The following is a 114759-nucleotide window of genomic DNA, read 5'->3' as shown; positions in this document are numbered from 1 at the left end:
CTGCCCTATCTGCTGGGTGCGGTGTCGATGACCCTGTGGGCCCGTCTGGCCAACCGCAGCCAACGGCGACTGCCCTATGTCGTGGCGGCCCTGGCGCTGGCCGCAGTGGCCCTGGTTGCCGCCGCCCTTACGACCCATCCAGTGCTCAGGATCGCCAGCCTCTGCGTGGCCGTGGCCAGCATCCTGTCGTTCCAGGCAACGTTCTGGGCCATTCCCTCGACATTCCTCACCGGCCGCGCCGCGGCGGGAGGCCTGGCGATGATCGTTTCGATCGGCAACCTGGGCGGTTTCACCGGTCCCTTCCTGATCGGCCTGATCAAGGATGCGACCCACAGTTTTACCCTGCCGTTCTTCGCCGTGGCGTCGATCCTGCTGATCGGTACCTGCCTGATGATCTGGCTGGGCGACCCGGCCAAACAGCAGCCGGCACAGCCCCGGGCACTCGAAAGTCACGCCTGAGCCGCCGCGTGGCGCCTTATCGCAAAGGGCGCCGCGCGACCAGGATCACCAGAAGACCGACCGCCAACAGGCCGCCGGCAATCCCCAGGGTTGCCGGCGCACCGCAATGGGCGGCCATCAACCCCGCCAACATGCCGCCCAGCGCTTCGAAACCGAAACGCATGGCGATGTAGAACGCGACTACGCGACCACGCAACTGGGCCGGCGCAGTGCTCTGCAACTGCATGTTGGTGCTGACGTTGTTCAAGGTGATGCCAAACCCCAGCAGCCCCAGGGCCAGCAGCGCCCATGGCAGCGCCTCCGAGAGCCACAGTCCGATCAGGGCCACCGCGCAGAGCAGCGCACCGGCATCGGTAAAGCGCCGCAAGCGCTGCTGCGCGCCCCCGACCGCCAGCACCAGGGTGGCGACAAATGCGCCCGCCCCTGCCGCCCCCCAGAGCCAGCCGAGAATACGCGCATCGCCGGCATACACGGCCTTGGCCAGAATGGGCAGCAAGGCGGCGTAGCAGGAGGCCAGCAGGTTCACCATAATGACGTTGCCCATGAGCTGGCGAACGCTTCGGCTGCGCCACATGTAGGCCAGCCCCTCGCGAAACACCTGGGCAGTCGATCCGGCGGCCTTGGGCGCCGGCGTGCCGCGCACCTTCAGCAGGCCACCGAGCAACGCCAGGAACCCCAGGGCCGTGAGCATGAAACAGGGCGCTTCGCCAGCCAGGGCGATCAGGCCGCCCGCCAGGGGTGGGCCGACGAAACGCGCCGCATTGATGAGCATGGCATTGAGCGCCAGGGCGTTCGGCAAGTCCGCGGGGTCGTCGACGAAACTGCCGATCAGCGCCTGGCGCAAAGGAGTCTCCAGGGCATTGAGCAAACCCAGCAGCAGCGCCATACCGGCGATGAACACTCCATCGATCCAGCCCAGGCTGGTTGCCAGGGCCAGGACAAGCGATTGCACCACCAGCATTCCCTGCACGGCGACCAACAACCGACGCTTGTCATGGCGGTCGATCCAGGCGCCGGCGAGCGGACCGATCAACAGCTGGGGGGCCAGCGAAAGAAAGGTGATCAGGCCCAGCAGGACGGCCGAGCCTGTCAGGTGATAGGCCAGCCAGGACAAGGCGACCTGCTGCACCCATTTGCCCAGGGTCGAGACACCCTGGCCAATGAAGTAGATCTGGAAGTTGCGATAAGCGAGCGCCCGAACGGCCGCGGGCCACGGGTTACGACGAAACGACGATGAATCGGACAAGACTGCGTATCCTCAATAGGCCCGCGTCCGTGTCCAACTCATCGCCTCGTGCATACCGGTGGCGAGGTATGCATTCTGTGCTGAATCAGCCCGGCAGCAGGCAACCTTTCTTCTTCAGGGACTCCAGGACCCAGGAGCGGTCATTGGTACCCTGGGCAATGTGCTCCATCTGGGCGGTTTCGGCAGCATGCTTGGCGGTCGCACGCTCGTAGACTTCGGCAACATGGTCGTAAGGCACGCACAGCAGGCCATCGTCATCACCGATGACCAGGTCGCCCGGCTCGATCACCATACCATCAATGGCGATCGGTACGTTGATCTCACCCGGACCATCCTTGTACGGCCCCCGGTGCGAAATACCGGCGGCAAACATCGGGAAGTCGCCTTCGCCAATGCTCGCGGCATCACGGATCGCGCCATTGACCACGATACCGGCCACACCCCGCTTGACCGCGTAGGCCACCATCATTTCGCCGATCAGGGCGTTGGTCAGGTCGCCTCCGGCGTCCACCACGATGACATCGCCGGGCTCGGCGATATCGATCGCGTAATGCAGCATGAGGTTGTCACCAGGGCGCGCCTTGACGGTCAGTGCCGGGCCGGCGAGTACGCCTGCGCGATGCATCGGGCGCAGACGGGCTCCGCCTGCGGTCATGCGATTCATCGAGTCGCTGACGTTGGCGACCGGAACCTCGCGATAGCGCCCAACCCATTCTGTGCCGACCTTGCGCGCGCGCTCAAGCACTTGGAAGCCAATGCTCATGTGACCTACCTCTCTTGGTTTTTATTGGATGTCTTCGACGGCTGCCGAATCACATTTTTAGAATGTCATTTCATATTTGCATTGGCAAATGCTTTTTCAACCTACATTCGTGGACTAGACGAATAGCAGAATCATTTTCTTGCAACGTCATTTCATTATGTTAGGGTTAATCCATCGCCGCTTCCGAGCGAGCGCATTTGCCCAGACAAGAACAAGGTACTCACGATGTCCCGCACCCTGCTGCTTACCGGCCCTGAACTCGCCGCCGATGCCATGACACTCGCCGCCGAGCACGGCATCCGAGTGATCCCCACCACACCGTATCTGCCGGAGCAGGAGCTGGAAGCGATCATCCGCGCCGAGCAGCCCGACGCGATCATCGTTCGCCAGGGCAAGCTGACCCGCGACATGATCCAGGCTTCGAGCAAACTCAAGGTGATCGCCAAGCATGGTGTCGGCTACAACACCATCGACATCCAGGCCGCCGCGGATCACGGTATCCCGGTCTCCATCGCGGTCGGTGCCAACGCCCAGTCCGTGGCCGAGCATGCCTTTGCATTGATGTTCAGCGTGGCCCGGCAAACCGCGCTGCTCGATGCGCGGATGCGCGATGGGCACTGGGACAAGAGCTCGGCCAACGGCATCGAGCTGTTCGGCAAGACCCTCGGCCTGGTCGGGCTGGGCTCGATCGGCAGCATTCTCATGGACCTGGTCGCGCCCCTGCGCATGAAGGTCAAGGTATACGACCCCTACCTCAAGCAGTTACCGGAGCGCGCCCATGTCGAGCGGGAGGAGGATTTCGATCGCCTGCTGAGCGAAAGCGATATCATCAGCCTGCATTGCCCGCTGACCGAGAGCAACCACAACCTGATCGCTGCCGATCAGTTCGCCCGCATGCGTCCCGAGTGCATCCTGATCAACACCGCACGGGGCGAGCTGATCGACACCGACGCCCTGGTACAGGCGCTGAGCGAGCGCAGGATCGCCGGTGCCGGCCTGGATACCTTCAACCCCGAGCCGCCGCCTGCCGACAGCCCGCTGTGGGGGCTGCCAACACTGGTTGCCACTCCCCATGTCGGCGCCAACACCTCAGCAGCCAGGGATCGGGTCGGACTGGTCGCCCTGGGCCAGGTACTCGACACCTGGGCGGGCAAGGCCCTGGATCCGCGCTGCGTCGTCAATCGCCACCTGCTCGACAACTGATCGATAGACAGGCGCCCGGCCGTTGCCCGGCCGAGCGCCTTCACCCAGCGAAACTCCAGAAAAAAAACAATCGGAGAGCCCCATGAATCCTGCAACTTCCCAGCCTGACGCACTCGAGCGCAGTACCATGCGGCGGGTCGCCTGGCGACTGCTACCCTTCCTCATCGTCTGCTACCTGATCGCGATCATCGACCGCGGCAACATCGGCATGGCCTCGCTGCAGATGAATGCGGACCTTAACCTGACAGCCAAGGTCTTCGGCTTCGCCAGCAGCCTGTTCTTCTTCGCCTACTTCCTCATCGAAGTCCCCAGCAACCTGGCCATGCAGCGCTACGGCGCACGAATCTGGATTGCCCGGATCATGATCACCTGGGGCCTGATCTCCGCCGGCACCGCCTTCGTCCAGGGGGCCAACTCGCTCTATGTGATGCGCTTCCTGCTGGGGGCGGCCGAGGCCGGCTTCTTCCCCGGCGTGCTGCTCTACCTCACCTATTGGCTGCCGTCGGCCTACCGTGCCCGCATGGTGGCGTTGTTCATGGTGGCCATTCCGGCGGCCAACTTCATCGGTTCGCCGTTGTCGGGCCTGCTGCTGGGACTGGACGGCTGGATGGGCATGCGCGGCTGGCATTGGCTGTTCATCCTCGAAGGCATCCCGGCGGTGCTGCTGGGTATCGCCTGCCTGTTCGTGCTGACCGACCGTCCGGAGCAGGCCCAGTGGCTCACCGACGAGCAACGCTCCTGGCTCACCAGCCGCCTGGCTGACGAAGCCTCTAAAAAGACCGCCATCGGCCACATTTCCCTGTGGAAGCTGCTGCGCCACAAGGATATCTGGGTGCTGGCGCTGATCTATTCGGGAGCCTCCGCGGCGGGCAGCACCATGAGCGTGTGGGCGCCACAACTGCTCAAGACCTTCGGCCTGACTTCCCTGCAGATCGGCCTGGTCAATGCCATCCCCTACGGCATCGCCTCGGTACTGATGATCATCTGGGGCCGCAGCTCGGACCGTACCGGTGAACGCCGCTGGCACACCGCCATGACCCTGCTGCTGATCGCCGCCGGCCTGCTGATGACCCTGTTCACCTCGTCGCTGGCCGCCACGGTGTTCATGCTGACCCTGGTGCTGGTCGGTGCCTACTCGATGAAAGGCCCGTTCTGGGCGCTGGTTTCCGGCTGGCTTTCGTCATCCACCGCCGCCGCCGGCCTGGCCGCCGTGGGGGCCATGGCCAACCTGATCGGTGGCGGCCTGATGGTCAACGCCTACGGCGCCATCCACGATGCCACCGGCAGCTATGCCCTGGCGCTGATGCCACTGGCAGCCCTGTGCACCTTCGCCGGCATCAGCGTGCTGGTCATCGGTCGCAAACGCCAGCTTGAGCAGGCCGCACCCGTCCCCGCGGCCAGCGCCAAGTAAGTCGCTGCCCCTCCCCGCGATACCCACCTCCGCCCTCGGCGGTGGGTATCGTGCCCCCAGAACAACAATAATCGAGGTATACCCGATGTCCCTGTCACGTCGTCATTTCCTGCTGGCGGGAGGCGCACTCGGCGCCGCCGCCTCCATGGGCGCCCTGGCCAAGGTGCCCTTCAGCGAGGGGGAAGCCAGCCCCCGACTGACTCCGCCGGCTGGCAGCGTGGACTGCCACATGCACCTGTACGACAGCCGTATCCCGGCGGCCCCCGACGCCACCCTGCTGCCACCCGATGCCTCGCTGGAGGACTACCGCGCGCTGCAGAAACGCCTGGGCATCCGCCGCATGGTGATCGTGACGCCGTCCACCTACGGCACCGACAACCGCGTCATGCTCGATGGCCTGCTGCGCAGCCGGGGGGATGCGCGCGGAGTCGCCGTGGTGGATGGTTCGGTCACCGACGCCGAACTGGCCCGCCTGCAGGACGCCGGCGTACGGGGTATCCGCTTCAACCTCAGCCTCGGCGGTACCGCCCTGGACGATCTCGAGCGTCTGGGCGCACGGGTCAACGAGCTGGGCTGGAATGTCCAGTTCGCAACCGGGCCCTTGCTGCCGGAAGTGGCGCCGCGGCTGCTCAAATTGCCAGGGAGCATCGTCATCGACCACATGGGCCACGTCCCCCAGCCTGAAGGCCTCAAGTCGGCGGCATTTGCCTCGCTCGTGCAATTGCTCGACAGCGGTCGGGCATGGGTGAAGGTCTCGGCACCGTACGTGCGCTCGAAGGTTGGCGCTCCGGGGTTCGAGGATGTCGGGAGGGTGGCCAGCCACCTGATCGGTCGTTACCCCCAGCGCATGCTCTGGGGCAGCGACTGGCCACACCCGACCCTCGCCAGCGGGCAGAAGCCGGATGATGCCTCTGTCCTGGACCTGCTGCTGGCCTGGGCGCCTGAGGAAAGCACCCGCGCCCTGATCCTGCGCGACAACCCTGTCAGCCTGTACGGTTTCTGATTCGCTGCGGGCGCTGCCCCGGCGCCCGCCTCCGTTGCCGACCGTTGGAGGGTTTCAACGGCCTGGCACCGGTTCATGGGGCTTGACCCGCGGCATCACGATGTCATGCTGCTTCACGCGCCGATACAAGGTCGCCCGGGAGATACCCAGGGCTTGCGCCGCCGGCCCCGGCTGCCAGCGATGGCGCACCAGGGCCTCGAGCAACGCCTGGCGTTCGGGGCTGGCGGGGACCTCCGCCCGCACCGGTGGCAAGCGGCCGTGCAGGTCCTCGGGCAGGTCCTCCAGGCGGATGCTGTCACCCGGACAGATGGCGCAGGCGTAGCGCAGGACATGGCGCAACTGGCGCACGTTGCCCGGCCAGCTGTAGCCCAGCAGACACTCCAGGGCCGCAGCCCCCAACCCCAGGCGCATGCCGCAGCGTGCGGCTTCCTCGTCGAGGATGCGGTTGATCAGGTCCAGCTTGTCGCTACGCTCGCGCAGCGGCGGCAGTTCGAAACGCGCACCGCTGAGACGAAAATACAGGTCCTCGCGAAAGGCGCCTTCGGCCACCAGGCTCGCCAGGTCGCGGTGGCTGGCGCAGATCACCTGAATGTCCACCGCCTGCCGCCGCGCCGCCCCCAGCGGCGCCACTTCGCCCTCGGCCAGCGCCCGCAGCAGGCGTGTCTGCAGGGCCAGCGGCATGTCACCGATCTCGTCGAGGAACAACGTGCCGCCATCGGCCTGCTGCAGCAGCCCGCGCGCGCCCTTGCGCTCGGCACCGGTAAAGGCGCCGGCGACATAACCGAACAGCTCGCTCTCGATCAGGCTCTCGGGGATCGCGGCGCAATTGAGCGCCACGAAGGGCTTGTCGCGCCGCGCGCTTTGCTCATGCAACTGGCGCGCGAAGACCTCCTTGCCGGCGCCGGTTTCGCCATGGATCAGCACGGGCAGGTTGCGGTCCTTGACGCGGACCGCCAGGCGCAGGCTCTCGGCGATCCGCCGGTCCGGTTCGCCGGCGGCGTGGCGCGCAGCCGCCCTCTTGTGCGCGCCCCGGGGAACGCTCAGACGAATATGCAGGCCGTGCTCGGCAGCATGCCGCGGGTGCTCGTCGGCGGCCGCGTGCAACAGGTCCGGGTCGAAGACCTCGCCGATGTGCCGTGGCAGTTGCCCATGGCGCTCCAGCAGGTAATGCCGGGCCGAGGGGTTGAGCGCCTGCACGCAACCGTCGGCGTCCCAGGCGAAGAGGAACTCCGGCTGGCTGTCGACATAGCCCGGGGCGGCGTGTGCCCGCAACACCCACAGGCCACGGGTGCTGTGCATGAAGAAGGCGTTTTCGATGTCACGGGCACTCTGCACGGTCATCTGCCGGATCAGGTGCTGGCTGCGGCGGTCATCCGGGGATTCGACGGCCGACACGTCGAGGACACCGAGCAGCTCGCCCCAGGGGTCGAACACCGGTGCCGCCGAGCAGGTCAGGCCGATGAAGGCGGCGCGGAAATGGTCACGCTTGTGCACCGTCACCGGGATGCCATTGGTCAGCACCGCGGCCACGCCACAGGTGCCCTCCTCGCCTTCCGACCAGCAGGTTCCCAGGTACAGCCCGGCACGCCGGCAATCGGCACGGATCGCCGACTCCACGCGATAGTCGATGGTATTGCCCTGGGCGTCGGTGAGCAGCACACAGTAGTCGGCGTCGCGCACCCGGCCATGCAACCGCGAGACCTCCTCGCCGGCGATGCACAGGAAGCTCTCGGCGCGCTCGCGGTATTCCCTGAGCAGCGTCTGGCTCAGGATCCGCGGGCCCTGCAGGGAGCCCGGATCCAGGTGGTGCTGCTCCATCGAGCGGCGCCAGGAGTCGAGGATCAGGTTCGGTACCGGCGCTTCAGGCAAGCGGCCAGCATGACGCAACACACGGCTGACACAGTCCACGTGGGCTCTGGAGTAGGCAGGAAGCATGGGGCCTCCACGGCGTGTTTCATTGTTCTTGTTGCGCTCATTTAAGCCCCGCCTCGCCTGCGGGACAAGTGCCACGAACAGACGGCGGCCGACTGAGACGCAGCGTCTCAACGTCTCACCGCAACGCCGGGCAGGCTGACATGGCCCGTCTCATTCGGCTGTGGTCCCAGGCCCCGCCCGATACGGCACCAACCGCTCTGGCCCGCCACATGTGCCGTCATGAATAGCGCCCTGGCACCGCCCTTGCTATGACCCGGCAGACACCGGGACGTCATCCCGCACCCACAACAACAATCAGAGGTGCCTCATGTCCGCCACTGTTGCTTCGCCCTGCTTCCTGGCCGCCAAGGTCGCCCTGATCAACGCCGTCGGTGGCGGCCTGTCCCTATGAGCGCCGCCCTGCGTGTCGGCATCATCGCCAACCCCGCCTCGGGACGGGACCTGCGCCGCCTGACCGCGAATGCCGGGCTCTACTCCAGCACCGACAAGGCCGCCGTGGTCCAGCGCCTGCTGGGCGCCTTCGGTGCCACCGGCATCGAGGAGGTGCTGATGCCACCGGACATGACCGGCATCGCCGCGGCCGTGCTCAAGGCGAGCAGCGGCCGCCACGCCCGCGAAAGCCGCTGGCCACGCCTGGAGTTCCTCGACATGCCGCTGCGCCAGAGCGTGGAGGACACCCGCCTGGCCGCGCGCCTGCTGGTCGAGCGAGGCGTCAGCCTGGTGGCCGTGCTCGGTGGCGACGGCACGCACAAGGCAGTGGCCGCCGAGGTCGGTGACATCCCCCTGCTGTGCCTGTCCACCGGAACCAACAACGCCTTCCCGGAGCTGCGCGAGGCCACCGGGGCCGGGCTGGCCGGCGGGCTCTATGCCAGCGGGCGGATTCCCCCGCAGGTCGGCCTGCGGCGCAACAAGCGCCTGCGCGTGCGGCTGGCGGCACGGGGTATCGACGAGATCGCCCTGGTGGAGGTCGCCGTCTCGCCGCTGACCTTCACCGGCGCCCGCGCCATCAGCCGCGCCGAGGACCTGGCGGAAATCCACGCGGCGTTCGCCGAGCCCCACGCCATCGGCCTGTCCTCGCTGTGCGGGTTGTGGAACCCGGTGTCGCGGCGCTGTCCCCGCGGCAGTTGGCTGCGCCTCTCCCCGCAGGCTGACGAGGCACTGCTGGCGCCGCTGGCCCCGGGCCTGCTGCAAGCCTGCGGCATCGTCGCCAGCGGCAGCCTCGAACCGGGTGTGCCGCGCCTGCCGCTGCTGGCCGCCGGCACCCTGGCGCTGGACGGTGAACGCGAGATCGAGTTCGTCGCCGCCGACCGCCCCAGCATCACCCTCGAACTTGACGGCCCGCTGAGCATCGACGTCGAGGCCGCCCTGGCCTTCGCCGCCCACCATCACCTGCTGGCCGTTGCCGGCAAGCCCGTGAACCACCCTGGAGAACAAGAAAATGTCCACGCTACCGACTGAACAACTGCTCCATGCCTATCGCGTGATGCGCACCATTCGCGCCTTCGAGGAACGCCTGCACGTGGAGTTCGCCACCGGCGAGATTCCCGGCTTCGTGCACCTGTACGCCGGCGAGGAGGCCTCCGCCGCCGGGGTCATGGCCCACCTCGACGACGAGGACTGTATCGCCTCCACCCACCGCGGCCACGGTCACTGCATCGCCAAGGGGGTGGACGTGTACGGCATGATGGCCGAGATCTACGGCAAGAAGACCGGCGTCTGCCAGGGCAAGGGTGGCTCCATGCACATCGCCGACCTGTCCAAGGGCATGCTCGGCGCCAACGGCATCGTCGGCGCCGGCGCACCGCTGGCGGCCGGTGCGGCACTGGCCGCCAAACTCAAGGGCAACCGCGCGGTGGCCGTGGCCTTCTTCGGCGACGGCGGCTCCAACGAGGGTGCGGTGTTCGAGGCGATGAACCTGGCCTCGGTGTGGAACCTGCCGTGCATCTTCGTTGCCGAGAACAACGGCTACGCCGAGGCCACGGCCTCGAACTGGTCGGTGGCCTGCGATCACATCGCCGACCGTGCCGCCGGTTTCGGCATGCCCGGGGTGACGGTGGACGGCTTCGACTTCTTCGCCGTGCACGAAGCCGCCGGGGCCGCCATCGAACGCGCCCGCGCCGGCGAGGGCCCGTCGCTGATCGAGGTGAAACTCACCCGCTACTACGGCCACTTCGAAGGCGATGCCCAGACCTACCGTGCCCCCGATGAGGTCAAGCACTACCGCGAAACCCGCGACTGCCTGATGCAGTTCCGCGAACGCACCGTGCGCGCCGGCCTGCTGCAGGCCAGCGCCCTGGACGGCATCGACGCCGAAGTGCACGCGAGCATCGATGAAGCCGTGCTGCGGGCCAAGGCCGATCCCAAGCCGTCGCCAGCCGACCTGCTGAGCGACGTGTACGTCGCCTACCCCTGAGATCAGCCGCCGGGCGCCGTGCGACAGACCCGCACCCCGGCCCATGGAACAACAAGAGGAGAGCCATCATGGCCAGAAAGATCAGTTACCAGCAGGCCATCAACGAAGCCCTGGCCCAGGAAATGCGCCGCGACCAGACGGTGTTCATCATGGGCGAGGATAACGCCGGCGGTGCTGGCGCACCCGGTGAGGACGACGCCTGGGGCGGCGTGCTCGGCGTCACCAAGGGCCTGTTCCACCAGTTCCCCGGCCGCGTGCTGGATACCCCGCTGTCGGAGATCGGCTACGTCGGTGCCGCCGTGGGCGCCGCGACCCGTGGCCTGCGCCCGGTGTGCGAACTGATGTTCGTCGATTTCGCCGGCTGCTGCCTGGACCAGATCCTCAACCAGGCGGCCAAGTTCCGCTACATGTTCGGTGGCAAGGCGGTGACCCCGCTGGTGATCCGCACCATGGTCGGTGCCGGCCTGCGCGCCGCCGCCCAGCACTCGCAGATGCTCACCGCGCTCTGGACGCATATCCCCGGGCTCAAGGTGGTCTGCCCGTCCTCGCCGTATGACGCCAAGGGGCTGCTGATCCAGGCCATCCGCGACAACGACCCGGTGATCTTCTGCGAACACAAGCTGCTCTACTCGATGCAGGGCGAGGTGCCGGAGGAGCTGTACACCGTGCCCTTCGGCGAAGCCAACTTCCTGCGCGAGGGTGATGACGTGACCCTGGTGACCTACGGGCGCATGGTGCACCTGGCCATGGACGCCGCCGCCAGCCTGGCGCGCCAGGGAGTCTCCTGCGAGGTGCTGGACCTGCGCACCACCAGCCCGCTGGACGCCGACAGCATCCTCGAAAGCGTGGAAAAGACCGGTCGCCTGGTGGTGATCGACGAGGCCAACCCCCGTTGCTCCATGGCCACCGACATCGCCGCGCTGGTGGCCGAACAGGCGTTCGATTCGCTCAAGGGCCCGATCCGCCAGGTCACCGCGCCGCACACACCGGTGCCCTTCTCCGACGCCCTGGAAGACCTGTATATCCCCAGCGCGGCGAAGATCGAGGCCACGGTCCTGGAACTGGTGCAAGGGAGGAAGGTGGCATGAGCCGAATCCATACCCTGACCATGCCCAAGTGGGGCCTGTCGATGACCGAGGGGCGTATCGACTCGTGGCTCAAAGATAACGGCGACGTCATCGAGAAAGGCGACGAGGTGCTCGATGTGGAGACCGACAAGATCAGCAGCAGCGTCGAGGCGCCCTTCAGCGGCATCCTTCGCCGGCAGGTGGCACGCGAGGAAGAAGTCCTGCCGGTCGGCGCCCTGCTGGGCGTGGTCGTCGAAGGTGAAGCCAGCGACGAAGAGATCGACGAAGTGGTCAGGCGCTTCCAGGCCGAGTTCGTTCCGAACGGCGGCAGCGAGGCTGACAGCGGGCCCACACCACAGAAAGTCGAGCTGCAGGGGCGTGTCGTGCGTTACTTCGAGCGCGGCGAAGGCGGCGTACCGCTGGTGCTGATCCACGGTTTCGGCGGCGACCTGAACAACTGGCTGTTCAACCACGAGGCGCTGGCGGCCGGACGCCGGGTCATCGCTCTGGACCTGCCGGGCCATGGCGAGTCGGGCAAGACGCTGCAACGCGGCGACCTCGACGAATTGAGCGGCGCGGTACTCGCCCTGCTCGATCACCTCGATATCCAGCAGGCACACCTGGCCGGGCACTCCATGGGCGGCGCGGTGGCGCTCAATACCGCACGGCTGGCGCCTCGGCGGGTGCGCACGTTGAGCCTGCTGGCCAGCGCCGGGCTGGGCACGCAGATCAACGGCGACTACCTGCAAGGCTTCGTCAGGGCCAACAGTCGCAACGAGCTCAAGCCGCAGTTGGTGCAGCTGTTCTCCGACCCGGCGCTGGTCAACCGGCAGATGCTCGAGGACATGCTCAAGTACAAGCGGCTCGAAGGTGTGGGCACGGCGCTGCAGCAGCTTGCCGACCAGCTCTTCGCCAACGGCCGGCAGCAGCACGACCTGCGCCATGTCCTGGATACCGCCGAACACTCGGCCCTGGTGATCTGGGGCGAGGCGGACGCGATCATCCCGGCCAGCCACGCCGAGGGGCTGCCTGCCGAAGTTCACGTGCTGCCCAAACAGGCCCACATGCTCCAGCTCGAAGACGCCGAGGCGGTCAACGCCCTGCTGCTGGACTTCCTCAAACGCCATTGACCAACGAGGGTCCGCCCATAGGGCCGGGCCCCAGGAGACAGCCATGACCCTCAACACCAACAGCATGCGTGCCGCGGTCTGGCACGGCCGCAACGATATCCGTGTGGAAAACGTGCCGCTGCCGGGTGACCCGCCAGCCGGCTGGGTGCAGATCCGCGTGCACTGGTGCGGCATCTGCGGTTCGGACCTGCACGAGTACGTCGCCGGTCCCGTGTTCATACCGGTGCAAGCGCCACACCCGCTCACCGGCATCAAGGGCCAGTGCATTCTCGGCCACGAATTCTGCGGCGAAATCGTCAAGCTCGGCCCCGGCGTCGAAGGCTTCAGCAGCGGCGAGGTCGTCGCGGCCGACGCCTGCCAGCACTGCGGGACCTGCTATTACTGTCGCAACGGTCTGTACAACATCTGCGAGAACCTGGCCTTCACCGGCCTGATGAACAACGGCGCCTTCGCCCAATGGGTCAACGTACCGGCCAACCTGCTGTACAAGCTCCCCGCGGGCTTCCCCGCCGAAGCCGGGGCGTTGATCGAGCCGCTGGCGGTGGGCATGCACGCGGTGAAGAAGGCCGGCAGCCTGCTGGGGCGCAACGTGGTCGTAGTCGGCGCGGGCACCATCGGCCTGTGCACCATCATGTGCGCCAAGGCCGCCGGTGCCGCGCAGGTGATCGCGCTGGAGATGTCCTCGGCCCGCAAGGCCAAGGCCCGTGAGGTCGGCGCCAGCCATGTGCTCGATCCGAACGAATGCGACGTGCTGGCGGAGGTGCGCCGCCTCACCCAAGGCCTGGGGGCGGACGTCAGCTTCGAGTGCATCGGCAACCAGCACACTGCCAAGCTGGCCATCGACGCCATCCGCAAGGCCGGCACCTGCGTGCTGGTGGGCATCTTCGAGGAACCCAGTTCGTTCAACTTCTTCGAACTGGTGGCGACCGAGAAGCAGGTGTTCGGCTCGCTGGCCTACAACGGCGAGTTTGCCGATGTGATCGCCTTCATTGCCGACGGCCGCCTGGACATCGCCCCGCTGGTCACCGGACGCATCGAGCTTGAAGACATCGTCGAGAAGGGCTTCCAGGAGCTCGTGAACAACAAGGAGCACAACGTGAAGATTATCGTTTCACCCCAAGTGCCTTGAGTTTCACCTTGAGGGCCGCAGGTTGCGGCCCTCTTCAGTCATGCAGCCGGTATCAGACCCCACCTGTTACATCGGTGAACAGCAGAATCTCCCCTCCAGAAGCTGACGGAAAAGTAATGTCGGGCTCAGGTCGCTGACAGCACGGGATCACTAACTTGATCACGAAGCCAGGGACCAGGCCGGCCGCATTGGCCTGCCTGGAGACCCGCGAATCATCTGACTGGACGCAACGGCATGCAAAGCAAAACCACGAGACGTTCCTTCGTCAAGGGCCTGGCCGCCACCGGCCTGCTGGGCGGGCTGGGCATGTGGCGCGCCCCGGTTTGGGCGCTGACCAGCCCGGGCCAGCCGAATGTGCTGACGGGCACCGACTTCGATCTCTACATCGGTGAGCTGCCGGTGAACATCACCGGCACCCCACGCACGGCAATGGCAATCAACGGTTCCCTGCCCGGGCCGACTCTTCGCTGGCGCGAAGGCGATACCGTCACGCTGCGCGTGCATAACCGCCTCAGGCAGGACACCTCCCTCCACTGGCACGGCATCATCCTGCCGGCGAACATGGACGGCGTGCCAGGCCTGAGCTTCCACGGCATCGCGCCCGATGGCCTGTACGAATACAGGTTCAAGGTCCGCCAGAGCGGCACCTACTGGTACCACAGCCACTCCGGCCTCCAGGAGCAGGTGGGCGTGTACGGCGCACTGGTGATCGATGCCAGGGACCCCGAGCCATTCACCCACGAACGTGATTACGTCGTCATGCTCAGCGACTGGACAGACGAGGACCCGGCGAGGGTTGCCTCCAGGCTCAAGAAGCAGTCCGACTACTACAACTTCCACAAGCGGACCGTCGCGGACTTCATCAGCGATGTGAGCGAGACGGGTTGGTCGGCCGCGTTAGCCGATCGCAGGATGTGGGCCGAGATGAGGATGAACCCTACCGATCTGGCCGACGTGAGCGGGTACACCTACACCTACCTCATGAACGGCCAGGCCCCGGACGGCAACTGGACCGGCGTATTCAAGCCCGGCGAGAAAATCCGCCTGCGCTTCATCAACGCCTGCGCCATGAGCTATTTCGATGTGCGGATTCCCGGCCTCAGGATGACGGTGGTAGCCGCGGATGGGCAACCCGTCCATCCGGTTTCGGTCGACGAGTTCCGCATCGCCGTTGCGGAAACCTACGATGTCATCGTCGAGCCTGAAGACCAGCCGGCCTACACCATTTTCGCTCAGTCCATGGATCGCACCGGGTACGCCAGGGGCACCCTGGCCGTCCGCGAAGGCTTGCAAGCCCGGGTGCCGGCGGTCGACCCGCGCCCCCTGCTGTCCATGAATGACATGGGCATGGATCACGGCGGGATGGATCACGGCGCCATGCCGGGCGGTATGCCGGGCATGGACCACGGCACGATGGCCGGCATGGACCACGCCGGCATGACCGGCCTGAGCACGACGCGGCAGGGCCATCCGGATTCGGAGAAGCACAATCCCCTGGTCGACATGCAGGCGACGAACCCGCTACCGAAGCTGAACGATCCGGGCATCGGGCTGCGTAATAACGGACGCCGCGTGCTGACCTATGCGGACCTGCGCAGCACCTTCCCCGACCCGGACGGCCGGGAGCCGGGCCGCACGCTCGAGTTGCACCTGACCGGCCACATGGAGAAATTCGCCTGGTCCTTCGACGGCATCAAATTCTCCGATGCCGAACCGCTGCGCCTCAGGTACGGCGAGCGCCTGCGCATCACCCTGGTCAACGACACCATGATGGCTCACCCCGTCCACCTCCACGGCATGTGGAGTGATCTGGAGGATGAGAACGGCCGTTTCCAGGTGCGCAAGCACACGATCGACATGCCGCCCGGCTCAAAACGAAGCTATAGGGTAACGGCCGATGCGCTGGGGCGTTGGGCCTATCACTGCCACCTGCTGTTCCATATGGAAATGGGCATGTTCCGGGAAGTCCGCGTGGAAGAATGACGGGAGATTCGAGATGACCCCACCGATGCAGCGTAACGCCCTTTTCCCCATGGCGGCGGCAGGCCCGCTTGCAGCCAATACCCCATTCTCCTGGTACGGTGACCAGGCCAAGGCAGGGCAACATGAGCAATAACCTGGCAAGACCCGCGCTGCTGACCTTGACCGCTGCCCTCGGCCTGCTGAGTGGAGCGAGCGGTTTCGCCGCTCAAGAGAGGGACCATTCGGCGATGGGACACGGCAACATGCAGACGGATAGCGTGCCCTCGCCGGGATCGATGCCAGGCATGGATCACGGCGCCATGAATCATGGTGCCATGAATCATTCCGGCATGAACCCTGGCCCGGCTACGCCGGCGGCGACCAGCCGGACGCCGATTCCGGCCCTGACCGACGTCGACCGCCAGGCCGCCTTACCCCCATTGGGCGGGCACCAGATCCATGACAACCGGATCAACAGCTTTTTCCTGCTGGACCAGCTCGAGTACCAGGCTGCCAACGAGGGCAGCACCCTGGCCTGGGAAGCCTCGGGCTGGGTGGGCACGGACACCGACCGGCTCTGGCTTCGCTCCGAAGGCCAGCGTACCGATCGCACCACCGAGGACGCCGAGCTGCAGCTGCTGTACGGGCATTCGATCAGCCCCTGGTGGGACGCCGTCGCAGGGGTACGCCAGGATTTCAAGCCGCAATCGCCCCAGACCTGGGCGGCGTTCGGCGTCCAGGGCATGCCGCTCTATGACTTCGAAACCCAGGCCACCGCCTTCATCGGTGAAAACGGCCGGACAGCCGTTCGGCTGAAAGGCGAGTCCGACATCCTCCTGACCAATCGCCTGATCCTGCAGCCAACCGCTGAAGCCAATTTCCATGGCAAAAACGACCCGGCACGCGGCGTGGGTTCCGGCCTCTCCAATACCGAAGTCGGGCTGCGGTTACGCTATGAAGTCGTGCGCCAGTTCGCCCCCTACATCGGCGTCACCTGGAGCCGCGCCTACGGCAGGACCGCCGGCTTCATCCGCGACGAGGATGGGGACGTGGATGAGGCGCGTTTCGTTGCCGGCATCCGGATGTGGTTCTGAGCATGAACCGTGCCCGCGCCGCCGTGGCAGTGGCCGATGCCCTTCATTGTTTGTGCTGGTGCAACATGGTCTGAATCTGGTGGGTCGCCTGGCGGGTACTTTCCGCCAGTTTGCGCACCTCATCGGCCACCACGGAAAATCCACGTCCCACCTCCCCGCCCTGGCCGCCTCGATCGCCGCGTTCAGCGCCAGGAGATTGGTCTGGTCGGCAATCCCCTTGATCACCCCCACCACCGTCGCAATCTGGTCGTAGGTCGCCTGATTCTGCGTCAGCATCTGCTGATGGGCTGACTGGGCCGATCGCTCATCGCTGATGTCGCGCACCGCGCCAATCACCCGGGTCAATCGCCCCTGCTCATCGCGCACCCCGCGGCCACGCTCGCGGCACCAGATATAGCCCCGGCTCTTGTGCCGCATCCGGTACTCGAAAACATACTCGCCACTGCCGTGGAGACCGAGGATTTCGCGGTCGAAGATTGCCATCATCTTCGGCAGGTCGTCCGGATGGGTAATACCCACCTGGGCCTCCCAGCCATCGGGCAGCTCCTGGGCGGTGTACCCCAGCAGGACGCGGAACTGATTGGAAAAGCGCATGCAACTGGCCGGGTCCTGAACATCGCCGTTGACCACCGCGATGTCCCAGCAGCCCTCGGTCAGGGTCGACTGCAACAGTTCCCAGACCCTGGCCTCCAACTGATGCTGGCCAGCCCGCTGCAGGTGCTGTTGCACCTCGAGGTCGAGAGCCTGCTCCCGCTGGCGCATCGGCTCCAGTTGCCGATGCAGGGTTTCAAGCGCGTGCTCAACCTGCGCCAGACGAATGGCCTGTTGCTCGGCCAACTGCGTGGCCGCCTGCAACTGCTGTGTAAGACGCGCGTTTTCCTGCGTGGACTGCTCCAGTTGCCGGGCCTCGCCGGACCCTTGTGGCTGTTTGTGCTTCTTGAAGAACATGCGCCTGCCCTTTGTGCGTCACGTCGAAACACTGAATCTAATCGCAGGCCCAGGGTGATTACTTGTACGAGCCTGAAGCGGGTCTTGCCCATGCCTGCCAGGCAAGGGGACAGCACCCTGTCGACAAGAGGGGTTCGCCAGGCAGGTGTAAGGATCACGGTCTCGCATCGATGAAACACCGTGGTGCTTCAGGACTACAGGGGGCAGCGTGGCCCTTTGAAAAACAATGTTATCCGGGCCTGAGGGGTGTGTTGTTATCACGAACGACAGGAGGCGCGACCGAAGGTGATCACGATTGAGGCGATCATCATCACGCCAGCCAGTATGAAGGTCAGGCGCATGCCGGAAGCAATCGCCAAAGCGCTGGCGTGCGAGAACGCTTGCGTTCCGACACCGTACGAGAAAACGGCCCCCATCACGGATGCCCCGGTGATCAGGCCGACATTGCGCGACAGGCTGAGCAGTCCCGACACGGTGCCGCGCCGATCCTGGGGCACGTCTGCCAGCGTGGTGGTGTTGTTGGCCGCCTGAAAGAGCTGGTAGCCCGGCGTCAGGACGATAATGGAAATCAGGTAGCCCGCAACGCCGATCATGTTCGGCAAAAACGCGAGCAAGAGAGCGCCCGCCGCCAACAGGGCCAGTCCCAGGGCCAGTGCACGGTCACTGCCCCAGGTATCAACGAGCCGTCCCGAGGGAACCCCGCTGAAGATGGAAATCACCGGTCCCATGGCCATGACAAAACCGACCTGCGCCGCCTTCAGGCCCAGACCGACGCCCAGAAAGAAGGGCCCCACCACCAGCGTCGTCATCATGACAGCGGCCACCAGGCCGTTGACAAGCAGGTTGGGCACCAGGCGCCAGCCCAGCACCGACCACACGCTTGCAGAAGGTGTCGTGCCCTCGCCGGTGCCGCCCGGCAGCGTCACGGCAGCCAGGATCAAGGCGACAAACGCCAGCGGGAACTGGACCCAGAAGATCCCGCGCCATCCCGTCACCTCGATCAAGAGCCCGCCCAATGAGGGGCCCAGGGCTGTTCCGAGTGCCGAGACGGTACCGAGCAGGCCCATCGCACGCCCCATACGCGCCTCACTGGCCGTCTGGCGCATCAACGCCATGGCCAGCGTCATCAGGAAGGCGGCGCCGATACCCTGGAGCGCCCTCGCACCGATCAGCAGCCACAGGTTGGGCGCAACGCCGCACAGCCCCGAGGCAACGCCGAATATCGCCAGTCCAGCCATGAGCATCGGTTTCAGCCCGAAGCTGTCGCCGAGCCGGCCAGCGATCAGGACCGCGATCGTCAGGGTCGCCAGGTAGGCGACGACCACCGACTGCACCTGGGCGAACGGTGCCGAAAACGCCTCGGCCAGCGTGGGCAGCGCGATATTGGCAATGCTGGTGCCGAGCGAGGTCAGCAGCATCGACAATGCCAGCGTGAACGTGATGCCTGCTTGTGTTCTCTTCGATACGAGCGATTGCGCCCATTTCATCACCTTGCCCCCTTTCCAGAATTTCAGACTCAAAGTAGTTTGCAACTTCAAGTCAACTTGAGGTCAAGCATGAAACTTCTGGATATTGGCGAGGTGTCGGCGAAGAGCGGGATCAGGCCCTCGGCGCTGCGCTACTACGAGGAAGCCGGGTTGATCGCGTCCATCGCACGGCATGGGCTGCGCAGGCAGTTTTCGCCCGAGGTGCTGTTGCAGCTCAAGCTGATTTCGATGGGTAAATCAGCGGGTTTCTCGCTTGGGGAGATTGCCGGCATGTTCGGCAGGGATGGCCTGCCGGACCTGTCACGCCCCTTGCTCCATCACAAGGCTGACGAGATTGACCGCCAGATCCGCGAGCTGACGGCCCTGCGCGACACCCTTCGCCACGTTGCCGACTGCCCTGCGCCATCCCACCTGGAATGCCCCACTTTTCGGCGACTGGTAGAGATGGCCGGCAAGCGCGACATCAAGCAGGCAAAGAAGAAATCACCCGCCTTCAAGGCCAACCGGTGACCCTGGAAGCGGGCCCGCTCAAGGCGTCACACCGGTCTCGCCAGCCAGGCCACGAGGTCCTCGGGCGGCATGGGCTTGGCGTAGTAATACCCCTGCCCCTGATCACATCCCCAGCCACGCAGGAGATGATGGTGTAAATCCGTTTCTATACCTTCCGCCACGACCGTGAGACTCAAGTCGCGCAGAAGGCTGATCAGGCCTCGAACAATGTGCCACTCATTGTTCCCCGGCTGCAGGTTGGCCAGCAGCGAACGGTCGAGCTTCACACTGGTGGCGGGGATTCTGCGCAGATACACCCAGTTGCTGTAGCCACTGCCAAAATCGTCGATGCCAATCGCCACACCCAGGTCTCGGAAGCGTTGCAGTTGCTGGTGGACCATATCGAAGTCGGTCACGAGTGCGCTCTCGGTGAACTCGAGTTCTATATGGCGAGCGTCCAGGCGGTATTCGCTCAACGCGCGGGTCAAGTCCTCGAACAGGTGGCCGTCACCCAGATCCAGCGCAGAGATGTTCAGCGATACCGACAGCTGCAGCCCTTGAGCCTGCCATTGGGCCAGTTGCTCGCAGACACGCCGGACCACCAGGCGTGTGATGCCACGAATCGATGCGGTCGTTTCAGCCAAGGGGATGAATTCCGCAGGGCTGATCGGACCCAAGGTGGGATGGGTCCAGCGCAGAAGTGCCTCGACTGCCACACAGCGATTATTGGCCAGGCCGACCCTGGGCTGGTAGACGAGGCGCAATTGATCCGAAGCGATAAGCGCCGCCTCGAGGTCGTTGAGCAATGTGGTGCTGCGACGCAGGCTGGCATCCACCACAGGGTCATAACCCAGCCAGCGATGTTCGCTTTGACGTGCGGCGTCGGTCATGCTGGCCATCAGGCGCAGGCTGTCGAGTGAGGCATCGACCTCTACGCCCAGTTCCAGAACACTGATAGCCACGTCCGCGAACACCGGCACGTTGCCACAGTGCAGCGGCCTGCTCAGCGCCAGGACGATTTTATTGAGTTGTTCGGACAAGGCCATCGCCTCGCAAGGCTCGACCAGGGTCAGGAAGCTCAGGGTACTGACCCGATACAAACGTGCGGATGCAGGCAGCACCTCCAACAGGACTTCCTTGACCGCGAGCATGAAATCGGTGAAAAACTCCACACCCAGAGCCTTCACCTGTCTGTCCATGCCAGATGCCGAAATCGGCTCGATCAATACAGCCAGTTGGCCGGCAAATGCATCGGCGTCATGAAGGTCAGCCTCGAAGCGCCGCCGATTGGGCAACCCGGTGATCGGGTCGTAAAAATGTTGCTGGTGGATGGACTGCAGTCGCGACACCACAATCTGCGCGGCATTGCGCAGCAGCTCCTGATCGCGCTCGTTCAGAGCCGCTCGCGTCTTCCGGTCGATGATGCACAGGCGGCCTACACTCACACCGGGCCTGACCATCAGGGCAGCCCCGGCGTAGTAGCGGATGTACGGGTCCCCCGTCACCAACGGATTATCGACAGTACGGGAATCTGTCTGTGCATCGCAGATTTCCAGCACCGTCTCCTGCCCCAGGCAGTGAGCACAGATGGACAGCTCCTTCGGCGTACGCTCCAGGGCCATACCTATCCGTGCCTTGAATATCTGATAGTCGCGATCAATGATGCTGACCAATGCGATCGGCACATTGAAATAAGCGCAGAGCATGGATACGACGCTGTTCAGCACAGGGTCCGAGCCGCTTGAAAGCTCGGACGTCAAACGGTCGACCTCGACCAGACGCAAGCGTTCATCCTGCTCGATTGTCGTATTGTCCATGGTAACTCCAGTTGCAGTGTGAAAGGCGCATGCCCTTAAGAGTGGCACATTGCCGGTTTGTTCATCCTTGAGGGCTCCGCAAGATGGAACCTCATGCTCCTTCAAAGGAACTAATGCCAGACCGTTACTGACGGGGAAAGCCTCCAGGCAGCGCCCTAGACGCTTGCCAGCTATGATGATGGCCAGAAACCTCAACACCGGAGTCATTCTTGTCCAGTTTTTTTAGACGGGCCGCCAACGTTCTTCAACGTTTGGAACGAATTCATCTCAAGCGCCCGACACGCTACCTGGGGGCTGTGCTGGTGGTTGCGTTGTGCTGTGTTGTGCGTGCACAGATGTCAGCCACGGCGCTCCCTTATCTATTCTTCATACCCGGCTTGATGCTCATCGGCTTCTGGTTTGGTGTAGGACCCTCCGTACTGGGATGCGTCCTGGCAGTGCTCGCGGCACAATATTTCTTCATAGGACCGATCGGTTTTGAAGACGACCCGACGACGTGGCTCAACAGCCTGAATTTCGGATTGGTCACCTTGGGCATAGCCATCGTCTGCGCCCTGTTGCGACGCAGCCTCAGAGCACTGGACAAGGTCAATAAAAACCTTGAAGGCGAAGTGCAACGGCGCACGGATGAGCGCGATGGTATCTGGAAGGCGTCTCCCGACCTCATCTGCACACTGTCCGAGAGCGGTGAAGTGCTGGCGATGAACCCCGCCTGGCAGGTCGAAACCGGCTGGAGCGAGCAACAGCTCAGGGAAGGCGCGTTTTCCAGTCTGATTTCACCGGCACAGTTATCGGACGCCTTGCGCAGTCTCGGTGATCGCCCCATAGCGGAACTCGATACCCAGAGTGTGCGCAGCAATGGCCAGCCCCTGCTCCTGAACTGGAGAATCGCGGAGCGTGCAGGCCTCTATTTTGCTATCGCACGGGACATCACCCTCTACCGTGAGCGACAGCAGGCACTGGAACGGGTCAGCACCCAGTTGCAGCAGAGTCAAAAAATGGAATCGCTCGGACAATTGACGAGGGGGCTGGCGCACGACTTCAACAACCTGCTCACCATCATCAATGGTACCCAGGAGATGATCCAGCAGCGCCTCCTCCAGGGGCGATTCGGTGAAGTCGAGCGCTATGTCACGCTGGCCAGAGACGCCACCCACAGGGCCAGTTCACTGACACATCGGCTGCTGGCTTACGCCAGGAAGCAACCCTTGGCGAGTGAAACGGTCGACCTCGCCCTGCTCATGGAGGGCATGAAAGAGCTGATTGCCAGAACGCTGACACCGCAGATTGAATTCCAGTTGCTGACAGCTTCAGACTCAGCCCTGTGCTACTGCGATGCCCATCAATTCGAAAATGCCCTGTTGAACCTGTGCATCAACGCACGCGATGCCATGCCCAACGGCGGTTGCCTGACCGTCGAGGTGCTCAGGCTGACTCTGGACACTCCCCCGCCGGGTTCCGATCTGCACAGGGGTGACTATGTGCAGATACGGGTCACGGACACCGGCCAGGGCATGCCGGCCAGTTTGGCCGAGCATGCGTTCGAGCCGTTTTTCACCACCAAACCGCTGGGTTCGGGTTCCGGCCTGGGACTCTCGGTGGTGCAGGACTTCATACGTCAGGCATCCGGGCATGCGCAAATCGAATCAGTGTTGGGTGAAGGCACCTCGGTCAGCCTGTTCTTGCCGGTATACAGCGGCGTGATGCCGGCTGCGAAAGATACCCCCGTCGACAGGATCGATAGGGCCGGACAGACGAACCTGGGCTCGGCGCTGGTCCTCGACGATGAGGCCGCCATACGCGAACTGGTCGGAGAGGCATTGCAGGACATGGGCTACCAGGTGGTCGAAGCGAGTACACCCAGTCAGGCTCTACAGCAGATCAATGAGCTACAGAATCTGCAGTTGATTGTGACGGACATCATATTGCCCGGTAACGTGAATGGCCACGACGTCGCCAAGGCTGCATGGGCAATGCGACCCGCCCTCAAGATTCTGTTCATATCAGGTTTCGTCGATGCCACCACCCGTATTCACGAACAGCAGGGCAAGGCCAAGCTGCTGGTAAAGCCCTTTACCATTCAGGAGTTCAAGACAGGCGTTGAACGACTGCTCAGTTAGCCCGACGGCTTCGTCGGGGGGATCATCGATTCACCTGCAAGCCAGGAAACTAGCTAGCCATACTATTACCACGACGCCGAACGATTAAACTTTCTGTGAAATCTTCATGGCTTGGATGAGAGCCATGGGGAGCCCTTTCAAAAACGTCTTGTTCCAACACCTTGTTCATAAAGATAACGGCAAGCGTGCCGATACTCCAAAAGCACTCCAGTCACTGCACGCTGTTTTTGACGATGAGCAAGGAACACAAAATGATGTCTACTCGTCAGAACGCACTCAAAGCAGCAGACGTCATCCTGTGCGGATTGGTGTGCCTGGCAGGGCTGGCCATCACCTTTCTGGTACTGGCTCTGTTCGAAAGGTCAGAGCAGCGTACCGTTAGCGTTGCTTTTCAGCTGGAGGTCGACGAGAGATTCAGTCGCCTGCAACGACGCTTTAATACCCAGGTCCTGAAACTGGACGTTGTGAGGCGTTTCTTTATCAACGCCGACGATGTCACTGAAAGGGAGTTTTTGGGATTCGTCACGCCCCTGGTCGGAGAGGACGAATCCTGTGGCTGGGTACCGAGGATTCTCGAGAAGGACCTCCAGGCTTTTCGCGCCAAGGCGCTTGGTAACGGCACCAGTGATTTTTCATATCATGAAATGAATCCCGTCACCGGCGAGAGAGCCCCCCTCACCCACCGGCCGGAACACCTGATATTGCTCTACTTATTGAAGCGCGATGACGTAACGATCATGCCCGGCATGGATGTTCTGGCTCGCCCGGGCCGCCAGGCCTTGATGAGCAAGGCACGAGAAACACGTCAAATAGCCGTGTCGGAACCGTTGGAAATGACCAATGGGCAGTCGGGAATTTTCTTTGTCGCACCTGTCTTCCGCGAGTCCCGCAAGGCTTCCTTGAACGATGATGATTTGCAGGGATTCGTTGTCTCCACCGTGCGCTTGGCTTCTTTGATGGAACAAGGGATTCCATTGCCAAGTCTGCAACGACTGAACGTGACGCTTTCATTGAGCGACACGCAGCATCAAGGGGAAACCATTTATCACAGCTCGACCCCTGCTGCCCCTTCAGGGCTGTACGCGCAGCGGCTGCTGAAAGTAGCCGACCAGAATTACCTGATCCAGTTCAGACCCAGCTCGACCTTTCTGCTCAGCAACAGCTACGCCCTGTCCACCAACCTGATTATCGTGTTCGGAGCAGGGTTGACACTGCTGCTGACCTCGATGGTGTACATGCTGATCACGCAGCGCGCCCGTGCGCTCTCGCTGGTTGATGAACGCACACAAGACTTGCGTCTGTTGAATATCACCGACCACCTGACCGGCGTCTATAACCGCCGATACTTCGAAGAATTGATGGAAAGCCTGCTCGTCGAGGCTACCGTGCACTACCGCCCTCTGTCGCTGATCATGTTTGACGTCGATCACTTCAAACAGATCAACGACCGCTACGGCCATCAGTGGGGTGATAACGTTCTGAAATCGTTGTGCACACGGATACGTTCGGCCACACGCAAAACCGATCTGTTGTGCAGAACGGGCGGAGAAGAGTTTGCATTGATCTGCCCGGATACCGAACTGGACGATACGAGACTGCTGGCAGAAAAGCTTCGAGCTCTGATAAGCAACCTGCCGTTTGACGATATTGGACAGGTGACTTGTAGCTTCGGCGTTGCGACGTGGACTCCATCAGAATCGTTTGACGCCTTCGTCCGGCGTGCCGATACCGCGATGTACAGAGCCAAATCAAGTGGTAGAGATCAAGTCCAGCTTGCCGAGGTGTAGCAGAGCGGCTGCCGGGGTCCAACACCACCAAGCAGCACGCCGGAAGATCATCTTCACCAACAGCCCGCCCACCGAGGGGACTATTGCGGCTTTTCCCGACGATAAGGTGAGGCTTCACCCGTACTAGGCCCATCGTGTCCCCGCCACATCCCATGACAGCGCCTGCTGCTCTCTCACGTGACTCCAGGTGCCGTGGTCCAGGCGGTACATGACCATCGTCTTGAGGATCCGCTTATTGAACCCTTCGTACTCGATCAGCGTGACCAGCAGCGGAACGTCGGCTTCCCAATATTGCTCAATGTAAGCCAGCTGTTTTTCGAGGGTACCCGTGGGCGCATAGCTGAACAGAAAACAGAACTGGGGACGCTCCTTGAGGGCTGCATCAGAGATGCTTTTTTGGCTCGTTGATCTCGTTTTCAAGGGGACTCTCCCACTCCCACTCGGCAAAGACCACCGCGCTTTTCTGCGCGTCGCGGATCACCGCATCGGTACGGCCACTGGACTCAAAATGAGCGTAGTACCCCATCAGGTCGGCGACCCGGCGTACGGTGTAGCCGGTATGGATGTTCCAATCCGAAGTCGAGCCCCAGTCCCGACTGTAGCCATCCAGGGGGAAGTCGCGGTACCAGCAATAGGCAAACAGCGTCGAGAAATCGTTGAGCAGGTCCGTCTTCATGTTTCATATCCTTTTGGCCCAGTGAAATGCTGAGCCCTTGATAAAACCCCCAACCTCGCTTTTTTGCGCCTTTGGGCCCCGCTGCGCAGGTATGATACGCGCCCGAAGCCGTCCGCTGGAGGCGGTGTGTTTGAGCACAGGAAGTCCCATGAAAAAAATGCTGTTCGGTGTGTGTCTGCTCTCACTGGCCGGTTGCGTCAGCTCGCCCGATACCACCTTCACCCAGGCCACCCCAGGCTGCAAGTCGTCCACCACTGAGGTCAACGGAAAACCGGTCACCACGCAGTTCTGCATCAAGTCCATCGCCTTCAAACCCTCGCAATACCGAGTGGCTGTCAACGACCAGGTGCTGTTCACCGGTACGGATTACCAACGCGTAGCCTTCACCAAAACCATCAAGGAAGGCCCGGCCAAAGGGGGGTGCGATGAGCTGATGCAATTGCAGGGCTCAGGTTCCAAGCCGGTACTCTTGAACCAGTTGCCCGCCGAATTGGTGGCCGGTTGCCGGATTACCGCCGACGCGGCCGGAAATGCCCAGGCCTTCAGCAAAGACGCCGCTTGCGACAAGGTGTTCTACAAGTCGCTGGTGTCGTTGTTGGGGAAAGTGACGCCGGTTGAAGTGGCCCGCCAATGCACCGTGGCGGTCGGTGAGCAAAAAGTGTTTGACCAGCGTTTCGATTTTTAGAGAACGCAGCTGGAGCGGAGGAATGGATAGCGTTCCTCTGCTCTGGCCGTCAGTCGGGAATGCAGCTGCCGCTCGGCTGCGCGGGGCCTATAAGGCGCTTTCGAAGCGCTCCTTGATGCCCGCCACAATGGCAGGAATGTTGAAATCGTGGGGCGCCGCAGTGGCCCGTGGCGAAATACCTTTCAGTTTTCGATCAATGCTGCTCAGGCGAGACAAGAGCGAGCCACTGATGGCTGCGTACTTGGCCAGCAGGAGCAGATAGTCGTCAGCGGTAGGGTTGAGGGCGTCGACCGCCCCAGCAATTTTCATTATCTGCTGGAGCGTAAACTGTCGCTGGTCCTGATAGGTCTGCAGGTCATTGACCCGGTTCAGGGCCCGGCCCTCCCTGAGAGAGAACCGGATATCAAACAAAAAGTGGGTCTGAACAATCGGCTCGTTATTGAAGAAGTCCTTACGACCGCATGCGCTCTCCAGCACGGTCATAAACAAGGTGATGCCGGGTGCCAGTGTCCTCTTATCCGCCTTGATGGTAACAAGGTCCTCGGTTGGCGAGCCGGAACGGGTCAATAACCCCTGTACGGTGTCGAATGCAGCATTGGAGATCAATACGTCAAGATTGCTCATTTCCCCAAGCACGTAGCTCGTCTCGCTGGCAAACGGTCCCCAGAGTACGCCGACCGGGGGCGGAGCACCAAAAAGGGTCTTGCAGCAGGCATCGATCATCTGCTCGACCGACTCAAGCGACCACTCACTGACCAAGGTCAGGTGCCGAAAGTCGCCCGACATGAGGGAGGTGTCGTCGCCATATGAGCGGTAATGGGCTTCGATCCTTTGCTTGAGCTCGGCGGCTTGGCCGTCAAGGCGCCTATACAACTCATTAAAGGATTGATCGATGTAAACCTGGAATCGGGCGTTCAATTTGAGCAGCTGTTCGACACTTCTCGACTGTCCCATACATCGCTCCTGGTGTGAGTGGATATCAGCCCGTGCTGCGCACCTCAGCTTCTGGTCCTTGGGCACCCAGCACAGGCGACGGCCAGAGCATAAGCCGGGGTTCCCGGATTGCCTATGGCTATCTGCCAGCTAACCCCTGGCGTATGACCCTGAGGGCACCCTGAACGCACTCAGTCCCTCGCCATTGGCGACAGAGGCGCCCTTCTAGCCCTACACGATGCCCACTCCACCATGACACTCTGCGAAGGCGACACCATCAGGCTCATCACCGTTGATCTGGCCGAGATCACCTATAGGGATTGGCTGAGTTTCAGGGAGGCAGCGCCGGGAGACATTGCCCAAGTCCTGCACCTGTATGACAGCCCCTCCGGCAGATCTCTGCAATTGGTCTGCGGGCCTCCACCCGGTAACTTCGAGTGGGGTGCTACGTTCAAGGAGCAAGGGTTCACCTTTGAGGTCGTGTCCAGGAAGGTCGATGAAATATAGCCGTATCTCACGACCCCGGCGCAGCTTCAAGGTAAATGATCGCTGGCGCAGCTGCGAATGGACTGGATGCTGGAGAAGCAGACCGCCAGTGCCAGCAACTGACCGCGCTGTGTAGAAAAACGGGAAGCCAGGCTTCCTGCTTAACCATATGAAGGCACGCGGCGACAACCGAGCCTCACCGCAGCCTCAGGTCATTTGGCGCTGAAGTCGAAGCGCCAAAGACCGTGATCGCGGGTGAGAGTGACATCCACCTCTGTAGCAGTTACAGGCAAGACGTACTGGGTCATATCAGAGATGTTCTGAACGATGAACCAGCTCGATGGCTTCCCGCTTGAACCCGGGGCTGTATTTCTTGCGCTTCATGAACACTCCTTCAGCTCGGTGTGAGCTTACTCGAAAGTGTCCGTGTTAGTGGGGTAGAACCCAGGCAAGCCTACAAAGCTTTGCAGGTCCACCGTTTCTGCGGCCAAGCTGATTACTGATCCGATCGTGGAACAGGCCATGATGTCGCTGACCGCGATAGTCAACCGCGCTCACAGTATTCTGCACCCGTCCGATGAGGATCACGCCAAACGCATTCTGCGAATCCTGCGTTCGCGCAATCACCAAGAACCGGCTCAAAACATCAAGCTCTGGGCAATCCAGAATGGCTGGTTACCCAAGGCAGCTGAACGTTTGGAAGCCCTGGCCGAAAAGACGTTCGCGTTGCGGTCAAAGCCAAAATTCGATACCCCAGAACATGCCAAGCAAAGCTACCAGCGTTGGACGGACGCAGCTAAGTCTTAGCAGCACGACCAAGCGGGAGGGCTACTAAAAATGCCTTACTAAACATCCCCGGCGCCATCTCAGTCAACGCAAGAAGATCCCTCTCGCCTTCGAGATAGCCGCCTGTCACACCTTGCAGATGGCTCTCGTAGGTGTTGGCATTTCGCAAACCCACTCCTTCCACACACTGAACCAGCACCCGAGCGGTGCATTTCTGGCGCAATATCATGGGGGGCGCAAGCATGGAACAATCACGCAGGTTGAACACAGGCAAACGGTAATATTTGGTATCAACTAATCACAACTTCAAACAATCCCCGCCTGATTTTTTTAGTGTCCAGCGAAACGCTGCTGCATGATCGGCAAGTGAACTCAACCTGGTCGACACGCTGTTGTCGCTTCCCCTGAACACGGATGTCAAATGAACACCCACACCAACTTTTTCTTTGGAAAGCACGCCCTTGGCGAACTCTATGACGTTGCCCTGGACAAACTCAACGACATCGACGGCCTGACACAATTGCTCTGCAATGCAGCAGCCAAGGCCGGTGCAACAGTCTGTGGCACCCTGACCAAACGTTTCGAACCTCAAGGCGCAACGATTCTGGTGCTACTGGAGGAATCGCACGCCTCCTTCCACACCTATCCAGAACATGGTGCATTGTTTCTCGACATCTTTACTTGTGGAACAAGCTGCGACCCCACCAAGGCCTTCGATTTCATTCGTGAGCATTTGCAGTGTGGCGAATCGGCGATGAAGGTCGTGGAGCGCGGTGCAATCTGATAAGAATGCCGCCCGGTTTTCCCCAGGCGGCAGGCGTTGCTTGAGCAGGTAACCGGTGTCACTCGACCGACAGGGATTGACGCTGGCTGAGTCCATAGTTGGATAGGCGCAAATAGCGTTCATTGAGGTTCATGAACGGCCGAATCAGCGGGGCGATGATGAGCAGAAATGCAATCGTACCAATACCGAAAGGCCCGCCCAATACCCACCCAGCCAGGAAGATGGAGATCTCCAGAACCATTTTGGAAAAGGTGAAGGACCAGCCCACCTTGCGCATGATGGTGATCACCATCAGATCGATGACACGAATACCAATCCCGCTCATGATAATCAGCGCAGAAGCATAGGCGCACAACGCCAGGCCGATGGCGAGCATCACATAGGAAGTGAACCTGGCGCTCAGCAGGTCATCGATCTCCAGCAGCAGCCATAAGTCGATGAACAGACCGGTCAGCGTGGTGGTGACAAACGGACTGATGGGAGGCCATCGCTTGTTCCACAGGGCCCACCAGGCCAGCATGGCGATGGAAAAAATCGCGGAACAGGCACCCAATCCCAAATTCAACTTACCGTTCAAACCAATAACGAACACGTCTAGCGGGTCAGTCCCCAGATGGCTGGTGATGAAGAACAACGCCCCCAACGAAAATACCACCACCCCTCCCAGGTACATGCTCAGCCGATCCACCGCCGACCAGGCCCTGGCACTTTCAATCAATACCCGTCGAACGGTGCCGTTACGATCACTTCTGTTTCTCATTCCAAGTACGCTCCTTCGTTGAAACTTTCGGTTGTCCAAGGCCATCCCCTCAGCGTGTGCTCATGGAGATGAAGCTCAACCCGTTGCCGACATGGCGGATGGTTGCCTTGCTGTTGCCCTGGCCGCCTTCACAGATTTCGTTCTGTACTTCATGGCTGGCCTCGGCCAGGTACAGTCCTCCCAACAGGGAAGCCTCGGTACCCTGGGGGGACTGCATGACCAACGGGGCAGTCAGAGACGGCTTGAGATAGCCGGGCTCGCGCAGCAGAACGCTGACCATCTGCGGCATTTCAGGAAAACGCCCCAGCAGACCGCCGCCGAGGCAGACGACCTCGACTCGGAACAGCTCGACCAGGTTGGCCACAGTCAGTGCCAGCGCCTGAACGGCCCGCAAACGCCAATGGCTGAGCGCGGCCTCGTCAGAGAACCCCATCGAAGCGACAAACTTGTCCAGTGAGCGAAACGAGGCGTAAGCCTGCAGGCAACCGCTGCGGCCACAACTGCACAAAGCCCCTCCTGGCCAGACAAGCAGATGCCCCAGCTCCCGATTGGGCAGGATGCGTCCCTGGTAGACCACGCCACCGCCCACACCGGTACCCAGCGACAGATGCAGCAGGTTCGAGGCCCGCATGACCGTGGCATCACCGTAGGTCGCAGCGGTACCATCATCACACCAGATCACCCGATCGACGCCGGCGACACGAAAGACATGTGCCAAGGCGACCCCCTCCCAGTCGGGCCGATTGGGCCAGCGGATGATGGTGCCGTCGGCGTTGAGCGTCGGAGCGCTGGCGATGACCAGGCTACTGATCGGACCATGGAGCAGGATCTGCGATTCGATCAGTGCCTTCACCTGGTCCAGGATGACCTGAGGATGAAGACCGGAGGGAATCTCGATACGCTCACGCTGCATGATCCGTCCCGAGAAACTGAAGCACAGGGCGATCTTGCTACCACCCAGATCTACGCTTGCGCAATGCATCAGAAGCGCCCTCCACCGTCGACGGCAATCACCGCCCCGTTGATGTAGGAGGCCTCCGCACCGAGCAGAAAGGCGACCACCCCGGCCACCTCGGCTGGCTGCCCCAAACGACGCAAGCCGATGTGCCGACAGATCTCGCTGGCTTCGGTTTCGCTGTAGTGAGTCAAGGGGCCGGCGATCGCACCAGGGGCAACTACATTGACCGTGATGCCCTGTTCGCCTACTTCGAAAGCCAACGAACGAGCATAGGCATGCAGTGCACCCTTGGTTGAGGCATACAGGCTTTGGCCCGGCATTCCGGTCTCACCAGCACGCGATCCGATCAGCACCACCCGCCCCTGGCGCCGCTGTAGCATTGGGCGCATGAATTGACGCAACAAACGCGTGACGCTCTCGAAATTGAGCGAAAACAGCCGTTCGCTGTCCGACGGGCTACTGAATAGGGCCGATTTGCGCAACAGATTCGCCGCACAACAAACCACCGAGTGAATGACCAGCCCCCTGTCAGAGCAGATCGACATCAATCGCGTTGTCTCCTGCGCATTCGTCAGGTCGCAGGCCAAAATGATCAAGCGACCTGGCCACTCCCGTGTCCGCTCGAGCAGAGCCTGCAACGGTTGTTCATTGCGGTGAAACAGCGCAACCACGGTGACGCCCAGGCTGAGCAACTTTTCGCATATGGCAAGGCCCAGCGTACCGGATGCCCCTGTCACGAGGCATGCCTGTCTATTTGATTCCTGCATGATTTTCCCTATCTGCTACAGCTTTGATATTGGTGGTTGTACAGCCACCTTGAATGACACCGGGTGCTGCCTGTCCCCCGCTGTCACGACAGGCAACTGACGAAATTGCTGACCCTCGAAACAACTCAGGCAAGGCGCCCCGTCCTGGTCATAGGCATCGACGCAAGAAAGTCGTAACAAGGCAGTTGCTGGAGATCGGTGCAGTGGCCAACGAGTTTCATCAAGACCGGCCTGGCTGCAGAGCAGCCGAATCATCAAGGGGTCGACGGCGACCCACTGATCCTCCACCAGCAGCTCGGCCCAGTAGTGCCCCGTGGCATAGGGAGCGCTTAGCAACAGACCAAACACCTGTCGTGCGGGCATCCCACGCATCAGGGCCTGCTGCACCAGCAATTTGGAGAAGCCGCCACACTCGGCCACCCGGTGCTCGACCATGAACGCCAGATCCCAGCGCAAGGCGTCGTGCAGCATGAAAAAGCGCATATCGGCACAGGTGTGTTCGATGAGTTCGATAAAGGGTGACGGCAGCAGCCTCTGGTGCCCCGGCAGGATCAACTGCTCCTGGTGCACCTGCATCTGGTCAGGCGTATCACAGACACGCAACTCACCACTGGGGAGCAAGATCGTGATGGCGTGCTCTGGCACCGCATCGAGTGCGTAGCTGAGCTCGATGCACCGATCACGCTCACTGTCACGAAAGGCTGAAGACCAACTGCGCATGGCCAACTTGTGCAGCGATGGCAAGCGCAGGTAGAGGGAAAGGTTGTACAGGTCATCAGGGTCGAAGCATTCGCCGTCCTTGCCCTGACATGAGGCCAGCCCCAATGCCTTGAGCTCTGCCAGCAACTGCGGTGCGATACCGTAGAGCGCCGCACCCTGCTCGTCCACACAAAAGCGGCGGTGACCGTCCTTCACCTTGGCCAGCTCCACCAGCACACGCCGGGCTTCGCCTTGAGCCTGCTGCGCCAGCGTCATCATACAAAGCCCGGCAGCTCACATTGTTCATGAGCCTGGCAACCACTCAAGGTCGCGATCGAAGGCGCAATCTGCTGCAGGTGCAACGGCCCTTCGGGTGCCTGAATGCATGCGTCAACACTCAACACGAAGCCACGCTCGCGATGCCAGCCCGATTGCGAGGTGCGCCGAACATGATTGGCCCAGCGCGGGTCCCCCAAGGGGGGGCGCCGGGCATCGGCCGGCCTGACGATGAAGGTTGGCGCTCGATCAGTGTAGGGCCCCGTATACATGCTCTCTCGCGAGCGGACATCAGCCAACGCCAGGCGGCCATCGGCAAAGCGGATTTCGCGCAGGCATTGCTCGACGTCCCGGCGTAGTGTGAGGTCGGAGCGACCGGAGTTGCACAGGTCGGCACATAGCATCACCCCATGGGAGCCTTGCACGGTCTCCAGCGCGACACTGCGCTCAAGGTCCACCTGTCCGTGTTCATCGAGCACCTGCAGACCCGCGGCACGCAGGTGCTCATTGATGGAAAAGAAACCATCGAGCGGACCGAAACCCATCTCGGAAAATACCAGCATCGAATCGGGCGCCAATGCTTGCAGTCGGGCGCAGGCCTGGTCGATGAAATCGTAGGCCCTCAGCACATGGGGACGGTATCCGGGCTGGGCCTGCTCCACCTCATGCCAGAGAAAATGCGACAGGCGATCCGCCAGTGTGAGGTTCACGATCATCACATCGGCTTCAGCGCCCAGCGCCAGTGCGCTATCCAACTGCAGCGACGCAATCCGGTAGGCCTGCTCGGCGAAATCTTCGAGTGGCTGACCGGTGTAGAACAGTGAAACGTCGTGGGCATACCTGACCCCGCGAGCATTGAGGTCTCGCAGCAGGCTTCTCGGGTAGCTGGTGTTCATGGCATTGAGCATCGGATAGGTGATCAAGGTGCCATTGAGCGGCTTGGGAGGATGCGTCAGTTGCACATTGACCACGGCAAAACGCTGTTGCGCCATCTGCGGCCACTCCCATAACCTGGGCGCCATCACATCGGTGGTTTCCAGAATCCGTGGCATCTCCCCGGCACTGTGCGCACTCCAGTAGGAGAAGCAGCCATGACGACCGGGGTTCACACCGCTAAAGGCAGTTGCCAAGTTGCTCGGCTCATAGGGAACCGGGCCGCAGTCCAGATGGCGATAATTGTTAACGCCCAAGTGTTTTGCAAACCACGGCAGTCGGCCCTGAGCAACTTCTTTCTCGAGAACAAGCGGATCCATACCCTCCGCAACGACAATGAGAGTTCTCATGCTGCCAATCACCTCTTTTCTTCCCTGAAATAACGTCGAGCACAGCCAAGTACATCTTTTATCGATGTCCTCGACATGACAGCGCCACAAACTTCCAAAATATCTCTATGAATTCAAAGCGCATCCAGGCACCCAAAAGGGGCACCTACGCAACTCTGTTCAACACGTCCAAAGCGTAAGGGAAAGCGGATAAAAATTTTGTGACAGCGTGCCTATGCCACGCCAACCGTGGCTCCCCGAAAAGCTCTGGAGGCGGAATTTGTTGGTGCTTTTTTAGCACAGTGATTGGCGATGTAACGAGAAGTGTAATTCCGAGGTTATTTCATAATATTACAAATGATTTCTAAAAAAAACTTTTGCGCCCGACTTAAATTCACATGCTATCGTCTGCCACGCGCTTAATTGCCAAGCATCTTTATTCTTTAAGTTTGGCACTAGTGTACAAACTCCACCATTAGAACCGTATTCAAGCGGCGTACCTGCGCGCTTGCCTCACCAAGGACGGAAACAATGACTCTCGCAATTCACGGCGGTACACCACTACGCCAAACAGCATATCCACAATGGCCGCATTACGGCCCCGAAGAAGAACAGGCTCTGCTACGCAGCCTGCGCCAGGGACACTGGTGGCGCATGCAAGGCAACGAAAACCTGGCCTTCGAGCAGAGCTTCACCCAAGTGCACGGTGGTCACTCGGCTTTCGCCGTAGCCAACGGCACGGTTGCATTGGAAATCGCCCTGCAGGCGGCCGGGGTCATGCCCGGTGATGAAGTCATCGTTCCGGCCTTCACCTTCATTTCCACCTCGATGGCCTGCCAGCGCATTGGCGCGACGGCCATACCGGTCGATGTGTGTGCCGATACGCTTTGCATTGACCCGGCTGCGATCGAGGCCAACATTACTCCACGCACGCGAGCCATCATCCCGGTGCACATGTCCGGGCACATGAGTGACATGGCCAGCCTGAGCCGTATCGCCGATCAGCATCGCCTGGTGCTCATCCAGGATGCTGCTCATGCTCATGGTGCACAGGGTCTGGGTGGTGCCAAAATCGGCGACTACGGCACGCTGGCCTGCTTCAGCTTCCAGAATTTCAAGCTGATGACTGCTGGCGAAGGTGGCTTGGTTTTGTGTCCGAATGAAGCCTTGCGAGAGAAGGTCTTCCTGTATGGCAATTGCGGACGTCCGCTGGGCGATCGCAGCTACCAGCATACGGTGGTCGGTACCAATGCTCGCTTGGGCGAGTTCAACGCCGCAGTGCTCAGTGCCCAGCTTGAGCGCCTCCCGGCACAGAACGAACTTCGCCAGCACAACGCCCGGTTACTGATGGACGCCCTGAACCATGATGCGCTGGTGATTCCACAAGGCCGTACGGCTGATGCCCATGTGCACCCGTACTATATGGTGCTGTTCACCCTTCCCGAAGACGGTGATCTTGGCCAACTGGACCGCAATCAGGTGGTCGATGCACTGGTTGCCGAGGGCATCCCGGCGTTCCGTGCCTATCAGGCGATCTACCGCATCCCGAGCTTCTGGCAAGCACCGGCGCCAGCCCACTACGACCAGGCACATTTCATCACCCATTGTCCTGTCACTGAGCGGGTGGCTAGCCGAGGGATCTGGATCCATCACCGTGCACTGCTTGGCAGCGAGCAGGACACGCTGGATATCGCCCTTGCCGTGCGCAAGGTGGTCCAGCACCTGGCTGGCTCGCGATGATGGGACCCGGCATCGCGCTAGTTGGTTCGGGTTGGGTCGTCAGGACGATCTGGGCTCCGCTGCTACAGCGACATGGCGGTCGGATCGTATCGATCATCGACCCTGATCCGCAGGCAGGCCAGGCACTCGCGGAGTTGGCACCCACAGCGCGCCAGCATGCCTGTATGAGCCATCAGGCCCTGCAGGGGTGTGACGTGGCCCTGATCTGTTCTCCCAACGCCCACCACACTCGACAGGCACTGCGGGCCATGGAGCAGGGACTGCACGTCATCCTGGAAAAGCCCGCTTGCCTGTCGCTGCGTCACGCTCAGGACCTGATCGAGCGCAGTCAGCACATGGGGGTGCAATTGTCAGTGACGGGGGCGGCCTCCCATCGCAGTGACGTGCGAACCCTGCTGGATGCCGTCGCAAGCCAGGCTATCGGCAAGGTGCACTGCATCGACGTCGCCTGGCGTCGGCGCAATGGAGTGCCTCGTCCAGGGTCGTGGTTCACGCAGGCGGATCAGGCGCTGGCAGGATCAGGCGCCGATCTGGGCTGGCACCTGCTGGAGGTGGCCCTGCAGGCACTGGGCTATCCCCTGGTGGACAGCGCCCTGTGCAATCACGTCCCCGCCGACGGTAGCGAAGCGGCGCAACGGGCCAATTGGCGAGCCGACACCGACGACCACGAGAACGCGGTCCTGGAGGTCGAGTCGCAGTCATATTGCGCACTGCGTACGCAGGCCGGTGCCATGGTCTTTCTGCGCACCGCCTGGTCGTCCCATCAGCCCTGTGACGAAACCACCATCACCCTTTACGGCACTGCCGGCGAGTTGCGGTTGCATACCACGTTCGGTTTCAGTCAAAACCGTGTGCAAGCTCCCAGCCTGGTCCTGAGCACCAAGGGAAGCCAACGGCATCTGAGGTTCGAGGCCGAAGACAACCTGGCACCCTACTCGGCGTACCTGGGCCACACACTGCCCCATCTAGGCAGGAGCACAGCCGGCAACGAGCTGGAGTTCTGCAAGTTGCGCTCGCTGACCAGTGCCATGTCCGCGATGTATCCGAACCTGCCGAACTGACCGGGCCCGGCCCGGCAGTTCATTGAGTATTCGTGCAAGGAGCTATCACCATGACCGGTTACAAGGCGATCACGGAAAAGCTGAAGCAACTGTCCAAACTTTCACTGCCGATCGTCATTTCGCGTATCGGTTTTCTCCTGCTCTCACTGGTCGACACGCTTCTGGTCGGTCGCTATGCCACCGACGCGCTGGCGGCCATCTCGATCACCCACGCCATTGCCGATACCTACATGCTGATCGCGGCAGGCTTGCTGTTCGGGATTCTGGTCATGAGCTCGATTGCCGTCGGCAAGCAACAACCCCGGGAGGCGGGGCTGGCTCTGCAACGTGGCGTGATACACGCCCTGGGCCTGGGCCTGGTCTGTATCGTTGCCAGCCTTGCGAGCCTGCCGCTGCTGGTGAGGTTCGGCGTGGACGCGTCCCTGGCAGGTGCGATCGCCGAGCTGATGCAGGTCGTGGCACTCGGACTGCCCGCTATCCTGTTGTACATCGCCTACTCGTTCTTCCTGGAAGGCATATCGCGCCCACTGCCGGCGACGTGCGTGATTCTGGTAGGCAACCTGGTCAATGGCGTGCTGTGTTACGCGATGGTCTACGGCAAGTTCGGTTTCGATGAGATGGGCGCGCTGGGCTCCGCCTGGTGCACGACCTTCGTACGGATCCTGATGGCCGTTGCGATCATCTTCTATGTGCATCGCCTGTTTGCTCAACGCCAGGAATACGGTATCAATACGCGGTTTGCCTGGGCCTGGTCGCAATGGAAAATGCAGCGGCATATCGGCTACGGGGGCGGTCTGAGCTTCGGTATTGAAGCCGGTGCATTCATGCTGATCGCGGTGATGGCCGGCATCGTTTCACCACTGATCGCGGCGGCCTGCGCCGTGGTGGTGAATATCCGTTCGATCCTATTCATGATTCCCATGGGCATCGGCTTCGCCACCTCGATCCAGGTGGGGATGGCCCATGGTCAGGGCGATACCCGAGAGATCAACCTGTCCACGTGGTGCGGTCTGTGGTTTGGCGTGTCGTTGACGGCAATCTGCGCAATCGTGCTGGCGATCCTTCCCGGCCCGCTGCTGGCGCAGTACAGCACTGACAGTCAGTTGCTGCAGATTGCGGTACCGGCCATGTTGCTGCTGGCCCTGGCCCTGCCCCTGGACGCTTGGCAGGGCGTCATGTCCAATGCACTGCGTGGGCGCGAAGATGCCATGGCCCCCACGCTGATCCACGCCATTGCCTATCTGGTGGTCATGACCCCACTCGGCTGGCTTCTGACCGTCCAGTGGCAGCGAGGCCTGGTGGGTATCGTCGAGGCCATGCTCGTGGCCAACGTGCTGGCAGCCTCGCTGATGACCTTGCGACATCGCCAGCTCAATCAAGGCATGCGCCAGCCCACACTGGCCTGATCGGCGAGGGATGCCCATGAAACTGTCCGTCATCATGCCGGTACATGCCAAGCCAGAACGTTTGCGTTTATGCCTGGCAAGCCTGCACCGACAGCAGGAGCGTTGTGACTTTGAGACCCTTATTGTCGCCGATGCCGCATGTCCAGCCGTGCTGGCCCAAGTTGCCGAACAGCCTCATGCCCGGGTGCTGAGCACACCCGGGCTAGGCCGCGCGGGCGCAAGAAACCTGGGCGCGAGCGCAGCCCAGGGCGAAGTGCTGCTGTTCATCGACGACGACGTACTGGTGCTCGATGGCTTCTTCGAGGCCCACCTGCAAGCCCAGACAAAACGACCCGGGTTGGTACATGGGCGTATCCGAGAGTTGATCGCGCTGTGCGGACGAGGCGATCCACGCCTTGGTACGATCGGTTGCCCGCCGATCCTGCCACAGGATCTGTTGCAGGGGCGCTGGAGTCCTCAATCTTCGCGACTGGCCACCAGCCCCCTGGAGCAGGCGGCTGAGCACCCGCGATGCAACGAATGGCCCTGGCTGGCCAGCGCCGGCGCCAACCTGTCGATCCAGCGTGAACACTGGCAGCAAGTCGGAGGGTTCGATGAAGCCTATGGCAAACGCTGGGGTATGGAGGACCTGGATCTGGGATGGCGCCTGTGGCGTGCGGGCGTGCCTATCAGCATGGAGAGGGATGCCTGCGCCTACCATCTCTCCCATTACAACCCAACCCGCTGGGAAGAGCACGCGCCCAACCTTGCCCATTTCCAGGCCCGTGCCAACACTGCCGAGGCCCTGGCTCTGGACGCACTGCTTTCCCCGACCGGCTCGTTGGCCCGCTACATCGAACGGCTCGACCAGATCCGACAGCAAGCCCCTGTTTGAGACACCTGTGCGTGAGCCGCCAAGGCGCCGACGAAGCGCGCCTGGCTGGCGAACAACATCATTACCTGGCTGCGGTACATCAGGGCAGCCTTCAGCCAGCGATCCCAAGAGCACTGGCATGAGTGGCTGACAAGCCCGAGCCCCAGGCGCTCGACGTGGCTGGCCAGGGCCTGTTCATCCAGTTGGCCCACATAGGGGAAGTCGGCGTAGAAACACACCGGGTTGTCCAACTGGCGGGCCAGCCAGTGCGTCAGGCAGTGATCCACGTGCCCACCGATGCCCAATGGCGCGCAGACGATATCGGCGGGCCTGAGCATCGCCCGCACCGTGGCGAGCTGCATTGCATCCGGTTCTGGCCACAGCGCCGGGTCAACCCGGGCCGGCAGGAACAAGGCATTGATGTCGGCATGTGCGAACCGGTCGCGACCGTCCAGGCGCAATGCGGCATCATCAAAGCCCGCTCCTGCCCGCTCGATGCCCAGGCTCATCGCGGCCCGGATATCTTCCTCGCGGCGCAGCGGCGGTGAGGCGAATCGCCGCCAGCGCGCATCGCCAACCGCCAGCGTGCTACCCGCCGTCGCATCACCGTCGAACAGGGTCAACAGCAAGACATCGCGCCCCCGGGCCAGGCCGGTCATGCCACTGCCCAACGACCAGACAGCATCGTCCGGATGGGCTGACAGCACGACCAACCGCCCCTCAAGCCCGTTCCGGGTAATCGGCCCCATGCTCAAGCCACCTCGGGAGTACTACGGGCATAGAGCTGGCTCAGGCGCAAAAATCGTGACACCTCGCGCCGATTATCGCTGGCCACCCGGCAACGCCCCAGTTTCAGCGGTGACAACTGGATGTCCGGAAAACTGTGCATGCGCACCCAGGACAAGTCGGCAAAGCGCTCGGCCAATGTCTCCAGCCACTGCTCGCAGGCCTGCGCGCGTCGTTCGCCAGGCAGGGCCGCGCATTCGAGAACCCCGTGCAACATGGCCTGCTCGAAGGCTTCGCTGACGTGGGTCTCGGCGCAAGGCACGCAATGATCCATGTAGAGGCCGAAACGCAGCAACGCCTGGTGGATCTGCACTTCCATCGCACGCTGGGTGGCGTCCTGGACTTCATGATTGCCAAAGTTCACGTATCCCACATCCGCCGTCGGCGCCAGCGACTGCACGCCACGGCAGATGAACGTGAGCAAGCCACCCAGGTCCTTGAAACCATTGACCGCGAAACAGTCGAAACGGCCCTGCAGTTGCTCTGGAAGCGGCTGGAATACGTCATATTCGACCACTTCTATCGTGTCGATCGCCTGCGCCCGGCAAGTCCGCTCGATGGTTGCCAGCAGGTCACGGTCGATATCGGCCACGACGATTCGCTGACGATAGCCGTGCAGTGCCAGGAACAGCGAGAACAGGGCATCATCTCCGAGCAGCAGCAGGTTACCGTGGTTCAGATCACCGAGGCTCTGCATGATCTTGTAGCGCCGGATCTGGGTTTCGAAGGTTTCGATGGACTGGTCATAGATGGACTTCTTGTCACTGAGCAGGTCAGCCATCACCTCACGATAGCGGGGTTCGAGGCGCAGGCAGGCATCGTCCACCAGGTGCAGACCATGGCCAGGCAAGGCCCCCAGCGGGGTGCCCAGCACCAGTTGTGGCACCGCCTGCTCCCGGATCAGCTGAAGTTGCCCCTCGGCCAGCAACTCGACCAGGCAATGCAGGATCTGACGAACCGTCAGGCGGGAGGACAGCAGCTGATGGATTCGGCGCGGGCGGGTCAGTTTGCTCAGCAAGTCGTCCAGTGCGGCCTGCTCCTGGGCGGGTGCTGCCAGACGAGCGGGCAGGTGTGCCAGCAGGCGTTCACGTAGTTGTACCAGGTTGTGCATGCAACCTCCTGTTCATGCGAGTGAATGGCGCCGTCAGAGCACGGCGTCGAGGATGTTGCTGGCGCAACGTCCGTGGAAGAAATTGACCCCGACCTCAACGGTCTCCCCGCGGCGGTCTGAGAATCCCAGGCCGGTGCCGAACAGCCCGCGCACAGCCTGTCCTGCGCAGGTCAGCTCATGGCTCAACGGGTGCTTGCAGAGGTTGCCTTGGAGGGTATCCAGCGCCATGGCACACCCTTGCGGGTCACGCAGCTCAGGCATCCGGGCTTCATAGCCGGTGGCGTTTATCAACAGCGGCGCTGCCCGTTGCCACAGATGGAAGTCGGGATCACCAATGTGCAGCACAACGCCTGGAGATCGTCCGGACTCGATGTCCAACAAGGTTTGCCGGGCCGATCCACGCAATCCCCGGAAGCGGTTGACCTCGCCGGTCACCTCATCCACCAGATCGCCTGGTTGCAGCAGTGCCGACGGTGTTCCTGATGCCATCCACAGCCCTGGGCGCTTGCGGCACAACACATGCAGCGAGCGCGGCGCCCATGCATCGCTGAATCGCCTGAGCAGGTACTCGACGGTGGAAAAGGCACTGTGGCTGCCACCCAGTACCAGTACCTGGCGGCCCTGGCCGAGAGCATCGCGCAGTTGCGCATCAGCCTGGCCCCTGAGCACCGGATCGGAACCCAATGGCGCCGGCCAATCTTGCTCGATCATTTGGCGCATCTTCGCGCAGGGCACCTGCAATTCACGTCCTTGGGCGCCACAAGCCAGCACCAGATAACGGCTGGTCAACTGCCCCCAGTCTCCCCAGCAGGTGAAACCTGCGTCGCTCTGTTGCACCGCGTCGACCTGCCGACCGAATGCAACGGTGGTGGCCGGGTGCTCAGCGCATAGCTCGAGCACTACCTGCGCCAACTGCCGAAGGAAAGCCGAAACGCTGTCGAGCGACAGAATCCGGGAAGGCTCTTGCAACCAGCGTTGTACATCGCGCTGGCGAAGGCATTGGGCAAAGGCACCGTCAGGTCGAATACCCTTCAGAAAGTCCTGGATGGGCGAGTTGGCCTGGATGTCGTAGGCCAGGCAATCCCATTGGGCCAACGAAGCACTGCGCTCATGCACCTCGACGCCAAGCGACAGCAGCGCCGGCAACTTGCGCTCACGATCGGCGGCGATGAACAGGCCAAGGGCTGCGGGGCCGAAGCCGATAATCTGAAGCTGTCTATCCATGTGCTTGCATACCTCTGTCGAAGGCGGCCGGAACACTGGCCGGCCTGCGCGACGGTCAATCAGAATGAGTAGGACAACTCGACGCTGACATGGGAATCGCCCGAGAGCGCCTCCCAGGTGTCATCGCTGCCGGAACTGTCGATGTAGACGGCACTCAGGCCGGCACGCAGGGCATCGCTCAAGCCAAGGTCCAGAGACGCGTTGATCATGTTGTTTTTCGCATCGCTGGCTTGTGCGGTAAATCCAAGAAATACCGAAGAGAGATAGCGGTCGTTGAACTGCAGGCGCCCCCCCAGCAGGAACTTGCGATCAAAGATGCTCACCGGTGCCAGCGCCTTGTCACGGTCACGGTGGTACTCCCCGATCAGGCTCAGGTCAGCCTCGCCCAATACCCGATTGATCGCATACTCCACACCCACCGACAGCTTCCTGGAGTTGTAGTCGCTGTCCGAGACCCGCTGGTCGAGCGCCTCCAGCTTGTACAGCCACTGGCCGTCCACCCAGATGGCATCCAGGCCCCACTGGCTGACCTCGGTGTATTGGGCGACCAGGCTCTCGCCCTCCTGGCGAAACGCCGGCGTGCGATTGGTGCCCTTGAAGTAACTCAGGCCGATATCCAGGTCCGAGAGGGACATGAAGTAGCGTGCGGCAATGTCCAGGCTGTCCGGATTGCCGCCATGAATGTACTCGGCCGTCGGCCGCACCCGATAGGGTGCAAACCGCGACGGTTCGGCATAGAACTGTGTCGGTTCGAAGCCGTCCAGCAGGTACAGACTCAGGTGTCCGGGCCCCATCAGGCTGCCCAGCTTCAGTGCTTTCTGCGAGAGTTTCTCTTCCGGCTGCAGGCCATCGAGGTTGTCATAGGTGTTGATCACATCGACCAACTGGCGAGTCTCCATCACCCCCCAATGCTCCTTGATCCGTCCCAGCTTGGCTTCGCGACCCTCCTGTTCCAGCAGCAGATACAGCTCGTCCCAATAGAACGACGGGCGCGGGTCCCGGTCACTGCTCGACAGATAGCGTGGGTTGGCCACCACCCGCATGCGCAGCGAATCCCAGCTGTCCACGTACTGGTAATCCACGCCAAACTCCCGAGTGACCGGCAATTCGCTCTCCTCAAGCTCAGTGGCCGGGTCGGAGGGAAAGTAGTAGCCCTTGATCGCGAGCTTGCCGGCTAGCGAATGCTCCGCTTGCGCAGCCGCGTCGTACCCGGACATGAGCAGCGCCGCGGCCAGTGGCCAGGTCCATGGGTGGCGGACGCCGTCGGTCATTGGGTCAGGTTCCCCAGCCGGGCAGGCTCGAACGCCTCCTCCTTGATCCCGGTACGAAATTGCACGTCGGAACTGACCAGGACCGTCTGGCGACCGGTGATATGGTTGACCATGCTCATCTTCAGCGCCCGCCAGTAGCGGTTCAGGAACAGCTGGTAGCCATCCAGGCTCAGGGTCTTGAACAGCGTCCCCTTGCGGTCGTAGTACTGGGTCTTCATCTGCCGGAAATCGTGCTTGTCGTACCAGACCTCGATCGCGGAATAACCCGAGTAGGGATAAAGAGGGATTTGCTTGACCACCGCACACTCGGACTGACCGCACGCCTCGTCACGCAGCCACTCGTAGTCGTAGTTGCCCACCTCCATCGAGCCGATGTCCTCATAGGAGAACTCGCTGCCGGAGAACGAACCGGAGCGGTCTGCGGCAGCGACTCGCTTGACCCGTCGCAGGCTTGGCAGGTACAGCCAGACCTGGTCACCCTCCATGATCTTGGAATGGATCAGCACCCGGGAATTCTTGATGTTCTCGGGGGCTTCGAAGGTCAGCAGTACCTTGTCGCCCACCTGCTTGTCGGCCATTTCGAAGCTGTTCATGCGCATGAAGCGATCGGTGCTGGCACCGCCCTTCTCCACCAGGGTCAGGCGGATCCTGGCTGAAGTGTCCTGGTAGCCCTCATCGCTGTCGCGCCACTTCTGGGCGTAATGCCGTCCCAGGTCCTGGGCCTGTCCCGCATGGGCGGCAACAGACGACAGCGCGGTTGCCATCGACAGGCAGGCGACCATGAAGAGATTGCGGTTCATTCTGACTTTCCTTGTATAGGGTGGCGACTGGGAGAACGATTCATGCCTGGCGCACAGCGAGCCCGGCTGCGGCTCGTCCCCAGAGGTAGCGATCAAAGGTCAACAGCACCAATGGCAGGCACAACGCATCGAATATCAGGCCGAGGAAGATCGCGATGGCAGCCAGCAGGCCGAAATCGGCGTTCATGGAGAACGGCGAAAGCGTCATGACCAGGAAGCCCGAGGCCAGAATCACGGCATTGGCGAACACCGACGGCAGTACGTGCTGATAGGTCGAGCGCAGCGCCTCGCGCGGCGGCTGGCCATGTTCCAGGCGCTGTGCCTTGTAGTGGCTCATCAGGTGGATGGTGGCCTCGACAATCAGCCCGTAGGCCACGACACAGACGTTGATCGCGGCGGTATTGACCTCGCCCCGCATCAGCCCCCAGAGACCGAACATGACGAAAAACGGAAACACGTTGGGCAGCAGGCTGATCAACCCCAGCGGCACATTGCGCAGGAACAGGGCCACCATCAAGGTGATGCTCACCAGTTCGAACAGCAGGCCATCGACCATGTACTCGATACTGATGTGGGTGAGGTTGGCAAAGACCACCGCCTCGCCCGTGCCCACGCCCGGTACCAGGGCGGTACGGTCGGCATGGGTGTTCCACCAGGCGTCGGCACGGGCCTTGATATCGCGGATCTGCTGGGTATCCAGGCGCGTCAATGTAATGACCACCCGCGTGGCCGACTTGTCGATGTTGATCTGGTTGCTCAGGTCCAGGCCGAACGGCAGTGACATCTCGTAGACCAGCAGCATCTGCGCTGCGAGCGCCGGGTCCTGCGGCAGTCGGTACGCCTCGGCGCGCCCACCGTCCATGGTCTGGTTGAGCTTCTTGATGGCATCGCTGAGGGTGGTGACCGAGTCGACCTCTTTCTGCGTGCGCAACCACTGGGCAAAACGATCAAGCTCGGCCAGGAAACGGGGGTCGGAAATGTCCCCGCGACTGGACGTGGCGACATACTCCAGGCGATAGATACCCGAGAGGTTGTCCATGGCGAATTCGGTCGCAGTGCGCACCGGGATGCTGGTATCGAAGTTCTCGACGATCCGGTCGTTGATCAGGTTCTTGCTGGCCGGACCAAGCGCCAGCAGGAACACGGCCACGAAGCCGAGCAACCACAGCTTGGGCCGACGCAGCAAAGGCTCCATGTACAAGTAGTAGCGACGGCTGGCGGCCCCCTCGAGCGGCTTGAGGCGCAACAACGGAATCAGGACCGCCGAGACCGCAACCGAGACGACCAGGGCCATCACCGCACCGATCGCGGCCAGCACCCCGAACTCCTTGTAGGGCGGTGAGGCGGCAAACACCAACGAGTAGAACCCGACGGCGTTGGTCGCGGTACCGATGGCAATCGGCTTGACCGTCTCACGAATGGCCGCGCAGGCCAGGTCCACACGGCGGTTTCCGTACTGGCCACTCTTCTGTCGAGCGGCCGAAATCATATGCATGATCTCCGCCACCGACGTGGCCAGCACGATGGTTGGCAGCAGCCCGGTCAGGGCCGTGGCCTCGAATCCAAGCCAACCGCTGGCGCCCAGGGTCGCGGCAGTGGCCATGGTGATCGCCACCAACACCACCAGCAAGGCACCCAGACTGCGCAACATCAGTACACTGGCCAGCAGGATGATTGCGTACATCAGCGGCGTGAGGACGGCCATGTCCTGCTGCGAAGCTTCGGGGTACGCCGCTTCGACGGCTGCCAGTCCGGTCAGGTGTATCTGCAGATGGGGATTGGACTGACGGAAGGCATCGACCATCGTACGCGCCCGGGTGGTCGCGTCGATGGCCGCATCGAGGGTCTGGGGCGGGAACTGCAGCGTGACCAGCACGCCAGCGGTCTGGCCATCAGCCGAGACCAGGCGCTTGACCAACTCAATGTCGTTGCGCCCAAGGCGCTCCATCAAGGCGATGTGCGAGTCCGTCAGATCCGCCGGCTCACGTACCAGTTCATCGACATGGACCGTATCGCCCTCGGCAAAGACATGCTGGAAGTTGGTCACCGAATCGACACGATAGGCGTGCGGGATCATCCAGGCCTGTTCAGTCAGCGCATGCAACTGCTCCAGGTCTCGGCGGTTGAACAGGCTGCCCTCGGGGTTCTTGATCACGAACAGGAGCGTGTCGGACTTGCCGAATTGACGATGCAAGGCATCCAGTTGTTCGACGGTTTTCTCGCCCTCCGGAAAGAACGATCGATAGTCGGCAGCGAACCGTATTTGCGTCATCCCCCACGACATCGCCAGCACCAGCACGGTGACCGCCAGGAACAACACATGGCGGTAGCGTTTGAGCAGGAGCTCGAATTTTTCTCCGGACATCATCAGGCACCTTTCCTTTCGCCAACGGGGGCCGGGGAACAGCAACGCTCGATGATGGCGAGTACCTGCAGGACGCCCTCATCGACCGTACACCGCTCACTCTGCACAACACACTCGCAGTCACGTGGCGGTTCGTAGGCGCTGTCTATTCCGGTAAAACCGGGCAAGTCACCGCGACGGGCGCGCTGATACAGCCCCTTGGGATCACGTGACTCGCAGACTTGCAGTGGCGTGGCCACATGCACCTCAATGAAACGCCCCGCTGCAAATAGCGCCCGGGCAGCCTGGCGATCCTCGGCAAAAGGCGAGATCGCGCTTACCAGGACAATGAAACCGCTGTCATGGAACAGCCTGGCCACCTCGCCCAGGCGCCTGACATTCTCCTTGCGATCCCCGGCACTGAAGCCCAGATCACGATTGAGACCGACGCGCAGGTCGTCACCATCGAGCACTCGGGCACGTGCCCCTGACTGCAACAGGCGCTGCTCGATACCCCGCGCCAATGTGGTCTTGCCCGAACCGGACAAACCCGTGAACCACACGCACAGGGGCAGGTGGCTGCCCGCCAGTGCCGCCTCCGGCCAAGGGTGCAGGTTGCCGCTCGCTTTCACGTTGCTCATTGAGATTTCCTGTACGTTCATTCGTAGGCCGAGCGGATGACCCGGCAGGGATTGCCCGCAGCGACGACGCCCGGTGCGATCGAACGGGTGACGACGCTGCCGGCGCCGATCACGCTGCCCTCGCCCACCTCGACACCGCCCAGCAGGATCGCGCCGGCGCCGATCCAGACATCGTTGCCCACCCTGATCGGGTCGGCTCGCAGCACACATTTGCGTTCTCCCTCGACCTCCACGGTGCGTTGTGCCGGGTGCACGGGGTGACGGGTGGTGATCATCTGCACATTGGGCGAGACGTAGACCCGATCACCGATCTCGATCCGGTTGCCATCGAGCAGCGTGCAATTGACGTTGATGTACACGTCGTCGCCGATCTCGATGTGCGCGCCGTAATCACACTGCAACCCCGGCTCGATCCAGCTGCCCTGGCCGAAGCGGCCCAGCAGTTGCGCGAGCAGCGCCTGCCGCTCGTCGTACGCCGAGCGGCTGGCCTGGTTGAAACGCTGAATCAGCCCCTGGGCCCGCAGATGCAGGCGGGTCAGATCAAGGCTGGGCGAGTGGAACCACTGGCCCGCCAACATGCGCTGGCGTGTGGTGGCGAACGCCTGGGCGCTCACCTCGGTTTCCTGGACATCCATGCTGGAGCTCCTGCGCACTGGGCTGCGTCAAGGGGTAAAGGGTTTTTCGAAGACCGAGATATGCTTGAAGGCCCCGGCCACGAACGGGCTCCTGTCCCAGCCGGCCCACCGATGGACCCGCCGCAGTCCCGCCAGACGCGCCATCAGATCGAGCTCGGCGGGCCAGGCGTAGCGCAACTCCACCGGAATGACCTGCGTCCCCTGGCCATCCAGGCGGATGAAACGACAGCTGATGCGCTGAGCAATCGGCTCCAGGCGAGAGGCCTCCAGCAGCACCTCATTGCGCTCCAGGCCACCGACATACACCGGCTGGTCCTTGCCATAACGGCTCAGGTCGGGGTTGAAGGCCTCGATCACCAGCCGCCCACCAGGCTTGAGCAGACCGCTGGCTGCCTGGAAGCAGTTGACCTGGTCATCCTGCGACAACAGCAGGAAAAGCGAGCTGAACGTACAGAACGCCATCTGGAAGGGGCCGCCGCCAACACCTTCGAGGGTTGAAAAATCGGCCAGGGTCGTCGGTACCGCGTTACCACCGGGTTTCAGGCGCAGCTTGTCGAGCATCGCTGGCGAGGCGTCGACCCCGTGCACGTCTACGCCACGCTCGCGCATCGGCAAGGCAAAGCGCCCGGTGCCGATGCCCAGTTCCAGGACAGGTCCCTGCCCTGTGCACAGCTCGACCAGCGTATCGATGGCATTGTCCGCCGCTTCGCCATACAACTCGTCGTAGACCGGAGCCAGGGTTTCCCCGTAGAAGCTTGGATCGTTCATTGATTTATTCATGTATTGGGTTTTCCTGGGCAAAAGCCTCCCCGACGGGGGATTTTCATCCCCCGCTGGGTTCAACGTTCAGTGGTTGTCGAACTCGGTTCGACGCTAGGAAAGCGCCTGCTTCACGTAGTCACCGAGGTGCTTGTCCTGCACGTCGGCCACGCTGCGCAGTTTGATGTGGCGACGAAACTTGCCACCGCCTTCGAGCACCCCGTGCGGGTCCTGGAAGGTGTAGCCCTGGCCAAACTCCACAGACACGTGTTCCTGGTAGGCATAGACGCCGCAGAACGGCGCCGCATGGGAAAAGATGATGCCGCCATACTTGACCATTTCGGACACGGTCCCGGCCACCTCCTCCACCACCGTACGCACCCGCTGGACGATCTCCAACATGGACTCGTGAGTCGTGGCCAGGTCATGCAGCAGCGCCGCAACGGCTTCATCGCTCTGACGCGTCATGATCGGTTTCCTTGCATGTCTGACTCCTCCTTGGACGTAGCGCTCACTGACCCACGGGCGAGCACAGTTCGATCAGGGTGCCGCTCGGGCAGCGTACGTACGACACCACCTGCCCCCAGGGTTTGCGGGTGACCGCCGCATGCTCGCTGGCACCGGCCGCCAGGGCCTTGTGGTGGGCAGCCTGGACATCGTCGGTCACCAGCGCGATCTCGATACCCAGCGGTTTATGCTTCGGTTCACAGAAGTGGTAGCCGCCCTCGCAGTTGGAGTCGGCCAGTTCCCGGCTGGCAAAGGCCAGGGTCGTCGCCCCGGTCTCCAGCTCGCCATAGTCACCGGAGTCATCGAGAAAGCGCGTGGCCAGGCCGAAGGCCTCGCCGAAAAACGCCAGGGTCGCAGCGACATCAGGGACATAAACGATCGTGTATCCAAATTTCACAGTGTCACTCCTTGATTGGTGTATCTCATGTGGCCCGTCTCATCGTCACCCGGATGGTGCTCGAGCCAGCGTGGATTGTCCCGGCATAAGCCGTAGCCCGCCAGCGCTGTGTCAACAAATGTACGAATCCTCATCGCTCGGGACGACCAGCCGGCCACGGCCAGCGAATAGCCATCGAGGCAATCGCTCGCGGCCAAATGCCAGCAAGCCTGCTCGGAACGCTTGCGCGTGCCGTGCCCTCGAGCGATCCGCACCTGCCGCCAGTGCTGGCAGATGCCCAGGCCGGTGGCCTTGGCCCAGGCTTCCCTGAGGGTCCACAACCGGTAGAAATACGCCAGGCGCCGGGACGGTGCGGTCCGACTCAACGCCCGCTGCTCGCCAACGCTGAAGAATCGCCGACACAGTGCCTGGACATCGCGTGGCTGATGCACCTCCACATCCACCCCGACCGGGCTCGCCGACACGGCAAGCACCAACCAGCCCTGGCTATGCGAGAGGTTGAAGTGCAGCGACGGCTCCTGGGGTCCCAACAGCCTGGGTTTGCCATGCGGTCCCTGCCCCAGGGTGATGCGCGCCGGCTCACATTCCAGGTAGCGGGCCAGCACCTCTCTGAGCCAGCCATGACCGGTCAGGAACTGCTCGCGCCAACCCAGGTCGACGCAGGTCTGGTAGCGGGCCTGCTCCTGAGGACCGAGCCACTGCAGATAACGCGCACGCGCAGGACGATGCATCCCTTCGGACAGGGACAGGCGCCATAGGTCGACGCATCCTGGGCCTGGCAGCGTCATCGCCACAGGTACCAGCGGGCAGGCAATCATACCGTCAGCTCCTCCCTCGACGACGGTGCGATGACCTCGAGCGCCTGGCGCAACGTGGTGATGACAACGTGCATGGCAGCGCCACCGAGCATCCCATAGTGGTCGGCGTCGATCGTCGTGCAGCCGGCCTGCGGGTTCAACTGCGCCAGTGGCTGCAGGCCGCTGGAGCGGTTCTGCGCGCTGGCCCGCAGGTGCCAGGTGTAGCAGTCGACGGGTACATAGCGGTAGGCCAACAGGGCCGCGTAGTGCCGGCAGAACAAGGTGAAACGCTCCTCCAGCACGCGCCCCACCAGCGTATCGTCCTCCTCTGGCGCCAGCAGCCATTGCCGGGTCTGTTGCAGGTCCTGCTGGAACAGCTGTTGCAACAGGTCCGGGGGGAATGCCGCAACGTCGCCGCCGCGGGCGCCCGCATCGATCGTCACGACAGCCAGGCGCTGGGAAACCTCGGGCATGCCGATCATCTGGCGCGCCATTTCCGCGGCCACCACTCCCCCAAACGACCAGCCGGCCAGCACCACCGGCCGGCAATCAACGATCAGTGGGCACAGTTGTCGAACATACTCACGGGCCTGTTCCTCGATCGAAGCGAAGTGCTGCTCAGCATCGGCGCAGACACCGGCAATATCGAAGACGCCACGCAAACTCTCGACCAGCGGCAGGTAGCAGGACAGCGCACCACCGACCGGGTGTACCAGCACCAGCAGAGCACGCTGGTTGTCGTGACTGAAGCGCACCAAGTTGCGCGAACGTCCAACCACTGCCTGCAGGTGGCCCAGCAGGGCCGAAACGCTGGGATGGGCATAGAGATCAGCCAGGCTCAGTTGCATGCCCAGTTGCGTATTGAGCGCCTGCAGGATGCGCACCGCGTGCAAGGAAGTGGCCCCGAGTTCGAACCAGCTACTCTGGGCGTCGCGAACCGCGGGCAACACCTGGCGTACGCATTGCAGCACCAGTTCCTGCTGGGGACAGAAGCTTGGGTCTGTCTCTACCGCGTCTGCCGCCTGCGCAGCCAATCCGGCCAGGCTCTTGCGATCAAGCTTGCCATTGGCCGTCAGCGGCAACTGGGCCAATTGCACCATGCGCGATGGCAGCATGTAGTCATTGAGGTACTGCCCAGCGAAATGCCGCAGGGCCTGCGTGTCCACCGCCGATCCGTGCTCCGAAACAACGAACAACGTGAGCCCACCGTTGGGGTCGAGGCATGCCACAGCCTGGCGTACCCCGTCGGCTCGGCAGAATACCGCCTCGATCTCCGCCAGTTCGATGCGAAAACCATTGCGCTTGACCTGCAGGTCCTCGCGTCCCAGCAATTCCATTTCTCCATCCATGCGCAGGCGCCCCAGATCCCCGGTGCGATAAAGGCGTTGTCCCAGGCCCGAGTGCTGTGTGAACACTTGATCGGTACGTGGCTGGTCCTGCACGTAGCCAGTGGCCAGGCCCTGCCCGGCGATGAACAGCATGCCCTTGACGGCAGGCGGGCAGCAGCGTCCCAATGCATCGAGAATGTAGAAACGCTGGTTGGCCAAGGGCCGGCCATAGGGAATACTCGGCCACGCCGGGTCCACGGCATGAACCTCGAAGCTGTTCGACCAGATCGCCGCTTCAGTGGCACCGCCCAAGGCGATGAAGCGCGACTGTGGCGCACACTGGCGCAATCGCCCGGGCAAGCCGAGGCCGATCCAGTCGCCGCTGGCCATCCACAAGCGTACGCTGGGCGCCGGCGCCCCCAGCGCCATGGCCTGGGCGTAGTCGAGCAGCATCTCCATGATCGCCGGTACCGAATTCCACACGGTCACCCGGTGCTCGCGCGCCAGGGCGACCCAGCCCTGGGGATCGGCCTCGCGGCCCTCCTGCGCGAGCACCAGCGCACAGCCGCTGAGGGCCGGCATGAAGAGATCGAAGACCGACAGGTCGAAACTGAACTCGCTGACGCCGAACAGCCGATCGCCGCGGCCGATATCCCAGCGCGCCTGGCAATCCTGGAGGGTATTGACGGCCGCATGATGGGTGATGCTCACGCCCTTGGGCGTCCCGGTGGTCCCGGAAGTGAACATGATGTAGGCCACGCTGCTGTTCACCGCCGGATACGTCGGCGCAATGAAGTCTCCCTGTGCCTCGTCGCCGCGCAGCCAGGAGCGGTAGTTCAGGGACCAGTTGACCGGCGAGGCCAGGATCGCGGCAATATCGTCATCGTCATCACCCAGGACGGTGGTGGCCGCCGCCTGGCTGATCATCGCCCGTACCCGTTGCACCGGCGAACGCTTGCTGACCGGCACGTAAGTGGCTCCAGCCATGAGCGTGGCGTAAATGGCCACGACATTCGCCACGTCGTGACTGCCGCGGATCACCACATGATCGCTAGGGCCCACGCCGTTCTCGTTCAGGTGACAGGCCAGCAGGCTGGCCTGACGCAACAACTGTGCGAAGCCCAGGCTGCCCTGCGCATCTATCACCGCCGGTGCATCGGGACACTCCCGGGCCTGGTGCAGCAGCCCTTCCCAGAGGGTCATGGGGGCAAATACGCGCTCGGTCCGGTTGAACGCCAGGAGCCGCTCCTGCAACACGGCAGGCAGGCGCATCTCGACGTCCCCCCAGGCCGCGCTGTCGGTCGCCAGGTACAGCAGGTGATCACAATAGGCCTGGAACGCCTCGGCGATCACGCCCTGCTCGAAGACGCCCTCGCGCTCGTCCCAGGTCAGCCAGAGGACCGAGTCCTGCTCGAATGCCTGCGCATCGATCCAGATCTGCGGGGTCATCATGGCGTGATCGACCTGCTCGAACGCCGGTGGTGCCAGTTGCATGTCCAGCAGCGAAGAGAACACGTAGGGCATTGGAGGCTCGGCGCTGCTGCTGCGGGTGTCATGCCGGCGGATCCACTCGCGTACCGCGCTGGTGCCGTCGTAGGCGCCGTGCTGCATGGCCGCATGCAGGTCTTGCTGCAACAACCGCACCCGTTCGCCAAATGGCAACTGCGTGGCGGGCAGATCGATGAGCACCGTGTCGGAATGATTGCCAAGGCACCTTTGCACCGCCTGCCCGAGCGCCGCCCGATTGCTGTACATCACACTGCAGGTCACCGACGCCACGCCGGACCAGCGAGCCAAGGTCTGCAGGTAAGCCGTGAGCAGCACCGCGTTGAGTGAAACATGATGCGCCCGGGCCTGGGCCCGCAGCGCCTGCACCTGGGCGGCCTGCAAGGGCATCCGGTGCTCGATGAAGCGCCCTGGCCTGACGGTCGGCGAACGCCGGCAAGATCTGGGCAGGTCAGGCCCGGCGGCCAGCGTGGCAATCCGCTCGCGCCAGTAATGCCGGGCCTTGAAACGGGCCAGGCGCTGCACACGGACCCGCTCCGCCACCACCTCGGACCGATAGCCGGCTGACACGTGAGGCCTGTATTCAGGGTCTCGGAGCAGCGCTGCCAGATCGTTGATGAAGATCTGCACGCTCGGCGCATCGAACAGTGCCAGCCGGTAGACCACATGCAGGCACCGCTGCCCCTGCCCCTCGACCAGGACCAGGCGAACCAGGGCGCGCCCGGCCGACAGCGCCGCCACCGGCAGCCCCTCCCCCAGCGCCGCGCAGCTGCGTGGGGGATGCCCGGCATGGGCCTGCACACGCTCCACGACGCCTGGCCCGACCTGCATGAGCTTGAAACGTGGCACCTCGGCATCCAGCGTGTAACCCAGGATCGGGTGCAGCAACACGAGCCGTCGCAGGGCCTCTTGCAGGGTCTCCTGCCTCGGGATATCACCGGCATACACCAGGTGCAGATAAGCCGCTCCCCCCTCGGAAAACGCCGAGTGCTCACCCAGCCAATAGGCCTGGCGCAGGCCGGACAGTTCGCTGGCCAACGGGTCGGGCTGGGCAAGATGGTCGAGCAAGCGCGTTTTTTCGCGCCGGGCGGCCTCACGAATGTGCTCGGGCAGCTCGGGTTGCTCACTGTAGTACCTGAGCGCACCGGCCTCTTCATACAGGTGCACGCCACAGGCCTCGCAGTGTTCGATCAGGCTGACGATCGACTGGCTCACAGCTCCCCCTCCGTCATGCCCCTGAACTGCCGGCTGTCGTCCAGCAAGGCGCCGGCGAAGCTGTGCAGGTCGGCACTGCTGGTCACTCGTGTCAGCTCGATGCCGCTCTCGCCAGCCAACTGGGGATAGCGCTGTTCCAGCAGCGCGCACAGTTGCAGCGCCTTGAGCGAGTTACCGCCCAGTTCGAAGAAGTTGTGCTGCGCCGACAGCGTCTCGCTTGGCACTGCCAGGAGTTCGGCACACAGGCGCAAGACGTCAGCCAGCAGTTGTACGTGCTCGGGAAGCGTCCCTTGTCGTTCATCCATGGTATTTCTCGATCAGCAGTGCGGCCGCCGTCGCATAGGCATCGGTGCCCATGCCGGCAATGAACCCGTGGCACAGCGGGGCCGTGACCGAAGCGTGACGAAACGCTTCACGGCCGAACAGATTGGAGATATGCACCTCCATCCAGCGCCCGGGATAGTCCTCCAGTGCATCGCGTAACGCCCAGCCGGCCATCATCAGCGCACCGGGGTTGATCACCATGGCCTCGGCCGTGTGATTGGCCTCGATAAAGTCGATCAACTCGCCTTCGTGGTTGCTTTGCAGCGCACGAACCGTCCAGCCATGCGCCGCCGCGACCGTCGTCACCTCGTCGGTGATGTCCGCCAGCGTGCGATGCCCATAGACCTGCGGCTTGCGCAGGCCGAGGCGCCCCAGGTTCGGACCGTTAAGCAGTAGCAACGTCGGCATGCCGGCCTACCTCCAGCAGGTTCAGCAATTGTCCCGGCTCCACCAGATGGTGGTCGCAGGGGTGGGCGCGGACCTCCTCGACCGGGTTGTCCCAGAGCGCGAGCGCCGTCTGCATGCCGGCGCTGCGGCCGCACTGCAGGTCCGCCACGGCATCGCCGACGAAGAGGGTCGTTGCCGGGCGCAACGCCAGCGCCTGGACGATCTTCAACGCCATGTCGGCCGCCGGCTTGGGTCGAGCGACATCATCGCTGCCGACAACGGCGCCGAAGTACTTGAGCAACCCCAGGCTGCCGAGAATCGCCTCAGTCCGCGCATGGTCCTTGCCGGTGGCGATGGCCATCGGCACCTGACGTTCATGCAGGGTAGCGAGCAGTGCCCTGACCCCGTCGAACACCTGGATGCGGTGCATGCGCGCATTACTCTCGCGCATGAACACCGGGTGCATGGCCAGCGGCAGTCCCATCTGCCGCATGATTTCCGGGAAGCTGCGCCCCAGGTACCGACAGTACTCACTGAACGGCGGTGGTACGGCGTCCGCTCCCAGTACCTCGGCATGAGCGGCATGGTAGGCCTCGGCGATCACCTGCTTGCTATCAATGAGGGTGCCATCGAGATCGAAGATCACGGCCTGAACAGGTAGGTTAGCCATGGGCACGCATCTCCATTGCCTGGTGGTTCAAGCCGGCGTCCACCGTTGCAGCCATGGCACCGACATCCAGTGAAGTCGGTGCCAGGAACCGCGCAACCGCACCGAAACTGCCCAGGGGATCATGCAGCACCTGGTCGTAATCCACTTCGAGCAGGCGCATGTTCGGACGCGAGCGGACCCAGCGCAGTACATTCGGTACATGTTCGGCATACAGGCGGAACAGGGCCTGGCCCTCCTCCTCGTTCCACTCCTGGCCGCTGTGGTGCCGGGCCATATCGCCCTGTGAGCGAATCACTGCCTCCAGTTGCCGGTGCATGAATACCACCCGGTAACCATGGGTGGCCGGCAGGTGCGGGAGGAAACGCGACACCAACTTGACGGCCCGGCCCCTGGCCTGGGCCATCCAGGCCTGATAGCCATCCCGGTTCTTGACCGCTTCCCATTCGAAGTAGCCGTGGGGATTGCGATCGTCCTGTCGACGAACGTTGTCGGTCAGCACCGGCATGCCCGCACACAACAGGGCACGCATCATCATCGAGGTGCCAGAACGCGGTAAGCCGGAGATCACCGTCACGTATCCACCGTCACCGCTCACACAGTCCGGTACGTCCATACAACCAAATCGTTTGAGCATGCCTACTCCTTGCCAGCTCATCAGTTGGGTGGCGCGCCGATCAGCCGCGCGCCACCAGCCCCAGGCGATTGCCGAACGGGTCCTGGATGGTCGCCTTGTAGCTACCCCAGCCGGTGCGTACAGGCGGTTCGATCACCTCGACCCGTGTGGCCAGGCGATTGAAGATCTGGTCCAGGTCAGTGACCTGCAGGTCGATCATCGTTTTCGTCGAGGGCCTGGCCATGGCCGGGTCCTCGATCAGCCCAAGGCCCGCACCGCGTTGTTCATCGACATCCAGGCTGATCCAGACCGTTGCCGCATACCGACGACTGACACGCAGGCCCAGCACGTCGACGTAGAAGGCTTCGGCGGCGACCAGGTCCGGCACCGCCAGCGTGCAGAAGCACAACGTGGTGTCATTGGGCACTGACCACCTCCCGTGTCTGGGCCTGCAGGTCATGACCGATATGAAACTCGAACTGCACCGGACGCCGGATCAGCGCGCAGACCTGCGACTGGGCGATGCTCTGTGCCAGAGCCTGCTCCAGTTCCTCGACACGCGGCGTCGCCCAACTGCCCAGTGACAGCTTCAGTTCAATGTCCTGCAAATGAACCGGCGTCGGAGCGACGTCACACATGCCACGAATGTCCACCATGGCCCGGGCATCGAGCGTGGCCGTCTCGGGCAGTGGGAAACGCGTGGCCAACTGCTGCAGCACGTCCGCGGCGATCGCCATCAGCAGGTATTCCTGGGGGTTGGGGCCGCAGTCGATACCGGCCAGTTGCTTGGGCTGGTCGATGAGGAAACTGCGGCGGTCACCGGCATCCTGTCGCTGGAAGTCGGCGCGCAATTGAGTGCCGTACAGCCACTGGCAATCGAGCGCGAGCTTCTGTGGCTGATCCAGGGACGCCCCGGCCTCAGCCTGGGCAGGGAACTGCAGGTCCAGCAACGGTTCGCCCGCCGCGCTCACGGTGACCGAAAGCGGCAAGGGCTGGACGAAACTCTGGTGGTTCGGGCTGTGCGACTTGACCGCTTCGATCACGTCCACCACCTCGCTGATTTTCTTGTCGATCATCGAGCGGATCTGGTACCGGACCTGCGGGGCCAGCGTGTCGCCTTCGGTCATGGACGCCCGGGTGGTCATCGACAGGTGACCCACCGTGGTGCGCCGGGCCGAGAACCCGGAGACTGCGGAAACCAGGAAACAGCCGGACAAGGCGATCAGTGCCAGCTCTCGCGGGGTCGCTGCCTCCAGCATGCCATGGGCCGCCAGTGACGACCCTGGGCGCACGGGCACTTCGAAACAGCGCGGCGCCCTGAGCGTCCCGATGGTTGCAGAGTGCACGCCGGCCAGCATGTCGCCGGTGGGCGAGCAACGGGCATAGGCGCCATAGCGAAACAGCGCCTGCTGCGGCTCCCGCTGGACCTCGTGGACGATCTCGCTGAAGCCCGAAATGTTCATGCCGTTTCTCATACGCCGGGCTCCTGCCAGTAGACTTTTTGCAGCGCTTGCTCGAGGTCCGCGCACAGATCCTGCGCATCCTCGATTCCAACCGACAGGCGTATCAACCCCGGCCTGATGCCAATGCGCTCCTGCTGCTCGCGGGTCAGGCCGCTATGCGAAGTGTTAAACGGCAGGCTGATCAACGACTCGATGCCACCCAGGCTGGTGGCGCTGGTGATCAGTTTCAGGTGTTCGAGCAATTGCAGGGCCGCGGCATCGCCACCCTCGACCTCGAAACCGAGCATGCCGCTCACCGCTTCACCGGCGTAGTCGAACAGGTGCCGATGGGCATAGTCCTGCGCGTAGATCGAATACACAGCCTTGACCCGCGGGTGCGCCTCCAGGAAGCGGGTGACCTGCCTGGCGCCCTCGGCATGCGCCTGCATGCGCAACGCCAGGGTCTTCATGCCCCGCTCGAACAGGAAGCACACGAACGGGTCGAGGTTGCCGCCAAAGCGCAGCATCTGCGCCCAGATGCGATCGACCAGCTTGCGACTGCCGGCCACCGCCCCGCAGGTGGTATCACTGTGCCCGTTGAGATACTTGGTGGCCGAATGGATCACCACATCGGCGCCCCACTCCAGTGGCCGGCAACTGATGGGCGTGAGGAAGGTGTTGTCCACGACCAGCAGGATATTGTGCTCCTGGCACAAGGCCGCAATCGCTCTCAGGTCAATGGCCTTCATCAGCGGGTTGGACATCAGCTCGAAGAACACCAGTTGGGTCTGGGGGCCGATCGCCTGGCGAATCTGCTCCAGGTCCAGCGGGTCGACGTAACTGACCGAACGACCGGCCTGGCTGATGTCGGCATGCAGCAAGTTGTAGCTGCCGCCATAGAGGTCATGGGAGGAAATGATGTGGCCGTTGCGGTTGGTCAGGGCGAACAGCGTGCAGGCGATGGCGGCCATACCCGATGACAGCACCAGCGCACTCTCGGCACGCTCCAGCGTGGCCACCTTCAACTGCACCGACCACTGCCCGGGGTTGCCGTAACGGCTGTAGGTCGGGATGTCCCGGACATAACCCTCCAGGAACGACTCGTAGGTCGTCTGGCTGAAGCGAAAGGTGGAACTGGAGAAAATCGGCGTCCCGACGGCCCCGGTAACCGGGTCCTCATAGGTTCCGGCGTGCACGCATAACGTGCTCTGGCCTTCGTCGAGCGTCATGCGCCGATTGTTTTCCATTGCCGGCCCGGCCAGCCGCTGGCGGCTCAGTTGGTTGAGCCAGGGCAACTGATCATTGGTGCCTGGACGATTGGCGAACGTCTCTTGCATCTGTCTGGAGTCTCTCACGCGGCGGCCTCCATAGATCGAGATCCGACATCGCGCCGGGCAGGCCCGGCGTCAGTCCAAATGGGCGACATCAGGCAGTCCTCGCCGGCTGCTTGCTGGCAACAAAGGTTTCCAGACGTTCGAGCGAATCGACCAGGTCGATGGAAAGTTCCTCGTCCTCGATGTTGAAACCGAACTCGGTCTCCACCTGGATCAGCAACTGCAGGGCATCGATCGAGTTCAACCCCAGGCTGCTGATGAGATTGCCCCCCGTCAGCTCCTCGCGGCTCAGTTCCCGGCCCACAGTCGTCGAGAACACCTTGATCAAACGGTCGGTATCGCTCATTTTCACAGCTCCTTGGTGAATGAAATCGTGCATTGGAAAATCGTTGACTCGCGCCGCGACAGTTCGCGACCGATAAAACCCAGGCGGCCCAGGGCGGACATCAGGTCGACCAGGCGCAGGTAGGCGGTCCCTCCATGGGTCAGCCAGTCCAGGCCGACGCCCGCCGCCTCGCCGTCCTGCAGGAAAATCTCATCAACGATGAGCGTTCCGCCGGGCGCCAGGCGCGCCAGAAGCCCGGCCAGATCCTGGGCAACCGGGGCCTGGTGCAGCGTGTTGTCCAGGACGATGACGTCGAAAAGATCGGCCTTGCCGCTCGCCAGGCACGGGTCGATCGCCACGGGGATATCGAGGTCCGGTGGGTTGAGCCCGCCCAGCAGGACGACACGGCTGGCGGCACGGTCCAGACCTGCGCGCTCGAGCAGAACCCGGGTGTAGGTCGCACCCGTGGCACTGACGTCCAGCACCCGCAAGGCACCGGCTCGAACGCGCTGCACACTGCGCCAGGCCAGTTGAGCCAGTAGGCGCTTTTGCGGGCCGGCCACCGCTCGCTGATACGCCTCGCGCAACGCGGCTGGCTGCTCGCCGGCTCGCTCGAACGATCGTTGCCAGGCCCCACGGGCAAGCACCTCGGTCAGGCTACCGGGTTGGTTGTAACCCTGGGCGCTCAGTACCTCGAGGTCCAGCATTGGTGCCAGCGCCTCCAGTCGCGGGGACTCATCGAGCGGCTCACGACTCTCCGAGACCAGTCCGCAGGCGGCGGCGATGTCGAAGGCGCTCGCCAGCATCGAGGCATTGAGCCCCGTGCGCTGGGCAACCTGGTCGATGTTCAGCCCCTGGGCGCTCAACTGGAGTGCACCGCTCTGCCACAGCCCCAGCAGCAGTTGCGAACGCTTGTAGGCCTGTGCGACCGAGGCCAGCGCCTCATTCGAAGCCGGCCGGTAGTGCCGGCTCAGCAAAGGCTTGCCAGTGCTTGCGCGTGGTATCGACACCACGCGCTCGAAGCGATCGGGCACCTTGCCCGCACCCAGGCGCTGCTGGCAGTGAGCACGCAACTGTGCCTCGTCCCAGGCCCGCTCCGCCGACCAGACCACGAACGCGAAAATATGATCATTGCCCACCTGCCGCGACCTGACCGCACGTACCGTGCAGTCGATCACCGCAACGTGGCTCGCGATCACGGAGGCGATCTCGAATGGCGAGATCCAGCGCTCGCCACGGCGAATGGCGCTGCTTTGCCGCCCGACCACGCCGTAGCCGCCAGCGGTCCGCTCGACGATATCGCCAGTGTCATGGACCTTGCCGTTCTCCAGCAGGGTCCGCAACACGAATGGCTCACCCGCCGGCGGTTCATCAAGAACCCGGATCCCGGGCAGCGGGAAGCCGATCGACAAGGCCGGCAGCGGCGCCACACCGCCGAACAAGGCACCACTCTCGGTGCTGCCGTAGTTGCGCGAAAGCCCCACGCCAAAGGCCTGTTCGAATTGGCTGTCCAATACCTGGTCCACCGGACCGGCCCCGGACATGGCCACCTTGAGCCGGGCACATCGCCCACCCGTACCCGCCCGCTGCGCCAGCAACCCGGCAAGCATCGGCGTAAGCACGCAGTGCGTGGCCCGCTCACGCAACGCCTGCTGCGCCAAGCCCAGTTCCATGGGCTTGCAGATCTCGACTCCGGCTCCGGCCAGGATCGCCCCCCATAGCCACCCCAACGCGTAGGCATGGTAGATCGGCGCGACAAACAGCACCCGGTCATCCGGTCCCAGTTGCAACAGGTTGCAGTAGCGCAACCCCTCGTCCCGCCAACTGGACAGCTCGCGAATCACCAGTGACGGTTCACCCGTCGTACCCGAAGTCATCAGGCACAACCCCAGCGGCTGATCGGCCGCCTGCCCGTCGGGTACATCGGGCATGTCGCTCACCAGCAGGTTGCCATCGCCCAGTTGGAGCACCTGCCGTGTGCTGCCACGTACGGCGTAACGCTGCAACTCGTCCGACGGGGTATCGCCCGCCACGAGCAGCGGTGAAAGGCCCCTCTTGAGCACCAGCAGCATCAGCGCGGCATGCTCGACCGTGCTGTCCAGCAGCAGCAGGACACGGCGTGGGCCCCGTTGCGCCAGCTCATCCAGTTGTCGTTCCCAGGCGCTTCGGCGATCGGCAGCGACCGCAGCCACGATCGGCCCCTCGAGCACCGCCTCGAACCACGACTCAAGCACCACGGCGGTAGTCCTCCCTGGCACGTTCGAGCAGGGTCCTGATGACCTGCGGGGCATAGGACGGCGCGCGGCAGAGTTCATCGAGGCTGATGGCATCCTCGAAATACAGGCTCAGGGTGTCCCACGGTGTGAAACAGCCCTTGCAGGCATCCAGACGAGGACGCTCGGCCAGCAGCAGTTGGTAGAACGGCGACCGATTGACCGGTGCCAACGCCTTTTGCCAATCGCCGCTGACCAGGTTGCCCATGTTGTGGAACCAGATATTGGGACACGGCGTGGCGACACCGTCACTGAACGTCGACAGTACCAGACGTGGCAAGTGGCAACGCCAACTGCGCCGACCGTCCCGGTAGAAGCTGCTCAGGCGCTCCAGGTACGCCTTGGGCGGAAGGATTTCGGGATACCGATCCCTCAGTTCGAGCAATTGATCAATATGGACATGCTGCTCGGGTCGGACCTTGAAAGCCTCGCTGTCTGGTCCCCGTACCGGAAAAGGGAACAATTGCGGCGGGTTGTCCGGGAACCGCGCACACCATTCGACGAATTCACGCAGGTAGGGAGCGCTACGGTCGTTGAGCACACCATAGATTTCCAATGGCAGGCCAGCGCGCAATACCATCTCTATGCGATCCATGATCATCTGATGGATACGTGGCGACTGGACGCGGTAGCTGTTGCCGTCGGCATTGCTGCTGTCCAGGGAGATCTGTACCACCACGTTGCCCAACTCGGCCAGGCGCCGGACCTTGACTTCAGTCAATGGCAGGCCATTGGTCTGGACCACCAGCACTTCATGCAACGGGGACATGCGTTCGATGAACGTCATGATGTCCTTGATGATGAAGATCTCGCCCCCGGTGAGCTTGAGCAAGGGGGGACGGAAGCTCTGATTGACGCGCTCGACCACCGCGTGCAGCCGCTGGCCCAGGTCGCTCTCTTCACCGTAGACATCGTGCACCGGCGGCTGGAAGATCAACTTGCCTTCGTGGGAGGACTTCATGTTGCTCTGCCCGGTCAGGCAATAGGCACACCCCAGGTTGCAGGAGTCTTCATTGATGACCAGGTCATTACCCAGCAACTGGCGATGACCGAGAAAGTTGACCGGCTCTGCGTGGCTCATGGTTCAGGCCCCCTTGCTGAACTGGATGTCACGCAGGCTCAACCCGGCGCGGTGAAGTTGCATGCTGATACCCAGTTGCACCTGGCGCAGCTCGCTGAGCTTTTGCCGATAGAACTGCTCCAGCTCGGGGCGCTTGGCGTTCGCATAGCTGTCATCGAGCGCCTCGCGCTCAGCCAGGTCGGTCATCTCGGACACCAGTGCGTAGTTGAACGCACTCATCGCCGCACGCAACTCGGTGGCCTTTGCCTCACCGGCCTCGAGAATCTCAAGGCCCCTTGGAGAGTCGAGCACCGATCGGCGCAGACGGGACATGAACGTGTGCATGACGATGTCGTAGGTTTCGAACTCGAACACTGCCGGCTCTTTCTCGATGATCCCCTCTTCGGCGTACTTCTCGCCGTACAGTAGCGCACTCACGTTCGACAGCTTGAGCACGCGTGGGTCCTCGAAGTCGTAACTCAAGGCATTGAGTGAGACATCGAAATCGTCGTGCAACTTGCCCTCGGCTCGCAGGGTCTCGACCGCCTCCGCCCCCGGGTAGAGTTCCAGGCGCACCGTGTAGCGGCGCAGGTTGTGACCCATGTACTGGCGCAGGAAATCGTTGTTGTCGCGGATCTCCTGGAAGGTCGACCAGGGGTGGTAGGCAATGAAACCAAACGCCACGTAGATACCGGCCCCACGCACCAGCTCGATGGCGCGCTTGTTATCCTCGACCGTAGACTTTTTCTTCCAGCGATCCAGACCGATCTGCGAGCCGGACTCGATCCCGATCAGCACCTTTTCCAGGCCCGATCGATACAACAGGTCGAGGAGCGGTTTATCCTCCTCGTGCCAGTTCTTGGCCTGCATGCAGCAGTTGTAATAGATCTTCATGCCTCGATCGAGGATACCCTGGGCAATGTCGGCGATCCGTTGCTTGGCGAACGGTGCGCCACCCGGATCCTCGAAAGTCGAGTCGACAAAGTCGAAGGTATTGAAGTTGTACCGGTGGTACAGCCGCTCGATCTCGTCGACGATGTTGTCCGGCGTTCGCGCGCGCCAGAGCTTGCCCGGGTTGACCTTGTTGCCCGCATGCGGAGCGTTGCAGAACGTGCAGCGCGCCGTGCAGCCACGGGTAGTCGCCAGCCGCAGGTAGGGCAGCTTCCCGCTGTTGATCTCGAACTGGTCGCGGGCAGGCTCTGGCAGCATGTCAAGCTCCGGGACCGGCTTGCCGATGGGGTTATCGATGACCACACCGCTGCTTTCGCGCCAGCTCAGGCTGGGCACTGTGGTGTAGTCCTTGTGATCCCAGAACGCTTCGACGTAGCGCACCAGAGGTACATCGCCCTCGCCCCGTACCAACGCATCGAGAAACGCCCAGTTGGGGTTGTCCAACAACTTCGAACCCAGGAACGTCGCCAGCGGCCCCCCGGCCAGGAACGCCACCTGCTCGGGCAAGGCCGCCCGCAATGCCGAACCGAAGGCCGTAGCGTGACTGACGGTCACGGTCGTGAGGGAAAAGCCGATCAGGTCGGGAGCGAACGCCACGACCTCTTCGATAGCCAGTTCATCGCCACCGACCACCGGCTTGACCTCCACCACCCGACACTCGGCTCCCAGGTTGCGCAGAATGGCCACCAGGTAGCTGACCCCCAGGTGCTCCGAACTCATCACCAGGTCACCATCGAGCAATACCGGAAAGCACACCCGCATTGGCCTCGGATGCCGGAAGTCGACCGCTGAATGCAACGGGTTGGCTGCGGGTTCCTCGACCACTTGCGCCAGGTTGGTCAGCGGGATCAACCCGGCTGCAGCATTAGTAAACTGTGCACTTTGCATTTAGAAATACCCGATCTGCTGCAGTTGGCCATCCATGAATTGCTGCTCCTGCTCGCTCATGCGTCGTCCGCTCGCGGCCCTACGCCCGTCTTCGCGGACAGGTTCCCGAACGGGGTCGATCAGCCAATGGCCGTCAAGACCTTCGGGTACCGCCAGCCCGAGGTGAGCCAGGATCGTGGGGAAGACATCCTCGATACGCGCCTGGAGGGCGCCATTGGGCGGGAATTTCGGCCCGCGCACGAAGAGCACACCGTCCGGCCGGTGCACACCACGTTGCGCGGGCACGTTCCAGATCGCCCCATTCAGCGAGGGGGTCGGCATCACGGTGAAATCCTTCGGTATGAGCAGGTAGTCCGGAGCTTGGTCCAGGCTATCGCCGGCATAGACTTCGTCACGCTTGACCAAGGTGAACCAGGGCTGCCCCTGCTCGTCCACCAGTTCAGCCAACGCGCCTCGCAAACGCTCCTCGGCCGCTGGCAACTGCGCTTGGTCCAGGTAACCCTGCGCTTCGCGCCCCTGCAGGTTGGCATTGAGCCCGAAGCAACCCGGGGTAGGCATGTAGAAGCTGGTCCGCGACCAGTCGACGGTCCGACGGTAGAGTCCGGGTGCATCGAACCAGGAACGCACGCCTGGATCATCCGAGCCAGTGGTACTCGCCGGTGCGACGGGCTCGTGCCGGCAGGCAAGCAGGTCATGCCCGAGCAGAAACTCATGCATGCTGAAGTCCGCATGGCACAGGCCAAACCCGTGATCGGAAGCCACCATCACCAGGGTGTCGTCATCGGCAAGACTCATGACCTGCCCCAGTGCGCGATCGACTTCGATGTAACAGTCCTCGACTTCCTGCCCCGGACGCTCTTGATCGCCCCAGTAGTAGTGACTGACTCTGTCAACTTCCGTGAACACCACAAACAGTGCATCCACCGGACGAGTTCGCTGCAGAAAGTTGCAGGTTTCCGCACGACCACGAATAAACTTTGCAGCCTGCTCGCAATAATCTTCCTGCCCGCGATACATGGTTACGATATCGGAGTGATAGTGCATATCAGCCTGCATGAGCTCGTGCATCAACTCACTGGGGGCGGTATAGCGCAAGGTTTTTGCCAAGGGCCAACTGATCATGTAACCACCGGCAGGCCCTACCGGAGGATGTGTCATGGGGATGTTATAGACGCCGACTTTCAAGCCTTGGCGTTCCAATGCCAGCCAGCAAGGTTCACGACCGTAATCGGCAGCATTCATGGCCCTGAAGCGGTAGTCCGGCGACTGGGTCGCCCAAAACTGGTAGATGCCATGTTCACCGGGCGAAACACCCGTAAACATGGAGGCCCATCCCGGTGCCGTATGGGGAGGAAAAGTCGATTGCAGGACACCCTGGCCGCCTTGGGCAGCCAAAGCACTGAAGTTGGGAAGCAGGCCGCGCGTCATGAGGTCCTTCATAACCGTGTACGAGGCGCCGTCCACGCCAAAGAACAAAAGCTTCAACTTCTGACTATCCATAGTCCACCTTGAACTCTCGAAAACCAGGCCGACTTGAGCTTAGTTTTTCGACTTATAACCGGACCTTAATTATTTAATTAACTTCCACACTCAAGATCAACCAGACCACACCTGACTGATCATGCTGAAAGAAAATAACACCGAGGGTCAACGGGGACATTTTTTAAATCCAAGAACATGTAACAAAATCATTCGATATTTTAGAAATCAATACAGAGTTTGATTTTTCTGAAACAGTCCAGGCGATAGGCCAATTGTTTAGCACTTGCGTAGTGGTGGACTTCAGGCAACCGCGCGAGGCCGGCCTCGACCTGGCCGATGATTGCCTCGTTTACCGGTTGGCGACCCTCGCGTGGTCTGCGTACCAATACACCCAATACGAAGTCAGCTACGGTCATCTCGCCCAAAGCCAGAACAATCGCAGTTACAGCGTGCAATTGGTACAACCACTGTTGCACTGGCAGAACTGGATTGCCTACCAGCAGGGTCACTTACAACAGCTGCTGGCCGATGCGCAGTTGGAAAAGGAGCACCAGGCGTTGATTCTGCGCTTGGCGCAAGCCTACTTTGCGGTTCTGGCCGCAAAAAATGTCGTCGAGTCGGTTGAGCAACTGCGCATCACCTCCAGCGCCCAACGTGACAGCGCACGCAAACGCTACGAACTGGGCGGTGCGACCATCATCGATGTGCAGGAAGCGCAAGCCAGCTCCGATATCGAGGGCAACACCGACTTCACCAGCAACACCCAGGACCGCATCAGCTCTACCAGCGTGCCGTTGATTGAACCCGCCCATGTCGTGAGCCTGCCCAAAGGCCAAGCCTTCGCCCTGATCGAAGGCGCCAACCTCTGGAAGATCCGTATGCCCCTTCCTGCCCACGATCCCGACGACTGCATGCCCAGGGACCTGCAGACCCTGGCCGCCAACATGCGCAAACGCCACGTCGATGGAGGCGGCGAATTGTGGGTCGGTAGTGGCAGCCGGGGTTCTTCCCATTTCCACGGACACACCGATCAGCAGCTTTTGCCCACTCAGCGCCAAACCAGACAACTCCCTTTCCCTTGAGTGAAATTTCCTAGAAAATCCCGAGCGCTTGTTTTGCGCCTGATCACGGGGCTAGGCTCCGGCTTGTCACTGCCAATTCAGTGACCGGGTTTAGTAGCCCGCCATATGACTAGGCGCGAAGTGCCCCCTTCTGCCAGGCTCGTTTTTCAGCCTTCGCTTTATGGTGGCCGTGCGCAGGGCGCCTTCGTGCGCGCCGGGCCTAGTCACCGGTCTACTAACCTGCGTTCGGCCGCCACCCTATCGTTTAGTAGCGATGGATGCGGCTCTCTCAGTTGACTGACTGGAGTCACGCCACATGTTCAAACCTACCCCCAATCCGCCGGCGAGATCCAACGTCGGAGCCATCGATCCGCGCATCGCCGACCGGGCACTGTCCCACTATGACCTGGGGCCAGAGGCAACACCGAAAGCCGTACCGACGTTTGCTGTCTCTGCGGCAGCCACGCCACCTGGGCAGCCTCCGCTCTCGTTGAACCACGAGGCTACTCTTCTCGACCTCCATTCGATTCTGCAGTCAGCGGCAGCCACGGCCTACGAGAACGCCGACAACCAGACCGGCTCGAATCGCAAGGTGGCGATGGGTGTGGTGCACCTGATAGAGCTGGCGCAACTGAGGATGGATTCGATGCTGGAGAAGTCGATCGTCTGTGCCAATGGCTGACGTCATTCTGCCGTGGAGCGGGAAGCCCAGCGTCCCGTTTTTTGCCCAGCAGCAAGAGGTGCTCGGTGCGGATCAGTACCAACTCCTGGAGCAATGTATGCACGGCCTGGTCTTCCAATGACAACGTGCTGTATCACCTGTATGGGCAGCAGATTTGAGTAGAATTGCCCCTTGCTCCACGATCCTGGTCGCGCCGATGTCCGAACACCCCAACCCAAACGTATCACCCGTAACCACCCAGCCACGACGCTTCCGACGGCCACGCTGGCTGGAGTGGCGACAACGCCTGGCGTTCTGGGTCGGCGCGCTGCTGGTGGGCCTGGTCGCGCTGGCCTTCGCCTGGCTGGCGGACCAATCCTTCGCTCTGTTTAAGCACATGCTCGGCGTCGCCTCCTGGCTGCCGCTGCTGGTCACCCCGGCGGGCTTCGCCCTGTTGGCCTGGATCACCCAGCGCTGGCTCGTTCAGGCCAGGGGCAGCGGCATACCCCAAGTAATTGCCGCACTGGAGTCGCCCTCGCGGCGCTTGCGCGCCAGGGTGCTAGCGTTACCGGTTGCCGCCGCGCGAATGCTCTTCACCCTGGCCGCCCTGCTGGTCGGTGGCTCGGTGGGCCGCGAAGGGCCTACGGTGCACGTCGGCGCCGCCATCATCTATGCCTTCGGTCGACGTCTGGGCCTGCACGGCAGGCGCACCATCGCAGGACTGATTCTCGCCGGCGCCGCCGCCGGCATCGCTGCAGCTTTCAACACGCCGCTGGCAGGTATCGTTTTCGCCATCGAGGAACTCAGCCGCACCTTCGAGCAACGCTTCAGCGGCCTAGTGCTGACAGCGGTTCTAATCGGCGGATCCATCACCCTCGGCCTGATGGGCCACTACTCGTACTTCGGTGAGATCGGCGGCAGCCTGCCGGCCGGCTGGGGCTGGAGCGAAGTGCCAGCCTGCGCCCTGCTCGGCGGCCTGCTGGGCGGGCTCTACGTCAAACTGGTGCTCCCCACCCAGGCCGGCTGGCTTGGCCGCATGTGCCGGCTGCGCGAGCGCTTCCCGGTACCCTTCGCCGCCGCCTGCGGCCTGTTGCTGGCGCTGCTGGGGCTGGTCTCCGGCAACCATGTGTTTGGTACCGGCTACGAAGAAACCCGCGCCCTGCTCGAAGGCCACCCGATGACCGGGCAGGACTTCCTGCTGTGGAAGTTTCTGGCCAACGTGGTGTCCTATCTCTCCGGGATTCCTGGCGGCCTCTTCTCGCCCTCGCTGAGCATAGGCGCGGCTTTCGCCCCGCTGCTGTCGTTGCTGCCCAACCTCAACCCACAGACCTGTGCGCTGCTGGGCATGGGCGCCTACCTCGCTGGCGTGACCCGCTCGCCGCTGACCGCCTCGGTGATCGTGCTGGAACTATCCCACAGTCCCGACCTGCTCATCCCTATGCTGGCCGCCACGGTCATGGCCGCCACCATTTCCGGCTGGATCGCCCCGGTCTCGCTGTACCACGCGCTGGCCCGGCAGCTGCTGGACAAAATCGCACCGAGCAACCCTTGATCCGTGTATCGCCATCTCGGTGGTGATCGATGAGCGCAGCCGCGGCGATTACTTGGGTGCCAAGGTTGCCGCACGGGTGTTCCGTCGCGTGAGTTGCCGGGTGCCAGGGGCTGCTTTGGGTCGATGTAGCCTGTCGCGACAGGCTGCAATCGACCAACGCAGACCTTCGCATGAGTCTGAAAAATGAGGCGCCTATAAAAGTCAGTGACGATTGAGTGAGCCTAAAGATGTAATGGCTCTGATACACAAGAATTGTCAGACGGCGCACATTATCTGCGCGACTGAGTAACAAGCGCCAAAGCATCTGCCCCCGCTGCAAAACGCAGTTGCCCGGACGTATCGTGTGCCGCACGCCAGACGCCTTCGGCTACGTCCTGCTCGAGGGTGTATTGGCCGCTGCCCAACTCGGCGAAAATCGCCTGGGCCATTGGCGCGTAGTCGGCAGGAATCATCCCTGCCATGCGCTCGCTGGCGTTTTCGCTGAAGCGAGTAGTGGGGGCGTAGCCGGGTTCCACCAACTTGGCGCTCACATTGAAGGCCGCCAGTTCCAGGGCCAATGAGCCGGTAAACCCTTCAATCGCCTGCTTGCTGGCGGTGTAGGCGGCGACCAGTGGCATGGGCGCCAGGGTCGCGCTGCTGGTGACGTTGATCACTACCCCAGAGCGACGGGCGCGCATTTGCGGGATCACCGCCTGGGTCATGGCTATCGGTCCGAAGGTGTTGGTTTCAAAAATCTCCCGCACTGCGGTCATGGGCGTGGCCTCCAGCGCGCCGAACAGGCCGATACCGGCGTTGTTGACCAACACATCAATAGTCCCGCTGGCCTCAATGGCAGCGGCGATGCTGTGGGGCTGGGTCACGTCCAGCGCGAGGATGCGCAGGCGCTCCGAAGAGGGCAACAGCGTGTTCTGTGGCCTGCGCATGGTGGCGATCACGTTCCAGCCTTGGGAGAGGAAATAGCGCGCGGTTTCAAGGCCGTAGCCGGAGGAGCAGCCAGTGATAAGGACGGTTTTCATGAGGTATTCCAGGCAGTGAGTCTGGTGAAAACGATAACCCTACCCTACTGGACTCACTATAATCGGCTGTCCACATTTCATTCGCAGGAGTCCATTTATGGGCGACCCGCTGTCCGATGTCATCGCGCTGCTCAAGCCGCGTGCGGTGTTTTCCAAAATCATCAGCGGCGCCGGGACTTGGGGCGTGCGCTACTCCGAATTTGGCTTACCCAGCTTTTGCGCGGTGCTGGAAGGCAGTTGCCGGCTTGCCATCGACGGCCAGCCTGAGCTAGTCCTGGAAGCGGGGGATTTTTTGCTGCTGTCCAAGACACCCGCGTTCACCCTCTCGGGGTTCGCACCCGTGCAGCCGTTGGCAATGGTGCCCGTGTATGGCAATACCCATCCCGATGAACTGCGCCACGGCGACCCCGACGCACCGGCCGATGTGCGCCTGTTGGGCGGGCATTTCGACTTCGAGACCCCCGAAGCCTCCCTATTGGTAGCGATGTTGCCGGCACGGGTGCATGTGCGCGGTGTCGAACGCTTGACGACCTTGGTGCGCCTGCTGCGAGAAGAGTCTATGGCGCAGGCGGTCGGGCACCAGTTGATCCTCACGCGGCTGGTGGAAGTGTTGCTGATCGAGGCCCTGCGCTCGATCCCGCCGGAGCAAACGCCCCAAGGCTTACTGCGCGGCCTGGCTGATCCTCGGCTGGCCAAGGCCCTGCGCCAGATGCATGGCGACATTGCCTACGGCTGGACAGTCCCAGAGTTGGCCCAGGTGGCCATGCTTTCCCGTTCGGCTTTTTTCAAACGCTTCATGACCACCCTGGGCCAGTCGCCGATGGAGTACCTGCTAGGCTGGCGCATGACCGTGGCCAAGGACCTGCTGCGTCACACGCAAATGGGGATGGTTGAGGTAGCGGAGGGCGTGGGGTATCGGTCCGCCAGTGCGTTCAGCACTGCGTTTACCCGGCATGTGGGGACGCCGCCACGTCAATACGCCAGAGGCGCTAGCCGCTAGTTTTCATGAACGACTATCAAGTTCAGTCCTTTGAAAAACAGCGGCCTGAATCGAGTCTCTTGTCTGGACAGATCTGGCCGGCAGTTTGTGGCCGAGTGCAGCCCCTCGGGGTAGCACGCGAGGGCTAAGAAGGAACGTATCGGAAGAGTAGTATGACAAACAGCAAAAAGCCGCAACACTGCACGATCTGCGCACGCCTACTCGACAATCCGCAAGATCCGCTATCAGGCAATACCGGCGGGGATTGCTAGGGATGCATAGGCGCTATCGAGGCGCAAATGGGATGCGCAGAGTCGCTCGACTACGTACTGTAGTGGTCAAAAACTCCCGGACACAGAATTGAGTTTTTCTTCCGCAACCGCCGGCGGTGCGAAGCCGTTGTGCTGATGCGGCCGTGTCCAGTTGTACCGCTGCATGAGGTAAGCGAGCCGGTTCCCGTCCATCATCATGGTCAGGGCCCCCTTGATCATACGCAACGCTGCATGATGAGGCCCAAGCTCTATGGGAGCGCAAGGTCCGCATCGCAGCGAGCTCACTGTCGTATCGATCGAGAAACTATTCGACGTGCCTGCCGACTGGCTTTATAGTTCCGTTTAGTGGAACAGATGTGACCCGTATGAGCGAATACGAAGTGAATGAGCATGGCGTTCCTCAGTATCCCAAGGGGCATGCTGGACGGCTGTTTGTGACCCTGGCCGCGATCGACCGCCTGGAGCGTGCGACGACTACCAGCGTTGCGGCGTTGACGGGGCTTAGCAAAGGCAAGATTGACGACTACGTGCGAGTACTCAACCTAGAGTTCGGCACACGTATTGTGAAGCAAGGTCCCGAATTTCGTATTGAGTCTTGGGGAGAGGTGTTGAAGCGAGCCGGTGTCAGAAAGGCTCTTCAGGCCCCCTTTGACGGGGCAAACCCGACGCCTACTGAAGCTCAGAATGATCGACAGGAAACCTCATGAATATCAAGAAGCTGCACATAAAAGGCTTTAAGAGCTTGGCTGATTTTCAGCTTAAGGATGTCTCGCCGTTTCTGGTATTTGCAGGTGCCAATGGCTCTGGGAAAAGCAACATTGCCGATGCTCTGGCATTCATGGGGGCAGTCGTTAAATTCGGTGCGTCACAGGCCAGGACGCAGTTTGGAGGCTTTTCTCAGATTCACTGTTACAAGTACCGCAAGGAGCTGCGCACCAGCATCAGTTTCTCCATGGAGGTTGAGCTGGATGGCAACCTCCACGATTACAGCCTCACGATCCGCTCCCTGGACAAGAAACCTCAGTTGGCAGAGATGTTGAAGGTGGATGGCAAACTGTTGATTGATCGACGTCCGGGGGCGGATTTAAAAGTCCAAATGGGCGAGTCGACGGGTCTCCAAAGCCTGCCTGACTACCCGCAGGATCTGGCGGCACTGATGCTGTTGGGGCAGAGTCCACTTCGTGCGTTTTTGACCAATACCAAGGTGTTCCGTATTGATCCGATGGCGGCGAAGGAGCCGGATAGTTCGACCACCGATACCACCGAGCTGGACACTCAAGGGAAGAATGTTGCGTCCATGCTGACTGTCCTTGAGAAGGACCCTGATTTCAGGGACCAAGTCCTGGAATGGATGGAGCTGATCGTCCCCGGAATGGAAAGCCTCTCCACTGAGAAGCAACGCTTGGATGGATCGACGGTCATTACGGTGGGGCTAACCTGCTACCCCATAACATCGAAGCGTTTGTCGATCGACTGGATGAAGCGGGTGCGCAAGAGATTTTCATCCTCACGGACTTGGAGGATGAAGCTCATGTGCAGACGGTCAGAGACCGGGTGTCCCATCAGCGCATTCGCTTTGCGTTTGTGGCCGTCAAGGCACTGGAGGCTTGGTTCCTGGCAGACACCCAGGCCATGAACGCCTGGCTGAAAACTGATGATTTTTTGAAGAAGCGCCGGAGCAAACAGCAGAAAAACCCTGGGAGAGAGTCAAGCAGGTTGCTGCACAGCGAGGTGCTCGAGGGCCTGGCAGCAAAGTCGCTCTTGCCAAAAAGGCTGTCACACACTGGGGATTCAGCGTCGAGCACTCATCGGCTCACCCTTCCTGCCCCAGTGCACGGGAGCTGATTGAATTCCTTCGCAATAACCGGTGACCGCCCAGTGCCAGACGTGACGATGCACTGGCTCGAGGCCGTATGACCTGTCGTAAACCGCAAGCTGCTTTGGCGAGTTTGCGACCCTTGGGGCTTGCTTGCATCCCCATGCCTCTGGCCCGTCCGGGGCCGGCTCGCTCCGCTTGCTTGGGACGACTCCGAGACAACGGATGCCAAAAGCCTGGTGATTAATCCGCACTGGGTTCACGAAGGTTAAGTCAAGCTGTTCTATCAGAATAAGATCAAGAAAGCCGCTCAAACAACGGCAACCCATTTATCTGAGGCCGAGCAAATAAATAACCTTGCATCAAATCAATACCCAGCGCCACCAAAGCTTGGCTCTCTTCGTCAGTCTCAATCCCTTCGGCAATAAGCGTAATGCCCAATCGCTTGGCCACCAATACGATGCCGGCGACGATGGCTTGGCGAACCAAATCCTGATTGATTCCCCGAGTGAGTGCCATATCTAGCTTGAGTACAGCAGGCTGAAACTCTGCGAGTAGATTCAGCCCTGAGTAACCCGAGCCAAAGTCATCTATTGCAGTGGTGAAGCCCTGTCGCTCGTACTCCTTGAAGATTGACTTCAAGTGCTCGGTGTCTTCGATCCGCTCGCCCTCGGTCACTTCGAACATGAGCAGGTTGGCGGGGAAGTTGAATGTTCGAGTTGCCTCTAAGGTAGCCCGAATGCAAGTGTTGGCACGGTAGACGGCATTTGGCAGAAAGTTGATGCTCAACTTACAGTCTGTCTGCCGCCCCAACCCCAGTGCAGCCGCTTGCTCGATGGCTTTCACGCGACAGGCCTGATCAAAGCGGTACAAATTGTCGGGGGATACCTTGGCCAAAATTTCCCCAGCGCTTTCGCCCTTCAGACCGCGAACCAGTGCCTCATAGGCGAACGGTCTGCCTGAGGGCACATGGATTATGGGCTGGAATGCCATGATAATTTCGAAATCCAGGCTGGCAAGATCACGACATTGGGAGCAACCAATCGCTAAAAAGGGCTGGGGAAAAACAGGCTTGCTCATAGAATATCGTCGAGATCAGGAAGTATGTCTGTGCAGGATGCTCGAATATGCACATTAAGCCAATCTCTTCCCGTCCAATCCATCGACGGATGGACTGACTGCCCAAACGTTTTCTGCCTTGTGCGATCGATAGTCGACGACGGTTCGATACAGAGGGTCAGCATAACGTGGTGACCAGGATCTTGCCGACATGGGCCATGGCGTTGCGCATGAAGTGCACGCGGCAGCGCTGCCAGGTGGTGTGGAAAACCTTGGAAACGGCGGCCTTGAGGCCTTCGTGGGCATCGGAGATCACCAGCCTTACGTCCCGCAGGCCCCGTCGCATCAGGCTGCGCAGGAAGTCCGTCCAGAACGGCTCTGCCTCCGATGGACCGACCCGCATGCCCAGGATTTCACGCCCACCATTGGTGTTCACGGCCACGGCGATTATGACGGCGACCGAAACGATACGCCCGGCCTCCCGCACTTTGACGTAGGTCGCGTCGATCCAGAGGTAGGGCCAGTCGCCTTCGAGGGGGCGGTCGAGAAAGGCGTGGACGCGTTCGTCGATCTCGCCAGCCAGCCGTGACACCTGGCTCTTGGAGATGCCGGTCATGCCCATGGCCTTGACCAGTTCATCGACCGAACGCGTCGAGACGCCTTGGATGTAAGCCTCCTGAATGACCGCTACCATGGCCTTTTCGGCAGTGCGCCGTGGCTCCAGGAAGCCTGGGAAATAGCTGCCTTGGCGCAGCTTGGGAATCTTCAGATCAACATCACCGGTGCGGGTTTGCCAGAGGCGATCACGGTAGCCGTTGCGGCTGTTTGTCCGGTCAGGGCTTTTGACGTCGAAGCCGGCGTTGCACAGGCCTTCGACATCGAACTCCATCATGCGCTAGGCAACGAACTGGATCATTTGCCTGAGCAGATCAGCATCTGCCCCTTTCTCAACCAACTCGGTCAATGCGATAGTGGGCTTGGGCATCGTGGTTTCCCTGGTGTTCGTTAGGTCTTCGCAAACTCAACGTTAGCCAAGAACCACGATGACCATCCTCTTTCGCCCGCAGGGCGCCTTCGGTTGGTTCAGTTACACCACTTCTCGGGACACGATCATCAGAAAGCGGAACAGTTGTACGCGACATAAGGGTACACCCCCTTTATCGAACTGGCTGTTGTACCCCTAAAACGACTGGATTTCCGTGAATGAGTCTGGAATCCGATGGACCGTAAAAACGAAAAAACCCGCCAGAAGGCAGGTTTTTCAAGGCTTCCAGAGATCCTGCAAGCTTTCTATGGAATGTCAAATGGTGCCCGAAGCCGGGGTCGAACCGGCACGTCCTTACGAACGGGGGATTTTAAGTCCCATGCGTCTACCAATTTCGCCATTCGGGCGGCAGCGCGGTGAAGCGGTCGACACGGTGGCTCATGCGGAGCAGGAGCAGCTCAAGGCCTCTCGGCACCGGTGCGACAAGGGCACGAATATATACATCCCCTCCCCTTGAAGCAAGTTCACCGGCGCCAATTTCCCGTATTCGACACATTTCGCAAGCTTATGATTTTCAAGGGATTGCGTTCTGGTTCGGATGAAGCGGTGAATCAGGGAAACACTTGCCCGTCATCTTCCCGCTTTTTCATTGCCGGCACTACCCGTTTTCAGGGCGGCAGCATCGGTCCCTGCCGATCCAACTCACGGAATTTTCCCTGGAGAAACTGATACAGGGCCTGCACCGAGGCGGAAATCTGCCGACGATGAGGACACACCAACTGCAGCCGGGTGTTCTCGCCATGATATTCGGGCAGCAACAGTTCCAGGCGCCCGGCCGCGATGTCGGCGCGTACTTCCAGCCAGGCCTTGTAGATGATGCCCTCACCCGCCAGCGCCCAGTGCCGCACCACATCGGCATCGTCACTGAACAGCGTGCCCGTCACCGAGACGTCCCGACGCTGGCCGTCCTTGTAGAACGCCCATTTGTCGTAGTAGCGACCTTGCAGCACGTAGCAGAGGCAATTGTGTCCGGCCAGCTCATCGAGGCTGCGCGGGCGCCCGTGGGCTTTCAGGTAGGACGGGGCCGCCACCAGCACCCGGCGATTTTCCGCCAGGGGCAAGGCGACGAAACTCGCATCCTCGAGTTGACCGTAACGGATCGCGACATCGACGGGATCACGGAAGACGTCGGAAATCTGGTCGGAGACGGACAGGCGCAGAATCAACCGCGGATGCAGGCGGCGAAACTCGATCAGCCAGGGTGACAGCAGGTTGCGCCCGAGGTCGGAGGAAACCGCCATCTGCAGGGTACCCTGCAACTCCAGGCACTCGACATGCAGTTGCTCGCGCCCTTCGCGCAGGGTCTCCAGCACACCGCGCGCATACGGCAGGTAGCGCTCGCCTTCGGCGGTCAGGCGCAGGCTGCGGGTCGAGCGGGCGAACAGGCAGATGTCCAGCTCACGTTCCAGGCGCTGGATCGCCGCGCTGACCTGGCCAGGCAGCAGGTCCACCTCGCGGGCGGCATTGGAGAAGCTGCCCAGGGCGGCGGAGCGAACGAAAAGCGCCAGGTCATCGAATCGGATCATTTTCACACCAGGAGTGAAAGAGCTAACCGATCTTACCCCTTTATCTCTCCGAGCACGAAGATCAGAATCAGCGCCAATCCCTCATCCCGCTTCCATGGAGTTCCTGATGAACCTCGCGCACATCACCGCCCAGCGTTACACCACCAAGGCCTTCGACGCCTCGAAACGCATTCCCCAGGCCGCCATCGACGAACTGCTGCCCCTGCTGCGCAACGCCCCTTCATCGGTCAACTCGCAACCTTCGCACTTCATCGTGGCCTCCACCGCCAAGAGCAAGGCGCGCCTGGCCAAGGGCGCCGAGGGACGCTTCGCCTACAACGAACCGAAGATCCTGAATGCCTCCCACGTGATCGCCCTGTGTACCCGCACCGGCATGAGCGACAGCCACCTGGAGAAGGTGCTGCAGCAGGAACAGGCCGACGGACGCTTCGCCAGCGATACCGCCAAAAGCGGCCAGCAACAGATCCGCTCGGGCTTCGTCGACCTGCACCGCTATGAGCAGAAAGACCTGCAGCACTGGATGGAGAAGCAGACCTACCTGGCCCTTGGCACTCTGCTGCTCGGTGCCGCCGCGCTGGGTATCGATGCCACGCCGATGGAAGGCTTCGATGCCAAGGCGGTGGATGCCGAACTGAACCTGCATGCACAAGGCCTCACCAGCGTGGTACTGGTCTGCCTGGGCTATCGCAGCGACAGCGACTTCAATGCCAGCCTGCCGAAGTCGCGCCTGCCGGAAGACTATCTGTTCACTCACCTCGACTGATCGGGCTCAGCCAAACCGGTTTGCCTCAGCTTGCCAGGCCATGGCCTGGCGAGCCCTTGCGGCCCGCAATCCGCTTGCCCTCCTGCAACCCCACCTCCTGCGCCTGCCCGTCGCGCTGCTTGCCCTGTCGCGCCTGCCCCACCAGCCGGGGAATCAGCGGCCCTTCCGGCAGATGCCGCCAGAAACGCCCCGGCATGTGCTGGCGCATCGCATCGGGATTGACCCGGGCCGGGTTGAAAATGTGCCGGTAGTAGGTCAGCCACAATTCAGCACCGGGATCATCGGCATGCCGGGCCCATTGGCGCCACTGCTCGGGGCAGTGGCGCCGGTAGTCGAGGGTTTCGCCATCGAAACGGATGCCATCACGCGGCGTCGCGATCAGCCAGCGCTGCCGGCCCAGTCGTTCGGCGAAATGCCCGCTGGCACTGGCGAGAATGTCATGGGCCGGCTCATGGAAGGCCACCAGGTCCAGTTGCAGTCGCTCGGCCAGGGCCTCGGGCAGCGGCACGAAGCGCACGAAGGCATGCAGGTGATGGGCCTCGCGACCGACCTGGCGGATCCGTCGTTGCAACTCGCTGCCCAGGCGGTCGCCGGCGAGCATGGCGGTGCGGTCGCCATGGGCGACCCGCCAAAGCACCTCATAGAGCAGATTCCAGCGCTGCTCGCCACGGTAGCGGGCGGCCTGTTCGAGTTGCGCCAGCAAGGCCGCCGGCACCCGCGCACAGAACACCCCCGGGCCCGTGGGCAACGGGGTGGATCCGGCCAGCAGGTCGGCCACCGGCCCCTGGCTCCAGGTCACGTCGACCGGGTCGATACCATGACCGAGCAGCACCCGCGCCTGGTCACGCCAGGTCGCGAAATCATCGTCACAGTCCAGCGCGATCATCCCCACAACCCCATCTGCAGGGGTGCCTGGGGCTCGCGCAAGCGACTGCGCAGCAGGCCGCTGCAGGCTTCCGCCTGGGACGGCCGATAGTCGCTGGTGACGATGAACGGCCGGGCCTTGTCCAGCACGCAACGCAGCTGGATCAGGTCGTCGTAGCGAATGCGCCGCTCCCGCCGCAGCGCGACCATGCGCTGCACGCTGCGCAGGCCGATCCCCGGAATGCGTGCCAGCAACGCCGGTTCGGCACGGTTCACGTCCAGCGGAAAGACCTCGCGGTTGGCCAGCGCCCAGGCGAGCTTGGGGTCGATGTCCAGCGCCAGGTTGCTCGACTGCTCCAGCAGTTCGCCCGCCTTGTAGCCGTAGCCGCGCATCAGGAAGTCGGCCTGGTACAGGCGGTGTTCACGCAGCAAGGGGGGCGCAGCCAGCGGTACGCTGTCGGGGCTGTCGGGGATCGGGCTGAACGCCGAGTAGTAGACGCGCCTGAGGCCATAGCCCTGGTAGAGCGATTCGGCGTTGCGCAGGATGGTGCGGTCGTCCGTGGCATCGGCGCCGACGATCACCTGGGTGCTCTGCCCGGCCGGGGTGAAACGCGGCGCCCTGGCCTCGCCCGCCACCGCCTGCTGGCCGAGGTGGATGGTCCCCATGGCCTGGCGGATGGTGGTCACCCGCTTCTCCGGCGCCAGGCGCTTGAGGCTGGCCTCGGTGGGTAGCTCGATGTTCACGCTCAGACGGTCCGCCAGGCGCCCGGCCTCCTCGATCAGCAGCGGGTCGGCGTCGGGAATGGTCTTGAGGTGGATGTAGCCACGGAACTGGTGCTCCTCGCGCAACAGCCGCGCCACCCGGATCAGTTGCTCCATGGTGTAGTCGGCCGAGCGGATGATGCCGGAGCTGAGGAACAGCCCGCTGATGCAGTTGCGCCGGTAGAAATCGAGGGTCAGGCGCACCACCTCCTCCGGCGTGAACCGTGCCCGCGGCACATTGCTGGAACGGCGGTTGACGCAGTACTGGCAATCGTAGAGGCAGAAGTTGGTCAGCAGCACCTTGAGCAGCGAAACGCAGCGGCCGTCCGGGGTGAAACTATGGCAGATGCCCATGCCGTCGGTGGCACCGAGCCCGTCACGGCCACGGGAACTGCGCTTGGGCGCGCCGCTGCTGGCGCACGAGGCATCGTATTTGGCGGCGTCGGCGAGAATGCCGAGCTTGGCGATGAGTTGCATGGGACATACTCGAACACTGATTATCCATACAGTATTCCGAGATCACGCCACATGCAAGCGCCACCCGGCAAAAGGCCCGTTCAGCACGTCGCAAAAACAGAAAAGCCCGAGGCGATCACTCGCCCCGGGCTTTCAGACAGCCGGGCTCAGTAGTCGATCAGACCTTGACGATCCAACCGGCTGGCGCCTCGATGTCACCGGTCTGCACGCCGGTCAGTTCCTTGTACAGGCGCTGGGTCACCGGGCCGACCTCGGTTTCGCTGTGGAACACGTGCAACTTGCCCTGGTACTCGATGCCGCCGATCGGCGTGATCACCGCGGCGGTACCGCAGGCACCGGCTTCGGTGAAGTCGCCGATCTTGTCGATCAGCACATCACCTTCCACCACTTTCAGGCCCAGGCGCGATTCGGCCAGCTCGATCAGCGACAGACGGGTGATACCCGGCAGTACCGAAGGCGACTTCGGCGTCACGAACTCGTTGTTGGCGGTGATGCCGAAGAAGTTGGCCGAACCCACTTCCTCGATCTTCGAATGGGTCAGCGGATCCAGGTAGATGCTGTCGGCGAAGCCATTTTTCTTGGCTTCGGAGCCCGGCAGCAGGCTGGCCGCGTAGTTGCCGCCGACCTTGGCTGCACCGGTGCCCTGGGGAGCTGCGCGGTCGTAGCTGGAGATCACGAAGTTGTGCGGCTTCATGCCGCCCTTGAAGTACGGGCCGACCGGGATGCAGAAGATCGAGAAGATGAACTCCGGTGCGGTACGCACGCCGATGTTGTCACCCACGCCGATCACGAACGGACGCAGGTACAGCGCACCGCCAGTGCCGTACGGCGGAATGAAACGCTCGTTGGCCTTGACGACCTGGCGGCAGGCCTCGACGAAGGCTTCGGTCGACGGCGCCGGCATCAGCAGGCGGGCACAGCTGCGCTGCATGCGTGCGGCGTTCTGGTCAGGCCGGAACAGGTTGATCGAACCATCCTTGCAACGGTAGGCCTTCAGGCCCTCGAAGCACTGCTGGCCGTAATGCAGCGCGGTCGAGCCTTCGCTGATGTGCAGGACGTTGTCTTCGGTCAACACGCCATTGTCCCACTCCCCCTTGCGGAAGTAAGACAGGTAGCGCTTGTCGGTCTTGATGTAGTCGAAACCCAGCTTGTCCCAGTTGATGCTTTCCTGACCCATGACACCCTCAATCTGATAACTGCCCGGATACCCCGGGTTTATGACTTTTTTGCGCAGACCACCACAATACTCTATTCGGACAGGAAATCGCAGCCTGGACGATGTGCATGTCCTACATGCGTTTATGCGTGGTTCCCACGACGTGCGGATATTCAGTCGATACCGGCCGCCAGCACGGCCGATCGGCCCAGGCGATACTGGTTGTTGCCACTGCGCTTGGCGTCGTACATCGCCAGGTCGGCGATGTGGATCAAGGTGTCCATGCTCACGGCATGATCGGGGAAAACCGCCACGCCCAGGCTGGAACCGATACGAATCGGCTGTTCGTCGAGGCTGATCGGTACCGACAGCTCGATCAGCACCTTCCCACACAGGCGATGAATCTCTTCCGACAGGCCAATCCCCTGTTGCGCCAACCCCTCGAAAATCAGCACGAACTCGTCGCCGCCGATGCGCGCCACGGTATCGGAGACCCGCATCAGGTTCTTCAGGCGGTTCGCGGTGGCGATCAGGATCTGGTCGCCGGCGGCGTGACCATGGGCATCGTTGATTTCCTTGAAGCCGTTCAGGTCGAGAAACACCAGGATCACCCGCGTTCCGCCATCACGGGCACGCTCCAGGGCCCGGCACAGCCGTTCCTCCAGTACCAGGCGATTGGGCAGCCCGGTCAGGGCATCGTTGTGGGCCAGGGTATGCAATTGGCTGGCCCAGGCCTTTTCCTCGGTGATGTCGCGGACCACACCCATCATCTTGACCACCGAATCGTGGACGTTCTTCACCACGTTACCGGTCTCGCGCAGCCAGTGGATACTGCCATCCGGCCAGATCACCCGGTATTCCTCATCGTGGTTCTCACCGGTCTCGATGCAGCGCAACTCGCCGGCACGTACCCTGTCCCGGTCATCGGGGTGCACGCTGGCGCAAAACAGTTCGTAGGACGGGACCACTTCGTCGACCTTGTAGCCGAACATGCCGTAGATGGCTTCCGACCAGTAGAGCTTCTCGGTATCGACATCCCAGTCCCAGGTGCCGATCCGGGCGAAATACTGGCTGCGCCGGAAACGCTCGGCATCGTCACCGGTCTCGCCGCGCCGGTTGCACTCGCTCAACCGGTGCAAGAGCGTCCGGCACTCAGCCAGCTCCCGACGAGCCTGGCGCCCGCGCCACCAGAACACGACGATCAGGGCAACCATCGACACCGCGACAAACGCCTCGATCCACTCGCTCATCCGTGAAAACCAGTCAACTTGAACATGGGCACGCAAAAGGTTAATAGCAAGTGGCTATCTTAATCCATGCTCAAGGTGCGCCATAGCGGTTTAGTGGCAATGTGCCTCGATCCTCGACCGAGGTCACGCCGGCCGCCGGCAAGCGCCGCGTAAAGACAGCCCGTCGACGCCCGTCACTCTTCTTGTTCGAGAGAGTCGATTTTGCTATACCTGCACGCTGTTTTTCACCCGCAATAACAGGCGCCTCTCCCGCATGTTGCTTGTGTTGATCCGAACGGACCGCCACGCCCCGCCTGCTCGGCGAAATCACCCTGCTCGACATCCACCACGCCCTCGGCGCGCCGAGCTGGAAATCATTCATGGGGTAGCCCCCCTGGAGACGTCATGACACAGACAGAACTGCAGGTCACCGACCTGCTCGAAGGCGACGGCAAGGCTGTGGTCAAGGGCGCGCTGATCACTACCCAGTACCGCGGCACGCTCGCCGATGGCAGCGAATTCGATTCTTCCTACAGCCGCGGCAAGCCGTTCCAGTGCGTGATCGGCACCGGCCGGGTGATCAAGGGCTGGGATATCGGCCTGATGGGCATGAAGGTCGGCGGCAAGCGCCGGCTGTTCGTGCCGGCGCACCTGGCCTATGGCGAGCGCGGCATGGGCTCGCGGGTGGCGCCCGGTGCCGACCTGACGTTCGAGATCGAACTGCTGGAAGTACTGACCCGCGACGATTGAGGCGCTCAGGCGACCAGCCGCAGTTGCATGACGATGGTGCGTTCCTCGCCGTGCCAGACATCACGCACAGCCTCGAACCCCAGCCGTGCGTAAAAGCCTTCGGCGGTCACCGTCGAGGGCACCTTCAACCACCCGACACCCGCCTCCCGGGCCAGCCGGACCACCTCGGCCAACAGGGCCCGGCCGACGCCAGAGCCCTGGGCCCGCGGCGCCACGAACACGCTGCGCACCACCTCGCCATCGAGGCTGGCGGTGCCGATGATCCGCTCTCCCTGCTGGGCCACCAGCATGCTCCGAATGCCCAGCAGGCTGCGCACATCCTGCGGGCCGAAGCGCTGTTCGACGCGGTCGATCACCGCTGCCGGATAATCCGCGGCATTGCTCTCACGCAGAGCCTGGATGATCACCTGGCTGATGGCTTCGGCATCCTCGTCACGGGCCAGGCGAATGCTGTACACCATGGGGCTGAACCTCAAGCATCCGTTCACTGAAGGCACTATCCTACGCGCCGCGACCAGTGCGCAAGGGCAAGCTTGTTCCCCGGGAAACCCTGCGACTATGCTTGGTTTGCCGCCCGCCTTTCGCCCACCGGAGATGACCTCATGCCCGACCCGCAAGTCGACAGCGCCCTGGAAACCCTGCTGCCCCTGATGGCCGGGCAACCCTTTCTGGTGCTGACCGGTGCCGGCATCAGCACCTCCTCCGGCATCCCCGACTACCGCGACAGCGCCGGCGTACGCCGGGGCAAGGCGCCGATGATGATCCAGGAGTTTCTCGGTTCGCCCCAGGCCCGCCGTCGCTACTGGGCCCGGGCCATGCTCGGCTGGCCACGGGTGCGCCAGGCACGGCCGAATGCCGCCCACCGGGCGCTGGCCAGCCTGCAGGCAGGCCAGCACCTGAGCGGCCTGATCACGCAGAATGTCGATACCCTGCACGACCAGGCCGGCAGCCATGACGTGATCGAGCTGCATGGCAGCCTGCACAAGGTGTTGTGCCTGGATTGCGGCATCCGCCTGGAGCGCGATGCCGTGCAGCACGCGCTGGAAACACAGAACGCCTATCTGCTGGAGATCGAGGCGGACCAGGCGCCCGATGGCGACACCCTGCTCGATGCCCATTTCGAGTCGGACTTCCAGGTCCCCCGCTGCCCCCACTGCCAGGGCGAGCGGCTGAAACCGGATGTGGTGTTCTTCGGCGAAAACGTCGCCCCGGCGACCGCCAGCCGCGCCTTGGCCTGCGCCGAGCAGGCGGCGGGGCTGCTGGTGGTCGGCTCGTCGCTGATGGCCTATTCGGCCTTTCGCCTGTGCAAGCGCGTGGCCGAACGCGGCAAGCCGCTGATTGCCATCAACCTGGGCAAGACCCGCGCCGATGAACTGCTGGACTACAAATTCGCAGCCTCCTGCGAGCAATTGCTGCCCTTGCTTGCCGAACGCCTGGGCTGACCGGCCAGGCTTCGCACAGTCGACTCAACCCGGAATGGTCAGCCCCTTGATCACCGCCGGCCGGGCGAGGAACGCCTCCAGCGCGCGGGTGACGTGGGGGAAGTCCTGGATGCCCACCAGCTCGCCGGCCTCGTAGAAGCCGATCAGGTTGCGAATCCATGGGAAGGTGGCGATATCGGCGATGCTGTAGTCGTCGCCCATGATCCAGCGGCGGTTCTCCAGGCGCTGGTTGAGCACCCCCAGCAGGCGCCTGCTTTCGGCGACATAACGGTCGCGTGGCCGCTTGTCCTCGTAGTCCTTGCCGGCGAATTTGTTGAAGAAGCCGAGCTGGCCGAACATCGGGCCGATTCCGCCCATCTGGAACATCAGCCACTGGAGGGTTTCATAGCGGGTGGCCGGGTCCACGGAGAGGAAACGACCGGTCTTCTCGGCGAGATAGACCAGGATCGCCCCGGACTCGAACAGCGGCAGCGGCTGGCCGCCCGGGCCATCCGGGTCGATAATGGCAGGGATCTTGTTGTTGGGGTTCAACGACATGAACTGCGGGGTCAACTGGTCGTTGGTGGCGAAGCTGACCAGGTGCGGCTCGTAGGGCAGGCCCAGCTCTTCGAGCAGGATCGACACCTTGACGCCGTTGGGGGTCGGCAACGAATACAGCTGGAGGCGGTCTGGATGTTGAGCGGGCCATTTTTGCGTGATGGCGAACGACGAAAGATCGGTCATGAAAGGCTTCCGGCTGGCGACTGGGAACAACGTTCGAGCCGATTATAGGCACAGCCTGCGGGTCCGCTCACCCTGTCTGAGCCGGCAATTTGCGATACGGATGATCATCAACCCGTGAGTCTGGAGATACCCATGAAAGCGAGAACCCTGAGCCTGTCACTGTTGACGGCAGCCCTGCTGGCCCTGGGCGGCTGCTCGACGCCCACGGTCGTGACCTTGCAGAACGGCACCCAGTACCTGACCAGGGACATGCCGAAGACCCACGGTGCCGATGGGTTCTATGAGTTCCGGGACATCTCCGGAAAGAAGGTGCGGGTCAAGGCCGACGATGTGGCGACGGTCAAGGCGGAGGATTGAGGCGTCGACTCCGGGGGGCTGTCCGCGGGCAAGCCCTGCCCGCAGAGAGGGTCGCACAAGGCCAGAAAGATCAGCGGAAATCCCGGCTGCGCACGGTGATGTCCGCCAGCATCGGACTCAGGTCGCTCAGGCGCCCGGCAATCACATTGCGCACCTCGCCCTCGGTTTCCAGGCGCCCATCCACCCTCAGCAATTGCGAACCCACCAGCACCTGTCGCTGGCGTTCGGCCAGGTCGCGCCAGACCACCACGTTGGTGTTGCCGAACTCGTCTTCCAGGGTGACGAAAGTCACGCCGCTGGCCGTACCCGGACGCTGGCGGCCGGTCACCAGGCCAACGATGCTCACCGGCCGCCCATGTTCGAGCGCCAGCAGTTCCCGCGAACTGCGGCAGCGCAAGGCACGCAGTTGCCCACGCAGCAAGGCCAGCGGATGCGGTCCGAGGGTCGTGCCCAGGCTGGCATAGTCGGCCTGCAGGTCCTCGCCGACACTTGGCCGCGGCAGGGCCACGGCGGTCTCGGCCTCCCGTGACAAGCCGGCGAACAGGCCCAGTTGCGGGTCGACCCCGGCTACCTCCCAGCGGGCCCGGTAACGATTGCCCGCCAGGCCACGCAGGGCGCCGGCATCCGCCAGCAGCTCGCGGGTCCGGCCATCGAGCCGCGCCCGCTCGATCAGGTCGGCAATATCCGCAAAGCCCCTGCCCTGCCTGGCCGCCTCGATCTGCCGCGCATCCTCCTCGCGAAAGCCGCGGATCATCCGCAGCCCCAGGCGCAGCGCCGGCTGCGGCCCCTCGTCCGGCTCCAGGCTGCAATCCCAGGTACTGGCGCGGACATCCACCGGACGAATCCGCAAGCGGTGACGCCGGGCATCCTGGAGGATCTGGTCCGGACTGTAGAAGCCCATCGGCCAACTGTTGATCAGCGCACAGGCGAACGCCGCCGGCTCATGGCACTTGAGCCAGCAACTGGCATAGGTCAGCAGGGCAAAACTGGCGGCATGGGACTCGGGAAAACCGTAGCTGCCAAAGCCCTTGATCTGCTCGAAGATCTGCGCGGCGAACTCCGGCTTGTAGCCACGCGCCGCCATACCATCGGCCAGTCGCTGACGATGGGGTTCAAGCCCACCGTGGCGTTTCCAGGCCGCCATGGAGCGGCGCAACTGGTCGGCCTCGCCGGGCGTATAGCCTGCCGCGACCACCGCGATCTGCATCACCTGCTCCTGGAACAGCGGCACGCCCCGGGTCCGCTTCAGGACTTCCTTGAGATCGTCTGACGGATAGGTCTCGGGCTCATGGCCGTGTCGCCGACGCAGGTACGGATGCACCATGCCACCCTGGATCGGCCCCGGACGGACAATCGCCACCTCGATCACCAGATCATAGAAGTTCTTCGGCCTGAGCCGCGGCAGCATCGACATCTGCGCCCGCGACTCGATCTGGAACACACCGATGGTGTCGGCCCGGCCGATCATTTCGTAGGTCGCCGCATCGTCCGCCGGAATGCTCGCCAGGGTCCAGCGCGGCCCGCCGCGATACTGCTGCACCAGGTCGAAACAGCGGCGCAGGGCGCTGAGCATGCCCAGGGCCAGTACATCGACCTTGAGCAGCCCGACCTTGTCCAGGTCGTCCTTGTCCCACTGGATGATCGTCCGCTCGGCCATGCTGGCGTTTTCCACCGGCACCAGGGTGTCCAGCGGCTGCTCGGAAATCACGAAGCCGCCCGGGTGCTGGGACAGGTGCCGGGGAAAACCGATCAGTTGCCGGGTCAACCCCAGCACCCGGCGCAACACCGGGCTGTCGGGGTCGAAGCCGTTTTCCCGCAGCCGCTCGGCCGACGGCGGCTCGTCGCTCCAGCGGCCGCAGGCATCGGCCAGGGCATTGACCTGGTCCGGGGGCAGGCCCAGCGCCTTGGCCACATCGCGCACCGCCCCCGCGCCGTGATAGGTGCTGACCACCGCGGTCAATGCCGCCCGCCCGCGGCCGTAACGACGGAAGACGTACTGCAGCACCTCTTCGCGGCGTTCGTGCTCGAAGTCGACGTCGATATCCGGCGGCTCGTTGCGCTCGCGGGACAGGAAGCGCTCGAACAGCATGTTGGTGCGATCCGGGTTCAGTTCGGTGACCCCCAGGGCATAACAGACCACCGAGTTCGCCGCCGAGCCACGACCCTGGCAGAGGATGCCCTGGCTACGGGCAAACTGGACGATGTCCTGCACTGTCAGGAAATAGCTGTCGTAGTCCAGTTCGGCGATCAGCTTCAGTTCCTTTTCAATCAGATCCCGGACCCGCTGGCTGATCCCCTCGGGCCAGCGTCGGCGAAGCCCCTGCTCCGTCAGGTGGCGCAACCAGGAAGCCGGAGTCTGCCCCTCGGGTACCAGCTCGCGGGGATACTGGTAATTCAGCTGGTCGAGGGTAAAGCGGCAACGCCGGGCAATCACCAGGCTCTCGGCCAGCAAGGCTGGCGGATAGAGACCGCGCAGGACATCGAGGCTGCGCAAATGCCGTTCGCCATTGGGATACAACTGCTGCCCGGCATCGGCCACGCGCACGTGCAGGCGGATGGCGGTCATGGTGTCCTGCAAGGCACGGCGGCTACGCACATGCATATGCACGTCGCCGCTGGCCACGGCAGGGATCGCCAGTGTCGCGGCCAGGGCCTGCAGGCGGGTCAGGCGCCCTTCATCGTCTTCGCCGCAATGCAGCTCCACCGCCAGCCACAGCCGTTCGGGAAAACGCTCGCGCAACCAGCGCCCATCGGCCTCGGCCAGGTCCGGGCCCGGTAGCCACAGGGCCAATAGCCCCGGCAGCGCCTGTTCGAAATCCTCGCGCAGCACCTGGTATCGGCCCTTCTCCACCCGCCGCCGGGCCTGGGTGATCAACCGGCAGAGCACCTGGTATCCCGCCAGGTCCTCCACCAGCAGGACGACACGGGGGCCGTTCGCGATCCGCATCTCGCTGCCGATGATCAGCGGCAAGCCGGTGTCCTGCGCTGCCTGCCAGGCACGCACGATACCGGCCAGGGTGCACTCGTCGGTAATCGCCAGGGCTTGATAACCCTGCTCACGAGCCCGCTCGAACAGTTCCCGGGCACTGGAAGCACCGCGCTGGAAGCTGAAGTTCGACAGGCAATGCAATTCGGCGTATTCGCCACTCATGCGAACCAGCCCTGCAGCAGCAGCGGGCCGCCCTCACCTGCCGGACGATAGGCCCAGCCCTGCCGGCCGCCACGGATCTCGACCCGATAGTAGTCGCGGCGCACATCCGCGCCGTCCCACCAGCCCGACTCGATGCGTTCCGGCCCGAGCAACACCCGCGCCGCCTGCTCGGGCAGCGGCAGCGGTTCCCTGAGCAACCAGCCCGGACGCAGCGGCCCGGCCTGGGACAGTGGGCCCGGCGTACTGGCGGCCAGCGGCTGCCAGGCGCATTCGGGACGGTGGTCGGCCTGGAAGCACAGGCCCTGCACGGCCTCGTCGCCCAGCCGGGCGCGCAGGCGTTCGCGCAGTTGCTCCCAGGGCAAGGACTGTTGCGGGCGTTCGTCGAACAGCTCGCGGTGTTGGGGGACGAACGCCGGCAGGTCCTCGGCCTCCAGACGAAAACCGCGCACCGCCGACTCGACCTGGATCTGCTCCAGGCGCCCACGGGCCAGTTCGAACAGCATCGCCGGGTCACGCTCGGCACTGAGCAGACCGACCTTGATCCGCGTGTCGACGCCTTCGGCATGTTCCAGCAGCAGGTCGAAGCGCTGCACACCGCTGTCGCGGCCACAGAGAAACGCCGCCAGGTCGCCGGTCAACCGCCGCAGGGGAAACAGCAAGGCCTGGTGGGACGTCACGTCGAAGTTCAGTTCGATCCGCGCGGCGAAACGATCCGGCGGCTGGTAGAACGCCAGGGCCAGCGGCCGCTCGCCCAGCAGGGTGTCGATATGCTTGAGCAACGACGCCTCGAAGCGCCGGGCCAGGCTGTGCCGGGGCAACGCCAGCACCTGCTGCAGGGTGCGCAGGCCCATGCGTGACAAGGCCGTGGCCGCGCCCTGCTCCAGCCCGACCCGGTCGATGGACATCTGCCCCAGGGCCTGTCGCAGGGCGGCCTCGTCGGCCAGGGCCAGGCCATCGTAGGCATTGGCCAACACCCTGGCCGCCGCCGGATGGGGCGCAACCACGATCCGGTGACGAAAACCCAGTTCGGTCAACTCCCTGCGCAGGCGCGCCTCCAACTGCGGCCAGGGGCCGAACAGGCCCAGGCTGGACTCGATCTCGAACAGCAGGGCCCGGGGATAACGCAGGCTGACCTGGGAACTGAAGCCGTAGGCCCAGGCGGCGAGCAACTGCTGCCACTGCTCGATCTCGGCAGGGTCGTATTCGGCCGTGGCGAACGCCTTGGTCAGCGCATGGGCGGCCGTCAGCGATTGTCCGGGGCGCAGGCCCAGGGCCCGGGCCGAGGCGTTCACCGCCTGCAGCACCCGCCGTTGCGGCGAACCGCTCAGCAGCGCCAGTGGCGCATCGGGCTCGGGGATTCGCCGCAGCACGCCGTCCAGCGCCAATTGCGGGAACACGATGCAGACCCAGCGCATGCCAACCTCAATGCCCCGCGCCGAAGGCGATCGGTGCCGGATAGGCCAACCCACCCCGGCACTTGAGCACGCGCAACTGCGCGGGCCTGCCATCGATGGCGAGCCGCAGGGAAGCGGGCGACGGGTTGATCGCCTCCTCCAGCGAGCGATAGGCGAATGCCAGGGTCTGGCCACTTTCCGCCGCCACCTGCAAGCGCCGCAGCGCCCGGTCATCGGCCTGTTGCGGCCAGCACAGCACGGCACCGCAACTGCCGGAGCGAAGGCACTGCTCGGCGGCCCACAGGGCATCACGGGGAGCGGCCTGGATCACCGACAACTGCCGCAGGTCCACGCCAGCGCCGAGCCAGGCCTGGGGGTAAGGCACATGAGGCGGCGCCACCAGCACGACTCGCTCACCGCTGGCCGACAGGCGCGCCAGGGTCGGCCAGAGCAGTTGCAACTCGCCCACGCCCTCGCCGGCGATGAGGATCTCCGTCAACGCCGACTCCGGCCAGCCACCGCCGGGCAGCACCGCATCCAACCGGGCATGCCCGGTCGAGGGCAGGCGGGCGGCCTGTACCGCCGGCCGGCCCTTCCAGACCCGCCGCTCATCGAGCAGCGAATCGAGCGCGACCACGGCCCCCATCAGCCTTGCCTCACCAGGCCGCAGAACACCCCTTCGATGGCCAGTTCCTGGTGTTCAGGGTCGACGACGATCGGGGCATAGGCCGGGTTGCGGGCCAGCAGGCGGATACCGGTCGCACTGCGTTCGAAACGCTTGATGGTGACTTCGCCATCGAGTCGGGCGACGACGATCTGGCCGTTGCGCACCTCGACATTGCGCCGCACCGCCACCAGGTCGCCATCGAGGATGCCGTCGCCAATCATCGAATCACCCTGGACCCGCAACAGGAAGTCCGGCGTGCGGGAAAACAGCGCCGGGTCGAGCCACAGGCGCTCGTGAACCTGCGCATCGACATCGATCGGCCGCCCCGCCGCCACCCGCCCCAGCAGCGGGATTTCCAGCAGGGCCGGACGTGCGGACTGGTTGAGCAGGCGGATGCCCCGCGCCTGATGGGCATTGACCTCGATGAAGCCGGCCTCGGCCAGGGCCACCACGTGCTTGCGCGCCACGCTGCGCGAGGCGAAACCAAAGGCCTCGGCGATCTCGGCGAGGCTCGGGGGCTGGCCGTGGTCCGCGATGCGTTCGCGGATGAAGGTCAGGATGGCGGAACGGCGGGGAGTCAGATTCGTCATGGAGTACATTTGTACTCCTATGGGATTTTCCTGACAAGAGCCGCCAGTCGCTCGCCGGCCATGGATCGCTCCCAGGCCGTCACCCAGGCTGCGGAACCCGCTCCAGCGAATCACTGAAAACGCCATGAACCGAACCGACCTACAGACTTATCTCACCAGCCAACTACATGTAAGAAAACACCTGAATAACCAGAATAAAAACAACAAGCATCTTTAATCCGAAGAAACCTAAAGAATATTGAAAATGGAAATCCAGCCGTTATATTCAAACCCGGCAAATAGCGAAACCCCTCTACAACCCTTTGAATCCAAAGCTTCAGCAACCACAGATCAAAAAGGCAAGTCATAAGGCCAAGTCCAGCAAATGGACTTTCACGATAAAAACGGAAACTTGTGCCAGGAGGCCATCCCGCATGCATCCAAAACATCCGGCTGAACTCGACAACCTGTTCCAGCACAATACTTTCATGCCCGACGCGTCGCCCAACCGTTTCAGTCGCCTGCTGGACCAGATCGACCAGGACCGCTACACCACCCTCGCCACCCTCTATGCCGAAGCCTATCGCCTGTTTCCCGCCACGCCCGAACTCGGCGGGTTCTTCGCCAGCACGGCCAGCCTGATCCTGCTGCCAGCCGTCGAGCGACGGGCAACCCTCAATGAACCGGCCTTCCAGATCTGGGCACGCCGCTGCGTCGGCCTGACCTACCAGGTCCTCGACGGCCTGCAATCGGCTCGCGGGGTCCTGCTGGAGAGCCTGCGGGCCTTGCCGGAGCTGCTGCAGCGCCTCGCCCGGGCAGCCGCGGAGCACCAGCACGCCAACCGCCCACCCGTGCGCCGCTTCGATATCGACCCGCTGATCGCCGCCGAACTCGCGCCCTGCTACGAATTCCCGAGCGACGAGGCGACCCGCCAGCGCCTGGAGAACACTGGCTATTCCATCCATTTCTTCAGCGATGTGGTGAATGTCGCGCTGTCGCGCATCGCCCTGACCTGGCCCGGCTGTCACGAGCAGTTCCGTCACCTGGTCCGGCTCATCTGCTACCTGCCGGACAGTCACTTGCGCAGCGGCTCGGCCAGGCGCTACAGCGGCGCGATCCTGCTCTCGGCCAGGGACCACTCGCTGCTCGAGGTCGAAGAGTCACTGGTGCGCGAAACCGCCCACCAGTTGCTGTATTGCATCGAGGAGATCTGCCCGATCGTCGATCCCCAGGCCGATGAGGAACGCCTGTACTTCCTGCCCTGGTCGAACCGCCCCTGTGGCCTGGCCGAATATTTCCAGGCGTTCTTCGCCCAGCTCATGCGGCTCAAGTACCTGGAGCGCGTGCGCCAGCGCCCGGCCAGCGAAATGCAGCGCGCCGAGCACCACCTGGTGTTCATCCTGCGCGGCCTGGGCCGGGCCCTGGCGACGCTGACCGGCAGCCGCGAACTCACCGCCCGTGGCCGCCTGCTGCTGGACAACCTGGCCGAGGAGGTCCTGGCGCTGGAGCGGCATCACGCCAACCTGCTGGCTCGCAGCGGCCAGCTGTACGACCTGCGCCTGGCGGTCTGAACGCGCCGCTCAGTTTGGGTCCAGCAAACCACCGGCCCAGTTGCGCGACAGGCGACTGCCGGTGAACTTCGCCACCACCATGCCCTGGGGCACCAGCCGGTCGCGATGGCGCGTCAGCATGCGGCCGGCCTGCTCGGCATACAGCACCACCTCCGAGGACGGGTCTCCCGGGCGACCGATGATCCGCGCAAACCGCTGGCCCTCCTCGACCTGCTCGCCCAGTTCCCGCTCAAACACCAGCACGCCGGGGCACGGTGCCAGGATGGTTTCCATGTGTCCCATTTCCATGGCCGCCACCGGCCAGTCAGCCACCGCCAGGTCCTCGGCGATCACCCCCTGGGCACACAGCCAGGCATACAGGCCGGCGGCATCCTGCTCGGCGAAACGGTCGGCGACATCGCCCTGCCCGCGCAACTCCAGGGTCGCCGCCATGCGCCCGGCCGTCTCGCCGGCCCGCAACCAGGGGGCGATGAGGGTTTCCTCGAAGGAACCGTCGCCGCCATCGTCCCAGATGATTGCCACGTCCATCTTCATCGCGGCCGCCAGGGTCCGGCCGCGGGGCCAGAAGCTGCGGTGCAGGTAGAGGTAGGGCAGCGCCTCGTCATCGGTGTGCAGGTCCAGCACCACATCCGCCGGAGCCGCCAGTTCCACCAGTTGGCGCTGCCATGCCTGGACATTGGTCGCGCACCGCCCCAACACCGCCGACTGGTCGAACCCGCGGTTGAAGTTCTGCCCGGTGGCCTCGTGAAAACGCCCGAGGATCCGTCCCTGGCGAAACTGCCCGATGCCCAGCGGGTTGGCCTGCGGCACCACGGTCACACTGCCCCGGAGCCGGCCCGCGGCCTCGGCGCCGGCCAGGCGCTGCAGCAGCAGGTGCAGCACCAGCATGCCGGCGATCTCATCGGCATGGACCCCGGCCTGCAGGTGCACCTTCAGGCCGTCGCCAGGCTCGCCGAAGCGCCAGGCGCCGACCCGGACCGGATCGCCGTTGTTGTTGCGCACACTGAACGAAACATCCTGCGCCATGCCCCCGCCCTCCCCTCATTGAAGGTTGAAAATCGTTGCCGTCGACAGTGGAAATTGAACATTCGTTCAACTAAGCTCTCACGGGCAAGCCCGTTCCCGCAGTGGTCGCGCCCGCCGCACATCCGGTGCCCACTGGATACTTCTGGCAGCGGCTTGCCGGACCGCCGTGAGGCACCCGCCCATCCGCTCTCTCGAACAAAGGAACATCGCGTGCCAACCGCCTCTCCCAAATTCCGCCGTGCCGAACCCGACGAGCGTCGCGACCTGCTGATCGCCGCCACCCTGCGCTGCCTGGCCCGGGACGGTCATGCCGGCATCTCGGTGCGACGTATCGCCAGCGAGGCCGGGGTCTCCGTCGGCCTGCTCAATCACCACTTCGGCACCCTCGACGCCCTGATCGCCGACACCTACCACAAGCTCGCCAGCGAACTGACCAGCAGCCTGCTCGACGAAGTCAACCAGGCCGGCAGCGCCGCGGAAAAACTCGAGGCGTTCCTGGTCGGTTCCTTCTCACCCAGGGTCCTGGACCCGCAACTGCTGGGCGTCTGGGTGGTGTTCTGGAGCCTGATCCGCCATTCCGAACACGTCAGCCAGTCCCACGAACGCAGCTACGGCGCCTACCTCGACCTGATCCATCGCCTGCTCGACGACCTGGCCGACAGCGAAGGCTTCGTGATCCGTGACACCCGCCTGGCCGCCATCGGTCTATCGGCGATGCTCAACGGACTCTGGCTCGAGTGGTGCCTGAACCCCGAGACCTTCAGCCCCGCCAACGGCCTGCACATCTGCCGGTGCTGGATAAAGGGGTTGCGAAACGGCGCATTCGACACCGACGACGTCCCGTGAGGCAGGCTCAACCAGGCCGGCGTCACCCCGGGGCCGGTTCATCACACCGACCTGCGCAGCGGTGTGCCGCGCCGTTCGGCGAAGGCGAACAGCGCCTCGATCAGGAACGTCAGACAGACATAGACGCCGGCCACCAGCAGCAGCGGCTGGTACACCTGCAGGGTCTGCGCGCGCACCACGTTGGCCGCCCCCAGCAGGTCGATCACCGCGATGGTCGAGGCCAGCGCCGTGGACTTGAGCAGCATCACCGTCTCCCCCGCCAGGGTCGGCAGCAGCAACCGCAGGGCCCGTGGCAGACGCACCCGCAACAGTGCCTGGCGCGGCGTCATGCCGAAGGCCGAAGCCGCCTCCATCTCGCCCTTGGGTACCGCCAGCAGCCCACCGCGGATCACCTCGCCGACATAGGCGCCCACCGACAGCACCAGGGCGAAGACGATGTACCAGTAGCCGTCGCGCAGATAAGGCCAGAGAAAACTGCCGCGAATCGGCGGGAACTGCGCGAACAGGCTGCCCAGGCCGTAGTAGAAGATGTAGATCTGGATCAGCAGCGGCGTGCCGCGCAGCACGCTGGTGTAGAACAGGCTGGCCCTGGCCAGCAGGCGGTTCTTCGACAACCGCGCCAGGGCCACCAGCACGGCCAGGATGAAGCCCAGCACGCTGGAAATCAGCAGGATGCCGACGGTGGTCTGCAAGCCGCGCCCCAACAGTGCCGTGTACTCGAATATCCACGCTGGAATCATTGCGTTCACTCAGCCAAAGGCATCCAGCGACGAATGCGCCGCTCGAGCCGTCCCGACAGGTAGTTGGACACCAGCGTCACCGCGTAATACAGCGCGGCGGCAGTGAGGTAGAACAACAGGTAGTGCCGCGTCGAACCCGCCCCCTGCTTGGCGGTGTACAACAGCTCGTTGGTGCCGACCACGCTGATCAGCGCACTGTCCTTGATCAGGTTGATCCACAGGTTGGCCATGCCGGCCAGGGCATGGGGCGCCATGATCGGCAGCGTCACCCGCCGGAACAGGGCCAGCCCGGTCAGGCCATAGGCCTTGGCCGCCTCGATCTGGCCGTAGGGAATCGCCTGGATCGCCGCGCGGAAGATCTCCGAGGCATAGGCGCCCTGCACCAGCCCCAGCACCAGGATCGCCGCCAGCGGCCCGCTGACATTCACCGCCGCCTGCCCGAAATGGGCCAGCAGCGAGTTGAGCAGCATGGAACCGACGTAGTACAGCAGCAGGATCAGCAACAGCTCCGGCACCGCGCGGAACAGGGTGGTGTAGCCGCGCATCAGCGCCGCCACCGGCCGCGGCCCGCCGACTTTCAGGCAGGCCACCAGCAGGCCGATCAACAGCCCGACGACGAAGGCCCCGGCGGAAATCTGCAGGGTCATCCAGAGCCCCTTGAGCAGCGCACTGCCCCATCCCTGCTCGCTGAAATCGATCAATTCGAACATTGCTGGCATTTCACTCTCCCGTCACTGACCTCAAACTTCGCACCTACCGCCGTTTCTGAAATCGGCACCGTCCTGTAGGAGCAGGGCTTGCCCGCGAAGCCTTTCAGCGATCCCGGGGACGCCTTCGCGGGCAAGCCCTGCTCCTACAAGGGGCGGTGGTGTACCGGGAACGGTGTTCAGAACGCCGGTTTCACGCTGGTACCGAAGTAGCTCCGGGAGAGTTCGTCATAGTCCCTGCTCGCCAGCAGGGTCGTGATGGCCTTGTCCAGGCGGGCCTTGAGTTCGGTGTCGTCCTTGCGCAGCCCGGCGCCCACACCGCGACCGAAGATCGGGTCGTAGGGCACCGAGCCGAGGTAGGCCAGGTCCTTGGCGTCGGGGGTCTTGACGAAGGCCGTCATGGCCGTGCCGTCCGCCATCATCAGGTCGATGCGCCCGGCGATCAGGTCGGCGTTGGCCGAGTCCTGGGTGTCGTAGTACTTCACCTCGGCGATCTTCTCGTAGTAGGCCTTCAGGTAGCTGGCGCTGACGGTGGAGTTCTGCACGCCGATGATCTTGCCCTTGAGATCATCCGGGTACTGCTTCACCGAAGCCCCCTTCGGGCCGACGATGGCGATCGCCGAGTCGTAGTAGGCCTTGCTGAAGGCGATCTGCTTTTCCCGTTCCTCGGTCACCGACATCGAGGAGAAGATCACGTCGATCTTCTTCGCCAGCAGCGACGGGATGATCCCGTCCCAGGCCACCTCCCTGATCTCGCACTCGGCCTTCATTTCGCTGCACAGCTTGTGGATCAGGTCGACCTCGAAGCCCTTCCACTCCCCGTTGGCCTGCTTCTCGGTGTACGGCGGATAGGGTTCTGCCGCGACCGCGAAGCGGATGGGCTGAGCCTGTGCAGCACTCATGCCGGCCAGGAGGATGCAGGCCGCACCGGCCAACCAGTTTGCCAAACGTCGATATCCCATGATGTTGCCCCGTCTTCTTATGTTGCGTTAGCGAGTTTGATGAGCGTTGACGAACTGCCGGCAGCGCTCACTGCGTGGGTGTACGAACACTTCATCCGGCGAACCGGTTTCCTCGATCAGCCCCTGGTGCAGGAAAGCCACCCGGGAAGAGACATCGCGGGCGAAGGCCATCTCGTGGGTCACCAGGATCATGGTCCGGCCTTCTTCGGCGAGGGAGCGGATCACCCGCAGCACTTCGCCGACCAGCTCCGGGTCGAGGGCCGAGGTGGGTTCATCGAACAGCATGACCTTGGGCCGCATGGCCAGGGCCCGGGCGATGGCCACCCGTTGTTGCTGGCCCCCGGAGAGAAACGCCGGGTACTCGTTGCGCTTGGCCGCCAGTCCTACGCGCTCGAGCAGCGCCTCGGCCCGTTCGGTGGCCTCGGCGCGGCTCTCGCGCAGGACCTGGGTCGGCGCTTCGATCAGGTTCTCCAGCACCGTGCGATGGGGCCAGAGGTTGAAGTTCTGGAACACCATGCCCAGGGTCGAACGGATGCGCACCAGTTGCCGGGCATCGGCCACCAGCGGCGCGCCGGGGCGGTCATAGTTGAGCCGGAGGCTTTCACCATCCACCAGGATGCGGCCCTGGTCCGGTACTTCGAGCAGGTTGATGCAGCGCAGCAAGGTGCTCTTGCCCGAGCCGCTGGCGCCGATCAGCGAGATCACCTCGCCTTCACGGGCGGTCAGCGACACGCCCTTGAGGACCTCGATATTGCCGAAGCGCTTGTGCAGGCGGTCGACTTCGATCATCGGTCGGGTCGCCTCCACTTGCACCGTGCCCTGCACCGTCACCGGCTCGATCAGCGGGCGGGCCGGCTCGTCGGCCAGCCGCCCGACGAATTCGCGAATCCTCCGGCAAGCCTCGGCCAGGCATTCCTCGCCAAGCGTGAAGGACAGGCGCACGAAGCCCTGTGCCGGCTCGCCGAACGCCGCCGCGTCGAGCACCGAAACCCCGGCTTCGCGCAACAGTCGCCAGGCGAACTCCAGCGAGGTGAGACCGGTCTGGCGCACATCGAGCAGCACGAACATGCCGGCGTCGGGCTTGAGCACCGCGAGCCGCGGGCATCCGGACAATTCCTGTACCACCAGGTCACGGCGCCGGCGATAGATGTCGCGCATGCCCTGGGTCACCTCGTCATGGGCCTGCACCGCCTTGAGCGCGGCCTCCATGACGAAGCCGGGCAAGCCGTAGAGCATGCTCAGCACCAGGGTCTCGGCGTGGCTCACCAGGGTGGCGTCGGCGACGATCCAGCCGATGCGCCAACCGGTCATGGCGTGGGACTTGGACAGGCTGCCGATGGTCACGCAGCGTTCGGCCATGCCTGGCAAGAGCGCGAGACTGACATGCTCGCGCTCGAAGGCCAGGCTCTCGTAGACCTCGTCCACCACCACCCACAGGTCATGGGCGATGGCCAGCTCGGCGATCGCCTGCAATTGCTCTCGGCCAAGCACTACGCCGGTGGGGTTGTTCGGATTGGAAAAGAAGATCGCACGGGTACGTGGGGTAATCGCCTTGGCCAGCAACGCGGCATCGAGCCTGAACCCGGCGTCCGCGGCACAGGGCACGCGTACCAGGGTCGCACCCGAGGCCTTGAGGGTGGCCTCGTAGGTGACGTACATCGGGTCCAGGGCGATCACCTCGTCGCCGGCATTGAGCAGGCACAGCGAGGTGATGAACAACGCATTCTGTGCCCCGGCCACGGTGATCACGTTCGCGGCCTGCAACGGCCGATCGAAACGCTGGCCGTAGCGGGCGGCGATGGCCTCGCGCAAGGCCAGGCGGCCGGCGATCTCGGTGTAGTGGGTATCGCCTTCGCGCAGAGCCTCGATGGCCGTCTCGGTGATGAAATCGGGGGTGGGGAAATCGGGGTCGCCCACACTGAGGATGATCACATCCTCGCCACGGCGCTGGGCTTCGAACGCCGCATGATGGATATCCCAGGCGGCGACGCCCTGGCCACTGATCCGTTCGACAAAGGGTGAAAACCGCATGCCAGTGCCTCGTTCGAAGTTGAAGAAACGCAAGCCCGCAAGCCACCCGAGGGTGCTGGAGCCAACATAGCCAAGACTGAACAGTCGTTCAATAGCAGAAAGCCGTGAGCTTCGCGTTCAGCGCAAACAGGTCGTTTTCACGACAGTGCCCTAACGCACACAGGTGTGTCTGAGTTCGATCAGCGTCACCCCGGCATGTGCGAACCCGGCGCGCAGATCACGCTCCAGCGCCTCCAGGTTCTGCGGCTCGGCCACCCGGCAGCCGAACGCCCGGGCCAGCAGTTGAAAATCCGGATTGCGCGGCAACACGCCGATCGGCTCGATATCCAGGTCGAGCATGTCGTCGCGGATCTGGCCGAGGGCATCGTTGTTCCAGAGCAGCACCACCAGCGGGCTGTCCAGTTCCTCGACGGCCGTGGCCAGTTCCTGGGCGGTGTAGAGAAAGCCGCCATCGCCCACCAGCACCAGCCCGGGACGTTGCGGTGCGGCGAACTTGCCACCGATCCCCGCCGGCAGGCCGTAGCCGAGGGTGCCGTAGCCGGTGGGGTGCAGCCAACTGCGCGGGGTACGGCTGGCGAAGGCGTAGTTGCCAGTGTAGGCCAATTGGGTCATGTCGCTGCTGATGAAGGCATCGGCCGGCAGCACCGCCGCGATGCGATCGAGAATCCGCTGGTGGAGGCTCTGCAACGCGCCGTGCCCCTCGCGGATGGCGGCCTTCAAGGCCGCGACCGCCCGGCTCGCCTGTGCGGCATCGCGCGACGCCGTCGGCAGTCGCGCCAGCAACGCCGCCAGGGTCTGCTGCGCATCGCCGTGCAGCGCGACGCGGCAGGGATAGCAATCGTTGAACTTGCGCGGGTCGATATCGACCCGGATCACCTCGCCGCTCAGCGGCAGCCGTTCGCGCCAGTAGTCGGTATCGGCCATTTCGGTGCCCACCGCGAGCACCACGTCAGCCTGCCCGATCAGTTGCCAGCCGGGCTCGACGCACAGGCTGGCACCGGCATTGAGCGCCAGCTCCGGGGCCAGCAGGCCCTTGCCGGCGACACTGGTGAACAGGGGCGCCGCCAGACGCTCGCTCAGGGCCCGCAACTCGTCCCCGGCCGCCAGGGCACCGCCGCCGGCGATGATCATCGGCCGCCGTGCCTGCTGCAGCCGCGTGGCGGCCTCCTCCAGCGCCTGGGCACTGGGCAGCCCACGCCCCGGACGGCGTACCACCTCGGCACTCCAGTCGCGGCTGACCGGCCCGGCCAGCACATCCAGCGGCACCGCAATGTGCACCGGCCGCGGCCGCTCGCTGTCGAACACGGCAAAGGCGCGGGCAACCAGTTCCGGCAGGTCGTCGGTGTTCAGCGCCACCGCGGAAAACGCCGTGATCGGCGCGGTGATCGCCCGCTGGTCCCGGGTTTCATGCAGGCAACCCCAGCCCTTGCCGAGGCTGGCGGTGTGATTGACGCTGGAAATCACCAGCAGCGCAACCGAGTCGGCATAGGCCTGGCCAATGGCGGTGGCGGCGTTGGTCACCCCGGGACCGGTGATGATGAAACAGACCCCCGGCTTGCCGCTGACCCGGGCATAGCCGTCAGCCATGAAACCGGCCCCCTGCTCATGCCGGGTCAGCACGTGGCGAATACCGCTGCCGGGAAGCCCGCGATACAGCTCCAGGGTATGCACGCCGGGAATGCCGAACACCGTGTCGACACCATAGCGGGCCAACAGCCGCACCAGGGCCTGGCCACCGGTGAGCGGGGTCAAGGAAACGTCGGGGATCGATGGGGAGTTCATGCCAGCCCTCGCCTTTGTCGTTGTGGAGTGATGGGGACCGCGCAGAGATATTAAACACTTGTTCAATAGCATGGCAATCATCACCCAACCCCGCCAAAAAACCGAAAAGAACAGCTATCCGCTTGTTTTTAAAGGCTATTTTTTGTGACGAAAAATGCGTCCGGCACAGACCTGTTACATCTTTGAACATCCTTGTCGCGTCCAGCATTAACTACCGCTCCCGGCTCTGGGCTTGCGCGCTGAATGGCAGCCATCACCCAACGACAAGGAACCCGGCATGAGCCCCACCCTCCCCTCGAAGACAGCCGACCCGAGCGTTTCGCTGGAGCAGGCCATCGAGCACTTTCTCGCCGACCTGCCCGAGCAGACCGCCCGGCGCATCCGCCTCGTCAGCGGCATCGACAGCCCGGCGCTGCGCAGCGCCTACGCCGAATCCCCGCAGGTCCCCGCACTGCTGCAAGACACCCGCGCACGCTTCGAGCTGGATCGGCAGATCGGCGACTTCATCGACACGCTGGACACGGCCCCACCGGCGAACGCCGGGGTGCCCCATGTGCACTGGCAGTTGCAGTTGTCGGGCCTGGAACTGGTCTGGCCGGCGATCTGCGTTCTGCAGGTGTACGATCCACCGGCGACGGTGGCGGGCGAATATGGCGCCGACCTGTCGCCTGACCTGCCCAGGGTACGGGTGGCACGTGCCCACCTGCTCGACGGCACCCTGTGGAGCCATGCCCTGGCGCAGATGTCCCCGGACCAACGCGAGCGGCTGCTGGATGGCCAGTACCTCACCGCCGATACGCAGTTGGCGGCGCTCAGGCAGAGGATCAGGCCCCTGCTGCGCTCGCACCGGCAGGAACTGTTCGACAGTTTCCACGCCGCCAGGCAGCGCTCCGATGATCCCCTGGTGAATCGGCTGCGCCAGCGGCTGCCGCGCCTGTCGAAGTCGGCCGCCATCGAGCTGCTGGTCAATGCCAGCGCAGGCGATCTTGAGGCAATGCGCTTTTCCACGGGTGAACTGAGCGGTCGCCAGGTGCGGGACGCCCACTGGTATCTGCAGGAAGAGCGCTTGAGCCAGGCCTATGAGGGGCTGTTTCTCAAGAGTCGACAGCACCATGGCGACAGCCTGCGACTGATGCTCTACAGCGTCGCCAGCCTGCCCGGCTGGCCAGCGGAGGGGGCTCGCCTGGAACTGCGCGACCAGACGGCGGACGGCCCATTGCTGGCCGGCATCGGCGCCTCCCAGGCCGGACAGCGGCATATCATCCTGCGCCACCCTGACCACTTCACCCTGGCGGTCACCGAAGGCACGGCGCCAGCCCCGGAGCCCGACCTGCCCTCGGCCCTGGCGAGCCTGCCCGAACCGCTGCGCAGCCAGCTCGGCCTGACAGACGCTGAAACCAGCCGACGCCAACTGCAGCAGGCGGCCCTTTCACGCGACCACCTGCGCACCCTGCTGGAGATCCCCGCCATGCAACCCCCGCAACGCCTGCCCGACAGCAATGGTTTCCAGCATGCCTCGCCTGTCGCCTTCGTCTCCCCCGACCAGCTTGCCCAACGCCAGCGAGCCCTCTTCGACAACCTGGCGGCCACCAACGGACGGACCCTGTTGCTGGCGCAACAGCAGCCCAACTTCCGCTGGTTCGCTGACCTGCTCCTGGGGCGGCAACTGGCGCAGGACTTCCCCCAGGCCGCCTCGACGGCCCCCGATGCGATTTACCTCAACACCTTCGAACAGACGCGCTACCGGCCCTTGTCGGAGCTGGGCGAACCCGGCGAGCAGGTGCTCTATCGCCGGGTCACGCAATCGCGCACGCTGAAGGAAGTCTTCGTCCAGCACCTGGCCGGCAACCGCCAGACGTTCGACACGACCCACAGCGGGCTGTATGCCAGCCCGACCGACGCCTATGCGCCGCAACAATTGATCGGCCTGGACCTGGACCGACTGGCAGGTACCCTGGACAAGGCCGGCAAGACCTTCGACACGCAGTTCGCCGATCGGCTGGACAATTTCTGGAACGGCGCCGAGACGCTGCTGAAGGAGAATCTGCGCACGCAGATTCGCCAGGAAGCGCAGTTGCGCGAGCTGGACCTGACCCTGGACGAGAGCAATCGACAGGACCTGGAGCGGGTGCTGGACCATCCCACCCAGGCCCAGCGCCTGAAAGCCCATCCCGCCGACGGGCCGATCCATGTCTATCGGATCGTCCTGCAGGCGCAGGATGCGCCCCTGGAAGGCAGCCTGGTCATCACCCGCAGTCCCGATCTGGACACCTACAAGCTGCCGGCCGTGCTCTATCAGGTCGGCCGGGGCCTGGAGCAGTTCGTGACATTGCAGGCCCTCAAGCGCAGCCTGGTACAACGCTTGAGCGACGAAACCGAGCGCGAGGCGCTGCTCGACCTGCTACCCAACCGGCAGCACGCCCTGATTGCCGCCAACCCGCCCGAGCGCACGGCGCCGTTCAGCTACCGGATCGAGACGGGCGACGCCCTGCAGGTGCTGGTCGATGGCCTGCTGGCCAAACAGAAACTGGATTTCGCCGACACCTGGCGCTTCGTCCGGGGAGCGCCTGGGCTCGACAATGATGCCGACGAGTTCGCCCGGCAACTCAACGACTCCGTCAACCTGGCGAAAAGCCTGGACATCTTCCCGGTGCTGGAACGCCGCAATCGCGACCTGATGTTCGGCGACCTGCTCGGGCGCCTCGAAAAACTTTCGGCAGACGAACAGAGCCGGCTGGCCAGGCTGTGGCGCGCAACCCTGAGGACCAGCCCGGTGCCCGCCAGCCTCGGCGATCTGCCCGCCCTCAGGAGCCATGCGAGCGGCCTGCTGCGCACGTACCTGCAACAGCACTATCCCCAGGCCGCCATCGATCCCGACAGCACCGAGGTACAGGTCACCCACACCCGCACCTACCCGAGCCCCGCCTGGCAGAGCCTGCCATCGACCGTGACCAGCCGCCATCGCAGCCTGTCGCTGACCGCCCTGGCACTGGAGAACATTCCCGGCTCGCGCCTGGGCGAGTCCGTCACGTTCAAGGCCAGGGCCAGCACGCTGACGGGCAGCCCGCTGAACCTGTCGAACAGAGACATCACCACCATCGTCCGCACCGTGGATGCACCGGGTCGATACAAGGCACTGCTGAGAAACAGACTGCAGGGGCCGGACCAGGCATCGCTGCGCCGTGACTGGGTCGAGGGGGAACGGGCCCGCCTGGAACTGCATGCCTATGTCGCGCACCTGAGTGGCGATCTGCTCGATGACAAGGACAGCCCGTCACAAAACGGCTACAGGCGTATCGAGCATCTGCTCAGGTACCCCTCGGCCAGCAAGCGCCCGCTGCTCGATGGGCATGAAGTCCATGCCAACTACCTGATGCTCGGCGGCACCGGCGAGGCACACAATGGCATGAGCGTGGACGAAGTGCTGGTCATCAGCACCAGCGCGCCAGCCAGCACGCTGCTGTTCCTCGCACCCCAGGCACCGGACGGCAAGGCCTTGCGCGAACTGGCCAACCCCGCCGCGCTCGAAGCCTTGCTGCGCGAGTCGGGCTGGAAGCAATACTGCATCTCGCGGGCCGCGCGCAACGAACAATGGGACCCGCAACAACTGTTCGCGCGCCAGTTCCCGCAGGTACGCTACTTTCCCATCGCCGGCGATCTGTTCAGCACCCTGTTCGATGCCCGGATCAGGCATGTGATTGCCAGCGTGGAATATTTCGCGGCGAGCAACCAGCGGGTGGACCGTGACACCCTCTGGTACTGGATCAATGCCGGCCTGCACCTGGCCGCCGAGATCGTGCTGGGCCTGGCCCCCTTGCAACTGAGCCTGCCGGCCTACCTGCTGCGCGGCCTGTACGGGCTGGCCCATGCCAGCCAGGCCTTGGCCCTGAGGCACTATGAGGAAGCGGCCGATGGACTGATCCGGACACTGTCCGATGCCGCAGCGCCGTTGCCCCTGCAACCGCTAAAACCGCTGCTGCGACAGATTCCCTCGATGCCCTCGAAGCTGTCCCGCCTGATCAGGACCACCCGGGCCGGCCAGGACGGCCTGCGCCAACCGCTACTGAGCGCCGAGCCCTCGACGGTCACGCCGATCCGCTACCTGGCCTCGGACCTCAGGCGGCATGAAGTGCGCAGGCTCCCCGAACTGGAGTACCTGCGCGACGGCCTGTTCGTCGACCGCGCCTCGCGCCTCACGCAGTACCTCCAACTGGAGGGCAAGTGGTACCGCACCGGCACCCGTGCCGGCCGGCGCTACGTGCTCATGGAGCAGCATTGGACGCAGGATATCGAACTGATCCGGGTTGGCAGGCATTGGCAGCCCCTGCCCATGGGCCGCCTGTCGGGCGGTATGCGCCAGGCGCCGGACCAGGTCGGCGCCGCGCGCTATGAGGTCCCGGCCGCCCATCGCCAGACGATCGCCACCTACATCGACAGCGGCGCCGCCATCGACCCCAACGCTCCGGGGCTTTCCGCAGGCCAGCGGCAGGCCGCCCTGCAATACACCCAACGCCGCCAGCAACTGGTGGCGCACGCCGAGCGCTTCTTTGCCGAGGGCCCGGCCCTGCCTGCCAGGACACCCATCGCCGACCTGGCGAGCGCCGGGTCGGCGACACAACTGTTCGAGCGGGCCTATCGACACCAGGACGGCATCGTCCTTGGGGTGCCCCATGGCGCCAAGGGCGGTCGAAAGATCCTGATCGAGCAGATGCGCTCACTGGCCAGGGACCACCGGCTCAAGACCCTCTACCTGGAAAACCTGATGAACGACCTCGACCAGGCGAGCCATCTCGATGACTTCAACCGCACCGGCTACCTGTCGCCGCTGTTCAGGGAAAAGCTGCGCCAGTTGGATATCCTCGAGGGAATCGACCACCAGGGCCTGCAGTCAATCCTTCGCCTGCTGCGCGAGGCCCATGAAAATGGTGTCCGGGTCCAGGCCCTCGACTGTGTCGCCAGCTATCGCCTGGGCCTCAACCAGTCGAACCCGAACAGAACCCGCCCCCTCAAGTACTACGCCCGGCAAGTGATCAACGCCGACCAGTTGCAGCACGGGCCGGGCCGCTGGATCGCACTGGTCCAGGACATCCATGCCGCCACCCTCAAGGGTGAACCCGGCCTGGCGGACCTGATGGGCGCGGTGAGCCTGCGCGCCAACGATGTCGGCGGGCAGCCCTTGCCCCTGCAGATCCTGCAGGATACGGGAGACTCCACGCGGAACAGGTTCGGCCAGCTGTGGTTTCTGCGCGCCGATGCCCGACTGGATGTGAACGTCTCCCCCCTGCCCCTGCCACAGGTGCCGAGACCCCATCGGGCGCTGATGAGAACACGAGGGGACTTCCTGATCGAACAACGTGGCGGGCAGTATCACGCGGTCTGGCTGTCCCGGCGCCTGATCGACCCGGGAATGCCGCAGCCGTTCGTGGTGTTCGACCAGCCCATCGTGCAGAGCCGGCGTGTGCACAGCTCGGGGCGCAGCTACGAGGTGTTCCATATCGAGGATCCCACGGGGTTGTTGCGCCCGGAACTCGGCCGTCTCATCGGTACCGAATACAACAGCCTCGCCGACCTGGCCTGGGGGCTCCAGCAATCCGGCCTGAAGCAGGTGGTGGAACTCGACGACCTGGCCGTCTACCTGCGCCAGCCGGTACTCGACACCCACCCACAGTTGACCCGGCCGGGCATGTTCACCATCGAGACGGCACCCCAGGGGCCGGTGCTGATCAGCCGCTCCGTCGATCGCTCGCTGAAGGCCACGCCCATCAGGATCAAGACCGGGACCCGGCAGTTCTATATCCATCAACCGAGGTGGGGCTTCAGCGAAGCCCGCCTGTTCGACAGCATCGACAGCCTCAGTCAGGCCCTGGTGAGCGAACGAGGGCTGGTGCGTTGGGTCGAATCCACCGACCTGTGACTCACGCCGCCCGCGAGGTACGGGCAGTGAACAGGTAACCCGCGCCGTGAATGGTGATAATCAGTTCCGGCGCGGCCGGGTTGTCATGCAGTTTGCGCCGCAGGCGCCCGACCAGCACATCGATGGAGCGGTCGCTGGGCAACCATTCGCGGTTGCGCAACTGCTCCATCAACTGATCGCGGCTCAGGGTCTGGCCACTGTTGCGCAGAAATACCTTGAGCAACTGGAACTCGCCGTGACTGAGCAGCGTCTCGCTGCCATCGGAGGCCTTGAGCCGACGGCGCTCGGTGTCCAGGGTCCACTCGGCGAAACGGGCGAGGTGGCTGGAGTCGGCCGGCTGGTCCGGCTGTATCCGACGTAGCAGGTTGCGCGCGCGGCACAGCAGTTCCCGCGGATTCAACGGGCTGCCCAGGCAGTCATCGGCGCCGCAATCGAGCGCGGCGATCCGCTCGGCCTCGTCATTGCGCCCACCGACCAGGATGATCCCTACCTGCGAATTCGCTCGCCATTGACGGACCCGTTGCAGGCAGGCAGGCAACTGCATATTGAGCACCACCAGCGCCACCGGCCGGCGCTCGAGCAGGCACGCGGCCCGCTCGGTGGACGCGACGCCGTCGACGCCATACCCCTCGGCGGCGAGACAGGCCTGCAACTGTTCACGGATCAGGCGATCGGGCTCGACCACCAGTACACGAGGCATGCTCTTCATTGCCAGGCTCCTGTTCGGCCGGCGGGCGGCCGTTCTTGGAATCATGCGAAGCGGTGGGACTGGCATGCACTCTAACGCCTATTGAACACTTGATCAACAAGCGTGACGGGGTGCCCTGAATCCTCGTTCAGCGCAGAAAACGCCGGTAGCCGCCCATCTGCAGGCCGTCGACCCAGGCCTCGCAGATCTGCACGCCCTGGGCCGGGGTGAAGGTGTTGGGATTGAGCCCGCATTCGAGCCACAGACCATCGAGCAAGGCACTCAGGCCGATGGCCGCCAGGTCGCTGTCGAAGCCCTCCCAGCCCTCCTCCTCGGCCAGCAGGCTCAGGGCATTGCCCACGATGGTGCGGTACTCGCCGTAGGAATGGTCGTGGGCGCGGTCGATGGCATCGGCAGTCTTCACCGCGCCCCAGAAGGCCAGCCAGGCTTCCAGCAGCTCGGGGTCGAGCATGGCCGGGGAAAACGATGATTCGAAAAACGCCGACAGGTGCCGACGGGCGCCCTCGCCCGCCCTGGCCACCGATTCGCGCAACAGGCTCATGACCTGCCCGGTGATGTGCAGGTAGGCATCGGCCACCAGTTCATCCTTGCCGGCGTAGTGATGGCCGATCAACCCCACCGACACCCCGGCCTCGGCGCAGATCTTGCGGATCGAAGTGCCGACGAAGCCGTACTTCTTCAGGCAACGCAAGGTCGCGGCCACCAGGTTGGCCTTGCGCAATTGGGGGTCCATCCGTAGAAAACGTGCTTCCTCGGCCATAGTGCTCCTGCCCTCTCAAGGTCGATGACTGACGGTACCTGCCCGAATCAGCCGATGGGGTACAGCGCCTCGTCGAACTGCGCCAGGCGCGGAAACACCAGCGGATGGTCCTGGTCGAGGCTTTCCAGGCGCCGATGGTAACCGAGCAGGTATTGTTCGCGAGCCTCGGCACTGATGTAGGGCACGTGCCAGGCCACGTAGGGTGGCAGCACGTCCAGCCCGACATAGGCCAGGGTGCCGCGCAGCAACGGGCGCAGCATGTCCTCCAACGGCCCGTGGATCGCGCCCTCGCCGAACATGTGCTCGCGCCCGCCCAGGGTCACGGTGACCAGCGCCCTCTTGCCGACCAGGCCACCCTGGTCGTAGAAACGCTTGCCGCCGTAGCAGAGGCCGGACACCAGCACCCGGTCGATCCAACCCTTGAGGATAGCCGGTACGGAGAACCAGTAGAGGGGGAAATTGAGGATCAGCAGGCCGGCCCACAGCAGCTTCTCCAGCTCCTGGCGGATATCCGCGGCCAGGCTGCCGTTCTTCACGCCCACGCGTTGTTCCAGGGCATAGACCAGGTAGTCGGGGTTGTCCCGGCTGGAAAAGTCCCCGGCACTGGCGACCGGGTTCCAGTTCATCGCGTAGAGGTCGCAGACCTGCACGCTGTGACCCTGAGCCTGCAGGGTCTGCAGCGCCTGGTCGCGCAGGGCGGCGGTGAAGGATTGGGGTTCGGGGTGGGCGTGGATGATCAGTACGTTCATGGAAGGTCCTCATGGCGATGCCGAAGCGGCCGGAACAGCGCCGCCAAAATGGTCGCAAAACTCTGTGGGAGCCGGGCCTGTCGGGAGGCCGCACCGCCGCGAATGGGCCCGCCCAGACATAACCCGGCTCACGCCAGGCGAATCAACGCATCCACCGCCAGCGCCCCCTCGGCATTGACCAGCAGCGGATTCACATCCAGTTCCAGCAACTGCCCGGCGTTCTCGCAGGCGTAGTCCGCCACCGCGCGAATCGCCGCGACCAACGCCGGCAACGGCACCGCCGGGCCGCCGCGAAAGCCGCTGAACAGCGGCGCGCAACGCAAGCCCAGCAAGGCCTGCTCGATGGCCTGGTCGGTGGTCGGCAGCAGCAGGCTGCGGCTGTCCTTGAGCAATTCCACCAGGATGCCGCCGGCACCGATCACCAAGGCCAGGCCAAAACCGGGCTCGCGCTTGACCCCGACGATCAGTTCGGCCAGCGGCGGCGCAGCCATGCGTTCGAGCAAAACCTGTTCGAAGCGCACTTGCGGCGCGTGCCGGGCCAGACTCTCGCGCATCGTCTGCAGGGCACTGGCCAGGGCGACCTCGTCCTGGAGATTGAGCGCGACGCCACCGGCCTCGGTCTTGTGCGGCAGCTCGGCGCTGACCACCTTGAGCACCAGCGGATACCCCAGGCTGCCCGCCTCCAGCAGCGCCTGCTGCGGATGGCCGATACGCGCCTGCGGCAATGGCAGGCCGAACGGCCGCAGAGCCTGCTTGGACTGCCACTCATCCAGCAGGTGGCCTGAGCCTGCCGCGGCCGGCGGGCAGATCGGCACCAGGGCCGCCTGCCCATCGGCCAGCAGCCCTTCGCGGCGCGAGCGGTAATGGGCGATCCGTGCCCAGGCCGCCAGGCCGTCCTCGACCCCTTGCAAGGCCGCCACCCCATGGGCGTGCAGGCGCTCACGAGCCGATGCCGGCAGCAGCTCGGGAAACGCCGAGGCGACGAAGCCGGTCCTGCCATGACGCTCGAGCGCCTGGCAGTAGAGCTCGAGCAACAGGTCGCACTCCTGGCGCTCGCCGGTGAACTCGGCCGGATAGTCGAGCACCAGCAGGGCGGCATCGGCCGGCGTTCTCAGGGCGGTGTCGAGCATCCGCTCCAGCGCATCCCGGTCGCCCCAGATCGCCGTGGTGAAGTCCAGCGGGTTGACCAGGTTGGCGTAGCCGGGCAGCACCTGCGCCAGTTCCGCGCGCTGCCCGGCATCCAGTTTCGGCAGTTTCAGGCCGTTGCGTTCGGCGTAGTCGGCAATCAACCCGGCATCGCCACCCGAGCAGGCCAGCCCGGTCAGGCTCGGCCCCATCGGCAGGTTGCCGCAGGCGGCGGCCTTGAGGGTTTCCATGAAGCTCACCGGGCCGCTGACGCGAATCACCCCGAGGCGATCGAACAGGCTGTCATAGAGCGCGTCGGAGCCGGCCAGGGAACTGGTATGACTCAACGCCAGTTCGGCGCCGATCTGCGACACGCCGGTCTTCAGGGCGATCACCGGAATACCCTTTTCCAGGGCCTTGCAGGCCGCGCGGGCAAACCCCGGCACGTTCTTCAGGCCCTCCAGGTGCAGGCCGATGGCGGTGACCCGTGGCTCGTCGAGCAGCACGTCCATCAGCTCGGCCACGCCCAGTTGCGCCTGGTTGCCGACCGAGGCCAGGTAGGCCAGCGGCAACGAACGGTCGCTCATGGACAGGTTGTAGGCGAAGTTGCCGCTCTGGGTCAGCACCGCCACCCCCTTCTCCACCGTCTTGCCGCCATGGGCCACCGGCCACAGGGCGACGTTGTGCAGGTAGTCGAGCAGGCCATAGCAGTTGGGCCCGAGCAGCGCCATCTCGCCCGCCGCCTGCAACAGTTGCGCCTGCAGGGCCTGGCCTTCGGCACCGGTCTCGGCGAAGCCGGAGGCATAACAGATCGCCCCGCCCGCGCCCCGGGCCGCCAGCTCGGCGACGCAGGCCAGGCTCAGTTCGCGGTGGGTGGCGATGAACACCGCGTCGGGAGCGCAAGGCAATTCCGCGACCGAAGCCACGCAGGGAATTCCGTCGAGGCTGGCATGTTGCGGGTTGACCAGCCACATCGGCCCCTGGAAGCCGCCTTCGGCGCAGCGCTTGAGCGCCCGCGCCATGCTGCGCCCACCGACGAACGCCAGGTGCCGAGGGGCCAGCAGACGCTTGAGATTGTCTCGAATGGACATGCCGTGCTCTCCTGGTTCGCTCAGCGCAGCAACGGCCGCAGCAGCTCGCGGGAAATGATGTGGCGCTGGATTTCCGAGGTGCCCTCCCAGATCCGCTCGATCCGCGCGTTGCGCCAGATCCGCTCCACCGGCCCCTCGTCCATCAGGCCCATGCCGCCGAAGATCTGCACCGCCTCGTCGGCGGCACGGCCCAGCACCTCGCTGGCGAACAGCTTGGCCATGCCGGCCTCGCCGTCGGTCAGGGTGCCCTGGTCCATCTTCCAGGCGGTGTGCAGGGTCATCAGTTCGGCGGCGCGGATTTCCGTGGCCATGTCCGCCAGCTTGAAGGAGACGCCCTGGTAGCTGCCGATGGGCTGGCCGAACTGCCGGCGGTCGGCCGCCCACTGCAGGGCCGCCTCCAGCGCGCGCTGGGCCTGGCCGACGCAGTTGGCGGCGACCATCACCCGGCCGGCGGTGAGCCAGGCGTTGGCGACTTCCCAGCCCTTGCCCACCTCACCGAGCACCTTGGACGCCGGGACGCGACAGTCGTCGAAAAAGATCTCGCTGGTGTGATACCCACGGTTGCTCACGCATTTGGGGCCACGGCGGATGGTCATGCCAGGGGTGTCGCAGTCGACCAGGAAGGACGTCACGGCATTGCGCCGGCGGCCGTTGTGCTCGTAGGTGTCGGTGACCGCGAAGACGATGGCGAAGTCGGCGTGCCCGGCATGGCTGATGAAATGCTTGCTGCCGTTGAGGATGAACTCATCGCCCTCGCGCACCGCGCGGGTCTTGATCGCATTGGCGTCGGAGCCGGCACCGGGTTCGGTCAGGGCGAAACAGTCGATCTTCTCGCCGCGCACGCAGGGCAGCAGGTAGTCCTCGATCTGCGCGCCCTGGCAGGCCATGAGGATCTTCGACGGCCGCGCGACGAAGACGTGCAGGGCCCAGGAGACCTTGGACAGCTCACGTTCGATCAGCGCCTGGGACAGGTAGTCGAGGCCGCCACCGCCGACCTGCTCCGGCATGTTGAAGGCATAGAAGCCGGCGGCGATGGCCTTGGCGCGGATCTGCGCGGCAAGCTCCGGCGGCACGGCATCGGCGCGGTCGACCGCATCTTCGTGGGGCAGCAGTTCCTTCTCGACAAAACTGCGCACCGCTTCGACCAGCATGTCCTGCTCTTGGGTCAGTTGGAAATTCATGGGTTACCTGCTGTCCGGTTACTGGCCAATGAAGTGGGGAGCACGTTTTTCCACGGCGGCCCGCAGCGCCTCGACGCCATCGCGGCTGCGGCCACAGAGCAGGCCGGCGGCCTGTTCGGCCTGCAGTTGCTCGGCCAGGCTGCGAGCGGCGCCCTCGCGCAGCAGCGCCTTGGTCTGGGCGAAAGCGAAGGTCGGGCCGGATGCCAGCCGCGCGGCCAGTTCATTGGCGGCGCCGGCCAGTTGCTCATCGGCGCAGACTTCACTGACCAGGCCGGCGGCCAGGGCCCGCTCGGCACTCCAGAGTTCGTCGAGGAACAGCAGGCGCTTGGCCTGTTCCGCGCCGATCAACCGTGGCAGGTGCCAGCTGGCCCCGGCGTCCGGCGAGTAGGCCATGCCGGTGTAGCCGGCCTTGAACCGCGCGGTTTGCGCGGCCAGGCGGAAATCGCAGCACAGGCTCAAATCCATGCCCGCACCGACGGCCGTGCCGTTGACAGCGGCAATGGTCGGCTTGGCGAAACCGTGCAGGCGGCTCATCAGCACATGGGCGGTTTCGGTCCAGCCATAGGTTTCGAGGATGCCGCGGCGTTCGGCGTCGGCCCATTCGGCGAGGTCGGCGCCAGAGCAGAAGCTGCGGCCATGGCCGGTCAGCAGCAGTACCCGCACCGCCGGGTCGGCGGCATGCCGGTCGAGCAGATCGATCAGCGACTTGAGCGTGGGGATGTCCAACGCATTGCGTTGCTCGGGGCGGTTGAGGGTGATCCGGGCGATGCCGGCCTCCACCGTATCGAGCAGGGTCGGTTGGGAGCTCATGAAAGGCCCTCGGCTTATTGTTCTTGGGTGTGAGGTGGAACATTGAGGGCGATACTAAACAAGTGTTCAGTAGAGTCGCAATCGCTTGAAGTCCTTCATTCAATTTCTTGGAATATTCATCAATCTATTGATTTATATGAATTTATCTTGATGAAAAAGCCTGCCAGCAGGGGAAGTTGTTACATCTTCGAACAACTCGCTGGAGGGGTTGACCGGGGGCCGTCAGCAGCAGACCAAAGAACATCAACACCGCTGATATCAACTATTCCTGCCACCGCCTTACACCGCCTCGGCCCAATCACTAAACTGCCCTACCCGTCCCGTTCCAGAGCTTCCCGACCATGTCGACCCACCCCCACGCCACGCCCGTGATGACCCGCGCCCTGGTGATGCTGTTCGCCTTCTGCTGCGGTGCCATCGTGGCCAACATCTACTACGCCCAGCCGATCATCGAACTGATCGCCCCGGACCTGGGCATCTCCGCCCACAGCGCCAGCCTGATCGTCTCCCTGACCCAGATCGGCTATGCCCTGGGGCTGTTCTTCCTGGTGCCGCTGGGTGACCTGCTGGAGAACCGCAAGCTGATGATCGCCACCGTGGTGGTCTCGACCCTCAGCCTGGTGGCCGCCGGCCTGTCGCGGCAGCCCGGTGTGTTCCTGATGGTGTCGCTGCTGATCGGCTTCAGTTCGGTGTCGGTGCAGATCCTGATTCCCCTGGCCGCGCACCTGGCCCCGGAGGCGTCCCGCGGGCGGGTGGTCGGCGGGATCATGGGCGGCCTGCTGCTGGGCATCCTGCTGGC

Annotated in this window: 98 protein-coding genes, 1 tRNA gene and 3 pseudogenes (2 of these 102 running past the window's edge); 35 read left to right on the top strand and 67 right to left on the bottom strand. The window is 63.4% G+C overall.

Features of this window, described 5'->3' with window-relative positions; translation table 11 throughout:
- Positions 1–459: the 3' portion of an MFS transporter gene (locus ACMGT0_RS14370; protein WP_416773143.1), read on the top strand. 882 nt of this gene lie to the left of the window's left edge; the window shows 459 of its 1341 coding nt (coding positions 883–1341); its start codon lies off the left edge, out of view; it ends in the stop codon at positions 457–459.
- Positions 460–475: 16 nt separating this feature from the next.
- Here ACMGT0_RS14370 and ACMGT0_RS14365 read toward each other — a convergent pair whose 3' ends face one another.
- Together ACMGT0_RS14365 and ACMGT0_RS14360 are read right to left on the bottom strand one after the other, a co-directional pair.
- The gene (locus tag ACMGT0_RS14365) at positions 476–1705 is read right to left on the bottom strand and encodes an MFS transporter (RefSeq protein ID WP_416773141.1); all 1230 of its coding nucleotides are present in this window, start codon (positions 1703–1705) and stop codon (positions 476–478) included.
- Between the two features lie 85 nt (positions 1706–1790).
- Positions 1791–2468, bottom strand: a complete 678-nt coding sequence (locus ACMGT0_RS14360; RefSeq protein ID WP_416773139.1) for an RraA family protein — start codon at positions 2466–2468, stop codon at positions 1791–1793.
- Between the two features lie 225 nt (positions 2469–2693).
- Between ACMGT0_RS14360 and ACMGT0_RS14355 the strand changes: the two genes are divergently transcribed.
- The 3 genes from ACMGT0_RS14355 to ACMGT0_RS14345 all read left to right on the top strand — a co-directional run bounded on the left by ACMGT0_RS14355 (position 2694) and on the right by ACMGT0_RS14345 (position 6085).
- Positions 2694–3671, top strand: coding sequence for a hydroxyacid dehydrogenase (locus tag ACMGT0_RS14355; RefSeq protein WP_054059559.1), 978 nt, complete (start codon positions 2694–2696; stop codon positions 3669–3671).
- An 82-nt stretch (positions 3672–3753) separates the two neighbouring features.
- Entirely contained in the window at positions 3754–5082 is a 1329-nt protein-coding gene (locus tag ACMGT0_RS14350) for an MFS transporter (protein ID WP_054059560.1), read from the top strand.
- An 85-nt stretch (positions 5083–5167) separates the two neighbouring features.
- Entirely contained in the window at positions 5168–6085 is a 918-nt protein-coding gene (locus ACMGT0_RS14345) for an amidohydrolase family protein (RefSeq protein WP_416773137.1), read from the top strand.
- A 54-nt stretch (positions 6086–6139) separates the two neighbouring features.
- Here ACMGT0_RS14345 and ACMGT0_RS14340 read toward each other — a convergent pair whose 3' ends face one another.
- Positions 6140–8020, bottom strand: coding sequence for a sigma-54-dependent Fis family transcriptional regulator (locus tag ACMGT0_RS14340; RefSeq protein ID WP_416773135.1), 1881 nt, complete (start codon positions 8018–8020; stop codon positions 6140–6142).
- A gap of 387 nt (positions 8021–8407) precedes the next feature.
- Here ACMGT0_RS14340 and ACMGT0_RS14335 point away from each other — a divergent pair, with 387 nt between their 5' ends.
- The 7 genes from ACMGT0_RS14335 to ACMGT0_RS14305 all read left to right on the top strand — a co-directional run bounded on the left by ACMGT0_RS14335 (position 8408) and on the right by ACMGT0_RS14305 (position 16815).
- On the top strand, positions 8408–9478 hold the full coding sequence (locus tag ACMGT0_RS14335) for an ATP-NAD kinase family protein (protein ID WP_416773133.1): 1071 nt from the start codon (positions 8408–8410) through the stop codon (positions 9476–9478).
- The gene (locus tag ACMGT0_RS14330; protein WP_054062389.1) at positions 9459–10433 is read left to right on the top strand and encodes a thiamine pyrophosphate-dependent dehydrogenase E1 component subunit alpha; all 975 of its coding nucleotides are present in this window, start codon (positions 9459–9461) and stop codon (positions 10431–10433) included. The genes ACMGT0_RS14335 and ACMGT0_RS14330 overlap by 20 nt, the downstream gene beginning before the upstream one ends.
- Before the next feature lie 68 nt (positions 10434–10501).
- Positions 10502–11521, top strand: a complete 1020-nt coding sequence (locus ACMGT0_RS14325; RefSeq protein ID WP_054060718.1) for an alpha-ketoacid dehydrogenase subunit beta — start codon at positions 10502–10504, stop codon at positions 11519–11521.
- On the top strand, positions 11518–12630 hold the full coding sequence (locus ACMGT0_RS14320) for an acetoin dehydrogenase dihydrolipoyllysine-residue acetyltransferase subunit (protein ID WP_416773130.1): 1113 nt from the start codon (positions 11518–11520) through the stop codon (positions 12628–12630). Before ACMGT0_RS14325 ends, ACMGT0_RS14320 begins: the two co-directional genes overlap by 4 nt.
- A 64-nt stretch (positions 12631–12694) precedes the next feature.
- On the top strand, positions 12695–13759 hold the full coding sequence (locus ACMGT0_RS14315; RefSeq protein ID WP_241494296.1) for a 2,3-butanediol dehydrogenase: 1065 nt from the start codon (positions 12695–12697) through the stop codon (positions 13757–13759).
- Positions 13760–13993: 234 nt separating this feature from the next.
- Positions 13994–15742: a copper resistance system multicopper oxidase gene (locus ACMGT0_RS14310; RefSeq protein ID WP_416773129.1), complete on the top strand. Its 1749-nt coding sequence runs from the start codon at positions 13994–13996 to the stop codon at positions 15740–15742.
- Between the two features lie 122 nt (positions 15743–15864).
- On the top strand, positions 15865–16815 hold the full coding sequence (locus ACMGT0_RS14305; RefSeq protein WP_416773128.1) for a copper resistance protein B: 951 nt from the start codon (positions 15865–15867) through the stop codon (positions 16813–16815).
- Between the two features lie 46 nt (positions 16816–16861).
- On the opposite strand, the pseudogene ACMGT0_RS14300 reads toward ACMGT0_RS14305, so the two are convergent.
- From ACMGT0_RS14300 to ACMGT0_RS14290, 3 genes and pseudogenes are all read right to left on the bottom strand, one after another.
- Positions 16862–17139: pseudogene (locus ACMGT0_RS14300) on the bottom strand (methyl-accepting chemotaxis protein); the annotation flags it as partial.
- Between the two features lie 24 nt (positions 17140–17163).
- Positions 17164–17409, bottom strand: a pseudogene (locus ACMGT0_RS14295) (PAS domain-containing protein); the annotation flags it as partial.
- A gap of 611 nt (positions 17410–18020) precedes the next feature.
- Positions 18021–19250, bottom strand: coding sequence for an MFS transporter (locus ACMGT0_RS14290; protein ID WP_416773126.1), 1230 nt, complete (start codon positions 19248–19250; stop codon positions 18021–18023).
- 69 nt (positions 19251–19319) lie between these two features.
- On the opposite strand from ACMGT0_RS14290, the gene ACMGT0_RS14285 reads away from it, so the two are divergent.
- Positions 19320–19760, top strand: a complete 441-nt coding sequence (locus ACMGT0_RS14285; RefSeq protein ID WP_054062396.1) for a helix-turn-helix domain-containing protein — start codon at positions 19320–19322, stop codon at positions 19758–19760.
- Positions 19761–19786: 26 nt separating this feature from the next.
- On the opposite strand, the gene ACMGT0_RS14280 is transcribed toward ACMGT0_RS14285, so the two are convergent.
- Entirely contained in the window at positions 19787–21556 is a 1770-nt protein-coding gene (locus ACMGT0_RS14280) for a GGDEF and EAL domain-containing protein (protein WP_054062397.1), read from the bottom strand.
- Between the two features lie 209 nt (positions 21557–21765).
- Between ACMGT0_RS14280 and ACMGT0_RS14275 the strand changes: the two genes are divergently transcribed.
- Both ACMGT0_RS14275 and ACMGT0_RS14270 read left to right on the top strand, forming a co-directional pair.
- Positions 21766–23676: an ATP-binding protein gene (locus ACMGT0_RS14275; protein WP_416773123.1), complete on the top strand. Its 1911-nt coding sequence runs from the start codon at positions 21766–21768 to the stop codon at positions 23674–23676.
- 254 nt (positions 23677–23930) lie between these two features.
- Positions 23931–25463 carry a diguanylate cyclase gene (locus ACMGT0_RS14270; RefSeq protein WP_416773121.1) on the top strand — a complete coding sequence of 511 codons (1533 nt, stop codon included), beginning with the start codon at positions 23931–23933 and terminating at the stop codon, positions 25461–25463.
- 123 nt (positions 25464–25586) lie between these two features.
- Here ACMGT0_RS14270 and ACMGT0_RS14265 read toward each other — a convergent pair whose 3' ends face one another.
- The gene (locus tag ACMGT0_RS14265; RefSeq protein WP_416773119.1) at positions 25587–25883 is read right to left on the bottom strand and encodes a hypothetical protein; all 297 of its coding nucleotides are present in this window, start codon (positions 25881–25883) and stop codon (positions 25587–25589) included.
- Positions 25846–26139 (bottom strand): hypothetical protein, encoded by a 294-nt coding sequence (locus tag ACMGT0_RS14260; RefSeq protein ID WP_416773117.1) that lies wholly within the window; start codon positions 26137–26139, stop codon positions 25846–25848. The genes ACMGT0_RS14265 and ACMGT0_RS14260 overlap by 38 nt, the downstream gene beginning before the upstream one ends.
- Before the next feature lie 148 nt (positions 26140–26287).
- Here ACMGT0_RS14260 and ACMGT0_RS14255 point away from each other — a divergent pair, with 148 nt between their 5' ends.
- The gene (locus ACMGT0_RS14255; protein ID WP_054062402.1) at positions 26288–26824 is read left to right on the top strand and encodes a hypothetical protein; all 537 of its coding nucleotides are present in this window, start codon (positions 26288–26290) and stop codon (positions 26822–26824) included.
- Positions 26825–26911: 87 nt separating this feature from the next.
- Here ACMGT0_RS14255 and ACMGT0_RS14250 read toward each other — a convergent pair whose 3' ends face one another.
- Positions 26912–27778 (bottom strand): hypothetical protein, encoded by an 867-nt coding sequence (locus tag ACMGT0_RS14250; protein WP_416773116.1) that lies wholly within the window; start codon positions 27776–27778, stop codon positions 26912–26914.
- Between the two features lie 987 nt (positions 27779–28765).
- On the opposite strand from ACMGT0_RS14250, the gene ACMGT0_RS14245 reads away from it, so the two are divergent.
- Positions 28766–29050 carry a hypothetical protein gene (locus ACMGT0_RS14245; RefSeq protein WP_192842750.1) on the top strand — a complete coding sequence of 95 codons (285 nt, stop codon included), beginning with the start codon at positions 28766–28768 and terminating at the stop codon, positions 29048–29050.
- A gap of 400 nt (positions 29051–29450) precedes the next feature.
- The gene (gene speD, locus ACMGT0_RS14240) at positions 29451–29813 is read left to right on the top strand and encodes an adenosylmethionine decarboxylase (protein ID WP_054059646.1); all 363 of its coding nucleotides are present in this window, start codon (positions 29451–29453) and stop codon (positions 29811–29813) included.
- Between the two features lie 58 nt (positions 29814–29871).
- On the opposite strand, the gene ACMGT0_RS14235 is transcribed toward speD, so the two are convergent.
- Genes ACMGT0_RS14235 through ACMGT0_RS14215 form a run of 5 tightly spaced genes read right to left on the bottom strand, consistent with a single transcriptional unit; the run spans position 29872 to position 34556 of the window.
- The gene (locus ACMGT0_RS14235; RefSeq protein ID WP_054059645.1) at positions 29872–30573 is read right to left on the bottom strand and encodes a YczE/YyaS/YitT family protein; all 702 of its coding nucleotides are present in this window, start codon (positions 30571–30573) and stop codon (positions 29872–29874) included.
- Between the two features lie 49 nt (positions 30574–30622).
- Entirely contained in the window at positions 30623–31555 is a 933-nt protein-coding gene (locus tag ACMGT0_RS14230; RefSeq protein ID WP_054059644.1) for an ROK family protein, read from the bottom strand.
- On the bottom strand, positions 31555–32298 hold the full coding sequence (locus ACMGT0_RS14225) for an SDR family NAD(P)-dependent oxidoreductase (protein ID WP_416773113.1): 744 nt from the start codon (positions 32296–32298) through the stop codon (positions 31555–31557). Before ACMGT0_RS14225 ends, ACMGT0_RS14230 begins: the two co-directional genes overlap by 1 nt.
- 15 nt (positions 32299–32313) lie before the next feature.
- Entirely contained in the window at positions 32314–33273 is a 960-nt protein-coding gene (locus ACMGT0_RS14220; RefSeq protein ID WP_160319874.1) for a transglutaminase domain-containing protein, read from the bottom strand.
- Positions 33273–34556: an alkaline phosphatase family protein gene (locus tag ACMGT0_RS14215; protein WP_416773112.1), complete on the bottom strand. Its 1284-nt coding sequence runs from the start codon at positions 34554–34556 to the stop codon at positions 33273–33275. Before ACMGT0_RS14215 ends, ACMGT0_RS14220 begins: the two co-directional genes overlap by 1 nt.
- Before the next feature lie 510 nt (positions 34557–35066).
- On the opposite strand from ACMGT0_RS14215, the gene ACMGT0_RS14210 reads away from it, so the two are divergent.
- From ACMGT0_RS14210 to ACMGT0_RS14195, 4 genes are read left to right on the top strand one after another with little or no spacing between them, the layout of a single operon-like run.
- A complete protein-coding gene (locus ACMGT0_RS14210) occupies positions 35067–36275 on the top strand; it encodes a DegT/DnrJ/EryC1/StrS family aminotransferase (protein WP_054059639.1) in 1209 nt (402 codons plus the stop codon).
- On the top strand, positions 36272–37336 hold the full coding sequence (locus ACMGT0_RS14205; RefSeq protein WP_081006030.1) for a Gfo/Idh/MocA family protein: 1065 nt from the start codon (positions 36272–36274) through the stop codon (positions 37334–37336). The genes ACMGT0_RS14210 and ACMGT0_RS14205 overlap by 4 nt, the downstream gene beginning before the upstream one ends.
- Positions 37337–37386: 50 nt before the next feature.
- On the top strand, positions 37387–38742 hold the full coding sequence (locus tag ACMGT0_RS14200) for an MATE family efflux transporter (RefSeq protein WP_054059637.1): 1356 nt from the start codon (positions 37387–37389) through the stop codon (positions 38740–38742).
- Positions 38743–38758: 16 nt separating this feature from the next.
- Positions 38759–39616 (top strand): glycosyltransferase family 2 protein, encoded by an 858-nt coding sequence (locus tag ACMGT0_RS14195; RefSeq protein WP_160319873.1) that lies wholly within the window; start codon positions 38759–38761, stop codon positions 39614–39616.
- Here ACMGT0_RS14195 and ACMGT0_RS14190 read toward each other — a convergent pair.
- The 25 genes from ACMGT0_RS14190 to ACMGT0_RS14070 all read right to left on the bottom strand — a co-directional run bounded on the left by ACMGT0_RS14190 (position 39571) and on the right by ACMGT0_RS14070 (position 66683).
- Positions 39571–40302 carry a PIG-L deacetylase family protein gene (locus ACMGT0_RS14190; protein ID WP_416773109.1) on the bottom strand — a complete coding sequence of 244 codons (732 nt, stop codon included), beginning with the start codon at positions 40300–40302 and terminating at the stop codon, positions 39571–39573. The two genes, ACMGT0_RS14195 and ACMGT0_RS14190, sit on opposite strands and share 46 nt — an antisense overlap.
- 44 nt (positions 40303–40346) lie before the next feature.
- The gene (locus ACMGT0_RS14185; protein WP_416773107.1) at positions 40347–41492 is read right to left on the bottom strand and encodes a bis-aminopropyl spermidine synthase family protein; all 1146 of its coding nucleotides are present in this window, start codon (positions 41490–41492) and stop codon (positions 40347–40349) included.
- A 33-nt stretch (positions 41493–41525) separates the two neighbouring features.
- Positions 41526–42716, bottom strand: a complete 1191-nt coding sequence (locus ACMGT0_RS14180; protein ID WP_054062411.1) for a hypothetical protein — start codon at positions 42714–42716, stop codon at positions 41526–41528.
- A gap of 59 nt (positions 42717–42775) precedes the next feature.
- Complete coding sequence (locus ACMGT0_RS14175; protein WP_054059632.1) at positions 42776–43987, bottom strand: hypothetical protein; 1212 nt, start codon at positions 43985–43987, stop codon at positions 42776–42778.
- The gene (locus tag ACMGT0_RS14170) at positions 43984–44787 is read right to left on the bottom strand and encodes an outer membrane lipoprotein-sorting protein (RefSeq protein ID WP_054059631.1); all 804 of its coding nucleotides are present in this window, start codon (positions 44785–44787) and stop codon (positions 43984–43986) included. The genes ACMGT0_RS14175 and ACMGT0_RS14170 overlap by 4 nt, the downstream gene beginning before the upstream one ends.
- Before the next feature lie 40 nt (positions 44788–44827).
- Positions 44828–47152, bottom strand: coding sequence for an efflux RND transporter permease subunit (locus tag ACMGT0_RS14165; RefSeq protein ID WP_160319872.1), 2325 nt, complete (start codon positions 47150–47152; stop codon positions 44828–44830).
- Positions 47153–47154: 2 nt separating this feature from the next.
- Complete coding sequence (gene cysC / locus ACMGT0_RS14160; protein WP_054059629.1) at positions 47155–47772, bottom strand: adenylyl-sulfate kinase; 618 nt, start codon at positions 47770–47772, stop codon at positions 47155–47157.
- 17 nt (positions 47773–47789) lie between these two features.
- Positions 47790–48407, bottom strand: coding sequence for a sugar O-acetyltransferase (locus ACMGT0_RS14155; protein WP_416773103.1), 618 nt, complete (start codon positions 48405–48407; stop codon positions 47790–47792).
- A 27-nt stretch (positions 48408–48434) separates the two neighbouring features.
- The gene (locus ACMGT0_RS14150; protein WP_054062414.1) at positions 48435–49175 is read right to left on the bottom strand and encodes a class I SAM-dependent methyltransferase; all 741 of its coding nucleotides are present in this window, start codon (positions 49173–49175) and stop codon (positions 48435–48437) included.
- 105 nt (positions 49176–49280) lie between these two features.
- Positions 49281–49634, bottom strand: a complete 354-nt coding sequence (locus ACMGT0_RS14145; protein WP_054059626.1) for a DUF1801 domain-containing protein — start codon at positions 49632–49634, stop codon at positions 49281–49283.
- A gap of 43 nt (positions 49635–49677) precedes the next feature.
- The gene (locus tag ACMGT0_RS14140) at positions 49678–50070 is read right to left on the bottom strand and encodes a VOC family protein (RefSeq protein WP_054059625.1); all 393 of its coding nucleotides are present in this window, start codon (positions 50068–50070) and stop codon (positions 49678–49680) included.
- A complete protein-coding gene (locus ACMGT0_RS14135; RefSeq protein ID WP_054059624.1) occupies positions 50067–50888 on the bottom strand; it encodes a 4'-phosphopantetheinyl transferase family protein in 822 nt (273 codons plus the stop codon). The genes ACMGT0_RS14140 and ACMGT0_RS14135 overlap by 4 nt, the downstream gene beginning before the upstream one ends.
- Positions 50885–54916, bottom strand: a complete 4032-nt coding sequence (locus ACMGT0_RS14130) for an amino acid adenylation domain-containing protein (protein ID WP_416773100.1) — start codon at positions 54914–54916, stop codon at positions 50885–50887. The genes ACMGT0_RS14135 and ACMGT0_RS14130 overlap by 4 nt, the downstream gene beginning before the upstream one ends.
- Positions 54913–55221, bottom strand: a complete 309-nt coding sequence (locus tag ACMGT0_RS14125; RefSeq protein ID WP_054057969.1) for an acyl carrier protein — start codon at positions 55219–55221, stop codon at positions 54913–54915. Before ACMGT0_RS14125 ends, ACMGT0_RS14130 begins: the two co-directional genes overlap by 4 nt.
- Positions 55214–55648, bottom strand: coding sequence for a type II 3-dehydroquinate dehydratase (locus tag ACMGT0_RS14120; protein ID WP_054057968.1), 435 nt, complete (start codon positions 55646–55648; stop codon positions 55214–55216). The genes ACMGT0_RS14125 and ACMGT0_RS14120 overlap by 8 nt, the downstream gene beginning before the upstream one ends.
- A complete protein-coding gene (locus ACMGT0_RS14115) occupies positions 55626–56297 on the bottom strand; it encodes an HAD-IA family hydrolase (RefSeq protein WP_081005938.1) in 672 nt (223 codons plus the stop codon). The genes ACMGT0_RS14120 and ACMGT0_RS14115 overlap by 23 nt, the downstream gene beginning before the upstream one ends.
- Positions 56290–56931, bottom strand: coding sequence for a sulfotransferase domain-containing protein (locus tag ACMGT0_RS14110; protein WP_416773098.1), 642 nt, complete (start codon positions 56929–56931; stop codon positions 56290–56292). Before ACMGT0_RS14110 ends, ACMGT0_RS14115 begins: the two co-directional genes overlap by 8 nt.
- 40 nt (positions 56932–56971) lie before the next feature.
- Positions 56972–57337 carry a VOC family protein gene (locus tag ACMGT0_RS14105; protein WP_054057965.1) on the bottom strand — a complete coding sequence of 122 codons (366 nt, stop codon included), beginning with the start codon at positions 57335–57337 and terminating at the stop codon, positions 56972–56974.
- Complete coding sequence (locus tag ACMGT0_RS14100) at positions 57327–58385, bottom strand: OsmC family protein (protein WP_054057964.1); 1059 nt, start codon at positions 58383–58385, stop codon at positions 57327–57329. The genes ACMGT0_RS14105 and ACMGT0_RS14100 overlap by 11 nt, the downstream gene beginning before the upstream one ends.
- Positions 58382–59707: a trans-sulfuration enzyme family protein gene (locus ACMGT0_RS14095; protein ID WP_416773095.1), complete on the bottom strand. Its 1326-nt coding sequence runs from the start codon at positions 59705–59707 to the stop codon at positions 58382–58384. Before ACMGT0_RS14095 ends, ACMGT0_RS14100 begins: the two co-directional genes overlap by 4 nt.
- A gap of 70 nt (positions 59708–59777) precedes the next feature.
- Positions 59778–60032, bottom strand: a complete 255-nt coding sequence (locus ACMGT0_RS14090; RefSeq protein WP_054057962.1) for an acyl carrier protein — start codon at positions 60030–60032, stop codon at positions 59778–59780.
- Between the two features lie 2 nt (positions 60033–60034).
- A complete protein-coding gene (locus ACMGT0_RS14085; protein ID WP_160320655.1) occupies positions 60035–62269 on the bottom strand; it encodes a class I adenylate-forming enzyme family protein in 2235 nt (744 codons plus the stop codon).
- Positions 62238–63365, bottom strand: coding sequence for a radical SAM protein (locus tag ACMGT0_RS14080; protein WP_054062418.1), 1128 nt, complete (start codon positions 63363–63365; stop codon positions 62238–62240). Before ACMGT0_RS14080 ends, ACMGT0_RS14085 begins: the two co-directional genes overlap by 32 nt.
- A gap of 3 nt (positions 63366–63368) precedes the next feature.
- The gene (locus ACMGT0_RS14075; RefSeq protein ID WP_081005934.1) at positions 63369–65183 is read right to left on the bottom strand and encodes a B12-binding domain-containing radical SAM protein; all 1815 of its coding nucleotides are present in this window, start codon (positions 65181–65183) and stop codon (positions 63369–63371) included.
- Positions 65184–66683 carry an alkaline phosphatase family protein gene (locus tag ACMGT0_RS14070; RefSeq protein WP_416773093.1) on the bottom strand — a complete coding sequence of 500 codons (1500 nt, stop codon included), beginning with the start codon at positions 66681–66683 and terminating at the stop codon, positions 65184–65186.
- Positions 66684–66955: 272 nt separating this feature from the next.
- On the opposite strand from ACMGT0_RS14070, the gene ACMGT0_RS14065 reads away from it, so the two are divergent.
- The 3 genes from ACMGT0_RS14065 (at position 66956) to ACMGT0_RS14055 (ending at position 69939) form a co-directional block, all read left to right on the top strand.
- Complete coding sequence (locus ACMGT0_RS14065) at positions 66956–67747, top strand: TolC family protein (protein ID WP_416773479.1); 792 nt, start codon at positions 66956–66958, stop codon at positions 67745–67747.
- Between the two features lie 295 nt (positions 67748–68042).
- Positions 68043–68408, top strand: coding sequence for a DUF6124 family protein (locus ACMGT0_RS14060; protein WP_416773091.1), 366 nt, complete (start codon positions 68043–68045; stop codon positions 68406–68408).
- Between the two features lie 196 nt (positions 68409–68604).
- A complete protein-coding gene (locus ACMGT0_RS14055) occupies positions 68605–69939 on the top strand; it encodes a chloride channel protein (protein ID WP_416769518.1) in 1335 nt (444 codons plus the stop codon).
- A gap of 269 nt (positions 69940–70208) precedes the next feature.
- On the opposite strand, the gene ACMGT0_RS14050 is transcribed toward ACMGT0_RS14055, so the two are convergent.
- Positions 70209–70955, bottom strand: a complete 747-nt coding sequence (locus tag ACMGT0_RS14050; protein WP_416773089.1) for an SDR family oxidoreductase — start codon at positions 70953–70955, stop codon at positions 70209–70211.
- A 97-nt stretch (positions 70956–71052) separates the two neighbouring features.
- Here ACMGT0_RS14050 and ACMGT0_RS14045 point away from each other — a divergent pair, with 97 nt between their 5' ends.
- From ACMGT0_RS14045 to ACMGT0_RS14035, 3 genes are all read left to right on the top strand, one after another.
- Positions 71053–71955 carry an AraC family transcriptional regulator gene (locus ACMGT0_RS14045; RefSeq protein WP_054064909.1) on the top strand — a complete coding sequence of 301 codons (903 nt, stop codon included), beginning with the start codon at positions 71053–71055 and terminating at the stop codon, positions 71953–71955.
- A 616-nt stretch (positions 71956–72571) separates the two neighbouring features.
- Positions 72572–72913: a hypothetical protein gene (locus tag ACMGT0_RS14040; RefSeq protein WP_206542439.1), complete on the top strand. Its 342-nt coding sequence runs from the start codon at positions 72572–72574 to the stop codon at positions 72911–72913.
- Positions 72910–73842 carry an AAA family ATPase gene (locus tag ACMGT0_RS14035; protein ID WP_416773087.1) on the top strand — a complete coding sequence of 311 codons (933 nt, stop codon included), beginning with the start codon at positions 72910–72912 and terminating at the stop codon, positions 73840–73842. Before ACMGT0_RS14040 ends, ACMGT0_RS14035 begins: the two co-directional genes overlap by 4 nt.
- A 477-nt stretch (positions 73843–74319) precedes the next feature.
- On the opposite strand, the gene ACMGT0_RS14030 is transcribed toward ACMGT0_RS14035, so the two are convergent.
- The 4 genes and pseudogenes from ACMGT0_RS14030 to ACMGT0_RS14015 all read right to left on the bottom strand — a co-directional run bounded on the left by ACMGT0_RS14030 (position 74320) and on the right by ACMGT0_RS14015 (position 77652).
- Positions 74320–75102: an EAL domain-containing protein gene (locus tag ACMGT0_RS14030; RefSeq protein ID WP_054057952.1), complete on the bottom strand. Its 783-nt coding sequence runs from the start codon at positions 75100–75102 to the stop codon at positions 74320–74322.
- A gap of 181 nt (positions 75103–75283) precedes the next feature.
- Positions 75284–76066, bottom strand: a pseudogene (locus tag ACMGT0_RS14025) (IS256 family transposase); the annotation flags it as partial.
- Positions 76067–76386: 320 nt separating this feature from the next.
- Positions 76387–76473, bottom strand: a tRNA-Leu gene (locus tag ACMGT0_RS14020).
- 261 nt (positions 76474–76734) lie between these two features.
- Entirely contained in the window at positions 76735–77652 is a 918-nt protein-coding gene (locus tag ACMGT0_RS14015; protein ID WP_054057951.1) for a LysR family transcriptional regulator, read from the bottom strand.
- Between the two features lie 106 nt (positions 77653–77758).
- Between ACMGT0_RS14015 and nfsB the strand changes: the two genes are divergently transcribed.
- Entirely contained in the window at positions 77759–78415 is a 657-nt protein-coding gene (gene nfsB / locus ACMGT0_RS14010; RefSeq protein WP_416773085.1) for an oxygen-insensitive NAD(P)H nitroreductase, read from the top strand.
- A gap of 25 nt (positions 78416–78440) precedes the next feature.
- On the opposite strand, the gene ACMGT0_RS14005 is transcribed toward nfsB, so the two are convergent.
- From ACMGT0_RS14005 to ACMGT0_RS13990, 4 genes are all read right to left on the bottom strand, one after another.
- Complete coding sequence (locus ACMGT0_RS14005; protein WP_054057949.1) at positions 78441–79301, bottom strand: TIGR03915 family putative DNA repair protein; 861 nt, start codon at positions 79299–79301, stop codon at positions 78441–78443.
- A complete protein-coding gene (locus ACMGT0_RS14000; protein ID WP_416773083.1) occupies positions 79298–80518 on the bottom strand; it encodes a putative DNA modification/repair radical SAM protein in 1221 nt (406 codons plus the stop codon). Before ACMGT0_RS14000 ends, ACMGT0_RS14005 begins: the two co-directional genes overlap by 4 nt.
- A 157-nt stretch (positions 80519–80675) precedes the next feature.
- Entirely contained in the window at positions 80676–81695 is a 1020-nt protein-coding gene (locus tag ACMGT0_RS13995) for a branched-chain amino acid aminotransferase (protein ID WP_054057947.1), read from the bottom strand.
- A 152-nt stretch (positions 81696–81847) separates the two neighbouring features.
- A complete protein-coding gene (locus tag ACMGT0_RS13990; RefSeq protein WP_273825664.1) occupies positions 81848–82924 on the bottom strand; it encodes a sensor domain-containing diguanylate cyclase in 1077 nt (358 codons plus the stop codon).
- A 384-nt stretch (positions 82925–83308) separates the two neighbouring features.
- Here ACMGT0_RS13990 and ACMGT0_RS13985 point away from each other — a divergent pair, with 384 nt between their 5' ends.
- The gene (locus ACMGT0_RS13985; protein WP_416773080.1) at positions 83309–83653 is read left to right on the top strand and encodes an FKBP-type peptidyl-prolyl cis-trans isomerase; all 345 of its coding nucleotides are present in this window, start codon (positions 83309–83311) and stop codon (positions 83651–83653) included.
- Between the two features lie 5 nt (positions 83654–83658).
- Here ACMGT0_RS13985 and ACMGT0_RS13980 read toward each other — a convergent pair whose 3' ends face one another.
- The gene (locus tag ACMGT0_RS13980) at positions 83659–84114 is read right to left on the bottom strand and encodes a GNAT family N-acetyltransferase (RefSeq protein ID WP_054057944.1); all 456 of its coding nucleotides are present in this window, start codon (positions 84112–84114) and stop codon (positions 83659–83661) included.
- A 141-nt stretch (positions 84115–84255) separates the two neighbouring features.
- Here ACMGT0_RS13980 and ACMGT0_RS13975 point away from each other — a divergent pair, with 141 nt between their 5' ends.
- On the top strand, positions 84256–85095 hold the full coding sequence (locus tag ACMGT0_RS13975; protein ID WP_054062557.1) for an NAD-dependent protein deacetylase: 840 nt from the start codon (positions 84256–84258) through the stop codon (positions 85093–85095).
- A gap of 24 nt (positions 85096–85119) precedes the next feature.
- Here ACMGT0_RS13975 and ACMGT0_RS13970 read toward each other — a convergent pair whose 3' ends face one another.
- Positions 85120–85818, bottom strand: a complete 699-nt coding sequence (locus ACMGT0_RS13970; RefSeq protein ID WP_054061541.1) for a glutathione S-transferase N-terminal domain-containing protein — start codon at positions 85816–85818, stop codon at positions 85120–85122.
- Between the two features lie 132 nt (positions 85819–85950).
- On the opposite strand from ACMGT0_RS13970, the gene ACMGT0_RS13965 reads away from it, so the two are divergent.
- Positions 85951–86175 carry a YgdI/YgdR family lipoprotein gene (locus ACMGT0_RS13965; RefSeq protein ID WP_054061542.1) on the top strand — a complete coding sequence of 75 codons (225 nt, stop codon included), beginning with the start codon at positions 85951–85953 and terminating at the stop codon, positions 86173–86175.
- Between the two features lie 70 nt (positions 86176–86245).
- Here ACMGT0_RS13965 and ACMGT0_RS13960 read toward each other — a convergent pair whose 3' ends face one another.
- The 4 genes from ACMGT0_RS13960 to lexA are packed head-to-tail and all read right to left on the bottom strand — an operon-like array spanning position 86246 to position 91986.
- Positions 86246–89326, bottom strand: a complete 3081-nt coding sequence (locus tag ACMGT0_RS13960; protein WP_416773077.1) for an error-prone DNA polymerase — start codon at positions 89324–89326, stop codon at positions 86246–86248.
- Positions 89323–90741, bottom strand: a complete 1419-nt coding sequence (locus ACMGT0_RS13955; RefSeq protein WP_054062559.1) for a Y-family DNA polymerase — start codon at positions 90739–90741, stop codon at positions 89323–89325. The genes ACMGT0_RS13960 and ACMGT0_RS13955 overlap by 4 nt, the downstream gene beginning before the upstream one ends.
- Before the next feature lie 7 nt (positions 90742–90748).
- A complete protein-coding gene (imuA, locus tag ACMGT0_RS13950) occupies positions 90749–91366 on the bottom strand; it encodes a translesion DNA synthesis-associated protein ImuA (RefSeq protein ID WP_054062560.1) in 618 nt (205 codons plus the stop codon).
- On the bottom strand, positions 91366–91986 hold the full coding sequence (gene lexA, locus ACMGT0_RS13945; protein ID WP_416773074.1) for a transcriptional repressor LexA: 621 nt from the start codon (positions 91984–91986) through the stop codon (positions 91366–91368). The genes imuA and lexA overlap by 1 nt, the downstream gene beginning before the upstream one ends.
- Before the next feature lie 404 nt (positions 91987–92390).
- On the opposite strand from lexA, the gene ACMGT0_RS13940 reads away from it, so the two are divergent.
- Positions 92391–93527: an aKG-HExxH-type peptide beta-hydroxylase gene (locus ACMGT0_RS13940; RefSeq protein ID WP_416773072.1), complete on the top strand. Its 1137-nt coding sequence runs from the start codon at positions 92391–92393 to the stop codon at positions 93525–93527.
- A gap of 9 nt (positions 93528–93536) precedes the next feature.
- Here ACMGT0_RS13940 and ACMGT0_RS13935 read toward each other — a convergent pair whose 3' ends face one another.
- Positions 93537–94553 (bottom strand): succinylglutamate desuccinylase/aspartoacylase domain-containing protein, encoded by a 1017-nt coding sequence (locus ACMGT0_RS13935; RefSeq protein WP_054062563.1) that lies wholly within the window; start codon positions 94551–94553, stop codon positions 93537–93539.
- Between the two features lie 210 nt (positions 94554–94763).
- Between ACMGT0_RS13935 and ACMGT0_RS13930 the strand changes: the two genes are divergently transcribed.
- A complete protein-coding gene (locus ACMGT0_RS13930; RefSeq protein ID WP_416773070.1) occupies positions 94764–95399 on the top strand; it encodes a TetR/AcrR family transcriptional regulator in 636 nt (211 codons plus the stop codon).
- Positions 95400–95440: 41 nt separating this feature from the next.
- Here the strand turns inward: ACMGT0_RS13930 and ACMGT0_RS13925 are convergent, their stop codons facing one another.
- The 5 genes from ACMGT0_RS13925 to ACMGT0_RS13905 form a co-directional block, all read right to left on the bottom strand.
- Positions 95441–96139 carry an ABC transporter permease gene (locus tag ACMGT0_RS13925; protein WP_054060973.1) on the bottom strand — a complete coding sequence of 233 codons (699 nt, stop codon included), beginning with the start codon at positions 96137–96139 and terminating at the stop codon, positions 95441–95443.
- A 5-nt stretch (positions 96140–96144) separates the two neighbouring features.
- Complete coding sequence (locus ACMGT0_RS13920; RefSeq protein WP_273825655.1) at positions 96145–96858, bottom strand: ABC transporter permease; 714 nt, start codon at positions 96856–96858, stop codon at positions 96145–96147.
- Positions 96859–97025: 167 nt separating this feature from the next.
- Positions 97026–97808: a transporter substrate-binding domain-containing protein gene (locus ACMGT0_RS13915; RefSeq protein WP_054060975.1), complete on the bottom strand. Its 783-nt coding sequence runs from the start codon at positions 97806–97808 to the stop codon at positions 97026–97028.
- Positions 97809–97835: 27 nt separating this feature from the next.
- Positions 97836–99839, bottom strand: a complete 2004-nt coding sequence (locus ACMGT0_RS13910; protein WP_416773067.1) for an aminotransferase class I/II-fold pyridoxal phosphate-dependent enzyme — start codon at positions 99837–99839, stop codon at positions 97836–97838.
- A 150-nt stretch (positions 99840–99989) separates the two neighbouring features.
- On the bottom strand, positions 99990–101621 hold the full coding sequence (locus ACMGT0_RS13905; RefSeq protein ID WP_416773065.1) for a 5-guanidino-2-oxopentanoate decarboxylase: 1632 nt from the start codon (positions 101619–101621) through the stop codon (positions 99990–99992).
- A gap of 277 nt (positions 101622–101898) precedes the next feature.
- On the opposite strand from ACMGT0_RS13905, the gene ACMGT0_RS13900 reads away from it, so the two are divergent.
- Positions 101899–107535, top strand: a complete 5637-nt coding sequence (locus ACMGT0_RS13900) for a dermonecrotic toxin domain-containing protein (RefSeq protein WP_416773063.1) — start codon at positions 101899–101901, stop codon at positions 107533–107535.
- Position 107536: 1 nt separating this feature from the next.
- Here ACMGT0_RS13900 and ACMGT0_RS13895 read toward each other — a convergent pair whose 3' ends face one another.
- The 6 genes from ACMGT0_RS13895 to ACMGT0_RS13870 form a co-directional block, all read right to left on the bottom strand.
- A complete protein-coding gene (locus tag ACMGT0_RS13895) occupies positions 107537–108244 on the bottom strand; it encodes a winged helix-turn-helix domain-containing protein (protein WP_054062567.1) in 708 nt (235 codons plus the stop codon).
- A gap of 127 nt (positions 108245–108371) precedes the next feature.
- The gene (locus tag ACMGT0_RS13890) at positions 108372–109004 is read right to left on the bottom strand and encodes a TetR family transcriptional regulator C-terminal domain-containing protein (protein ID WP_054056935.1); all 633 of its coding nucleotides are present in this window, start codon (positions 109002–109004) and stop codon (positions 108372–108374) included.
- A gap of 47 nt (positions 109005–109051) precedes the next feature.
- Positions 109052–109753 (bottom strand): NAD(P)H-dependent oxidoreductase, encoded by a 702-nt coding sequence (locus ACMGT0_RS13885; protein ID WP_416773060.1) that lies wholly within the window; start codon positions 109751–109753, stop codon positions 109052–109054.
- Between the two features lie 128 nt (positions 109754–109881).
- Entirely contained in the window at positions 109882–111969 is a 2088-nt protein-coding gene (locus ACMGT0_RS13880; RefSeq protein ID WP_416773058.1) for an acetate--CoA ligase family protein, read from the bottom strand.
- A gap of 20 nt (positions 111970–111989) precedes the next feature.
- The gene (locus tag ACMGT0_RS13875) at positions 111990–113150 is read right to left on the bottom strand and encodes an acyl-CoA dehydrogenase family protein (RefSeq protein WP_054062570.1); all 1161 of its coding nucleotides are present in this window, start codon (positions 113148–113150) and stop codon (positions 111990–111992) included.
- 18 nt (positions 113151–113168) lie between these two features.
- Positions 113169–113960, bottom strand: a complete 792-nt coding sequence (locus tag ACMGT0_RS13870) for an enoyl-CoA hydratase/isomerase family protein (RefSeq protein ID WP_054062571.1) — start codon at positions 113958–113960, stop codon at positions 113169–113171.
- 341 nt (positions 113961–114301) lie between these two features.
- On the opposite strand from ACMGT0_RS13870, the gene ACMGT0_RS13865 reads away from it, so the two are divergent.
- On the top strand, positions 114302–114759 hold the 5' end (the start) of the coding sequence (locus ACMGT0_RS13865) for an MFS transporter (protein WP_054062572.1). The gene runs 745 nt beyond the window's last position; only the first 458 of its 1203 coding nucleotides appear in the window; it begins with the start codon at positions 114302–114304; its stop codon lies beyond the right edge, outside the window.

The sequence above is a fragment of the Pseudomonas sp. RHF3.3-3 genome (assembly GCF_048069595.1).
GTDB classification, from domain to species: domain Bacteria; phylum Pseudomonadota; class Gammaproteobacteria; order Pseudomonadales; family Pseudomonadaceae; genus Aquipseudomonas; species Aquipseudomonas fuscovaginae_B.
The sequence above is the reverse complement of the archived record's forward strand: the minus strand, read 5'-3'. Positions and strand labels throughout refer to the sequence as shown.

Excerpts from the sequence above, each read along its gene's own strand:
- ACMGT0_RS13870 (WP_054062571.1), bottom strand. The coding sequence starts at position 113,960 with ATGAGCTCCCAACCGACCCTGCTCGATACGGTGGAGGCCGGCATCGCC.
- speD (WP_054059646.1), top strand. The coding sequence starts at position 29,451 with ATGAACACCCACACCAACTTTTTCTTTGGAAAGCACGCCCTTGGCGAA.
- ACMGT0_RS14340 (WP_416773135.1), bottom strand. The coding sequence starts at position 8,020 with ATGCTTCCTGCCTACTCCAGAGCCCACGTGGACTGTGTCAGCCGTGTG.
- ACMGT0_RS14015 (WP_054057951.1), bottom strand. The coding sequence starts at position 77,652 with ATGATCCGATTCGATGACCTGGCGCTTTTCGTTCGCTCCGCCGCCCTG.
- ACMGT0_RS13875 (WP_054062570.1), bottom strand. The coding sequence starts at position 113,150 with ATGAATTTCCAACTGACCCAAGAGCAGGACATGCTGGTCGAAGCGGTG.
- ACMGT0_RS13910 (WP_416773067.1), bottom strand. The coding sequence starts at position 99,839 with ATGCGGTTTTCACCCTTTGTCGAACGGATCAGTGGCCAGGGCGTCGCC.
- ACMGT0_RS14070 (WP_416773093.1), bottom strand. The coding sequence starts at position 66,683 with ATGGATAGTCAGAAGTTGAAGCTTTTGTTCTTTGGCGTGGACGGCGCC.
- ACMGT0_RS14225 (WP_416773113.1), bottom strand. The coding sequence starts at position 32,298 with ATGCAGGAATCAAATAGACAGGCATGCCTCGTGACAGGGGCATCCGGT.
- ACMGT0_RS14100 (WP_054057964.1), bottom strand. The coding sequence starts at position 58,385 with ATGAGAAACGGCATGAACATTTCGGGCTTCAGCGAGATCGTCCACGAG.
- ACMGT0_RS14145 (WP_054059626.1), bottom strand. The coding sequence starts at position 49,634 with ATGACGCGTCAGAGCGATGAAGCCGTTGCGGCGCTGCTGCATGACCTG.
- ACMGT0_RS14285 (WP_054062396.1), top strand. The coding sequence starts at position 19,320 with ATGAAACTTCTGGATATTGGCGAGGTGTCGGCGAAGAGCGGGATCAGG.
- cysC (WP_054059629.1), bottom strand. The coding sequence starts at position 47,772 with ATGAGCAACGTGAAAGCGAGCGGCAACCTGCACCCTTGGCCGGAGGCG.
- ACMGT0_RS14325 (WP_054060718.1), top strand. The coding sequence starts at position 10,502 with ATGGCCAGAAAGATCAGTTACCAGCAGGCCATCAACGAAGCCCTGGCC.
- ACMGT0_RS13940 (WP_416773072.1), top strand. The coding sequence starts at position 92,391 with ATGCATCCAAAACATCCGGCTGAACTCGACAACCTGTTCCAGCACAAT.
- imuA (WP_054062560.1), bottom strand. The coding sequence starts at position 91,366 with ATGGGGGCCGTGGTCGCGCTCGATTCGCTGCTCGATGAGCGGCGGGTC.
- ACMGT0_RS14080 (WP_054062418.1), bottom strand. The coding sequence starts at position 63,365 with ATGAGCCACGCAGAGCCGGTCAACTTTCTCGGTCATCGCCAGTTGCTG.
- ACMGT0_RS14350 (WP_054059560.1), top strand. The coding sequence starts at position 3,754 with ATGAATCCTGCAACTTCCCAGCCTGACGCACTCGAGCGCAGTACCATG.
- ACMGT0_RS14170 (WP_054059631.1), bottom strand. The coding sequence starts at position 44,787 with ATGAACCGCAATCTCTTCATGGTCGCCTGCCTGTCGATGGCAACCGCG.
- ACMGT0_RS14270 (WP_416773121.1), top strand. The coding sequence starts at position 23,931 with ATGTCTACTCGTCAGAACGCACTCAAAGCAGCAGACGTCATCCTGTGC.
- ACMGT0_RS14000 (WP_416773083.1), bottom strand. The coding sequence starts at position 80,518 with ATGCAACTCATCGCCAAGCTCGGCATTCTCGCCGACGCCGCCAAATAC.
- ACMGT0_RS13925 (WP_054060973.1), bottom strand. The coding sequence starts at position 96,139 with ATGATTCCAGCGTGGATATTCGAGTACACGGCACTGTTGGGGCGCGGC.
- ACMGT0_RS14200 (WP_054059637.1), top strand. The coding sequence starts at position 37,387 with ATGACCGGTTACAAGGCGATCACGGAAAAGCTGAAGCAACTGTCCAAA.
- ACMGT0_RS14030 (WP_054057952.1), bottom strand. The coding sequence starts at position 75,102 with ATGAGCAAGCCTGTTTTTCCCCAGCCCTTTTTAGCGATTGGTTGCTCC.
- ACMGT0_RS14260 (WP_416773117.1), bottom strand. The coding sequence starts at position 26,139 with ATGAAGACGGACCTGCTCAACGATTTCTCGACGCTGTTTGCCTATTGC.
- ACMGT0_RS14125 (WP_054057969.1), bottom strand. The coding sequence starts at position 55,221 with ATGGATGAACGACAAGGGACGCTTCCCGAGCACGTACAACTGCTGGCT.
- ACMGT0_RS14185 (WP_416773107.1), bottom strand. The coding sequence starts at position 41,492 with ATGCACAACCTGGTACAACTACGTGAACGCCTGCTGGCACACCTGCCC.
- ACMGT0_RS13905 (WP_416773065.1), bottom strand. The coding sequence starts at position 101,621 with ATGAACTCCCCATCGATCCCCGACGTTTCCTTGACCCCGCTCACCGGT.
- ACMGT0_RS14045 (WP_054064909.1), top strand. The coding sequence starts at position 71,053 with ATGGGCGACCCGCTGTCCGATGTCATCGCGCTGCTCAAGCCGCGTGCG.
- ACMGT0_RS13890 (WP_054056935.1), bottom strand. The coding sequence starts at position 109,004 with ATGGCCGAGGAAGCACGTTTTCTACGGATGGACCCCCAATTGCGCAAG.
- ACMGT0_RS14060 (WP_416773091.1), top strand. The coding sequence starts at position 68,043 with ATGTTCAAACCTACCCCCAATCCGCCGGCGAGATCCAACGTCGGAGCC.
- ACMGT0_RS14195 (WP_160319873.1), top strand. The coding sequence starts at position 38,759 with ATGAAACTGTCCGTCATCATGCCGGTACATGCCAAGCCAGAACGTTTG.
- nfsB (WP_416773085.1), top strand. The coding sequence starts at position 77,759 with ATGAACCTCGCGCACATCACCGCCCAGCGTTACACCACCAAGGCCTTC.
- ACMGT0_RS14175 (WP_054059632.1), bottom strand. The coding sequence starts at position 43,987 with ATGACCGACGGCGTCCGCCACCCATGGACCTGGCCACTGGCCGCGGCG.
- ACMGT0_RS13960 (WP_416773077.1), bottom strand. The coding sequence starts at position 89,326 with ATGAGTGGCGAATACGCCGAATTGCATTGCCTGTCGAACTTCAGCTTC.
- ACMGT0_RS14180 (WP_054062411.1), bottom strand. The coding sequence starts at position 42,716 with ATGGATAGACAGCTTCAGATTATCGGCTTCGGCCCCGCAGCCCTTGGC.
- ACMGT0_RS14230 (WP_054059644.1), bottom strand. The coding sequence starts at position 31,555 with ATGCATTGCGCAAGCGTAGATCTGGGTGGTAGCAAGATCGCCCTGTGC.
- ACMGT0_RS14220 (WP_160319874.1), bottom strand. The coding sequence starts at position 33,273 with ATGACGCTGGCGCAGCAGGCTCAAGGCGAAGCCCGGCGTGTGCTGGTG.
- ACMGT0_RS13935 (WP_054062563.1), bottom strand. The coding sequence starts at position 94,553 with ATGGCGCAGGATGTTTCGTTCAGTGTGCGCAACAACAACGGCGATCCG.
- ACMGT0_RS13995 (WP_054057947.1), bottom strand. The coding sequence starts at position 81,695 with ATGGGTCAGGAAAGCATCAACTGGGACAAGCTGGGTTTCGACTACATC.
- ACMGT0_RS14330 (WP_054062389.1), top strand. The coding sequence starts at position 9,459 with ATGTCCACGCTACCGACTGAACAACTGCTCCATGCCTATCGCGTGATG.
- ACMGT0_RS13985 (WP_416773080.1), top strand. The coding sequence starts at position 83,309 with ATGACACAGACAGAACTGCAGGTCACCGACCTGCTCGAAGGCGACGGC.
- ACMGT0_RS13895 (WP_054062567.1), bottom strand. The coding sequence starts at position 108,244 with ATGAAGAGCATGCCTCGTGTACTGGTGGTCGAGCCCGATCGCCTGATC.
- ACMGT0_RS14050 (WP_416773089.1), bottom strand. The coding sequence starts at position 70,955 with ATGAAAACCGTCCTTATCACTGGCTGCTCCTCCGGCTACGGCCTTGAA.
- ACMGT0_RS14115 (WP_081005938.1), bottom strand. The coding sequence starts at position 56,297 with ATGGCTAACCTACCTGTTCAGGCCGTGATCTTCGATCTCGATGGCACC.
- ACMGT0_RS14210 (WP_054059639.1), top strand. The coding sequence starts at position 35,067 with ATGACTCTCGCAATTCACGGCGGTACACCACTACGCCAAACAGCATAT.
- ACMGT0_RS14280 (WP_054062397.1), bottom strand. The coding sequence starts at position 21,556 with ATGGACAATACGACAATCGAGCAGGATGAACGCTTGCGTCTGGTCGAG.
- ACMGT0_RS14035 (WP_416773087.1), top strand. The coding sequence starts at position 72,910 with ATGAATATCAAGAAGCTGCACATAAAAGGCTTTAAGAGCTTGGCTGAT.
- ACMGT0_RS14255 (WP_054062402.1), top strand. The coding sequence starts at position 26,288 with ATGAAAAAAATGCTGTTCGGTGTGTGTCTGCTCTCACTGGCCGGTTGC.
- ACMGT0_RS14305 (WP_416773128.1), top strand. The coding sequence starts at position 15,865 with ATGAGCAATAACCTGGCAAGACCCGCGCTGCTGACCTTGACCGCTGCC.
- ACMGT0_RS14005 (WP_054057949.1), bottom strand. The coding sequence starts at position 79,301 with ATGATCGCGCTGGACTGTGACGATGATTTCGCGACCTGGCGTGACCAG.
- ACMGT0_RS14155 (WP_416773103.1), bottom strand. The coding sequence starts at position 48,407 with ATGGATGTCCAGGAAACCGAGGTGAGCGCCCAGGCGTTCGCCACCACA.
- lexA (WP_416773074.1), bottom strand. The coding sequence starts at position 91,986 with ATGTACTCCATGACGAATCTGACTCCCCGCCGTTCCGCCATCCTGACC.
- ACMGT0_RS13900 (WP_416773063.1), top strand. The coding sequence starts at position 101,899 with ATGAGCCCCACCCTCCCCTCGAAGACAGCCGACCCGAGCGTTTCGCTG.
- ACMGT0_RS14355 (WP_054059559.1), top strand. The coding sequence starts at position 2,694 with ATGTCCCGCACCCTGCTGCTTACCGGCCCTGAACTCGCCGCCGATGCC.
- ACMGT0_RS14335 (WP_416773133.1), top strand. The coding sequence starts at position 8,408 with ATGAGCGCCGCCCTGCGTGTCGGCATCATCGCCAACCCCGCCTCGGGA.
- ACMGT0_RS14310 (WP_416773129.1), top strand. The coding sequence starts at position 13,994 with ATGCAAAGCAAAACCACGAGACGTTCCTTCGTCAAGGGCCTGGCCGCC.
- ACMGT0_RS13955 (WP_054062559.1), bottom strand. The coding sequence starts at position 90,741 with ATGCGCTGGGTCTGCATCGTGTTCCCGCAATTGGCGCTGGACGGCGTG.
- ACMGT0_RS14250 (WP_416773116.1), bottom strand. The coding sequence starts at position 27,778 with ATGGGACAGTCGAGAAGTGTCGAACAGCTGCTCAAATTGAACGCCCGA.
- ACMGT0_RS14235 (WP_054059645.1), bottom strand. The coding sequence starts at position 30,573 with ATGAGAAACAGAAGTGATCGTAACGGCACCGTTCGACGGGTATTGATT.
- ACMGT0_RS14165 (WP_160319872.1), bottom strand. The coding sequence starts at position 47,152 with ATGTCCGGAGAAAAATTCGAGCTCCTGCTCAAACGCTACCGCCATGTG.
- ACMGT0_RS14360 (WP_416773139.1), bottom strand. The coding sequence starts at position 2,468 with ATGAGCATTGGCTTCCAAGTGCTTGAGCGCGCGCGCAAGGTCGGCACA.
- ACMGT0_RS14110 (WP_416773098.1), bottom strand. The coding sequence starts at position 56,931 with ATGCTCAAACGATTTGGTTGTATGGACGTACCGGACTGTGTGAGCGGT.
- ACMGT0_RS13880 (WP_416773058.1), bottom strand. The coding sequence starts at position 111,969 with ATGTCCATTCGAGACAATCTCAAGCGTCTGCTGGCCCCTCGGCACCTG.
- ACMGT0_RS14150 (WP_054062414.1), bottom strand. The coding sequence starts at position 49,175 with ATGAACGATCCAAGCTTCTACGGGGAAACCCTGGCTCCGGTCTACGAC.
- ACMGT0_RS14290 (WP_416773126.1), bottom strand. The coding sequence starts at position 19,250 with ATGAAATGGGCGCAATCGCTCGTATCGAAGAGAACACAAGCAGGCATC.
- ACMGT0_RS14205 (WP_081006030.1), top strand. The coding sequence starts at position 36,272 with ATGATGGGACCCGGCATCGCGCTAGTTGGTTCGGGTTGGGTCGTCAGG.
- ACMGT0_RS13970 (WP_054061541.1), bottom strand. The coding sequence starts at position 85,818 with ATGACCGATCTTTCGTCGTTCGCCATCACGCAAAAATGGCCCGCTCAA.
- ACMGT0_RS13965 (WP_054061542.1), top strand. The coding sequence starts at position 85,951 with ATGAAAGCGAGAACCCTGAGCCTGTCACTGTTGACGGCAGCCCTGCTG.
- ACMGT0_RS14090 (WP_054057962.1), bottom strand. The coding sequence starts at position 60,032 with ATGAGCGATACCGACCGTTTGATCAAGGTGTTCTCGACGACTGTGGGC.
- ACMGT0_RS13885 (WP_416773060.1), bottom strand. The coding sequence starts at position 109,753 with ATGAACGTACTGATCATCCACGCCCACCCCGAACCCCAATCCTTCACC.
- ACMGT0_RS14320 (WP_416773130.1), top strand. The coding sequence starts at position 11,518 with ATGAGCCGAATCCATACCCTGACCATGCCCAAGTGGGGCCTGTCGATG.
- ACMGT0_RS13990 (WP_273825664.1), bottom strand. The coding sequence starts at position 82,924 with ATGAGCGAGTGGATCGAGGCGTTTGTCGCGGTGTCGATGGTTGCCCTG.
- ACMGT0_RS14120 (WP_054057968.1), bottom strand. The coding sequence starts at position 55,648 with ATGCCGACGTTGCTACTGCTTAACGGTCCGAACCTGGGGCGCCTCGGC.
- ACMGT0_RS14245 (WP_192842750.1), top strand. The coding sequence starts at position 28,766 with ATGATGTCGCTGACCGCGATAGTCAACCGCGCTCACAGTATTCTGCAC.
- ACMGT0_RS14315 (WP_241494296.1), top strand. The coding sequence starts at position 12,695 with ATGCGTGCCGCGGTCTGGCACGGCCGCAACGATATCCGTGTGGAAAAC.
- ACMGT0_RS13975 (WP_054062557.1), top strand. The coding sequence starts at position 84,256 with ATGCCCGACCCGCAAGTCGACAGCGCCCTGGAAACCCTGCTGCCCCTG.
- ACMGT0_RS14215 (WP_416773112.1), bottom strand. The coding sequence starts at position 34,556 with ATGAGAACTCTCATTGTCGTTGCGGAGGGTATGGATCCGCTTGTTCTC.
- ACMGT0_RS14345 (WP_416773137.1), top strand. The coding sequence starts at position 5,168 with ATGTCCCTGTCACGTCGTCATTTCCTGCTGGCGGGAGGCGCACTCGGC.
- ACMGT0_RS13920 (WP_273825655.1), bottom strand. The coding sequence starts at position 96,858 with ATGCCAGCAATGTTCGAATTGATCGATTTCAGCGAGCAGGGATGGGGC.
- ACMGT0_RS14075 (WP_081005934.1), bottom strand. The coding sequence starts at position 65,183 with ATGCAAAGTGCACAGTTTACTAATGCTGCAGCCGGGTTGATCCCGCTG.
- ACMGT0_RS14135 (WP_054059624.1), bottom strand. The coding sequence starts at position 50,888 with ATGATTGCCTGCCCGCTGGTACCTGTGGCGATGACGCTGCCAGGCCCA.
- ACMGT0_RS14055 (WP_416769518.1), top strand. The coding sequence starts at position 68,605 with ATGTCCGAACACCCCAACCCAAACGTATCACCCGTAACCACCCAGCCA.
- ACMGT0_RS14040 (WP_206542439.1), top strand. The coding sequence starts at position 72,572 with ATGAGCGAATACGAAGTGAATGAGCATGGCGTTCCTCAGTATCCCAAG.
- ACMGT0_RS13915 (WP_054060975.1), bottom strand. The coding sequence starts at position 97,808 with ATGGGATATCGACGTTTGGCAAACTGGTTGGCCGGTGCGGCCTGCATC.
- ACMGT0_RS13980 (WP_054057944.1), bottom strand. The coding sequence starts at position 84,114 with ATGGTGTACAGCATTCGCCTGGCCCGTGACGAGGATGCCGAAGCCATC.